102 protein-coding genes (1 of these 102 running past the window's edge) are annotated in these 111,257 nt (G+C 70.7%); 48 read left to right on the top strand and 54 right to left on the bottom strand.

The features are described 5' to 3' along the window. The first annotated feature begins 174 nt into the window (after positions 1-174). Genes GWK15_RS17235 through GWK15_RS17260 form a run of 6 tightly spaced genes read left to right on the top strand, consistent with a single transcriptional unit; the run spans position 175 to position 7,008 of the window. Complete coding sequence (locus GWK15_RS17235) at positions 175-957, top strand: inositol monophosphatase family protein (protein WP_209442271.1); 783 nt, start codon at positions 175-177, stop codon at positions 955-957. Further along, a complete protein-coding gene (locus GWK15_RS17240; RefSeq protein ID WP_168042610.1) occupies positions 954-2,051 on the top strand; it encodes an ABC transporter ATP-binding protein in 1,098 nt (365 codons plus the stop codon). Before GWK15_RS17235 ends, GWK15_RS17240 begins: the two co-directional genes overlap by 4 nt. Next, positions 2,048-3,688: an ABC transporter permease gene (locus GWK15_RS17245; protein WP_209442272.1), complete on the top strand. Its 1,641-nt coding sequence runs from the start codon at positions 2,048-2,050 to the stop codon at positions 3,686-3,688. Before GWK15_RS17240 ends, GWK15_RS17245 begins: the two co-directional genes overlap by 4 nt. 42 nt (positions 3,689-3,730) lie before the next feature. Beyond that, on the top strand, positions 3,731-4,729 hold the full coding sequence (locus GWK15_RS17250; protein ID WP_168042611.1) for an extracellular solute-binding protein: 999 nt from the start codon (positions 3,731-3,733) through the stop codon (positions 4,727-4,729). Between the two features lie 7 nt (positions 4,730-4,736). Continuing rightward, positions 4,737-5,987: an NAD(P)/FAD-dependent oxidoreductase gene (locus tag GWK15_RS17255; protein WP_168042612.1), complete on the top strand. Its 1,251-nt coding sequence runs from the start codon at positions 4,737-4,739 to the stop codon at positions 5,985-5,987. A 19-nt stretch (positions 5,988-6,006) separates the two neighbouring features. Further along, complete coding sequence (locus tag GWK15_RS17260) at positions 6,007-7,008, top strand: 4-hydroxyproline epimerase (RefSeq protein ID WP_168042613.1); 1,002 nt, start codon at positions 6,007-6,009, stop codon at positions 7,006-7,008. Between the two features lie 23 nt (positions 7,009-7,031). On the opposite strand, the gene GWK15_RS17265 is transcribed toward GWK15_RS17260, so the two are convergent. Further along, positions 7,032-8,828 (bottom strand): NAD(P)/FAD-dependent oxidoreductase, encoded by a 1,797-nt coding sequence (locus GWK15_RS17265; RefSeq protein WP_168042614.1) that lies wholly within the window; start codon positions 8,826-8,828, stop codon positions 7,032-7,034. Positions 8,829-9,101: 273 nt separating this feature from the next. Here GWK15_RS17265 and GWK15_RS17270 point away from each other — a divergent pair, with 273 nt between their 5' ends. Beyond that, on the top strand, positions 9,102-10,574 hold the full coding sequence (locus GWK15_RS17270) for an amidase (RefSeq protein WP_168042615.1): 1,473 nt from the start codon (positions 9,102-9,104) through the stop codon (positions 10,572-10,574). A gap of 108 nt (positions 10,575-10,682) precedes the next feature. Next, on the top strand, positions 10,683-11,561 hold the full coding sequence (locus GWK15_RS17275) for a cytochrome c (RefSeq protein WP_168042616.1): 879 nt from the start codon (positions 10,683-10,685) through the stop codon (positions 11,559-11,561). Positions 11,562-11,576: 15 nt separating this feature from the next. Here the strand turns inward: GWK15_RS17275 and GWK15_RS17280 are convergent, their stop codons facing one another. From GWK15_RS17280 to GWK15_RS17310, 7 genes are all read right to left on the bottom strand, one after another. Continuing rightward, positions 11,577-12,731, bottom strand: coding sequence for an NAD(P)/FAD-dependent oxidoreductase (locus GWK15_RS17280; protein WP_168042617.1), 1,155 nt, complete (start codon positions 12,729-12,731; stop codon positions 11,577-11,579). Positions 12,732-12,746: 15 nt separating this feature from the next. Then, the gene (locus GWK15_RS17285) at positions 12,747-13,757 is read right to left on the bottom strand and encodes an ABC transporter ATP-binding protein (RefSeq protein WP_168042618.1); all 1,011 of its coding nucleotides are present in this window, start codon (positions 13,755-13,757) and stop codon (positions 12,747-12,749) included. Beyond that, positions 13,754-14,737, bottom strand: a complete 984-nt coding sequence (locus GWK15_RS17290; RefSeq protein WP_168042619.1) for an oligopeptide/dipeptide ABC transporter ATP-binding protein — start codon at positions 14,735-14,737, stop codon at positions 13,754-13,756. Before GWK15_RS17290 ends, GWK15_RS17285 begins: the two co-directional genes overlap by 4 nt. Further along, complete coding sequence (argH, locus tag GWK15_RS17295) at positions 14,734-16,221, bottom strand: argininosuccinate lyase (protein WP_168042620.1); 1,488 nt, start codon at positions 16,219-16,221, stop codon at positions 14,734-14,736. Before argH ends, GWK15_RS17290 begins: the two co-directional genes overlap by 4 nt. Positions 16,222-16,321: 100 nt before the next feature. Continuing rightward, positions 16,322-17,884, bottom strand: coding sequence for an ABC transporter substrate-binding protein (locus GWK15_RS17300; protein WP_168042621.1), 1,563 nt, complete (start codon positions 17,882-17,884; stop codon positions 16,322-16,324). Between the two features lie 37 nt (positions 17,885-17,921). Then, positions 17,922-18,773, bottom strand: a complete 852-nt coding sequence (locus GWK15_RS17305) for an ABC transporter permease (protein ID WP_168042622.1) — start codon at positions 18,771-18,773, stop codon at positions 17,922-17,924. A 12-nt stretch (positions 18,774-18,785) separates the two neighbouring features. After that, positions 18,786-19,706, bottom strand: a complete 921-nt coding sequence (locus GWK15_RS17310; protein WP_168042623.1) for an ABC transporter permease subunit — start codon at positions 19,704-19,706, stop codon at positions 18,786-18,788. A gap of 274 nt (positions 19,707-19,980) precedes the next feature. Here GWK15_RS17310 and GWK15_RS17315 point away from each other — a divergent pair, with 274 nt between their 5' ends. From GWK15_RS17315 to GWK15_RS17325, 3 genes are read left to right on the top strand one after another with little or no spacing between them, the layout of a single operon-like run. Beyond that, positions 19,981-20,280 carry a (2Fe-2S)-binding protein gene (locus GWK15_RS17315; RefSeq protein ID WP_168042624.1) on the top strand — a complete coding sequence of 100 codons (300 nt, stop codon included), beginning with the start codon at positions 19,981-19,983 and terminating at the stop codon, positions 20,278-20,280. Then, complete coding sequence (locus GWK15_RS26360; RefSeq protein ID WP_168042625.1) at positions 20,273-21,655, top strand: NAD(P)/FAD-dependent oxidoreductase; 1,383 nt, start codon at positions 20,273-20,275, stop codon at positions 21,653-21,655. Before GWK15_RS17315 ends, GWK15_RS26360 begins: the two co-directional genes overlap by 8 nt. A 5-nt stretch (positions 21,656-21,660) precedes the next feature. Then, positions 21,661-22,827, top strand: a complete 1,167-nt coding sequence (locus GWK15_RS17325; RefSeq protein ID WP_168042626.1) for an NAD(P)/FAD-dependent oxidoreductase — start codon at positions 21,661-21,663, stop codon at positions 22,825-22,827. 7 nt (positions 22,828-22,834) lie between these two features. On the opposite strand, the gene GWK15_RS17330 is transcribed toward GWK15_RS17325, so the two are convergent. From GWK15_RS17330 to GWK15_RS17340, 3 genes are all read right to left on the bottom strand, one after another. Further along, positions 22,835-24,184 (bottom strand): LLM class flavin-dependent oxidoreductase, encoded by a 1,350-nt coding sequence (locus GWK15_RS17330; RefSeq protein WP_168042627.1) that lies wholly within the window; start codon positions 24,182-24,184, stop codon positions 22,835-22,837. 13 nt (positions 24,185-24,197) lie between these two features. Continuing rightward, positions 24,198-25,553, bottom strand: coding sequence for an LLM class flavin-dependent oxidoreductase (locus GWK15_RS17335; protein WP_168042628.1), 1,356 nt, complete (start codon positions 25,551-25,553; stop codon positions 24,198-24,200). A gap of 157 nt (positions 25,554-25,710) precedes the next feature. After that, the gene (locus tag GWK15_RS17340; protein ID WP_168042629.1) at positions 25,711-26,622 is read right to left on the bottom strand and encodes a LysR substrate-binding domain-containing protein; all 912 of its coding nucleotides are present in this window, start codon (positions 26,620-26,622) and stop codon (positions 25,711-25,713) included. A 443-nt stretch (positions 26,623-27,065) separates the two neighbouring features. Here GWK15_RS17340 and GWK15_RS17345 point away from each other — a divergent pair, with 443 nt between their 5' ends. The 7 genes from GWK15_RS17345 to GWK15_RS17375 all read left to right on the top strand — a co-directional run bounded on the left by GWK15_RS17345 (position 27,066) and on the right by GWK15_RS17375 (position 35,392). Continuing rightward, positions 27,066-28,034 (top strand): ABC transporter permease, encoded by a 969-nt coding sequence (locus GWK15_RS17345; RefSeq protein WP_168042630.1) that lies wholly within the window; start codon positions 27,066-27,068, stop codon positions 28,032-28,034. Between the two features lie 2 nt (positions 28,035-28,036). Next, positions 28,037-28,987 (top strand): ABC transporter permease, encoded by a 951-nt coding sequence (locus GWK15_RS17350; RefSeq protein ID WP_168042631.1) that lies wholly within the window; start codon positions 28,037-28,039, stop codon positions 28,985-28,987. Between the two features lie 10 nt (positions 28,988-28,997). After that, positions 28,998-30,002 (top strand): ABC transporter ATP-binding protein, encoded by a 1,005-nt coding sequence (locus GWK15_RS17355; RefSeq protein WP_168042632.1) that lies wholly within the window; start codon positions 28,998-29,000, stop codon positions 30,000-30,002. Further along, positions 29,999-30,982, top strand: coding sequence for an ABC transporter ATP-binding protein (locus tag GWK15_RS17360; RefSeq protein ID WP_168042633.1), 984 nt, complete (start codon positions 29,999-30,001; stop codon positions 30,980-30,982). Before GWK15_RS17355 ends, GWK15_RS17360 begins: the two co-directional genes overlap by 4 nt. A gap of 13 nt (positions 30,983-30,995) precedes the next feature. Further along, positions 30,996-32,726 carry an ABC transporter substrate-binding protein gene (locus GWK15_RS17365; RefSeq protein WP_168042634.1) on the top strand — a complete coding sequence of 577 codons (1,731 nt, stop codon included), beginning with the start codon at positions 30,996-30,998 and terminating at the stop codon, positions 32,724-32,726. Between the two features lie 71 nt (positions 32,727-32,797). After that, positions 32,798-34,141, top strand: coding sequence for an LLM class flavin-dependent oxidoreductase (locus tag GWK15_RS17370; protein ID WP_168042635.1), 1,344 nt, complete (start codon positions 32,798-32,800; stop codon positions 34,139-34,141). A gap of 96 nt (positions 34,142-34,237) precedes the next feature. Next, entirely contained in the window at positions 34,238-35,392 is a 1,155-nt protein-coding gene (locus GWK15_RS17375) for an acyl-CoA dehydrogenase family protein (RefSeq protein WP_168042636.1), read from the top strand. Here the strand turns inward: GWK15_RS17375 and GWK15_RS17380 are convergent. The 3 genes from GWK15_RS17380 to GWK15_RS17390 are packed head-to-tail and all read right to left on the bottom strand — an operon-like array spanning position 35,367 to position 37,656. Further along, a complete protein-coding gene (locus GWK15_RS17380; protein ID WP_168042637.1) occupies positions 35,367-35,855 on the bottom strand; it encodes a MaoC/PaaZ C-terminal domain-containing protein in 489 nt (162 codons plus the stop codon). The genes GWK15_RS17375 and GWK15_RS17380 overlap by 26 nt on opposite strands. Continuing rightward, positions 35,855-36,658 (bottom strand): shikimate dehydrogenase family protein, encoded by an 804-nt coding sequence (locus GWK15_RS17385; RefSeq protein WP_168042638.1) that lies wholly within the window; start codon positions 36,656-36,658, stop codon positions 35,855-35,857. The genes GWK15_RS17380 and GWK15_RS17385 overlap by 1 nt, the downstream gene beginning before the upstream one ends. Next, positions 36,655-37,656 (bottom strand): Gfo/Idh/MocA family protein, encoded by a 1,002-nt coding sequence (locus GWK15_RS17390; RefSeq protein WP_168042639.1) that lies wholly within the window; start codon positions 37,654-37,656, stop codon positions 36,655-36,657. Before GWK15_RS17390 ends, GWK15_RS17385 begins: the two co-directional genes overlap by 4 nt. A 101-nt stretch (positions 37,657-37,757) precedes the next feature. On the opposite strand from GWK15_RS17390, the gene GWK15_RS17395 reads away from it, so the two are divergent. Then, positions 37,758-39,368, top strand: coding sequence for an ABC transporter substrate-binding protein (locus GWK15_RS17395; protein ID WP_168042640.1), 1,611 nt, complete (start codon positions 37,758-37,760; stop codon positions 39,366-39,368). On the opposite strand, the gene GWK15_RS17400 is transcribed toward GWK15_RS17395, so the two are convergent. Continuing rightward, entirely contained in the window at positions 39,365-40,120 is a 756-nt protein-coding gene (locus GWK15_RS17400; protein WP_338147277.1) for an enoyl-CoA hydratase/isomerase family protein, read from the bottom strand. The two genes, GWK15_RS17395 and GWK15_RS17400, sit on opposite strands and share 4 nt — an antisense overlap. Positions 40,121-40,203: 83 nt before the next feature. Here GWK15_RS17400 and GWK15_RS17405 point away from each other — a divergent pair, with 83 nt between their 5' ends. The 6 genes from GWK15_RS17405 (at position 40,204) to GWK15_RS17430 (ending at position 46,945) form a co-directional block, all read left to right on the top strand. Beyond that, entirely contained in the window at positions 40,204-41,214 is a 1,011-nt protein-coding gene (locus GWK15_RS17405; RefSeq protein ID WP_168042641.1) for an ABC transporter permease subunit, read from the top strand. Continuing rightward, positions 41,211-42,065, top strand: a complete 855-nt coding sequence (locus GWK15_RS17410) for an ABC transporter permease (protein ID WP_168042642.1) — start codon at positions 41,211-41,213, stop codon at positions 42,063-42,065. Before GWK15_RS17405 ends, GWK15_RS17410 begins: the two co-directional genes overlap by 4 nt. Then, entirely contained in the window at positions 42,062-44,062 is a 2,001-nt protein-coding gene (locus GWK15_RS17415; RefSeq protein ID WP_168042643.1) for a dipeptide ABC transporter ATP-binding protein, read from the top strand. Before GWK15_RS17410 ends, GWK15_RS17415 begins: the two co-directional genes overlap by 4 nt. Next, on the top strand, positions 44,059-45,594 hold the full coding sequence (locus GWK15_RS17420; RefSeq protein WP_168042644.1) for an acyl CoA:acetate/3-ketoacid CoA transferase: 1,536 nt from the start codon (positions 44,059-44,061) through the stop codon (positions 45,592-45,594). The genes GWK15_RS17415 and GWK15_RS17420 overlap by 4 nt, the downstream gene beginning before the upstream one ends. Continuing rightward, entirely contained in the window at positions 45,591-46,031 is a 441-nt protein-coding gene (locus GWK15_RS17425) for a MaoC family dehydratase (protein ID WP_168042645.1), read from the top strand. The genes GWK15_RS17420 and GWK15_RS17425 overlap by 4 nt, the downstream gene beginning before the upstream one ends. Before the next feature lie 125 nt (positions 46,032-46,156). Beyond that, complete coding sequence (locus GWK15_RS17430; protein ID WP_168042646.1) at positions 46,157-46,945, top strand: enoyl-CoA hydratase-related protein; 789 nt, start codon at positions 46,157-46,159, stop codon at positions 46,943-46,945. Between the two features lie 11 nt (positions 46,946-46,956). On the opposite strand, the gene GWK15_RS17435 is transcribed toward GWK15_RS17430, so the two are convergent. From GWK15_RS17435 to GWK15_RS17455, 5 genes are all read right to left on the bottom strand, one after another. Next, complete coding sequence (locus tag GWK15_RS17435; protein WP_168042647.1) at positions 46,957-47,394, bottom strand: PAS domain-containing protein; 438 nt, start codon at positions 47,392-47,394, stop codon at positions 46,957-46,959. After that, positions 47,391-48,035 (bottom strand): 5-formyltetrahydrofolate cyclo-ligase, encoded by a 645-nt coding sequence (locus tag GWK15_RS17440; protein ID WP_338147278.1) that lies wholly within the window; start codon positions 48,033-48,035, stop codon positions 47,391-47,393. The genes GWK15_RS17435 and GWK15_RS17440 overlap by 4 nt, the downstream gene beginning before the upstream one ends. A 40-nt stretch (positions 48,036-48,075) precedes the next feature. Beyond that, positions 48,076-48,927 carry an XdhC family protein gene (locus GWK15_RS17445; RefSeq protein WP_209442275.1) on the bottom strand — a complete coding sequence of 284 codons (852 nt, stop codon included), beginning with the start codon at positions 48,925-48,927 and terminating at the stop codon, positions 48,076-48,078. A gap of 60 nt (positions 48,928-48,987) precedes the next feature. Then, a complete protein-coding gene (locus tag GWK15_RS17450) occupies positions 48,988-49,884 on the bottom strand; it encodes a LysR family transcriptional regulator (RefSeq protein WP_168042648.1) in 897 nt (298 codons plus the stop codon). Positions 49,885-49,969: 85 nt separating this feature from the next. Further along, positions 49,970-50,341, bottom strand: a complete 372-nt coding sequence (locus tag GWK15_RS17455; RefSeq protein ID WP_168042649.1) for a hypothetical protein — start codon at positions 50,339-50,341, stop codon at positions 49,970-49,972. Between the two features lie 233 nt (positions 50,342-50,574). Between GWK15_RS17455 and GWK15_RS17460 the strand changes: the two genes are divergently transcribed. After that, positions 50,575-51,957 carry an L-serine ammonia-lyase gene (locus GWK15_RS17460; protein WP_168042650.1) on the top strand — a complete coding sequence of 461 codons (1,383 nt, stop codon included), beginning with the start codon at positions 50,575-50,577 and terminating at the stop codon, positions 51,955-51,957. 16 nt (positions 51,958-51,973) lie between these two features. On the opposite strand, the gene GWK15_RS17465 is transcribed toward GWK15_RS17460, so the two are convergent. From GWK15_RS17465 to GWK15_RS17475, 3 genes are read right to left on the bottom strand one after another with little or no spacing between them, the layout of a single operon-like run. Further along, complete coding sequence (locus tag GWK15_RS17465; protein ID WP_168042651.1) at positions 51,974-52,747, bottom strand: class II aldolase/adducin family protein; 774 nt, start codon at positions 52,745-52,747, stop codon at positions 51,974-51,976. A 43-nt stretch (positions 52,748-52,790) separates the two neighbouring features. Beyond that, positions 52,791-53,807 carry an amino acid ABC transporter substrate-binding protein gene (locus GWK15_RS17470; RefSeq protein ID WP_168042652.1) on the bottom strand — a complete coding sequence of 339 codons (1,017 nt, stop codon included), beginning with the start codon at positions 53,805-53,807 and terminating at the stop codon, positions 52,791-52,793. Beyond that, entirely contained in the window at positions 53,807-55,138 is a 1,332-nt protein-coding gene (locus tag GWK15_RS17475; RefSeq protein ID WP_168042653.1) for an aspartate aminotransferase family protein, read from the bottom strand. Before GWK15_RS17475 ends, GWK15_RS17470 begins: the two co-directional genes overlap by 1 nt. A gap of 148 nt (positions 55,139-55,286) precedes the next feature. On the opposite strand from GWK15_RS17475, the gene GWK15_RS17480 reads away from it, so the two are divergent. After that, positions 55,287-56,009 carry a GntR family transcriptional regulator gene (locus GWK15_RS17480; RefSeq protein ID WP_168042654.1) on the top strand — a complete coding sequence of 241 codons (723 nt, stop codon included), beginning with the start codon at positions 55,287-55,289 and terminating at the stop codon, positions 56,007-56,009. On the opposite strand, the gene GWK15_RS17485 is transcribed toward GWK15_RS17480, so the two are convergent. Then, the gene (locus tag GWK15_RS17485; protein ID WP_168042655.1) at positions 56,006-56,605 is read right to left on the bottom strand and encodes an Lrp/AsnC family transcriptional regulator; all 600 of its coding nucleotides are present in this window, start codon (positions 56,603-56,605) and stop codon (positions 56,006-56,008) included. The genes GWK15_RS17480 and GWK15_RS17485 overlap by 4 nt on opposite strands. A gap of 69 nt (positions 56,606-56,674) precedes the next feature. Here GWK15_RS17485 and GWK15_RS17490 point away from each other — a divergent pair, with 69 nt between their 5' ends. The 5 genes from GWK15_RS17490 to GWK15_RS17510 all read left to right on the top strand — a co-directional run bounded on the left by GWK15_RS17490 (position 56,675) and on the right by GWK15_RS17510 (position 62,539). Next, positions 56,675-59,044, top strand: coding sequence for a transketolase-like TK C-terminal-containing protein (locus tag GWK15_RS17490; RefSeq protein ID WP_245211728.1), 2,370 nt, complete (start codon positions 56,675-56,677; stop codon positions 59,042-59,044). 410 nt (positions 59,045-59,454) lie between these two features. Continuing rightward, the gene (modA, locus tag GWK15_RS17495; RefSeq protein WP_168042656.1) at positions 59,455-60,228 is read left to right on the top strand and encodes a molybdate ABC transporter substrate-binding protein; all 774 of its coding nucleotides are present in this window, start codon (positions 59,455-59,457) and stop codon (positions 60,226-60,228) included. Beyond that, positions 60,225-60,923: a molybdate ABC transporter permease subunit gene (gene modB, locus GWK15_RS17500; RefSeq protein WP_456306868.1), complete on the top strand. Its 699-nt coding sequence runs from the start codon at positions 60,225-60,227 to the stop codon at positions 60,921-60,923. The genes modA and modB overlap by 4 nt, the downstream gene beginning before the upstream one ends. Continuing rightward, the gene (modC, locus tag GWK15_RS17505) at positions 60,923-62,044 is read left to right on the top strand and encodes a molybdenum ABC transporter ATP-binding protein (protein ID WP_168042657.1); all 1,122 of its coding nucleotides are present in this window, start codon (positions 60,923-60,925) and stop codon (positions 62,042-62,044) included. Before modB ends, modC begins: the two co-directional genes overlap by 1 nt. Before the next feature lie 126 nt (positions 62,045-62,170). Then, complete coding sequence (locus tag GWK15_RS17510; RefSeq protein WP_168042658.1) at positions 62,171-62,539, top strand: winged helix-turn-helix domain-containing protein; 369 nt, start codon at positions 62,171-62,173, stop codon at positions 62,537-62,539. A 447-nt stretch (positions 62,540-62,986) separates the two neighbouring features. On the opposite strand, the gene GWK15_RS17515 is transcribed toward GWK15_RS17510, so the two are convergent. Both GWK15_RS17515 and GWK15_RS17520 read right to left on the bottom strand, forming a co-directional pair. Beyond that, entirely contained in the window at positions 62,987-63,253 is a 267-nt protein-coding gene (locus GWK15_RS17515; RefSeq protein ID WP_168042659.1) for a DUF2312 domain-containing protein, read from the bottom strand. Positions 63,254-63,319: 66 nt separating this feature from the next. After that, a complete protein-coding gene (locus GWK15_RS17520; RefSeq protein WP_168042660.1) occupies positions 63,320-63,631 on the bottom strand; it encodes a DUF1244 domain-containing protein in 312 nt (103 codons plus the stop codon). A gap of 84 nt (positions 63,632-63,715) precedes the next feature. On the opposite strand from GWK15_RS17520, the gene GWK15_RS17525 reads away from it, so the two are divergent. Both GWK15_RS17525 and pyk read left to right on the top strand, forming a co-directional pair. Continuing rightward, entirely contained in the window at positions 63,716-64,996 is a 1,281-nt protein-coding gene (locus GWK15_RS17525; protein WP_168042661.1) for a glycerate kinase type-2 family protein, read from the top strand. A gap of 311 nt (positions 64,997-65,307) precedes the next feature. Then, positions 65,308-66,741, top strand: a complete 1,434-nt coding sequence (pyk, locus tag GWK15_RS17530; protein WP_168042773.1) for a pyruvate kinase — start codon at positions 65,308-65,310, stop codon at positions 66,739-66,741. 14 nt (positions 66,742-66,755) lie between these two features. Here the strand turns inward: pyk and GWK15_RS17535 are convergent, their stop codons facing one another. The 4 genes from GWK15_RS17535 to glcF all read right to left on the bottom strand — a co-directional run bounded on the left by GWK15_RS17535 (position 66,756) and on the right by glcF (position 70,859). Continuing rightward, a complete protein-coding gene (locus tag GWK15_RS17535; protein WP_168042662.1) occupies positions 66,756-67,709 on the bottom strand; it encodes a 2-hydroxyacid dehydrogenase in 954 nt (317 codons plus the stop codon). Positions 67,710-67,786: 77 nt separating this feature from the next. Then, positions 67,787-68,863 carry a bifunctional DNA-binding transcriptional regulator/O6-methylguanine-DNA methyltransferase Ada gene (gene ada, locus GWK15_RS17540; protein WP_168042663.1) on the bottom strand — a complete coding sequence of 359 codons (1,077 nt, stop codon included), beginning with the start codon at positions 68,861-68,863 and terminating at the stop codon, positions 67,787-67,789. A gap of 56 nt (positions 68,864-68,919) precedes the next feature. After that, positions 68,920-69,495: a tetratricopeptide repeat protein gene (locus tag GWK15_RS17545; RefSeq protein ID WP_168042664.1), complete on the bottom strand. Its 576-nt coding sequence runs from the start codon at positions 69,493-69,495 to the stop codon at positions 68,920-68,922. A 47-nt stretch (positions 69,496-69,542) separates the two neighbouring features. Continuing rightward, the gene (glcF, locus tag GWK15_RS17550; protein WP_168042665.1) at positions 69,543-70,859 is read right to left on the bottom strand and encodes a glycolate oxidase subunit GlcF; all 1,317 of its coding nucleotides are present in this window, start codon (positions 70,857-70,859) and stop codon (positions 69,543-69,545) included. Between the two features lie 108 nt (positions 70,860-70,967). On the opposite strand from glcF, the gene GWK15_RS17555 reads away from it, so the two are divergent. Together GWK15_RS17555 and GWK15_RS17560 are read left to right on the top strand one after the other, a co-directional pair. Then, complete coding sequence (locus tag GWK15_RS17555) at positions 70,968-71,786, top strand: bestrophin-like domain (protein WP_168042666.1); 819 nt, start codon at positions 70,968-70,970, stop codon at positions 71,784-71,786. A 46-nt stretch (positions 71,787-71,832) separates the two neighbouring features. Further along, on the top strand, positions 71,833-73,509 hold the full coding sequence (locus GWK15_RS17560; RefSeq protein WP_168042667.1) for an ABC transporter permease: 1,677 nt from the start codon (positions 71,833-71,835) through the stop codon (positions 73,507-73,509). A gap of 16 nt (positions 73,510-73,525) precedes the next feature. Here GWK15_RS17560 and bfr read toward each other — a convergent pair whose 3' ends face one another. The 8 genes from bfr to GWK15_RS17600 all read right to left on the bottom strand — a co-directional run bounded on the left by bfr (position 73,526) and on the right by GWK15_RS17600 (position 80,365). After that, entirely contained in the window at positions 73,526-74,014 is a 489-nt protein-coding gene (gene bfr, locus GWK15_RS17565) for a bacterioferritin (RefSeq protein ID WP_168042668.1), read from the bottom strand. 87 nt (positions 74,015-74,101) lie between these two features. After that, the gene (locus GWK15_RS17570) at positions 74,102-74,281 is read right to left on the bottom strand and encodes a (2Fe-2S)-binding protein (protein ID WP_168042669.1); all 180 of its coding nucleotides are present in this window, start codon (positions 74,279-74,281) and stop codon (positions 74,102-74,104) included. 10 nt (positions 74,282-74,291) lie between these two features. Beyond that, complete coding sequence (locus GWK15_RS17575) at positions 74,292-75,320, bottom strand: Fe(3+) ABC transporter substrate-binding protein (RefSeq protein ID WP_168042670.1); 1,029 nt, start codon at positions 75,318-75,320, stop codon at positions 74,292-74,294. A gap of 120 nt (positions 75,321-75,440) precedes the next feature. Beyond that, positions 75,441-76,226, bottom strand: a complete 786-nt coding sequence (locus GWK15_RS17580) for an HpcH/HpaI aldolase family protein (protein WP_168042671.1) — start codon at positions 76,224-76,226, stop codon at positions 75,441-75,443. Positions 76,227-76,282: 56 nt separating this feature from the next. Further along, the gene (locus tag GWK15_RS17585; protein WP_168042672.1) at positions 76,283-77,191 is read right to left on the bottom strand and encodes a PHB depolymerase family esterase; all 909 of its coding nucleotides are present in this window, start codon (positions 77,189-77,191) and stop codon (positions 76,283-76,285) included. Between the two features lie 85 nt (positions 77,192-77,276). Beyond that, complete coding sequence (locus tag GWK15_RS17590; RefSeq protein WP_209442276.1) at positions 77,277-78,866, bottom strand: cisplatin damage response ATP-dependent DNA ligase; 1,590 nt, start codon at positions 78,864-78,866, stop codon at positions 77,277-77,279. Continuing rightward, positions 78,863-79,906 (bottom strand): ligase-associated DNA damage response exonuclease, encoded by a 1,044-nt coding sequence (locus tag GWK15_RS17595; protein ID WP_168042673.1) that lies wholly within the window; start codon positions 79,904-79,906, stop codon positions 78,863-78,865. Before GWK15_RS17595 ends, GWK15_RS17590 begins: the two co-directional genes overlap by 4 nt. Before the next feature lie 39 nt (positions 79,907-79,945). Continuing rightward, on the bottom strand, positions 79,946-80,365 hold the full coding sequence (locus GWK15_RS17600; RefSeq protein ID WP_168042674.1) for a DoxX family protein: 420 nt from the start codon (positions 80,363-80,365) through the stop codon (positions 79,946-79,948). 119 nt (positions 80,366-80,484) lie between these two features. Between GWK15_RS17600 and GWK15_RS17605 the strand changes: the two genes are divergently transcribed. From GWK15_RS17605 to GWK15_RS17615, 3 genes are read left to right on the top strand one after another with little or no spacing between them, the layout of a single operon-like run. Then, positions 80,485-83,031 (top strand): ligase-associated DNA damage response DEXH box helicase, encoded by a 2,547-nt coding sequence (locus GWK15_RS17605; protein WP_168042675.1) that lies wholly within the window; start codon positions 80,485-80,487, stop codon positions 83,029-83,031. Further along, positions 83,028-83,783, top strand: coding sequence for a ligase-associated DNA damage response endonuclease PdeM (pdeM, locus tag GWK15_RS17610; RefSeq protein WP_168042676.1), 756 nt, complete (start codon positions 83,028-83,030; stop codon positions 83,781-83,783). The genes GWK15_RS17605 and pdeM overlap by 4 nt, the downstream gene beginning before the upstream one ends. A 19-nt stretch (positions 83,784-83,802) precedes the next feature. Further along, positions 83,803-84,150, top strand: a complete 348-nt coding sequence (locus GWK15_RS17615) for a GFA family protein (protein WP_168042677.1) — start codon at positions 83,803-83,805, stop codon at positions 84,148-84,150. 83 nt (positions 84,151-84,233) lie between these two features. Here GWK15_RS17615 and GWK15_RS17620 read toward each other — a convergent pair whose 3' ends face one another. From GWK15_RS17620 to GWK15_RS17635, 4 genes are all read right to left on the bottom strand, one after another. Next, positions 84,234-85,217, bottom strand: a complete 984-nt coding sequence (locus tag GWK15_RS17620) for a Bug family tripartite tricarboxylate transporter substrate binding protein (protein ID WP_168042678.1) — start codon at positions 85,215-85,217, stop codon at positions 84,234-84,236. Between the two features lie 23 nt (positions 85,218-85,240). Beyond that, positions 85,241-85,795 (bottom strand): carboxymuconolactone decarboxylase family protein, encoded by a 555-nt coding sequence (locus GWK15_RS17625; protein WP_168042679.1) that lies wholly within the window; start codon positions 85,793-85,795, stop codon positions 85,241-85,243. Beyond that, positions 85,792-86,604: an SDR family oxidoreductase gene (locus GWK15_RS17630; protein ID WP_168042680.1), complete on the bottom strand. Its 813-nt coding sequence runs from the start codon at positions 86,602-86,604 to the stop codon at positions 85,792-85,794. The genes GWK15_RS17625 and GWK15_RS17630 overlap by 4 nt, the downstream gene beginning before the upstream one ends. 135 nt (positions 86,605-86,739) lie before the next feature. Continuing rightward, a complete protein-coding gene (locus GWK15_RS17635; RefSeq protein ID WP_168042681.1) occupies positions 86,740-86,934 on the bottom strand; it encodes a hypothetical protein in 195 nt (64 codons plus the stop codon). Positions 86,935-87,338: 404 nt separating this feature from the next. Between GWK15_RS17635 and GWK15_RS17640 the strand changes: the two genes are divergently transcribed. Together GWK15_RS17640 and GWK15_RS17645 are read left to right on the top strand one after the other, a co-directional pair. Then, a complete protein-coding gene (locus GWK15_RS17640) occupies positions 87,339-87,509 on the top strand; it encodes a hypothetical protein (protein ID WP_168042682.1) in 171 nt (56 codons plus the stop codon). 61 nt (positions 87,510-87,570) lie between these two features. Next, positions 87,571-89,166 carry an AMP-binding protein gene (locus GWK15_RS17645; RefSeq protein WP_168042683.1) on the top strand — a complete coding sequence of 532 codons (1,596 nt, stop codon included), beginning with the start codon at positions 87,571-87,573 and terminating at the stop codon, positions 89,164-89,166. Positions 89,167-89,172: 6 nt separating this feature from the next. On the opposite strand, the gene GWK15_RS17650 is transcribed toward GWK15_RS17645, so the two are convergent. Further along, complete coding sequence (locus GWK15_RS17650) at positions 89,173-90,375, bottom strand: Zn-dependent hydrolase (protein ID WP_168042684.1); 1,203 nt, start codon at positions 90,373-90,375, stop codon at positions 89,173-89,175. Between the two features lie 139 nt (positions 90,376-90,514). Between GWK15_RS17650 and GWK15_RS17655 the strand changes: the two genes are divergently transcribed. Next, the gene (locus tag GWK15_RS17655; RefSeq protein ID WP_168042685.1) at positions 90,515-90,724 is read left to right on the top strand and encodes a hypothetical protein; all 210 of its coding nucleotides are present in this window, start codon (positions 90,515-90,517) and stop codon (positions 90,722-90,724) included. Here the strand turns inward: GWK15_RS17655 and GWK15_RS17660 are convergent, their stop codons facing one another. From GWK15_RS17660 to GWK15_RS17670, 3 genes are read right to left on the bottom strand one after another with little or no spacing between them, the layout of a single operon-like run. Then, the gene (locus tag GWK15_RS17660; protein WP_168042686.1) at positions 90,725-91,498 is read right to left on the bottom strand and encodes an SDR family NAD(P)-dependent oxidoreductase; all 774 of its coding nucleotides are present in this window, start codon (positions 91,496-91,498) and stop codon (positions 90,725-90,727) included. Next, positions 91,495-92,457: a 3-hydroxyacyl-CoA dehydrogenase family protein gene (locus GWK15_RS17665; RefSeq protein ID WP_168042687.1), complete on the bottom strand. Its 963-nt coding sequence runs from the start codon at positions 92,455-92,457 to the stop codon at positions 91,495-91,497. The genes GWK15_RS17660 and GWK15_RS17665 overlap by 4 nt, the downstream gene beginning before the upstream one ends. A gap of 2 nt (positions 92,458-92,459) precedes the next feature. Then, positions 92,460-94,139 (bottom strand): thiamine pyrophosphate-binding protein, encoded by a 1,680-nt coding sequence (locus tag GWK15_RS17670; protein WP_168042688.1) that lies wholly within the window; start codon positions 94,137-94,139, stop codon positions 92,460-92,462. 77 nt (positions 94,140-94,216) lie between these two features. Between GWK15_RS17670 and GWK15_RS17675 the strand changes: the two genes are divergently transcribed. Both GWK15_RS17675 and GWK15_RS17680 read left to right on the top strand, forming a co-directional pair. Continuing rightward, positions 94,217-95,149 carry a Bug family tripartite tricarboxylate transporter substrate binding protein gene (locus GWK15_RS17675; protein ID WP_168042689.1) on the top strand — a complete coding sequence of 311 codons (933 nt, stop codon included), beginning with the start codon at positions 94,217-94,219 and terminating at the stop codon, positions 95,147-95,149. Between the two features lie 72 nt (positions 95,150-95,221). Further along, complete coding sequence (locus GWK15_RS17680; protein WP_168042690.1) at positions 95,222-96,673, top strand: N-acyl-D-amino-acid deacylase family protein; 1,452 nt, start codon at positions 95,222-95,224, stop codon at positions 96,671-96,673. 3 nt (positions 96,674-96,676) lie between these two features. Here the strand turns inward: GWK15_RS17680 and GWK15_RS17685 are convergent, their stop codons facing one another. The 7 genes from GWK15_RS17685 to GWK15_RS17715 are packed head-to-tail and all read right to left on the bottom strand — an operon-like array spanning position 96,677 to position 104,521. Further along, positions 96,677-97,210: a carboxymuconolactone decarboxylase family protein gene (locus GWK15_RS17685; protein WP_168042691.1), complete on the bottom strand. Its 534-nt coding sequence runs from the start codon at positions 97,208-97,210 to the stop codon at positions 96,677-96,679. A 49-nt stretch (positions 97,211-97,259) separates the two neighbouring features. Beyond that, entirely contained in the window at positions 97,260-97,736 is a 477-nt protein-coding gene (locus tag GWK15_RS17690) for a MaoC family dehydratase (RefSeq protein ID WP_338147279.1), read from the bottom strand. Next, entirely contained in the window at positions 97,733-99,361 is a 1,629-nt protein-coding gene (locus tag GWK15_RS17695; RefSeq protein WP_168042692.1) for a hydantoinase B/oxoprolinase family protein, read from the bottom strand. The genes GWK15_RS17690 and GWK15_RS17695 overlap by 4 nt, the downstream gene beginning before the upstream one ends. Then, entirely contained in the window at positions 99,358-101,427 is a 2,070-nt protein-coding gene (locus tag GWK15_RS17700) for a hydantoinase/oxoprolinase family protein (protein WP_168042693.1), read from the bottom strand. The genes GWK15_RS17695 and GWK15_RS17700 overlap by 4 nt, the downstream gene beginning before the upstream one ends. A 21-nt stretch (positions 101,428-101,448) precedes the next feature. Next, positions 101,449-102,813 carry a TRAP transporter large permease subunit gene (locus tag GWK15_RS17705; protein WP_168042694.1) on the bottom strand — a complete coding sequence of 455 codons (1,365 nt, stop codon included), beginning with the start codon at positions 102,811-102,813 and terminating at the stop codon, positions 101,449-101,451. Next, positions 102,810-103,454: a TRAP transporter small permease subunit gene (locus tag GWK15_RS17710; protein WP_168042695.1), complete on the bottom strand. Its 645-nt coding sequence runs from the start codon at positions 103,452-103,454 to the stop codon at positions 102,810-102,812. Before GWK15_RS17710 ends, GWK15_RS17705 begins: the two co-directional genes overlap by 4 nt. Beyond that, positions 103,451-104,521, bottom strand: a complete 1,071-nt coding sequence (locus GWK15_RS17715) for a TRAP transporter substrate-binding protein (RefSeq protein WP_168042696.1) — start codon at positions 104,519-104,521, stop codon at positions 103,451-103,453. Before GWK15_RS17715 ends, GWK15_RS17710 begins: the two co-directional genes overlap by 4 nt. 233 nt (positions 104,522-104,754) lie before the next feature. Here GWK15_RS17715 and GWK15_RS17720 point away from each other — a divergent pair, with 233 nt between their 5' ends. The 3 genes from GWK15_RS17720 to GWK15_RS17730 are packed head-to-tail and all read left to right on the top strand — an operon-like array spanning position 104,755 to position 109,386. Further along, on the top strand, positions 104,755-105,714 hold the full coding sequence (locus tag GWK15_RS17720; protein WP_168042697.1) for a Bug family tripartite tricarboxylate transporter substrate binding protein: 960 nt from the start codon (positions 104,755-104,757) through the stop codon (positions 105,712-105,714). After that, positions 105,707-107,779 carry a hydantoinase/oxoprolinase family protein gene (locus GWK15_RS17725; RefSeq protein ID WP_168042698.1) on the top strand — a complete coding sequence of 691 codons (2,073 nt, stop codon included), beginning with the start codon at positions 105,707-105,709 and terminating at the stop codon, positions 107,777-107,779. Before GWK15_RS17720 ends, GWK15_RS17725 begins: the two co-directional genes overlap by 8 nt. Next, positions 107,776-109,386, top strand: coding sequence for a hydantoinase B/oxoprolinase family protein (locus tag GWK15_RS17730; protein WP_168042699.1), 1,611 nt, complete (start codon positions 107,776-107,778; stop codon positions 109,384-109,386). Before GWK15_RS17725 ends, GWK15_RS17730 begins: the two co-directional genes overlap by 4 nt. Positions 109,387-109,399: 13 nt before the next feature. Here the strand turns inward: GWK15_RS17730 and GWK15_RS26040 are convergent, their stop codons facing one another. After that, entirely contained in the window at positions 109,400-110,410 is a 1,011-nt protein-coding gene (locus tag GWK15_RS26040) for a hypothetical protein (RefSeq protein ID WP_245211729.1), read from the bottom strand. Positions 110,411-110,491: 81 nt separating this feature from the next. Between GWK15_RS26040 and queA the strand changes: the two genes are divergently transcribed. Further along, positions 110,492-111,257: the 5' portion of a tRNA preQ1(34) S-adenosylmethionine ribosyltransferase-isomerase QueA gene (gene queA, locus GWK15_RS26045; RefSeq protein ID WP_338147280.1), read on the top strand. It continues 296 nt past the right edge of the window; the window shows 766 of its 1,062 coding nt (coding positions 1-766); its start codon is at positions 110,492-110,494; its stop codon lies off the right edge, out of view.

Below are 111,257 nucleotides of genomic sequence, written 5' to 3' on the forward strand. Positions count from 1 at the left end.
CAAGCTCTGCGAGCAGATCATGGGCCGCGGCTCCGCGCTCACCCGCCCGCCCCGCCTGCCCCTGCCCGACGCCGACCGCCGCGAGGTCGAGACGCTGATGGCCACCGCCCTCGCCAAGAGGCCCTCTCTGCCCGCACTCGCGGCCTGAGGCGGGTCATGGCCGGGCCGCAGCGGATGAAGACGTCCCTCGATGAATGGGTGGCCTTCGCCGAGGCCCTCGCCGACGAAAGTCGCGCCATGTTCGGCGCGGCCAGCGCCCCGGTCGTGGAACTCAAGCCCGACCGCAGCTTCGTCACCGACCTCGACGAGCGCATCGAGCGGCGGCTGCGCGAACGCATCACCGATCGCTACCCGGCCCACGGCATCATCGGCGAGGAAGGTGGCGATGCCGGCCCCGCACGCGAGCTGACCTGGGTGCTCGACCCGGTGGATGGCACCGCGCCGTTCATCGCCGGCGTACCGGTCTACGGCACGCTGATCGCGCTCCTCGCCGACGGCGTGCCGGTGCTCGGCATCATCGACCTGCCGGTCACGCGGGACCGCTGGGTCGGCGCGACGGGACAGCCCACGCGCCACAGCGCGGGCCCCTGCGCGACGCGCGCCTGCGCCTCGCTGTCGGGCGCCATCCTGTCGGCCAGCAACCCCGATTTCTTCGGCAACGCCGACCGTCCCGCGCTCGATGCGCTGCGCGCCGCGACGGCCTGGCGAATCTATGGCGGCTGTTGCATGGCCTATGGGCTGCTCGCCTCCGGCCGCACCGACCTCGCCATCGATTCCAGCCTGAAGCTCTGGGACTACGCCCCCTTCCCGCCGATCATCGAAGGCGCGGGCGGCGTGATCACCGATTGGGACGGCAAGCCGCTCGCCCTCGGCAGCGGTCCGCGCATCCTGGCCGCGGGCGATCCGCAGCGGCACCGGGACGCACTCACGATGGTGCAGGGAGCGATGTTGCCATGAATGCCGAACCGGTATCCATCGCGGCCGCGTCGACGGCGACGCCGGGCCTCGCCATCGACGGCCTGGCCGTCGCCTACGGCGGCCAGCGCGTCATCGAGAACCTGTCGCTGACGATCGAGCAGGGCTGCTTCTTCACCCTGCTGGGCCCGTCCGGTTGCGGCAAGACGACGTTGCTGCGGACCATCGCGGGCTTCATCCAGGCCGCCGAGGGCCGGCTGCTGTTCGGCGGCAGCGACGTCACGCGCCTGCCGCCGCACCGGCGCAACATCGGCATGGTCTTCCAGGACTACGCGCTGTTTCCCGACAAGACGGTGTTCGACAACGTCGCCTACGGCCTGCGCGCCCGCCGCGTGGACGAAGCGACGATCAGGCGCAAGGTTGCGCAGTCCCTCGATCATGTCGGCCTGGGTCATCTCGCCGCCCGGCATCCAGCGGCATTGTCGGGTGGGCAGCGCCAGCGTGTCGCGCTCGCCCGTGCGCTTGTGATCGAGCCGCAACTGCTGCTGATGGACGAACCACTCTCCAACCTCGATGCCAAGCTGCGCGTGCAGGTGCGCGAGGTGATCACCGAGCTCCAGCGCGAGGCTGGCATCACGACCATCTTCGTCACCCATGACCAGGACGAGGCGCTCGCCATGTCCGACCGGATCGGGGTGATGAACCGCGGCAGGCTGGAGCAGGTGGGGCCGCCTTCCGCGATCTACCGTGAACCGGCCACCGGCTACGTCGCCGATTTCGTCGGCGCGGCGAATCTCGTGAAGGTGACGCTGCCCGCGGCAGCCGCGATCGGCCCGGTGATGGTGCCCCTGCCCGGCGGCGTGGTGACGGCCCGCGCGCCCGCCACGGTGCCCGCAGGCCACGCCCTGCTGGTCGCGCGGCCCGAGGAGATCAGCCTGACGCGCGATGGCGAAGGCCTGACCGGCACGGTGCGCCGGCGCCAGTATCTCGGCGGCCGGACCACCTACAAGGTCGAGCTGCCCGAAGGCCTGACGCTGGCCGTCGACCTGCACGGCGACCGTCACGACGCCTTCCAGCCCGGCGATCTCGTCCGCCTCGGCTTCGACCCGCTGCGCACGCTGGTGCTCGCGTCATGATGGCGCGGGCGGGGTCCGTCTGGTTCTGGCTGTCGGCGGCGATGCTCGTCGTGCTGGCGGTCTTCCTGGTCTATCCGCTGTTCAACATCGTCACCGGCAGCTTCGGCACGGGCAGCCGGTCCGGCTGGTCGGTGCTGCTGGCCGAACCGCGCTACCTGCAGGCGGTGACGAACACGGTGATGCTCGGCATCGCGGTGACGGCGACGACCGTGGTGATCGCGGTGCCGCTCGCCTACGTGGCGGCGCGCTATGACTTTCCCGGCAAGTCGGTGGTGGCGATCCTTCCGCTGATCACGCTCGTGATCCCCGAGGTGATCTCCGCCCAGACCTGGCTGATGATGCTCGGCAACAACGGCGTCTTCACGCGCTACCTGGCCGACCACGGCATCGATCTGCCGAGCTTTTACGGCTGGCCCGGCCTGATCATTGCGCTGACCTTTTCCTACTACACCTACGTCTACATCGGTACGGTCGCGGCGATCCGGGGCTTCGACAGCCAACTCGAGGAAGCGGCACAGAGCCTCGGCACCTCGCCCGTCGCATCCCGGTTGCGCGTCATGCTGCCGGTGATCATGCCGGCCGTGCTCGCCAGCGCGCTGCTCGTCTTCACCCTCGTCGTCGGGAACTTCGCCACGGCGACGATTCTCGGCGGGCGAGTCCCCCTGCTCTCGGTCCTCACCTACCAGGCGGCAGTGGCGGAATCCGGTGCGGATCCGGTGATGCAGAGCACCCTGGCCTCGGTGTCGATCGGCCTCGTGATGCTTGTGCTTTTCGTGCAGCGCTGGATCGTCTCGCGCGGGCGGCACGAGGTGGTGCAGGGCCGCGGCGCGAAGGCGGCTCGGATGCGGGGCCTGAGCGGCCTGGGCATCGGCGTGGCGGCGGGGATCATCGTGGTCATCTCGCTGCTGCCGCTCGCCACGCTGGTCGCCGGCGCCTTCACCCGCGCGCGCGGGCCGGTGATGCGCTGGGGCGACTGGACCACGGCCAACCTCGAGCGCCTGTTCAACAATGCGCCGGAACCGCTGTTCAACTCGCTGGTCTATGCCGGCACGGCGACGGTGGTCAGCATCGCCTTCAGCACGCTGGTGTCCTACCTCATCGTCAAGAAGCGCAATCTGCTGACGCCGGCGCTCGACTACATCACCGCGCTGCCGCTGGCGTTGTCCGGCACTGCGATCGGCATCGGGCTGGTCATGTCCTTCAACGCCGGCTGGCTGCCGCTGACCGGCACGGCGGGCATCATCGTGCTGGCCTACATCGTGCGGCGCCTGCCCTTCGGAATCCGCAACGCATCCTCCACGCTCTACAACGTGCCGAACTCGATCGAGGAAGCCTCGATCAGCCTCGGCGTGCCGCCGGTCTCCTCCTTCCTCCGCGTCGTACTGCCGCTGATGGCCCCGGCCATCGCGGCGGCGGCGGTGCTGACCTGGACGACCACCGTCGCGGAGCTCAGCGCCTCCATCATCGTCTATTCCGGCGGGCGGGAGACGCTGCCGATCCAGATCTACAAGCTGATCGACAGCGGGCTGATGGCGCAGGCCTCCGCTTACGGCTTGGTGCTGATCGTCGTGATCCTGCTGCCGATCATCGTCGCGACGCGGGTCTTCCGCATCGACCTCTTCTCCTCCCGCGCCTGAGCGCGGGCGGCACCAAACAGATCGCAAGAACGGAGACGAGCCATGACCGAACAGACGACCCGTCGCGCCCTGCTGGGTGGCCTCGCCCTTACCGCCGCCGCGCCGCGTCTCGCACGCGCCCAGTCCGGCGCCGTGGTGATCTACACGCCGAACTCAGCCCAGGCAGTGGATGCGGTGAAGGAAGTCGTGGAGCGCGCCCGGCCGCCGCTGCGCATCAACACGATCACCGGCGGCAGCGCGCAGCTGCTGCGGCGCATCGCCGCCGAGGCGTCCCGCCCGCAGGCGGACCTGTTCTGGAGCTCGAGCGCGAATACCCTCGGCGACTTCCGCAGCCTGTACCAGGCCTACCGCTCGCCCGAGGCGGCCGCCATCCCGGACAGCCTGCGCCAGCCGGAGGACCTCTGGACGGCGACCAACATCCACGTCGTCGTCGCCATGCTGAACCGCAACCAGCTGCGCGGCACGGCCGCACCGCGCAGCTGGGCGGACCTGCTCGACCCGGCCTGGAAGGGGCGGATCATCATCGCTGACCCCCAGAACAGCTCGACCGGCTACACGATCCTGTGGGGCGTATCGAAGCTGCTGGGCGAGGACGGACTGCGGCGGCTCGCGGCGAATCTGCGCGTCAGCAGCTCCGCCAGCGCCGTGCTGCGCGGCGTGGCGCAGGGCGAGTATGCGGTCGGGTTGACCTTCGAATCCAATGCCTATGGCTATGTCGCGGGCGGGCAGCGGGAGATCCAGCTGGTCTATCCCTCCGACGGCACCTTCATCAGTCCCGAATTCCAGGCGCTGGTGAAGGACGCGCCGGCCGGCGCGACGGCACGCCGTGCCTTCGACATGCTGCTGTCCAAGCCGGTGCAGACGGCGCTGCTGGAAGCCGCATATCGCCGGCCGAGCCGCTCGGACATCGATGTCGCGAAGCTGGTCGACCTGCCGGCGATGAGCGGCATCCGCGTCTTCCCGACCGACGAGACCGAGGCGGCGGCCAAGCGCGCGGAATTCCTCGCGCAGTGGCAGCAGATCGTCGCCGCGGTGAACTGAGGCTCGGATGGCGCCTACCTCTCCGCCGGACGTCGTCGTCGTCGGTGCCGGCATCGTCGGGATCGCCGCCGCCTGCCACTTGGTGGAGGATGGCCGCCGCGTCCTGCTGATCGACCGCGAGGAGCCCGCGCGCGGCGCGAGCTTCGGCAATGCCGGCGGCTTCGCCTTCTCGGATGTCATGCCGCTCGCCTCGCCGGGCATCATGCGCAAGGCGCCGAAATGGCTGCTCGATCCGCTGGGGCCGCTGGCGATCCCGCCGTCCTACCTGCCGCGGATCGCACCCTGGCTGCTGCGCTTCTGGCGCGCGAGCTGGCCCGACCGCGTGCGCGCCAGCATGGTCGCGCAGGCGGCGATGATGCGCCTGGCGCGGGAGGCGATGGCCGCGCTGGTCGGCCGTGCCGGGGCCGGCGCCATGGTGCATTCGGACGGCGCGCTGGAGCTTTATGAATCCGAGGCCGAATTGCGTGCCGCACTGCCGGGCTGGGAGGCACGCGCCAAGGAAGGGATCGTCTTCGAGCACCTTCGCGGCGACGCGATCGGGGCGTTGCAGCCCGGACTTGCGCCGATCTTCCCGGTCGCGACCTTCGTGCCGGGCTGGCAGACGGTCGAGGACCCGCATCGCTTCGCGCTGGCGCTGCTGGATTACGCGCAGCGCCTCGGCGCCACCGTGCGGCGCGCGCGCGTCCATGCCGTCACGCCGCGCGAAGGCGGTGCGGCGATCGTGCTGGAGGGCGGCGAGACCGTCGAGGCGAACCATGCCGTGATCGCCGCCGGCGCCTGGTCCCGGCCGCTGGCGGCTGGCACGGGGGACCGCATCCCGCTCGAGACCGAGCGCGGCTACAACACCACCCTGCCGCCGGGCGCCTTCGACCTCCGGCGGCAATTGACCTTCCCCGGCCACGGCTTCGTCGTCACGCCGATCGGCGGCGGCGTGCGCGTCGGTGGCGCCGTGGAACTCGGTGGGCTGACGCGGCCGCCGGATTTCAGGCGCTCGGCGACCATGCTCGCCAAGGCGCAGCGCTTCCTGCCCGGGCTGCGCGCCGAGGGCGGCGTGCAGTGGATGGGGTTCCGCCCGTCCCTGCCCGACAGCCTGCCGGCGATCGGACCGTCGCGCGCCTCACCGCGCATCATCCACGCCTTCGGGCACGGGCATCTCGGTCTGACGCAATCGGCCGCGACGGGGCGGATCGTCGCGGCCCTCGTTGCCGGGCGCAGGCCGCCGCTCGACATCGCGCCCTTCAGCCCGCAACGCTTCTGAGGAACACGGGACCGCTTCCATGGCACGGCACACCTTCTCCTGCATCGACGGGCATACCTGCGGCAATCCGGTGCGGCTCGTCGCCGGCGGCGGGCCGCTGCTGCAGGGCGCGAACATGATCGAGAAGCGCGCGCATTTCCTCGCGGAGTATGACTGGATCCGCACCGGGCTGATGTTCGAACCGCGCGGCCACGACATGATGTCGGGCTCGATCCTCTATCCGCCGACGCGCCCCGATTGCGACATCGCGATCCTGTTCATCGAGACCTCGGGCTGCCTGCCCATGTGCGGCCACGGCACCATCGGGACGGTGACCATGGCGATCGAGAACGGGCTGGTGAGCCCGAAGGAACCGGGCGTGCTGCGCCTCGACACGCCCGCCGGCGTCGTCACCGCGGAATACCGCCAGGATGGCGCGCATGTGGAGGAGGTGCGGATCACCAACATCGCCTCCTTCCTGCACGCCGAGGACCTGCCGATCGACTGCCCCGGCCTCGGGTCGCTGAAGGTGGATGTCGCCTATGGCGGCAATTTCTACGCCATCGTCGACCCGCAGGAGAATTTCCGCGACATGGCGGACTTCCCCGCAGGACGGCTGGTGGAGCTGAGCCCGAAACTACGCCGCGCGCTGAACGAGGCCTACGATTTCGTCCACCCCGAGAAGCCGGAGATCAGGGGCCTCAGCCACATCCTCTGGACCGGCGCGCCGACCCAGCCCGAGGCCCATGCGCGCAACGCTGTCTTCTACGGCGACAAGGCGATCGACCGCTCGCCCTGCGGCACCGGCACCTCTGCGCGCATGGCGCAATGGGCGGCGAAGGGCCGGCTGAAGCCCGGCGACGCCTTCGTGCATGAGAGCATCATCGGATCCCTGTTCAAGGGCCGTGTCGAGGCCGCGACCAGCGTCGGGAACAAGCCGGCGATAATCCCCTCCATCGCCGGCTGGGCGCGGATGACCGGGTACAACACCATCTTCATCGATGACCGCGATCCGTATGCCCACGGCTTCCAGGTCGTCTGACCCATGACGCCATGGCCGCTGGCCTAGGCGGCCCGCAGCCCCTTCGGATCGTGCACCGGCGTGGGCAGCCCGAGCATCCTCGCCTGGATCTGCAGGGCAAGGATGCGCGAATAGAACCGCGCCTGCTGCAGGTTGCCGCCCTGCAGCCAGAGGCCGGGCTGGCGCGTCGGCTTCCACATGTTGCGCAGCTCGCCGACCCAGGGCCCGGGGTCGCGCCGCGTGCCTGAGCCAAGGCCCCAGACATGGCCCACGCGCTCGGCCACCTCGGCTGAGATGAGCTTCGCGATCCAGCTCTCCATCGGCTCGTAGCCGGTCGCGTAGACGACAAGGTCGGCCTCCAGCACCGACCCGTCCGACAGTTCCACCCCTTCCGGACGCAGCCGCGCCACCTGCACGCGGCTGCGCAGCGCGACCTCGCCGGATGCCACGAGTTCCGAGGCGCCGACATCGATGTAGTAGCCCGATGCGCGCCGGAGGTATTTCATCGACAGGCCGGTATCGTCCTCCCCGAAGTCGAGCATGAAGCCGGCCTTCTCGAGCCGCGCATAGAACTCGGCGTCATGCGCGCGGATCTCGGGGTAGAGGCGGCGCTGCAACTCCGCGACCATGCCATAGGGCCGCGAGGCCGCCATGAAGTCGGCCTGCTCGGTGGTGATCCCGGCCGCGACCGCCTCCTCCGAGAACAGCTTGCTCGTGATGAATCGGAACAGCGTGTCGGCGCGCGCAACCAGGGTCGAGGATCGCTGCACCATCGTCACCGCGGCGCCGTGTTCCCAGAGATCGGCGCAGATGTCGTGCGCGGAATTGTTCGATCCGACCACCACGGCTTTTCGCCCGGCATAGGCGGCGCCGCTGACGAAGGCGCTCGAATGGCATTGCTCGCCGCGGAAGGTCTCGGCCCCCGGGAAGCGCGGCGATGCCGGCGCGCCGGACATGCCGGTCGCGAGCACGAGCTGCCTCGGATGCAGCGTGACGGGCCGTCCGTCGCGCTCCACCTCGACGGACCAGGTTTCGCGTTCGGCATCGTAGTGCGCGCCGGTCGCCGTGGTAGAGCCCCAGGAGGCGATCTCCATCATCTCGGCATAGGCGTCGAGCCAATCGCCCATGCGGTCCTTCGGAATGTAGAAGGGCCAATGGGGCGGGAACGGCATGTAGGGCATGTGACAGGCCCAGATCGGATCGTGCAGGTGCAGCGACCGGTACCGCCGTCGCCAGGCATCCCCGGGCTTCGCCAGGCTGTCGATCACGAGCGTCGGCACCTCGAGCCGATTGAGCCGCGCGGCCAGCGCCATGCCGCCCTGGCTGCCGCCAATGATCAGGCAATAGGGCTGCTCGGTGGTGCCGAGTGCGGCCTCGCGCGCCGCGCGGCGTTCGGGCCAGGTCCGGCGACCGCGCTGCGCGCCGTGCTCCACCCCCCGCTCGCGGCGCGCGCCGGTGGTCTCCTCGTGGCCCTTGATCTCGACGGCCGAGGTGAACAGCGTCCGGCACAGCCCGTCGACGAGGCGCAGGTGGCCGCGTCCGCGGAGGCGCTCGGTCTCGAACCGGAACCAGCCCTCGACGATGCCGTCCGCCGCCCGCGTCTGGCCGGGCTCGACGACGAAGTTCCGCGGCAGATCGCGCGGTGACGCCTCCGCGAGCATGGCGCGGATCTCGTCCCGCCCCTCCAGCGTGACGATGGACCAGGTCGCGGAGGCGAGGTCGCGCCAATAGCCACCGGGTTCGAAAAGCTCCGTTGCGCCGGCCGCATCAGGCTGCGCGAGCGCCTCCGCAAAACGGGCAAGCCAGTCCCTGACCGATACGTCGGCGGTGGTGTGCGTCATGGATATCGCCTCGGCAATGCCTGCCGGAAGCATCCTTCGCAGACACCCCTGGCCATGGCGGATCATCACGACGCGGCAACCGGCGCACAAGGACCGCCCCGAAGATTTCCGCTGCGCGCCACGCCATGCGGTCGGGTCGCCTTCCGTTCGGCACGGCGCTAGGGTCGCGCCACCTGCACCGGCGCCGAGGGTCGCGCCGCGGCCCGCGATGGCCGAAGGACGGAAGCACAAGCGGGACGGCCCAGCGCCGCCCGAAAGGGAGGCCACGCGGCCATGACGACGCCAACCGCGCCCACGCCATCGGCGCCGCCCGAGATCTGCCGGATCAACGCCGTTCCGCTCGCCGCCATGATCCGGCGGCGCGAGGTCTCCGCGCGGGAGGTGATGGCGGCGTATCTCGACCACATCGCGGCGGTGAATCCCGCCGTCAACGCGATCGTGTCGCTGCGCCCGCGCGAGGAGCTCCTGGCCGAGGCCGAGGCGGCGGATGGCGCCGTGGCCCGCGGCGACGATGTCGGCCCGCTGCACGGGCTTCCCCAGGCCATCAAGGACCTGGCGATGACGCGCGGGCTGCGGACCACGATGGGCTCGCCGCTCTTCGCCGACCAGGTGCCGGACACCGATGCCATCTTCGTCGCCAGGATGCGCGCGGCCGGGGCGATCATCATCGGCAAGACCAACGTGCCCGAATTCGGCTACGGGTCGAACAGCTACAATCCGGTCTTCGGCCTCACCCGCAATGCCTGGGACCCATCGCGGATCGGTGGCGGGTCGAGCGGCGGGGCCGGCGTGGCGCTCGCGATGCGGATGCTGCCGGTCGCCGATGGCAGCGACATGGGCGGGTCCCTGCGCAATCCGGCGGCGTTCAACAACGTCTTCGGCTTCCGGCCGTCCCAGGGGCGCGTGCCGTCCGACGGGCTCGACCCGTTCTACGGGCAGCTGCCCACGGACGGTCCGATGGGCCGGTCCGCCGAGGATGTCGCCATGCTGCTGTCGGTGCAGGCCGGCTACGACAAGCGCGCACCCCTGTCGCTGGAGGATCCGGGATACCGCTTCGAGGACCGGCTTGGCAGGCCGGCGAAGGCGCTCCGCTTCGGATGGCTTGGCGACCTCGGCGGTCACCTTCCCTTCGAACCCGGCGTGCTGGATGTCTGTGGCGGCGCGCTCGATCTGCTCCGCCAGACGGGATCGAGCGTCGAGCCCGCGCGCGTCGACTTCGACCCGGAGCGGCTGTGGCGCGCCTTCGTCGTGCTGCGCCAGCACAGCGTCGGCGGGCGCCACGACGATGCCTGGCGCGATCCGGCGAAGCGCGCCCTGCTGAAGCCCGAGGCGCAGTGGGAGATCGAGGGCAGCCATCGCCTGACGGCGCTCGACGTCTACAAGGCGGGGGTCGATCGCGGCGCGTGGTACCGGGCCTTCACGGCGCTGTTCGACACCTACGACTTCCTCCTGATCCCGGCGGCGCAGGTGTTCCCCTTCGACGCCGCGACGACCTGGCCGCGGGAAATCGCGGGGCGCGCCATGGACAGCTATCACCGCTGGATGGAGGTCGTGGTCGGCGCGACGATGGCCGGGTGCCCGGCGATCAGCGTGCCTGCGGGGTTCAGCAAGGATGGCCTGCCGATGGGCCTTCAGGTCATCGGGCCGCCGCGCGGCGACCTCGAGGTCCTGCGGGCCGCGGCGTTGTACGAGGCCGCCTGCCCGTGGATCGGCCGGCTTCCGCCGCTGCTCGGCGGCGCGGCGTAAGATCGCGGCGGGCGCACGCCGGCGCGCCGGATGACGGCGCGTCGATCGTCGGACCGGCGCTCGCTGTCCGCTGGAACTGCCGTCGAAACGCAGGGGGATCCGCTGCCCATGTCCATCTTTCGCATTGGCCCCGACCGGTGGCCCGCGGCCCTTGCCGCGCTGGTCCTCCTTGCGACGGCGACCTTCGCAGTCCCCGGCGCGGTTGCCGCGCCCCTGACCATCGAGGACGACACAGCGAGCCGCTCCCTCGACACGGCAGCGCTGCTGGCCCGGCCCGACGTCGCGGAGGTCACCATTCCCGGCGATGTGGCCTATGGCGGCACGACGCAGCGCTACCGCGCCGTGCCGCTGGCGACGGTCCTTGGCCTGCTGCCGGGTCGCCCGCCTGCCGGCGCCGTGCTCGAGGCGCGCGCGACCGACGGTTTCGCCGCGCAGGTTCCGCTCGGCCTGGTCTTCCAGGCGGCGCCGGGGGGACCTGCCGCCTGGCTCGCGATCGAACCGCCGGATGCGCCCTGGCCGAAGGTGCCGGGGCGGCAGGCCAGCGCGGGGCCGTTCTACATCGTTTGGGAACGCGCGGCGGCCGGGCGCATCTCGCCGGAATACTGGCCGTACCAGATCGCCGCCCTGCGGATCGTCGAACCGCCTGCGGTGCGGTGGCCGCAGATCGCGGTCGACGCGGCGCTGCCGGCGGACCATCCCGCGCGCCGCGGGCAGGAGGTCTACACGGCCATCTGCCTCGCCTGCCACCGCATGAACGGCGGCGGCGCGGGGGAGATGGGCCCCGACCTCAACCGGCCGATGAACCCGACCGAGTATTTCCAGCCCGCGGCGCTGCGCCGCCTCCTGCGCGACCCGGCAAGCGTCCGCACCTGGCCCGAGCAGAAGATGCCGGGCTACGCCGAGGCCGAGCTGAGCAATGCCGACCTCGACGCGGTCATCGCCTACCTCGCGCAGATGGCCGCGCAGCGCCCGGCCGCGTCGCGCTGACGCGGCACCGTCGTCTCAGCCGGCCGAGGTGAAGGCCTCCGCCCCGCCCTCGATCGCGGGGCGGTTGGAGAAGAAGCGTGCGGGGCGGAAGGGCTCGAGTTCGGGGGCCGGCGTCTGCCCCACGACCTCGCGCGCGATGAGCTTCGCCATATGCGCCGACAGCGTGACGGCGCTGTGCGTCACGGCCAGGTAGTACCCCTCCAGCCCCGGCATCGGCCCGACCGCCGAATAGCCGTCGGCCGGAATGGGCCGCGCGGTGATGCGCACCGCTTCCGCCTGCACGTCGCGCAATCCGGGGAAGAGCCGCGCCGCCTGGCGGACCATGCTCGTCGCCTGCGGCATGGCGGGGGAGAGTTCCGCATCGAGCGGCAAGGCCGCATCGATGGCGTTGTCGTGCAGCATCAGCCGCCCTGCCCCGTCCGGGCGCATGTCCACCAGCGCCGTCCGCAGCACGTTGCGCAGCGTGACGGGCACCGGCGGGGTGAAGGCGAGGAAGCCGACACGGGGTGCGAGGGGAATGCGCGGCGCGCGATCGCCGCCGACCAGATCCGCCCAGCGCCCCGCGCAATTTACCACGGCATCCGCGGCGATGGCCTCACCATCCTCCGTCACGACGCCGGTGACGCGGCCGGCGGCCTCCGAGACGGCGACGACGCGCGTGCCGAGCCGCAGCACGGCGCCATGCCGCTCCGCCGCGCGCACCATCCATTGCGCGAAGAGGACCGGGTCGATCCAGCCTTCCTCGGGGCACCAGGCGATGGTCGGGGCGTCGATTGCGTCCAGCACGAGATCCGGCTCGAGCTCGGCGAGGCGCGCCGCGTCGATGATCTCGGCGGCGTAGCCCCAGTCCGACAGGCGCGCGACCTTCGCCGCGAGCGTCGCGCCGTCCTTCGCGCCGCTGGCAATCTCGATCCCGCCGCTGCGATGCAGCCATGGCGTCGCGGGGAATTCCTCGGCCAGCGCGAAATGCGCCTGCATGCCGGCGACGTTGAGGTCGTGATAGGAGCGCGGCGTCTTGTTGCCGGAATTCAGCCAGGCGTAGCTGCAGGACGAGGTGCCGCCGCCCACGCGCCCTGCCTCGAGGATGGTGACCTCGCTGCCCGCCTGGGCAAGGCGAAAGGCGACCGAGGCGCCGAGCACCCCGGCCCCGACGACGATGACATGCGGCATGCCGTTCCTCCCCGTCTATGCGTGGGCGGGCGCGAGCAGCCCGCCGGTGGCCTCGATCTCCTCTGCCCGCCAGCATCGGGCCGCGACGCCGTCGCCGAGGTCCCGCAGGGGCGGCGCCTCGGCCCGGCAGCGATCCACCGCGAAGGGACAGCGCGGATGGAAGGTGCATCCGGACGGCGGCGCGAGCGGGCTCGGCAACTCGCCCTGGAGCGGCGCACGGCGATGATGCCCCTCCCCGTCCAGCGAGGGCGAGGCGGCGAGCAGCGCACGGGTGTAGGGATGCCGCGGGCGGCGATAGAGCGCCTTCGCCGGCGCCGTCTCCACGATGCGGCCGAGATACATCACCGCCACCCGGTCGGCGAAGAACTCGACCAGATGGAGGTCGTGCGAGATGAAAAGGTAGGCGAGGCCGAGCTTCTCCTGCAGTTCGAGCAGCAGGTTCACCACCTGCGCCTGCACCGAGACATCGAGGGCCGAGACTGGCTCGTCGCAGACGACGAAGGAGGGATGCAGTGCGAGCGCCCGCGCGATGCCGATGCGCTGGCGCTGCCCGCCGCTGAATTCATGCGGAAAGCGGCGCGCGTGTTCGGGTGACAGGCCGACCAGGGCCATCAGCTCGCGCACGCCCGCCGCGCGTTCCTGCCGGGAGAGACCGTGGATGTCGTAGGCCTCGCCCACGATGTCCTCGACCCGGAAGCGCGGGTTCAGGGAGGCCTGCGGGTCCTGGAAGATCATCCGCATGCGCCGTCGCGCGTCGCGCAGTTCCGCCTTGCCGACCGCACCGAGATCCCGGCCCTCGAAGGCGACGCGTCCTGCCGTCGGCTCCTCGAGCCGCAGCACCGCGCGGCCGAGGGTGGATTTGCCGCAGCCGCTCTCCCCGACCAACGCCAGCGTCTCGCCCCGAGCCAGGGTCAGGTCCACGCCATCCACCGCGCGCACCATGCCGACGCGCCGTTGCAAGGGCCCGCGGTGGACCGGGTAGTGGACCTCGAGGCCCTCGACCTCGAGCAAGGGCGCCGTCGTCATGCGGCGGCCTCGGTGAGCCAGCAGCGGGAGGCCCGGCCGTCGCCGCCCTGGTGCAACAGCGGTGGTTCCTCCTCGGCGCAGCGTCCGAAGGCGTGCGGGCAGCGGGAGCGGAAGCGGCAGCCCTGCGGCAAGGCGGCGAGGCTCGGCACCGTGCCAGGGATGGCGTTCAGCCGGCGCGAGGTCCCGCCGGCCCCGGCGCGCGGCACGCAGCCCAGCAGGCCCTGGGTGTAGGGATGCAACGGGTTACGCAGGACCTCGCGCGCGGCGCCCTGCTCGACGACGACGCCGGCATACATGACGCAGACCTGGTCGGCGATCTCGGCGACCACGCGCAGGTCGTGCGTGATGAACACCATGGCGACGCCGAGCCGATCCTGAAGATCCTCGAACAGTGCCAGGATCTGCGCCTGGATGGTGACGTCGAGCGCCGTGGTCGGCTCGTCGGCGAGGATCAGCGCCGGTTCGCAGGCGATCGCCATGGCGATCACCGCGCGCTGGCGCATGCCGCCGGACAGCTGGTGCGGGTAGTCCAGCGCACGCTGCGCCGGGGACGGCACGCCCACCATGGCGAGAAGCTCGACCGCGCGTTCATGCGCTTCCCGCCGCGACAGGCCGCGATGGACGCGCAGCGGCTCGCCGATCTGCGATCCGATACGGAAGACCGGGTTGAGCGCGCTCATCGGTTCCTGGAAGACCATGCCGATGTCGCGGCCGCGCACCTCGGCCATGGAGGTTTCGTCCAGTCGCCGCAGGTCGCCCCGGCCGGCGAGGCGCACCGTCCCGTCGACCACCTTCCCCGCCGCGCGCGGGATCAGGCCCATGATGGACAGCGCCGTGGCGCTCTTGCCGGAGCCGGACTCGCCCACGATGCACAGCGTCTCGCCCCGGCGCACCGAGAAGGAGACGCCGTCGACGGCGCGCACCGGGCCGAAGCTGGTCCGCAGCCCCTCCACGGCCAGGACGGGCGCGCCATCACTCACGCCGCGAGCCCCCCGGCCGCGGCGGCGAGGCCCTCCGCGGCAACGGCGATCGCCCCGGCACGCGCGGCATGAAGCGCGGTGTCGTCCTCCAGCTGACGACGTGCCCGCGCCACCATGCGGCGCGTCTCGGCGGGCGCGGGCCCGCCAGTGACATGGCGACGGCGGACGTTCTCGCGCGGGTCGAGTGCCGCGCGGACCAGCGCATCGGGCAAGGGCGCAGCGCCCGGTGCAACCTCGGCGACCGCCTCCGCGACCAGCGTGGCATCGACCTCGGCCGCGCCGCGCAGGCCCTGGCCGATGGCCAGCCGCGTCAGCGCGCCGGTCACCGAATGGGCGGCGCGGAATGGCAGGCCGCCCTCCCGCACCATGGTGTCGGCCAGTTCGGTGAAGGTGCTGAAGTTCTGGGCGGCCGCCTGTTCCATCCGCTCGGCATCCACCTGCAGGCCCTTCAGGACCACCAGGGTCAGTTCCAACGCGGCCTCGGCCTCGGCCGCGCTGTCGCGGAAATGGTGCAGCGCCTCCGCATTCTGCCGGGTGTTGGTGTAGGGCGTCTGCGCGGTCGCGGCGACGAAGGCGACCAGGCCCGACAGCGTGATCGCGGGTTTGGCGCGGCATTGCTCGATCGCGGCGGGGTTCTTCTTCTGCGGCATCATGCTGCTGACGCCGGCGATGTCGTCCCGCATGCCGAGGAAGCCGAATTCCGCCGTCGTCCACAGATGCAGATCGTGGTGCATCCGGCTCAGCGTCAGCGTCACCAGGCAGAAGCCCGCCATCAGTTCCGCGGCGAAGTCCCGCGTTGCGACGCAGTCGAGCGAATTCTCCACCAGCCCATCGAAGCCCAGCAGGTCCGCCGAGCGGGCACGGTCCACCGGGAATCCGGTCGTCGCCAACGCCCCCGCGCCCAGCGGGCAAAGGTTCAGCCGGGGATAGGCATCCAGCAGCCGCCCGCAGTCGCGCGCCAGCCCGTCCGCGATGGCGCAGAGGTAATGGCCGAAGGTGATGGGCTGCGCGGCCTGGAGGTGCGTGTAGCCGGTCATCACCGTCTCGGCGTGCGCCTCGGCCATGTCCAGCAGCTGGGCGCGGACGGCGAGCAGGCTGGCCGTGATCCGCTGCAGCATCGCCCGCGCCTTGAGCCGATGCATGGTGGCGTAGAGGTCGTTGCGGCTGCGCCCGGTATGCATCCGCCCGCCCGTCTCGGCGCCGAGGCGCTTCATCAGCAGCGATTCGATGTTGAGGTGCAGGTCCTCGAGCGCCGTGGTGATCGGCAGGGCGCGCGGTCCCTCCGCATCCATGGCGTCGAGCGCGCGCAGGATCTGCCGCGCCACCTCGGGTTCCAGGATCCGCTGTTCGACCAGCATCACGAGATGCGCGCGGTTGACCTGCTGCATGGCGGCATAGTCGCCGTCCAGGTCGCCGAAGATGCGCGGCTGGTACATGTAGCGTTGGATGACCTCCGCCGGGGCGGCTTGCAGGCGTTCGCGCATGATGTCCCTGTCCTGGTCGGTCTGCACTGCCGTGCCGGACCGCCCGCGTCCCGTCGCTCTCACCCTCCGGAACGCGGGCGGCCCTGGCCGCTTCGGGGTGTCAGCTCTTGCTCACCTCCCCCAGCAGCGGAATCTCGAAGGCAAAGGCGTTGAAGTTGCTGATGCCGCGCTGCATCGCGATGATCTGGCTCTGGTTGTAGAGCGGGATGTTCGGCGGGTTGTCCTGCCACAGCAGCCGGTTGGCTTGGTGGTAGAGATCGAGCCGCGCCGCCGGATCGAGCGTGACGCGGGCACGGTTCAGCAGGTCATCCACCCGAGGGTCGCTGTAGCCGAGGATGTTCGCGCTCTGCCCGGTCTGGTAGCGCCGAGACAGGCGCCAATCCGCGGTCGGAATCGACGTGCCGAGCACCCACATATGCGCGGCGTTGGTCCCGTAGCCGGTGCCCGGGACATTCGGCGTGCGGCGATAGAGCGTCTGCTGGTAGCTGGCCCATTCCCAGGCGCGGAATTCGGTCTGCAGGCCGATGGCGTTCAGGTAGCCCTGCACCGCCTCCGCCACCTGCTGGTCCTTCAGGTAGCGGCCGGAGCTCGTCCACATGACGATCTTCTCGGAGAAGCCGCCGGGGAAGACCGCCGCGATCTCGCGCTTCGCGCGGTCAGGGTCGTAGGGGTGTTTCCCGATCGACTCATAGCTCTGCACGCCAGGTGCGACGAAGCTGTCCGGCACCGTGCCGAAGCCGCCGAGGATGCGCTGGACGATCGCCTCCCGGTCGATCGCGAACTGGATCGCGCGACGGACGCGCACATCGTTGAAGGGCGGACGCGCGCAGTTGAGCTCGAAGAAGACCTGGAAGGAACTCGGGATGACCTCGAGCTTCAGGCGTGGATTGGCGCGCACGCGGGCGGTCGCCTCGGGCGGGATGCCGGTCGCGATGTCGGCGGTGCCGGCCTCGAGCTCGATCAGCCGTGCCTCGCCTTCGGGAACGGGGCGGTAGATGATCTGCCGGAAGCGGGCAGAGGGTACCGCGCGGGCGAGAACGGTACGCTCGCCGGGCGCCCATTCCTCCAGCTTGTAGGGGCCGCTGCCGACCGGGTTGCGGCCGTAGTTGCGGCCGTGGCGCCGGATGGCGGTCGGGCTGCTGATGGAGGCCGAGGATTCCGCGAGGTTCTCCAGCAATCCGGCATGGGGCTGCTCGGTCGTGAAGCGGATGGTGCGCGGATCGACCACCGTGACTGCGGTGATCGCGGTGTAGAGCGAACGGTTCGGCGAACCGAAGGCCGGGTCGCGCAGCCGGTCGATGCAGAACTTCACCGCCTCGGCGTCCGCGGTCGTGCCGTCATGGAAGCGCACGCCTTCCCGCAGGCGGAAGGTCCAGTTCAACTTGTCGTCGGAGATCGTCCAGGATTCCGCGAGGTCCGGCCCGATCGCCGACAGGGACGTATCCGTCCAGCGCACCAGGCGGTTGAACATCACGTAGAAGAGAATCTCGGCCGACCGCGTGCGGCTGATGGCGGGATCGAGCGTGTCGAAATCCGATCCCTCGATGAAGGTCAGCACGTCGTTCGCGCGCTGCGCGCGGACGCCCGGCGCGAGAAGCGCCCCGGCGGCGCCCCCGAGCAACGCCCGGCGGTCGAGGGACAGCGTCCCGGTCTGTCTCGTCATCCCAGCCTCCTTGTGTGGTGTCCTGTCGACGCCATTGTCAGCGTCCCCCGGTGCCGCTAGCGCGGGGGTCGCTGAAATCCCTGAGCCCGTCTCCCACCAGGTTCAGGGCCAGCACGAAGACGAACAGCGCGATCCCCGGCGCCAGGACGACATGCGGCGTGCTCATCAGGTGCGAGCGCGACTGCGCGATCATCGCCCCCCATTCCGGCACCGGCGGCTGCGGCCCGAGGCCGAGGAAGCTCAGCCCCGAGGCGATCAGAACCGCCTCGGCGAGCGAGATGCTGCCCTGCACGACGATCAGCGCCGTGAGATTGGGCATGACGTGGCGGAACAGCAGCCGCCCATCCCCCGCCCCGAGGGAACGCGCCGCGACGACATAGTCCCGCTTCTTCAGCGACAGCACGGGCCCGCGGAACAGCCGCGCGAAGACCGGCACGGAGGAGATGGCGATCGCCAGCGTCAGGCTGACGATCCCCGGCCCGAGGATGGTGATCAGCATGATCGCGACCAGGATGCGCGGGAAACTGATGATCGCATCCATCGCCCGCATGGTGACGAAGGTCAGGCGGTTCTCGTAGAAACCGCAGAGGCCGCCGATGACGAGGCCGGCAATCAGCGCGACCCCGACGCTCAGCCCGGCGACGAGCAGCGAGACCCGCGCGCCCCAGACGAGCCGCGCGACCATGCTGCGCCCCATCTCGTCCGCGCCGAGCGGAAGGGCCGCAGAGGGCGCGGCGAGGGCATCGCCGAGATTCACCCGCGTCGCTTCCTCCCAGCTGAAGAACAGCGGGGCGCAGACCGCGGCCAGCAGGAACAACGCGATGACCCCGACGCCGAGCAGGGCGAACCAGCGCCCGGTGAGCAGAAGGAAGCGAAGGAAGGCGATCATCCCCCTGCCCCCTCAGCCGCGCGCGATCCGCGGGTCGAGGACCGAGTAGAGAAGATCCACGACGAGGTTCACCAGCACGATGGCGGTGGCGAAGAACAGGATGCAGCCCTGCACCAGGTTGATGTCGCGCTGGATGATACCGTCGACCATCAGGCGCCCGAGCCCGGGCCAGGCAAAGATCGTCTCGACGATCACCGCCCCGCCCAGCAGCCGCCCGAAATAGACGCCGAGCAGCGTCACCAGCGGCACCGCCGCGTTGATGAGCGCATGGCGCCAGACCACGCTGCGCCAGACCAGCCCCTTGGCGCGCGCGGTGCGGATGTAGTCCTCCGACAGCACGTCGAGCATGGTCGAGCGCGCGACGCGGGCGAAGGTCGCGACATAAGGCAGGCCGAGCGTGATGGTCGGCAGCACCAGATGCGCCATGGTCCCGCGCCCGCTTGGCGGCAGCCATTGCAGCCGTGCGGAGAACAGCAGCATCAGCAGCAGGCCGAGGAAGAACACCGGTGCCGAGATGCCCAGCGCCGACAGCCCGTTCACGGCGCTGTCGATCGCCGAGTTCGGTCGCATGCTCGCGACCACGCCGAGCGCGACGCCGACGACGACGGCGAACAGCATCGCGAAGCCGGCGAGTTCCAGCGTCGCGGGCATGCGGCGCACGATCTCGTCGAGGACCGGACGCCGCGTGCGGAAGCTCTCCCCGAGATCGCCGCGCACGATATTGCCGAGATAGATGCCGTATTGGCGCCAAAGCGGCTGGTCGAGACCGAACTGCTCGCGGATCAGCTCGATGTCTTCCTCCGCCGCATCGGGGCCGGCGGCGTTGCGCGCGGGATCGCCGGGCACAAGGTGCAGCACGAGGAACACGGCGAGCGACACCGCCAGCAGCGTCGGAACCAGCACGGCAACGCGGTAGGCGATGTAGTCCAGCACGCGCAGTTCCTCCGACAGAGGAAGGTGCGATGCGGGCTCTGGGCACCCGCGGGCGATCCTTCGGATTCCGAGGAAAGCCTAGGGACACGCCGAATTCAGCGTCAAATGCCGAATTGCGCAGTGTCCATGCCTGGATGTTATGCGGTGCGGCACGTTGCGCAGGCGCGGCGCGGTGTGCATCATTCGCGCTCTCACCCTCGGGGCGGCGCGCCGCCCTTCGCCGCTACCGGCGCGCCGATGCGCGCCCAGGCCCTAGCGGGCGCGAGGAGGGTGCATGTTCAGGCAGATGGCCGGCGTCACGGCCGAGCAGGTGGAGATCTTACTCGACGGCGAACGCCTCGCCGTTCCGGCGGGGGTCAGCCTAGCGGCGGCGCTACTGATCGGTGGCGCGGTGCCTATGCGCGCAAGCACCGTCGCCGGCGCACCGCGCGCCGCGTATTGCATGATCGGGCATTGCTACGAATGCCTCGTCGAGGTCGACGGCGAGCCTGGCGTGCAGGCCTGCCTCACGACGGTGCGCGCGGGCATGGTGGTGCGCCGTCAACTGGCAGCCGCGGAGACGGCGCATGACTGACCGGCCGGATCTCGCCATCGTCGGGGCGGGGCCCGCCGGGCTCGCCGCCGCCACCGAGGCCGCCACGCGCGGTCTTTCCGTCACGCTGCTCGATGAGCGCGCGGCGCCTGGTGGGATCGTCTACCACGCCGTGACGCGCAGCCCGCTGGGCGGCTCCGCCGTTCTCGACGCCGACTACTGCCGCGGCGCGGGTCTGGTGGAGGCGTTCCGAAGCTCCGGCGCCACCTATTGCCCGGGCGCTTCGGTGTGGGCCGTCGATCGGGATGGCAGCATCGGCGTGACCGTCGACGGCCAGGCGCGCTGGCTGAGGCCGCGACGGGTGCTGCTCGCGACGGGCTGCATGGAACGGAGCCTCCCCTTCCCCGGCTGGACGCTACCGGGCGTCATGACGGCCGGGGCGGGGCAGATCCTGCTCAAGGACAGCGGCGCGATCCCCGATGGTCCCGTGGTGCTGGCCGGCACCGGACCGCTGCTGCTGCTGGTGGCCGTGCAGTACCTGCGGGCGGGGGCGCGCATCGCGGCAGTGGCGGATCTCACGCCGCCTGGCGCCTGGCAGCGCGGGCTGCCGCAACTGGCAGGCGCGCTCGGTTGCCTGCCGCTGCTCCGCAAGGGCCTGTCGATGATGGCGGAGCTCCGCCGAAGCGACGTCCGCCGCATCCCGGGCGTTACGGGGCTGCGCGCGATCGGGACCGATCGCCTCGAAGCCGTCGAGGTCCGGCAGGGCGCCCGCGCCGAGCGCATTCCGGCGGGCGTGTTGCTGGTGCATGCGGGCGTCGTGCCGAACATCGTGCTGACCCGCATGTTGCGGCTGCCGCACCGCTGGGACCCGCGGCAGCGCTGCTGGCGCCCGGACGCCGATGCCTTCGGTGCCACCGCGCTGGACGCGGTCGCCGTCGCGGGCGATGGCGCGCGCATCCTGGGCGCGGAGGCCGCCATCCATGCGGGTCGGCTTGCGGCGCTGGATGCCGCGCATCGGCTCGGTGTCCTCGATCGTGCCGAGCGCGACCGCCACGCCGCGCCCGAGCAGGCGGCGATCGAACGGCATGCGGGGCTGCGGTCCCTCCTCGACGCCATGTATCCGCCACCCGACGCGCTCACCTTCCTGGACGCGGACACCACGATCTGCCGATGCGAGGACATCACGGCAGCCGACATCCGTGCCGCCATCGCGGATGGCTGCCGGGACCCGAACCAGGTGAAGGCGGTGACCCGCTGCGCGATGGGCCCCTGTCAGGGCCGGCAATGCGGCCAGACTCTGGCGCGGATCGTCGCCGACGCCACCGGGCAGACGGAGGAAGACGTCATGCCGCCCCGCGCGCGTCCGCCCCTGCGCCGGCTAACCATCGGCGACCTCGCGGCCCTGGAGACGGAGTAGGCGCCATGACTCAGGACGTCATCATCATCGGCGGCGGGCTGCATGGCAGTTCAACCGCCTACCAGTTGGCGGCGCGCGGGCGTCGTCCCCTGGTCATCGAGCGCAATCACGTCGCGCGCCATGCTTCGGGCGCGAGCGCCGGGGGCGTGCGCCGGCTGCGGCGGCACCGGGCGGAGCTGCCGCTGGCGATGGAATCGCTCGCGCTGTGGCGACGCCTGCCGGAACTGCTGGGCGACGATTGCGGCTTCTCGCCCTGCGGACATCTGCTGCTGGCCGAGACGGAGGCCGACCTCGCCTGGACGGTCGAGCGCGCGGCCACAACGCGGAGCCTCGGCTATGATTTCGAGGAACCGATCGACCGCGCCGAAGTGAAGCGCCTGGTGCCGGCCGTCTCCGATGCCGTCATCGGCGGCATCATCGCGCGCGACGACGGCTTCGGGAATCCGCTGTTGACCACCGCGGCCTTCCGGCGCCGGGCGGAAAGCCTGGGCGCGCGCTACCTCGAGCGGACCGAGGTGCTGGGCATCGAACGCGACGCTGCCGGCTGGACGGTGGCGACCACAGCCGGCCGCTTCGCCGCGCCAAGCCTGGTGAACTGCGCCGGCGGCTGGGGCGAGCGCATCGCCGCGATGCTCGGCGAGACCATGCCGGTGCGCATGAAGGCCGCGACCATGACGGTCACGGCGCGCGTGCCGCGCTTCCTGGGACCCGTGATCGGGCATGTGAGGAAGAAGCTGTCCCTGAAGCAGATGCAGAACGGCACCGTGGTGATCGGCGGCGGCTACGAGGGGCGCGCCGACATGGAGGCGGGCGAATCCGACGTGCTCTATGCCGGCCTGCCCGGTAACATGAAGCCGGTCGTCGACGCCTTCCCGCACCTCGCGCGCGTGCCGATCGTGCGCAACTGGACGGGGCTCGAGGGCAATACGCCCGACGCCATCCCCTATATCGGGCCGAGCCCGAATGACCCGACTCTGGTCCATTCCTTCGGCTACTCTGGCCATGGCTTCCAACTCGGCCCGATCTGCGGCGTGATCGTGGCCGACCTGGTGATGCACGGCGCCACGCCGTTGCCGATCGGCGCCTTCCAGCCCGATCGCTTCGCCACCGCCGGCACCCTGCAATGGGGCGCGAAGGAAGGAACCGCCGTCGAGGAGCAGAAGGCGGTCTGAGGCGCGCCTACTCGGCCGCCACGGTCCTGGCCCGCGCGTTGGGATGCGCCGGGCGGGGCAGGCCGAGATTCTCCCGCAGCGTCCGGCCTTCGTATTCCGTATGGAACAGGCCGCGCCGCTGCAGTTCCGGCACCAGCAGCTCGAAGACCTCCTCGACCGGCCCGGGAAAGAAGGGCGGCAGGATGTTCCACCCGTCGCAGCCGCGGTTGACGAACCAATCCTCCATCTCGTCGGCGATGCTCTGCGGCGTCCCGACGATGACGTGGTGGCCGGATGCGGAGCGCTGGTTAATGAGTTCGCGGATGGTGATGGTCCGCCCTTCCAGTTGCCGCGCCAGCTTCGCATGCTCGCTCTTGACGCTGTTGGTGTCCGAGAGAAGGTCCGGCACCGGGTCGTCGAGGTCGTAGCCGCTGAGGTCACCGAAAGACGGGATCAGCGCCGCGAGGCCCAACTGCGGGTGAATCAGCTCCTGCATCTGCTCGGCCCGGTCCCGGGCCTGCTGCATGGTGCGGCCCATGATCGGCATCATGCCGGGCATGACGAGAGAATGCTCTGCCGAGCGGCCATGTGCCGCGAAGCGGCTCTTGACGCTGCTATAGAAGGCCTGCGCCTCCTTGCGTGACTTCTGCATCGTGTAGATCAGTTCGGCCGTGCGCCCCGCGAGATCCTGTCCCGGTCCGGACGACCCGGCCTGCGCGATAACCGGGTAGCCCTGGATCGGTCGCGCGGCGTTCAGCGGGCCGCGTACCGTGAAGTGCTCACCGCGGTGATGCGGGATGTGCAGCTTCGCCGGATCGAAATACTGCCCGCTCGCCTTGTCGCGGATGAACGCGTCGTCCTCCCAGCTGTCCCAGAGGCCGAAGACCAGGTCGACGAACTCGCCGGCGCGGCGGTAGCGCGCGCCATGTTCCATGTGCTTCTCGCGGCCGAAGTTCAGCGCCTCCTGCTCGGACCAGGAGGTCACGACGTTCCAGCCGACGCGGCCTTCCGTGATGTGGTCCAGCGAGGCGAAGAACCGGGCGAGGTGGAAGGGCTCATAATAGGTGGTCGAGGCGGTCGCGATGAAGCCCATCCGCTCGGTCACCGCGGACAGGGCCGAGAGCAGGGTCATCGGCTCGAAGACGTCGATGCGGCTGTCGTAGCTCAGCTGCGCCTCGTCCTTGGCAGAGGATCGCACCGCAAGCCCATCCGCCCAGAACATGAAGTGGAACTTCGCCTTCTCGGCCTCCTTCGCCAGGCGCTTCCACATCCGGATGTCCATGGCGGCGCCGAGATGCGCATCCGCCATGCGCCACCCGCCGCCATGCGCGCCGTTCGCAACCAGGTTCAGGCCGAGCTTCATCGTCCGCTGGGTCATCGTGGGCTATCCGTCACTCGGCCGCCGCGGAGCGCGCGCGCTCCTCGGCATATCGGTTCACATGCGGCTTCAGGCCAAGATTCTCCCGCAGCGTCTTGCCCTCATAGGCCTTGCGGAACAGGCCGCGGCGCTGGAGCTCGGGCGTGATGAACTCGACGAAGTCGTCGCAGCAGCCTGGCAGATAGGGCGGCAGGATGTTGAAGCCGTCGCAGGCTTCCGCCTCGTACCATTCCTGCAGGCCGTCCACGACGTCGGAGGCCGTCCCGATCAGGTAGAATCCGCCGCCCACGATCTGCTTGTAGAGCTGCCGGATGGTGAGGTTCTGGGACCGCGCGCGTTGCATGATGCGCTCGGTGCTGCTGCGCACTTCCGCCTCGCGCTGCGGCTCGGGCACCGGGCCGTCGATGTCGAAGCCGGTGAGGTCGCCGAGCGCGGCATAGACGCGCGCCAGGCCCACCAGCGGATCCGTCAGGTCCTGCAGCCGATCGAACTTGGCCTGCGCCTCGGCGCGTGTCGCCGCGACGATCGTGCGCACGCCAGGCATGATCTTGAGGTCATCCCAGTCGCGGCCATGCTTGGCCATACGGCCCTTCACGTCGTCATAGTAGGTCTTGGCGGCCTGGAGGGAATCCGCCGCCGCGTAGACGACGTCGGCCGTGGCCGCGGCGATCTCGCGCCCCGGTTCCGATGCACCTGCCTGCACCAACACCGGCCGTCCCTGCGGCATGCCAGCGACGTTGAGCGGCCCGCGCACCTGGAAATGCTTCCCGCGATGGTTCAGCAGATGCATCCTGCTCTCGTCGTAGAACAGCCCACCTTCCTTGTCATAGACGAGGGAGTCCGGCTCCCAGCAATCCCACAGGCCCTTGACCACCTCGACGAACTCGGCGGCGCGCTCGTAGCGCGTGTCGTAGTCGAGATGCTCCTCGCGGTTGAAGTTCTTCGCCTCCGCCTCGGACCAGGAGGTGACGATGTTCCAGCCGGCGCGGCCGCCACTGATCAGGTCCAGCGTCGCGAACTTGCGGGCGACATGATAGGGCTCGTTGTAGGTTGTCGACGCCGTTGTCACGAGGCCGATGTTCTTGGTCAGGACGGCGAGCGCCGGCAGCAGCGTCAGCGGCTCCATCTCGACCAGTTCGTAGCCCGAACGTGCCAGGGAGCCGCGCGGCTCGTCGCGTTCGCGCAACCCGATGCCGTCCGCGAAGAAGATCATGTCGAACAGCCCGCGTTCGGCCATCTGCGCGTTGTGCGCGTAGTGGTCGAAGCGCAGCGTGCCATCCGCCGGCACCTCCGGATGGCGCCACGCGGCGGGGTGATACCCCAGGCCGCGCATCGACATCCCGAGCTTCATCATGCCACGCCGAGCCATGCAGACCACCCTCCACGCGGCGCCATTGCGCCAAGGGCGACGCCAAGCGCCGCCCGGTTGCCAAACTGAGGCGACGGCCGCCGAAGCGGCCGGAGGGTGAGGCCACAAGGATGCACAGGCCGCATCGCAGGCGCAAGGCCCTCGCGCTGAGCGGTCGCTAGACCTCGAGCAGCTGATCCATCGTCGCGGCTGCGCGCACGATCTCGGCGAAGCGCTCGACGGCGCGGGAGCGCGGCACGCCTGCGGGGAAGACCAGGGCCGCGGCATAGTCCACGCGCGGCCGGAAGCGGCGGATCACGACGGCCGGGTCGCGCACGGCCGAGGCGGTGAAGGGATCCACCAACGCGAGGCCGACGCCATGCGCCACCAGCCGGCACAGGACCTCCGAGGCTGTCGATTCCGCCAACACCGGCGCGGCAATGCCCGCGACCCGCAGCAGCGCATCGAGGCGCGAGGAGATCTGGCTGCCGGAGCCGAGGCTCAGCAATTGCTGGCCCCGCAGATCCTCGATCTCGATGGCCGTCCTGCGCGCGAGCGCGTGCCCGACCGGGACCGCGCAAACGGCCTCGAGACCCGGCAGCAACTCGACGTCCACCCCAGGATATTCGGGGCCCGCATAGGCGATGCCGACGTCGAACTGTCGCAGCGACACCCGCTCGAGCGTGGTGGAGGAGACGTGACTGTGCAGGGCCACGTAGGTTTCGGGATGCTCCTGCAGGAAGCGCGGCAGAAGGGCCGGCAGGAAGCCATGCGCCGGCCCCGCCATGGCCGAGATGCGCAGACTGCCGTGCCAGGCGCGCTTGATCTCGTGCGCCGTCCGCTCGATGCGGCCGAGGCTGACGAAGCTGCGCTGCACTTCCTCGAACAGCAGGCTTGCTTCGGCATTCGGGGCGATCTGATTGCCGCGGCGCAGGAACAGCCGGAGTTGAAGGGTATCCTGCATGTCGCGCATCAGCCGGCTCACCGCCGGCTGGGTCAGCCCCAGCATCTCGGCGGCGCCGGAGATCGATCCGTGCAGCATCACCGCGCGGAATGCCTCGACCTGGCGCTGCGTCAGACGACGTTGCATCGCGGCTTCATAACATCTGCGCATGAAGCATGCTGATTATGGCATTTGACCGCAATAGCAGGCGCTTCCTAGGCTCCCGTTGACGTCGGACAACCGGCGTCACGGGAGAAATGCTTCGCACGCGGCCTAGGCCCCAGGGGGGACGCGCTGTGACCGATCAGGCAAATTGTCAGGACCCGTCTTTCTTGCCGCTGCCGCAGGCGACGATGCACGCCGGCAGCCCGTGCCTCAACAGCGACCAGCACCAACAGATGCGCCGGGAGGATCGCCGTCCCCGAGGGTGAGAGCGAGGGGATGGCGGTCCCGCCCGCCGATATGCCGACTGCAAGGAGCAGAGAGCGGATGACGACACGTCGCATGGCGCCGAGGCCACCACGGTGATGCACCGTCCGGATCCCCTGCCCGCCACGCCCACGGCCATCGACTGAAGGAGGATCCGGTCCTTGGGAACGGCCCGATACATCGTCCGGCGCCTGATCTTCTCCGCCTTCCTGATCATCGGCGTGAGCATCATCCTCTTCGCCATGATCAACGCGATCGGCAACCCGATCGAGATCCTTCTCGCCGAACGTCCGGGGATCACCGACGAGATTATCGAGTCCATCACCCAGTACTACGGCCTGGGCGGCAGCGTGACGGACCGCTACTTCACCTGGCTGGGCGCGATCATCCGCTTCGATTTCGGCACCAGCATCATCTACAACCTGCCAGTCTCCGAGATGCTCCTGACCTACGGGCTCGAGACGCTGAAGATCCAGATCCCGGCGATCCTGATCGCGCTGCTGGTGTCGGTCCTCATCTCCGTCCTCGCGGCGACGCGCCAGTACAGCCGCATCGATTTCGGCGTCATCGCCGGCGCCATGGTGGGTCATTCGCTGCCCGGCTTCCTGCTGGGCATCCTGCTGATCCTGCTCTTCTCCTACTGGCTCGGTGTCCTGCCGTCCTACGGCGCCTATTCGACGCGCAACCTGCTGATGGACAGCATGGTCATCGACGGGCTGTGGCACATGGTCCTGCCGGTCGCGATGCTCGCCTTCTTCAATACGGCCACTCTGACGCTGCTGCTGCGGGCCTCGCTGGTGGATGTCCTGCGGCAGGACTTCATCACGGCCGCACGCGCCTCCGGCCTGCCGGAGCGCCGCGTGGTCTTCGGGCACGCTCTGCGCAACGCCTTCATCCCGGTGCTGACCTATCTCGGCATCCTGTTCGGCCTGATGCTCGGCACGGCGCCGGTGACCGAGACGGTCTTCACCTGGCCCGGCCTCGGGGCGCTCTACATCATGGCGATCCAGCAGCTCGACTATCCGCTCATCATGGGGGCGACGATGATCATCACCTTCATGCTGGTGACGGCGACGCTGCTGACCGACATCGCCTATGTCATCATCGACCCGCGCATCCGGCTCGCCTGACCATGGACAGCGAAGCCACCCCCACCGCAACCCTGCAGGCCGAGAACCTCGGCAGCCGACAAAGGCCGCCGGGCGTCTGGCGCCAGTCCTGGTATCGCTTCCGGCGCAACCGCGCCGGCATGTTGGGCCTCACGCTCGTCTCGCTGGTGGTGCTTATCGCAATCTTCTGCCCGCTACTCGCACCCTTCGATCCGAGCGACCAATCCGCGATGCTGCGCGGGGCCGCGCGGCGCGCACCGGATTCCATCCACCTGCTCGGCACCGACCGCAATGGCTACGACGTGCTGAGCCGGATGCTCTACGGCGCCCGAACCGCGCTTGCGGTCGGGCTCGGCGCCATGGCCATCGCCTCCCTGATCGGCGTGACGATCGGCGGCATCGCCGGCTACGCCGGTGGCATGACCGACGAGCTTCTGATGCGCTTCGCCGAGTTCTTCATGGTCATCCCGGTGTTCATCGTCATCCTCGCCGTGGTGCGCCTGTTCGGCATCGTCGTGGTGGGCACCTGGCTCGAGAACATCCCGAACCTCAACCTCATCACCATCATCGTGCTGCTGGGCTGCTTCGAGTGGCCGCCCATCGCCCGCATGGCGCGGGCGGAGTTCCTGCGGCTGAAGCACGCAGAGTTCGTCGAGGCGGCGGTCTGCATCGGTTCGCGCAAGCGCGACATCCTGCTGCGCCACATCCTGCCCAACGCATTGCCGTCGCTGATCGTCCTCGTGGCGCTCGGCATCGGTGGAGCCATCCTGGCCGAGACGATGGTCAGCTTCCTCGGCTTCGGCGACCCCAAGGCGGTGTCCTGGGGCCAGTCGCTCTTCTTCAACTACGAGGCGCTGAAGGTCGCGCCCTGGGCCGTGCTGACCCCGGGCACCGCGATCTTCCTGACCGTACTCGGCTTCAACCTGCTCGCGGACGGCCTGACCGATGCCTTCAACCCTCGCCTCCGCCAGTAGCCCGGCGCCCATGGCGGCGGCCCAGCCGCTGCTGGAGGTGCGCGACCTCAAGGTCCATTTCTTCACGCGCGAGGGCGTGGTGCGCGCGGTGGACGGCGTCGACTACAGCGTGAACCGCGCCGAGACGCTTGGCATCGTCGGGGAGTCCGGGAGCGGCAAGACGGTTTCGAGCCTCGCGATGCTGCGCTTGGTACCGCCGCCGGCGCGGACGGTCGCCGGTCAGATCCTGTTCGACGGCGAGGACCTGCTGACGCGCACGCCCAAGCAGATGGCGGCGCTCCGTGGCCGGCACATCTCCATGATCTTCCAGAACCCGGCGACGTCGCTCAATCCGATCTATTCCATCGGGGCGCAGCTGACCGAGATCCTGACCTGGCATGAGAAGGCCAGCCGCAGGGATGCCGAGGCCCGGGCAATCGAGCTCCTCGGCCTGGTAGGCATCTCCGATCCGGCGACGCGGCTGCGGCAGTATCCGCACGAACTTAGCGGCGGCATGCGGCAACGCATCGGCATCGCTCGGGCGCTTCTGTGCAATCCCTCGCTGGTCCTGGCCGACGAGCCGACCACCGCGCTCGACGTCACGATCCAGGCGCAGATCCTGGAATTGCTGGCCGAGTTGCAGGCGCGCTTCCGGATGTCGATGGTGCTGGTCACGCACGACATGGGCGTCGTCGCGCGCATGGCGACCCGGATTACCGTCATGTATGCCGGGCGTGTCTGCGAGACCGCGGACGCCGCCACGATCTTCAATGCTCCGCAGCACCCCTATACGCGTGCGCTGCTCGAAAGCATGCCACGCATCGACCATTCCTATGCGGGCCCGGCGCGTCGGGTGCTGCCGTCGATCCCGGGGCGGCCACCCAACCTCCTGAACCCGCCATCTGGGTGCCGCTTCCACGACCGCTGCCCCGAAGCCCAGGCCGAGTGCCGCTGCCTCCTGCCCGTAGAGACGGCTGTCGCGCCAGGCCATACCGTCAGCTGCCTCCGTCGCGGCAGCCCGGGGATCGCGGCATGAGCGCGCTGCTCGAAGTCGAGGGACTCTCGAAATCCTACCCGGTGATGGAGCGGCGCCTGTTCCGCGCCCGGCAGCGCACAGAGATCCGCGCCGTCGATGGCGTCTCCTTCAGCATCGCCGCCGGACAGACCCTCGGCCTGGTGGGTGAATCGGGCTGCGGCAAGACGACGACGGCACGCGCGATCCTGAACCTCGTGCAGCCGACGGAAGGCATGGTGCGCTTCCAGGGCGACGATATCGTGCCGATCTTCCGCCAGGGTGATCGCGCCCGGATCCTCGCAATCCGCCGGTCACTGCAATACGTCTTCCAGGATCCGTGGCTGTCCCTCAATCCGCGCTGGACGATCGGCGAGACACTGCGAGAGCCCCTGCGCGTCCATCGCCCGGAGGCGCCGCAGACCTGGGCTACGCGCGTCGACGAGTTGCTGCGCATGGTGGGCCTCGAGCCGCATCATGCCTGGCGCTACCCGCATGAGTTCAGCGGCGGCCAGCGGCAGCGGGTCGGCATCGCGCGGGCGCTCGCGGTCGAGCCGAAGCTGCTCATCCTGGACGAACCGGTCTCCTCCCTCGATGTCTCGGTGCGGGCGCAGATCCTCAACCTTCTGGCGGAACTGCAGGACCGGCTCGGGCTCGCCTATCTCTACATCTCCCACGACCTGAGCTCGGTCCGCTTCATCAGCACGCATGTCGCGGTGATGTACCTCGGCAAGCTCGTCGAGATCGGGGAGGTCGACGAGATCTTCTCCCGCCCGCGCCATCACTATACGCGCGCACTCATGAGCGCGATCCCGGTGCCCCAGCCTGGCGCCGCGCAGACGCGGATCGCCCTGCAGGGCGAAGTGCCGAGCGCCCTGCGCCGGCCAAGCGGCTGCCCCTTCCATCCCCGCTGCGCCGCGGCCCTGCCCGTCTGCGCAGAGACCGAACCGATGCTGTCGCCGCCGGAGGCGGGCCACCGCACGGCATGTCACAACCCCGCGTGAACGGAGAGAGACCATGCGCATGAGCACCAAGCGCCGCACCCTGATGCAGGCCGCGGCAGCCTCGGTCGTTACCGCGGCTGTCGGACCGGCCCGTGCGGCACCGCCCTTCTTCCGGCTCTACCTCATGATCCCGAACAACCAGCCGGCGCGCATGATCTGGGGAACCCTCGCGGCGCAGCAGATGTCGCGCATCGGCATCGACGTCGTCTCGAGCTTCGTGCCCTTCACCGTCATCGCTCCGCGCCGGTCGCGCGGCGACGGGAAGCCGCATGCGGAGGGCGGCTGGGACGCCTATCTGGAGCGCTACTACTACAACGCCATCACGCCGACGCCGAATGCGCTGTTCCATAGTAGGCTGATGCCGCCGAGCGGCCAGAACTTCTACTACGTGAACGATCCGCAGATCGACAGCGCGCTCGACCGCATCGCCGGCACCATCGATCCCGCGCAGCGTGCGCAGGCCTATCGCGATTTCGAGAAACGCTGGTACGACACCGAGCCGATGACGATCCTGTTCTATCCGGAGGACGTCATTGCGGTGAATCCGAAGCTGCGCGGCTTCGACTTCACCACCTTCAATCCGGTCTTCTATCCGAACCCGGAGAAGTGGACGATCGAAGGCGGCGGCAACAACGCGACCGCGGCTTTCGCCTCCTGGGCGCCGCCGTCTGCGCTGATCCCGATGTACAGCATCGGCTACAATGAATCGAACATCTTCGGCCCGATCTACAATCGCCTCTACGAATACGACAACTGGGAGAACAAGCGCCTCGAGCCCGCGCTCGCGACCGGCCACACCATGTCGCCCGACGGCAAGCATTGGGTGATCACCCTGCGCCAGGGCGTGAAGTGGCATTCGGGCGAGGAATTCACCGCCGAGGACGTGAAGTTCACCTGGGACACTTTCCTCAACAAGGCCTACGGGTCTTCGATCCAGGCGACCGCTGAACAAGTGCTCGGCGGCCCCAACGCCTATCGCGTCACCGGCAAGCACGAGATCACCGTCGATCTGCCCGCCTACAACATGCTGTTCTTCGATTGGCTGCTCGGCGCGCAGGCGATCATGCCGAAGCACGCCTATGAGGGCATCCGGCCGGAGGCGCTGCGCGGCCACGTCGCGAGCACCTGGCTCGGCCGCTACAATGTCCGTACGTCGGACGGACGAAATTACACGGCGCAGGGCGGCATCGGCACCGGGCCCTGGATCGCGCAGGGCTATGATCCGCAGCGGCGCGCCTACAAGTTCGCCCGCAACGAGAACTACTGGAAGCCGCACCCCGGCAACGTGAAGACCTTCTATGTCGTCAATATCCAAGGCACGGATGCGGTGCTCTCAGCCTTGCGCGCGGGCGAGATCGACGCGCACGACCCCATGTACGACATCGGTCCGGTGGCGAGCACGATCGACGCTTCCTGGGGCAAGGTGCAGACCTTCGACAGCTTCAAGTGGCAGCACATCTGCTACAATCTACGCCATCCGGTGTTCGGCACCGGCGTCGAGACGCCGCTCGGCCGGCAGGACCCGTCCCGCGCAGCGGAGGCCGCCGCGTATATCCGCAAGGCGATCAGCCACGCCATGCCGCGCGAGCAGATCGTCCAGGAAATCGCCGGCGGCTACGGCAAGCCCGGTACCGTGCCGATCCCCTACTCGGCGCCAGAGTATGACCGCGACATCCTGAAGCCGATCGCCTACGACCTCGACATGTCGCGGCAGTACCTCGAACGCGCCGGCTATCGCTACTGAATCGTTGCGCCGCCCTGCCCCTGGCGGGCGGGGCGGCGCCTTCCAGCCATCCTGACGATGAGATTTGACAGATGAGCAGCCCGAAGCAGATCAGCCTCGGCCTTTCCATGCGCTACCTGGGCTACCACGCGGCCGCCTGGCGGCATCCTTCGGCGGATCCGGACGCGGCGTCGAAGTTCAGCCACTACCGCTACATCGCGCAGACGGCCGAAGCCGCGAAGATGGACATGGTCTTCCTCGCCGACGGGATCGGGCTGCGGACCAAGGACGAACCGCCCGGTGCGCTCTGCCGGTCACACCAGACGCTGGAGCTCGAGCCGCTGACGCTTCTCTCCGCTCTCTCGGCGGTGACGTCGCATATCGGCCTCGTCTCCACGGCGTCCACCACCTACAACGAGCCCTATCACATCGCGCGCAAATGGGCCTCGCTGGATCACCTCAGCGGCGGTCGCGCCGGCTGGAACATCGTGACCTCCTGGTCGGATGCCGAGGCGCGCAACTTCAATCGCGACAAGCACATGGACTACGACCTGCGCTACGAACGCGCGGCCGAGTTCGTGGAAGTCGTGAAAGGCCTGTGGGATTCCTGGGAGGAGGACGCGCCGCTGTTCGACAAGGCGAGCGGCATCTTCTTCGACCAGTCGAAGCTCCATGCGCTGAACCATGACGGCAAGCACTTCAAGGTGAAGGGCCCGCTGACGATCAAGCGCACCCCGCAGGGGCGACCCATCCTGGTGCAGGCCGGGGCCGCGGAGCAGGGTCTCGAGATCGCCGCGCGCAGTGCGGACGTCGTCTATGCCGCGCCGCTCGATCTCGAATCCGCCAAGGCCTACTACGCGAACCTGAAGGGGCGCCTCGCCAAGTACGGACGGTCGCGCGACAGCCTCAAGATCATGCCGGGCGTGACGATCTTCGTCGGCCGCACGCGAGAGGAAGCGCGCGAGAAGTTCGACCTGCTGAACAGCTTGGTCGAACCTCAGCTCGGGCTCTCCTACCTTTATGGCCAGATGGGCGACCTCTCGGCCTATCCGATCGACGGTCCGGTGCCCGAGCCCGAGAACCCCGTCGTGAAGAGCATGGCGAAGAACCTCCTCGCTCTGGCGCGGCGCGAGAACCTCACCATCCGCCAGCTCTACACCACCATCGCGGCGGGTTTCGGCGGCCGCATCCTGGTCGGCACGCCGAAGGACATCGTCGACGACATGCAGGCCTGGGTCGAAGCGGATGCGGCGGATGGCTTCAACCTCTGCCCGCCGGTCCTGCCGCTCGGCCTCGACGAGTTCGTCGAGTTGGTGCTTCCCGAGCTCCGGGCCCGTGGCATGTTCCGCACGGAGTATGCCGGGCAGACGCTGCGGGAGAATCTCGGGCTGACGCAGCCCGTGAACCGGTACGTGGGCGAAGCTGCCGTGGCCTGAGCGGACGGCAAGCCCGCGGCGTGCTACGATCGGCGCGCTGCGGACCGGCCACGAACCGCCACCTCCGCGCGCAAAGGACTGACGGAGGAGGCGGCAATGACCATCGGGTTGCTCGACGCGCAGGGCCTGTCCGAAACGCATGCGGCGATGCGCGACACGGCCCGGCGCTTCGCAGCGGCCGAGGTAGCCCCCATCGCCGCGGAGCTCGACGAGAGCGAGACCTATCCCTCCGAGCTGTACCGCAACATCGCCCGCGCCGGTCTCTTTGGGATTACCGTGCCTGAATCGCTCGGCGGCGCCGGTGCCGATGCGCTGGCCTATGCGTTGGTGATGGAGGAACTCTCGCGCGGCTATGCCTCGGTCGCCGACCAGGTCGGGCTTGTCGAGTTGCTCGGAACGCTGCTGACGCAACACGGGACCCCGGCGCAGCAGGCGCGCTACCTCTCAGCGTTGCTGAGTGCCGAACGGCGTTGCGCCTATGCGCTGACCGAGGCCGGGGCCGGATCGGACCTCGGCTCCCTGAAGACCGAGGCGCGGCGGGACGGCGCCGGCTGGGTGCTGAACGGCGCGAAGCTGTGGATCCACAACGCGCCGGTGGCGGATTTCGCGGCGGTGCTCGCGCGGACTGATCCCACGGCCGGGCATCGAGGGATGTCGGTGTTCCTGGTGGACCTCGACCTGCCCGGCGTTTCGCGGGGACGCAAGGAACACAAGATGGGGCAGCGCGCCTCCCCAGTCGGCGGGCTGACCTTCGACGATGTGCGGCTGCCCGGCGAGGCCCTGCTCGGCACCGAGGGTCGCGGCTTCCACATGATGATGTCGGTGCTCGACAAGGGGCGCGTCGGCATCGCGGCGCTGGCGCTCGGCATCCTGATGGCCGCGCTCGAGGAAAGCCTCTCCTACGCGAAGCAGCGCGTGCAGTTCGCCAAGCCGATCGCCGAGTTCCAGGCCGTGCAGTGGATGATCGCGGACATGGCCAAGGACATCCAGGCGGCAAGGCTGATGATCATGGAGGCGGCGCGGCTGTTGGACAGCGGCGGCAAGGCGACGCTCGCGGCCAGCATGGCGAAGTGCTTCGCCGCGGATGCGGCCGTGGGGCGCACCGCGGACGCGGTGCAGATTCACGGCGGTTCCGGCTATATCCGCGGCGTGCGGGTCGAACGGCTCTACCGCGACGCCAAGATCACCCAGATCTATGAAGGCACCAACCAAATCCAGCGCATGATCATGGCGCGGACCCTGCTGACATAGCGACGGCCCGGTGGACCATCAGGTCGTTTTCGCCGGCCTGCACGACCTCTCCCTTCTGGTTGAACAGGGTGAGGTCGAGCGTGACGATCCCGCGATCCGGGCGGCGCGTGGCGCGCTTCGCGACAACCTTGATTCGGGCCTGGACGCGATCGCCGACCAGGATCGGGCCGGCGAAGCGCCAGCGCCAGCCGAGCGAGACGACGGCCGCCAGCCGCACCGCCGATCGGTTCTTCAACCCGTCGGCCAGCGCCAGCCCAAGCAGCCCATGCGCAACGCGCCCCGGATAGCCAAGGGAGCGAGCATAGTCGTCGTCGACATGGATCTCGTAGAAGTCGCCCGACAGGCCGGCAAAGGCGAAGATGTGGCTCTCCGTCACCGTGATTCCGGGCGTCTCCCACGCCAGGTCGTCGGCGATGTCGTCATAGGTGAGGCGGCCGTCCTCCGGCGCGGTGGCGCTGTCCATCAGCCGTTCCAACCCTCGATGTCGAGATAGGCGGCGGCGAGGCGCGCCTGGCCTTCATGCATGTCGCGCCCGGTCGTCGTCGCGCAGCCGATGGCCCGGGCAGCCGCAATCAGGGGCGTGACTTCCGGGTTCGGGATCACATCCGCGACAACCTGCGACGACGCCAGCAACGCGGGGTCGATCGATGTCGGGTCGCCCGGTCGCAGGCCGAGCGGCGTTGCATTCACGACGATATCGAAGCCGCGTGGGTCCGGCGGTCCCATGACGACGCGCGTCTGCGGGAGATGGGTGCGCAGCAGCCCGGCCAATGCCTCCTGTCGTGCCGCCGCGCTGTCATGGATCGTGAGTTCCGCAGCGCCCGCGCGTGCCAGGGCGCAGGCGATCGCGGTGCCCGCCGCGCCGCAACCAACCTGCAGGATGCGCTTGCCGCGCACCGGATGGCCGGCGCGCTCGAGCCCGTCACGGAAACCCTCCCCGTCGAACATGTCGCCTTCGAAGGCGCCGTCGGGGCGGCGCCGGATGGTATTGACCGAATGCGTCAGCCGCGCGGTCGGGCCGAGATCCGCGAGCAACGGCATCACCGCTTCCTTGTGCGGCATGGTGATGACGATGCCGTCCAGGTTCCTCATCGCCTCGAAAGCCGGCCAGGAGCGTTCCAGCGCGCCGGCCGGGATCTGGAAGGCCACGAAGGCGGTGTCCCGCCCCATGCGCGCGAAGGCAGCGTTGAAGAAGGCGGGCGAGCGAAGCGGCGCCACCGGATCGCCGATGATGGCGAGCAGGCGCGTCGCACCGGTGATGGTCATGGGCGGCCTCCCAGCCAGGATTCGATCAGGCGCTGCACGTGCAAGGCGCTGCGGGCGTCGTTGGACGGCGCACGGTTCTCGGCGATGGCGTCCAGCATCTCGGTGATCAGGGCCCGGTGCGGACCATGGTCGAAGGCCATGGGGTCCGCGCCGCCGCCCGTGCCGCTGCCGGGGTCGAGGATCTCGGGCGGGCCGTCGCCGGCATACCATTCCAGCCGGTTGCCGATGAGCAGCGCGCTCGCCTTGGTACCGGCGATCTCGATGCGTTCGGGAAAGCCGGGACGCGCGACGGATGTCGCGTCGATCACGCCGAGCGCGCCGTTCTCGAAGCGAATGGCGGCCGCCGCAACGTCCTCGGTGTCATTTACACGCAGGCCCGCATTCTGCGCGAAACCCGTGACGTCACGCACCGGGCCCATCAGGTGCAACAGAAGATCCATGGTGTGGATGGCCTGGGTCAGCAGCACGCCGCCGCCATCGCGCGCCATCGTGCCGCGACCGGGCTGCGCGAAGTAGTTCGCGTCGCGCCACCAGCGGATGCTGGCGGAGGCGCTGAGCGGCCGGCCGAGATCACCAGTGCGCAGGCGCCGCGCGAGTTCGAGTGCAGCGGGGCGGAAGCGATGCTGGAAGCAGACGGAGGCGCGGACGCCGGAGCGCTCCGCGACCGCGGCCAGCGCTTCGGCGCGCGCGACAGTGCGTTCCAGTGGCTTCTCGACGATCATGTGCTTGCCGGCGGCCGCGACACACTCGGCGATGGGCAAATGCTCACCCGGCGGAGCGAGGATCAGCGCGAGGTCGAGCCCCGGCGCAGCGAGCAATCCATCAAGACTATCGAATGCAGATGCCGACCAGCGTGCGGCGAAGCCATCGCGCCGCGCGGCGGAGGGTGCGTAGCCGCCAATGATCCGCGCGCGCCCCGCGGCCTCGAGGTCGCGCAAGGCAAGCATATGCGGCGTCACGGCCATGCCGAGGCCGATGATGCCGACGCCGGTCGCCATGGCGTCCTCCCTTTCGATTCCGGCTTCCACGCCGTTGCTGGCGAGGTCTAGGCTGACTCTCCCAACGACCCGGCACAAGGGTCCCCAGGAGGTTCCGTTCCATGACAGCCACCGTCATCGATCGCCGTACGCTTGCGCGCATGCTGGGGCTCTCCGCCGCGGCACTTCCGATGCTCCCCGAAAAGGTGTTTGCGCAGTCGCGGCGCGATACCCTGGTGATCGGCATCGACATCAGCGACACCGTCACGCTCGATCCGGTGCGGCAGGCGCAATACACGCCGCCGATGACACTCGCCGCGACCTACGACGCGCTGGTGACGCTGACGCCGGACGACCTCGTCAACGTCAAGCCGGCGCTCGCGACCTCCTGGCAGCGGACGCCGGATGGGCGCGGCTGGCGCTTCACGCTGCGGGACGGCGTGAAGTTCGCCTCGGGCAATCCGATGACGGCCGAGGATGTGCGCTGGACCTTCATGCGCCTGCTGAACATGAAGGAACAGACGCAGCAGTATCTGAAGTCGGTCGATCGCGTGGTGGCCGTCGACGCCAAGACCGTCGACTTCATCATGAATGCGCCGAACGCGCCGGTGCTGCCGATCCTTGCCGCACCCGGCAACGGCATCCTCGAGAAGGCCGCCGTGATGGCGCAGGGCGGCACCGACGCCGAGAATGCGCGCGAGGCCGACAAGGCGACCGACTGGCTCAACAACAACTCCGCCGGCACCGGCCCCTTCCGCCTGGTGCGCTGGGAACGCAACAGCCAGATCCAGCTCGTGCGGAACCCGCATTACTGGGGCGGCCCCTCCCCCTTCGAGCGCGTCATCATCCGCCACCTGTCGGACAGCGCGGCGCAGTTGCTCGCGGTCCGGCGCGGGGACGTGCACGCCGCCTTCAACTTGATCCCCGAACAGATCGCGACACTCGCCGGCGACAGCGGCGTGCGCATCGACCGCATGCCGAGCCTCGACTTCGTCTACATGGCGGTGACCGAGAGCCCGCAGGCCAACCCTGTGCTCGCGAAGAAGGAAGCGCGACACGCGATCGGCTATGCGATCGACTATGACGGCATTCTCGGCAGCCTGCTCGGCGGGGCGGCGGTGCGCCCGGCCCACTTCCTGCCAATCGGCGTGAACGGCAGCACCGAGCGCATCGCGCGCGAGGTCGGCTTCAACACCAATCTCGACCGCGCGCGGCAGATGCTCCAGGCCGCCGGCGTGCCGGATGGCTTCGAGATGGAGATCGCCTACGGCAACGCTGCCGTCGCCGGCATCTCCTACCAGGTGCTCGGGCAGAAGCTGCAGGCGGACCTCGCGCGCGTGGGCATCCGCGTCCGCCTGAACCCGATGGACCAGGTGAACCTGCGCACCGCCTACACAACGGGTCGCATGGCGGGTGGCGTGTTGACTTTCTGGAACCCTCCGGCGGTGTCGAACGACCTCTGGGCCTCGGCCGTGGTGGAACGCGTTGCGCGCCGCGTGCATTGGACGGTGCCGCAGGCCATGACCGACCTGGTCAAGCGCGCCTCAGAGGAACAGGACCTGGAGAAAGCGGCCGGGCTCTGGGTGGAATGGCAGCGCGGCGTGGTGGACGTCGCCCACCACTTCATCCTGTTCCAGCCGACCTACCAGATCGCGGTGCGGAACACGGTCGGCGCCTTTCCGCTGACCGCGGCCGGCTGGCAGCTCGAGATGGGCAAGGTCCGACCGGCCTAGCGGGAGAAGGCCGCGCCTCGCTTCTCGGCGAAGGCGCGGATCCCTTCCAGGTGGTCGCCGGCCGAGAAGCAGAGCACGTTCATCTCGTTCTCGTAGAGCAGGCCGGCGGTCAGCGGCGCCTCCATCGCCATGCGCACCGAGGCTTTCACCGACTGCACGGCGACCGGACTGAAGCCGGCGATCTTCGTCGCCATCGCCTGCGCCGTCGCCAGCAGATCCGCCTGCGGCACCACCTGGTCGAACAGGCCGAGCGCCTGTGCCTCGGCCGCCTCGATCGGGTCGCCGGTCATCAGCATGCGCATGGCGCGCGCCGCGCCGATCATGCGCGGCAACATCTGGGACGCGCCCCCGCCACCGACCCAGCCGCGCGTGACCTCGGGGAAGCCGAAGCGCGTGCCTTCCGCCGCGATGCGGATGTCGGCACCGAGCGCCATCTCCGCCCCACCCCCCAGCGTCCAGCCTTGTAACGCCGCAATCACCGGCTTGCGGATGTTGCGGATGGCTGTGGCGTATTCGACGCGGTTACGGAAATGCCATGTGCTTGGATAAGCGGCGAGCGAGTTAAGGTCGCTGCCCGCACAGAAGGCCCGTTCCCCCGCACCGCGCAGCAGCACGACGCGCACGGCGTCATCGGCATCGAGGGCGCGGGCGGCTTCCGCGATCGCCGCCGCCATGGCCGGCGTCACCGCATTGTGCTTCGCGGGACGGTCCAGCAGCAGTTCCGCCACAGGGCCATGCAGGGTCGTGGTCACGGCGCCGTCCATCGCTTCCTCCAGCATCTTGATTGCCACATCGGGACAAGTGCAGCATGCCCGCAAGGGAAGGATCTGTCTGCGTGCTGCGATACGTCGCCATACGACTTGCATCCGCGGTGGTGATGGCGTTGCTCGCGAGCCTCGTCATCTTCCTCATCTCGAACTTCGTGCCGGGCGATCCGGTGCTGGCGCAGCTCGGCGACATCCTGGCCAGCGATCCCACCGTCGTCGCGCAGTGGCGCGCGAAATGGGGCCTCGATCTACCGCTGTGGGACCGCTACTGGATCTTCCTCAGCGGGCTCCTGCACGGAGACCTCGGAGTCTCCATCGCGACCCGACGTCCAGTGCTCGAGGACATCGCGCAATATGCGCCGGCGACGATAGAACTCGCGACCGTCTCCTTCCTGCTGGCCCTGGTGGTCGGCATCCCGCTCGGCGTCGCCGCCGCCGTTTGGCGGGACAGCATCGTGGACGCCGTGGCGCGCGCAGTGTCGCTGTTGGGCGTCTCGGCGCCGACCTTCTGGCTCGCCTTCATCTTCCTCGCGATCTTCTACGGTTGGCTCGGGTGGGCGCCGGGACCGGGCCGGCTCGACCCCATCGCCTTCCCACCCGAGGGCAGCACCGGCTTCTTCCTGTGGGACAGCGCCAGGCAGGGGGATTGGGAGACCTTCCACGACGCCCTCGCCCATCTCGCGCTGCCGGCGATCGTGCTGGCGGCGGCGACGCTCGGGCTCATCACGCGGACCACCCGGGCAGCGATGCTGGAATGCCTGCACCAGGACTATGTCCGCGTCGCCCGCGCCAAGGGGCTGAAGGAACGCGCCGTCGTGCTGCATCACGCGCTCCGCAACGCCCTGGTGCCCGTGGTGACCCTCGGCGGGCTTGCCTATGCGAACCTGCTGACCGGCGCGGTGATGACGGAGACGATCTTCGCCTGGCCTGGGCTGGGTCGCTACACATTCCGTTCGGCGGCGGCGCTCGACTTCCCGGCCATCATGGGAATCACGCTGGTGGTCTCGGCCACCTACCTGCTGGTGAACCTGGTGGTCGACCTGTCCTATGCACTGCTCGATCCGCGGGTGCGGCGATGAGCGCGACGGCAGCGCTCCCGGAATCGCGGCTGCGCAGGCGGATCCGCCGATACGGGCTGGCCTGGGCCGGTGGCGGCATTGTCCTGGGCTGGATCCTGGTCGCAGTCTTCGCGCCCTGGATCGCGCCCTTTCCCCCCGATGCGCAGGACATCGCGAACCGCCTCGCCCCACCTTCGGCGGCGCATTGGCTCGGCACCGACATCCTCGGCCGCGACGTGCTGTCGCGGCTGATCTATGGGTCGCGGGTCTCGCTGTTGGCGGGCTTCTCGGTGGTGATCCTCGGCGCGGCGTTCGGCACGGCGGTCGGCATCCTGGCCGCCTGGCTGCGCGGATGGGGCGAGGAAGCCCTTATGCGCTTCACCGACCTCGTGCTGTGCTTCCCGCCGATCATCCTGGCCCTTGCGCTCGCGGCGGCGCTCGGCATCGGCACGACCAACACCATCATCGCCATGCTGGTGGTGTGGTGGCCGAAATTCGCGCGCCTAGCGCGCAGCCTCGCCATCGTCCAGCGCAGCCAGGAATACGTGGAAGCCGCGACGGTGGCCGGCCTGCCGCAGAAGCGCATCCTCTGGCGGCACGTGCTGCCCAATACCTTCGGGCCGATCGCGGTGCTCTGCACCCTCGACCTTGGCATCGCCATCCTGACCTTCGCAGGGCTGTCCTTCCTCGGCCTCGGCGTGGTGCCGCCGACACCGGAATGGGGATCGATGATCGCCGAGGGCCGCGAGCTGGTCGAACAATGGTGGGTTGCGACCTTCCCGGGCATCGCCATCCTGTCCGTGGTGGTCGGCTTCAACTTCCTCGGCGACGGGTTGCGCGACTGGCTCGATCCAAAGGCCCGCAGCCGGTGAGCGACGCCGTCCTCGACGTCCGTGGCCTCGTCACGGTCTTCCACACCGACGCCGGCCCGGTGCGCGCGGTGGACGGCGTATCCTTCTCGGTCGGCAAGGGCGAGACCCTCGGCATCGTCGGCGAGAGCGGATCGGGCAAGTCCGTCACCGCGCAGTCCCTGATGCGGCTGCTCGATCCCCCGGCCCGCATCGAGGGCGGCGAGGTCCTGTTCGAGGGCCGCGACGTGCTGACGATGTCGCCGCGCGAGCTGACCGCCTGGCGCGGCGCCAATGCGGCGATGGTGTTCCAGGATTCCCTGACCGGGCTGAACCCCGTGTTGCGCATCCTGCGCCAGGTGACGGAGCATGTCGTCGCCCATGGCCGGATGGATGCCCGCGACGCGCGGCGCCATGGCATTGAGTTGCTGCGCCGCATGGGCGTTGCCTCGCCCGAGCGGGCCGCGGCCTCCTACCCGCACCAGTTCTCGGGCGGGATGCGGCAGCGGGTGATGATCGCCATGGGCATGGCGAACGACCCGACCCTGCTGCTGGCGGACGAACCCACCACCGCGCTCGACGTCACCATCCAGGCCCAGATCCTCGACCTGCTGGCTGGGCTCAACGAGAAGTTCGGCACCGCGATCGTGCTGATCAGCCATGACCTTGGCGTCATCGGCACCATCTGCAAGCGCATCGTCGTGATGTATGCCGGCGAGGTGGTGGAGGAAGGTCCCACGACCGACGTCCTGTCGGACCCACGCCATCCCTATGCCTGGGCCTTGGCCAATGCGGTGCCGCGGCTCGACGCGCCGATCGCCGACCGCCTCCCGGGGATCGAGGGCGCGCCACCCGACCCGCTCGCGATGCCGCAGGGTTGCCGCTTCGCCCCGCGCTGCCCCTGGCGGATCGATCGTTGCGGCACGGAGCGCCCGCCGCTCGCCGAGGTCGCGCCAGGCCGCCTCGCGCGCTGCTGGGTGACGGCCGACGGGCGCAGCCTGCCTCCACGCACGGTGCCCGCCCACGCGAAGCCGCCGGAATCTTCCACGACCGAGCCGCTGCTCGTCGCGCGGGACCTGGTGAAGCACTTCCCCCTGCCGAAGAAGTCCTTCTTCGGCGCGCGCGAGGTGGTGCATGCGGTGAACGGCGTCTCGCTGCACGTCATGCCCGGCGAGCGGCTCGGCATCGTCGGCGAGAGCGGCTGCGGCAAGTCCACGCTGGCGCGTCTTGTCACGCGCCTCCACACGCCGGACGCCGGCCACATCCGCTTCGACGGCCAGGACATCGCGACCTTGGGCGGCGAGGAATTGCGCCAGCTCCGCCCGCGCCTGCAGATGGTGTTCCAGGACCCCTACGCCTCGCTGAACCCGCGCATGCGCATCGGTGACATCCTCGCCGAACCGCTGCTCGTGCATGGCCGTGCCAGGACGGCCGCTGAAGCGGGCGAGCGCGTCGGCGCGCTGCTCGACATGGTCGGGTTGAACCCGTCCTGGGCGGCGCGATTCCCGCATGAATTCTCGGGCGGGCAGCGCCAGCGCATCTCGATTGCCCGGGCGCTCGGGCTGGAACCGGCGCTGATCGTCGCGGACGAACCGGTCTCCGCGCTTGACGTCAATGTGCAGGCGCAGGTGCTGAACCTGATGCTCGACCTACGGGAGCGGATGGGCCTCGCCTACATGTTCATCGCGCATGACCTCGCAGTGGTGCGCGCCTTCTGCGACCGCGTGGCGGTGATGTATCTCGGCCGCATCGTCGAGGAAGCGCCGGCGCGCGATCTGTTTGCGCAGCCGGCGCATCCCTACACGGTATCCCTGCTCTCCGCCGTGCCGGAGCCCGGCCGCCAGCGCGTCGTGCTCGGGGGCGAGCCGCCCTCGACGCTGCGCCTGCCGCAGGGCTGCGCCTTCCGCGCGCGCTGTCCCGTCGCGGAGCCCGTCTGCGCCGAACCGCCGCCGCTGACCGAGATTGCGCCTGGCCACCGCGTGCTGTGCCATGCGCCTGGATCGCTCAAGGGGATGCCATGAGACAGATCACCGCCGCGCAGGCCGCCGCCGCGCTGCGCGATGGCGATACGCTGCTGATCGGCGGATCGGGCGGCGGTCACGCGGTGCCGGATGCGCTGCTGGAAGCCGTGGGCAACCGCTTCCGCGAGACCGGCGCGCCGCGCGGCATTACCGCGCTGCATCCGGTCGGCCTCGGCGACGGCAAGACGCGCGGCGCCGGCCACCTGGCGCAGGACGGGCTATTGAAGCGCGTCGTCTCCGGCACCTTCGTCAACAGCCCCGGCATCGCGCGCCTCGCGCTCGACGAGAAGATCGAGGCCTACACCCTGCCCCAGGGTGCATTGTCGCAGCTGATGCGCGAAATGGCCGCCGGCCGCGCGGGGCTGCTCACCAAGGTCGGCTTGCGCACCTTCGTCGATCCGCGCATCGGCGGCGGGCGACAGAGCCAGCGCGCCACCGAGGACCTGATCGAGGTGGTGACGCTGCGCGGCGAGGAGTACCTCTTCTACAAGCCCTACAAGGTCGATGTCGCGTTCATCCGCGGCTCGGCGATCGACGAGGCCGGCAACCTCTCGATGGAGCACGAGGCGGTGACGCTCGAGATGCTCTCCATCGCCCAGGCGACGCGGCGGCAGGGCGGCATCGTCATCGCCCAGGCCAAGCGCCTGGTGCCGCGCGGCAAGCTTCACCCGAAGATGGTGAAGGTCCCGGGCATCCTGGTGGATGCCTTCGTCATCGTGCCCGACCAGTGGCAGACCTACGAGACGCAGGACAGCCTCGCCTATTCCGGTCATCACCGCGTCGCGCTGGACGAGGTCCCTCGCCTGCCGCCCGGCCCCCGGCGCATCGTCGCCCGGCGTGGCGCGATGGAGCTGTTCGAGGGCGCGGTCTGCAACCTCGGATCGGGCATCTCGACCGGCATCGCCAATGTCGCGGCGGAGGAGGCGGTGCTCGACCGCATCTGCCTGACCAACGAACAGGGCAACATCGGCGGCGCACCGGCGAGCGGCAACGAGGCCGGCGCGGCGAGCAGCCCGGACGCGCAGGTCGACCAGCCCTACCAGTTCGATTTCTACGACGGTGGCGGGCTGGACCTCGCCTTCCTCTCCTTCGCCGAATTCGACGCGGCGGGGAATGTGAACGTCTCGCGCTTCGGCGGGCGCATCGTCGGGCCGGGCGGCTTCGTCAACATCAGCCAGGGTGCAGGGCGCGTGGTGTTCGGGGGCACGCTGACCGCCGGCGAGGCGAAGAAGGCCGTGCAGCAGGTCGAACAGATCTCCTTCTCCGGTCCCTATGCGCGCGAGCGCGGGCAGGAGGTGCTTTACGTCACCGAACGCGCCGTGTTCCGGCTCGGCGCCAGCGGTCCCGAACTGATCGAGGTCGCGCCCGGCCTCGATGTCGAGCGCGACGTGATCGACGCCATGGCGTTCCGGCCGGCGGTCTCGCCGGCGCTGAAGCAGATGGATGCGGCATTGTTTGCCGATGGGCCGATGGGGCTCGCGGCGCGCCTGCCGCCGCGCCCGGTGCGGACGACCGCGGGACGGCTGCCATGAAGGCGCCAACCTTCCTCGAAGCCGGCGAAGTCGCCGAATACACCCGCCGCATCGATGCCGAGGACATCGCCGCCTTCGCCCGCATCAGCGGGGACGACGATCCAGTGCACACCGACGCCGACTTCGCTGCGCGCACCGCCTTCGGGCGCTGCATCGCGCATGGAGCGCATGTGATGGGGCTGCTCTCGACGACAGCGAGCATGATGTCGCGCCGGTCGGTCGCGCGCGGGGCCACGGGCACGCCGGTCTCGGCGGGCTATGACCGCATCCGCTTCACCCGTCCGGTCTTCGCCGGCGACACGCTGACCGCGCGCTACGTCATCGAGGAGGTGGACGACGGCCGCGCCCGCACCCGCGCGCGGCTGGAGGTGGTGAACCAGGATGGGGCGACCTGCCTAGTCGGGACGCATGTCCTGGCCTGGGTGATGCCTGCCTAGACATCGCGTCTCGCGGCGCGGCGGCCTCGACAAGCGGCGCTCTTCGACCTTGAGCAGATCTCGGTTTCCCCGTCGCGCGCCAGGCCGCAGTCTGTGGCCTGCGCGTCGCGGAACAAGGACCGACCATGCCCGAGCCCCTGCTGCTGGATTTCGCTGACGGGGTCGCCCTGCTGACGCTCAACCGGCCCGCCCGGCTCAATGCGCTCGGCAACGACCTCCTCGCCGCGATCCAGGATGCGCTGGACCGGATCGAGTTCGACGCAGCGACGCGCGCGGTCGTCATCACGGGCGCCGGCCGCGCCTTCAGCGCAGGGGCCGACATCAAGGCATTCCAGCAGCACATGCAGGCCGGGCCGGCCGAGGCCATCGCCCACTTCATGCGCCCCGGCCATCGCATGACACGCCGCGTCGAGAGTTTCCCCAAGCCCGTCATCGCGGCCGTGAACGGCCTCGCCTTCGGCGGTGGCTGCGAACTGGTCGAGTCCACGCACATCGCCCTTGCCGCGGAGGACGCCACCTTCGCCAAGGCCGAGGTGAATATCGGCATCATCCCGACCTTCGGCGGCACGCAGCGCCTGCCGCGCAATGTCGGCCGCAAGGCGGCGCTCGAATTGATCCTCACCGGCCGGGTGTTCGATGCAGCGGAGGCCGCGCGGCTCGGCCTGGTGAACCGTGTCCTGCCCGCGAACGAAGTGCTGCCGGCGGCGCTCGGCCTCGCGAGGACGCTTGCGGCCAAGCCGCCGCTTACCCTGGCGGCCGCCTTGTCCGCGGTGCACCGGGGCATGGATGCCTCGATCGACGACGGGCTCGCCATCGAGGAAGCGGCCTTCGCCCGCATCGCGTCGACCCATGACGCGCAGGAAGGCGTCGCGGCCTTCGTGGAGAAGCGCGCGCCGGCCTTCCTCGGGCGATAGCCCTTCCGCGGCTAGCGGGCGCCCTCCGTGACGGCCAGGCGGCGCCTGAGCGCGCGCAATTCCTCGAAGCGCGCGGTCACGTCCCGCAGAACCGCCGCCATCCCGACCATGGCGCCACCGGCGTCGCGCATTGGCACGATCGTGAACTCCACCGAGATGCGATGCCCGTCGCGATGCAGCGCCGGCACGGCCATCACGTCGCCCGCGCCGTAGCGCGAATGTCCGGTCGCCATCACCTTGTCGAAGCCCTGCCAGTGCCGCGCGCGCTGGGCCTCCGGAATGATGATGTCGAGCGAGCGGCCCAGCGCCTCGGCCTCGGTGAAGCCGAAGATGCGCTCCGCGCCCGGGCTCCAGAGGGCGATGGAGCCGTCGCGACCGCAATAGACGACGGCATCCGCGACGGAGCCGAGCAGTGCCTCCCCCAGCGCCGCACGGTCTTCCGGCGTCATGCCCTGGGCTCCAGCGCGCCGGCCTCCGTCACGATGAGGTCCATGGGGATGTCGTGCGGCTGCGGATGGATGGTGGCGAGGCGCAGACCCTCGAAGCCGATGCCGATGGCACGCGACCGGCGCGGCATCGCCGCGAGAGTCCGGTCGTAGTAGCCCCCGCCATGACCCAGCCGGTAGCCCCGCGCATCGAAGCCGACCAGCGGCACCAGCAGCGTATCGGGCAGCACCGGATCGCCCTCGGCGGGGATTGGGATGTTCCAGATGCCCGGCACCATGCGGGCGCCGGGACGCCACGGGCGGAACTCCATCGGCGCCGCGCGCTTCACCACCACCGGCAGGGCCAGGCGCGCGCCCTCCCGGTGCAGGGCGCGGACGAGCGGCCGGACGTCGTATTCGCCCTTGAAGGGCCAGTAGAAACCGATGTGCCGGCCGGCGAAGTCCGGCACCGCGGCGCGCAGATGCGCGGTGATGAGGCGATCGCGCTGCCGGCGCTCGGCCTGCGGCACCGCGGCGCGGCAGGCGATCAGCCGCACGCGCTCGGCCCGGCGCCAGGCTCTCACCTCCTTCCATCCGGGGGCGCCCAGCCAGGCGGGATCCAGCTCATGCATGAAGCAGGGCGGGGAGGCGCAGATGATATCCACGTTCGGATCCTCCTCCGGTGGGGCGATGGCAGGCGTGACGTCATGGCGTCACCTCCGCCAGCGCGGGCGGTTCGGCGAGGCCGGCATCGCGCGGCGTGCCGGTGCCGCCGCGTCGCCGCATCACGATCTCGGCGAGAACCGAAAGCGCGATCTCGGCCGGCGACCGCGCCCCGAGGTCCAGCCCCGCCGGGGCGCGCAGACGTGCGAGCGTTGCAGGACCGAAGCCCTCGTCGCGCAGGAAGTCCCGCATCAGTGCCGCGCGCTTGCGGCTGGCGATGATCGCGACATGGCCGGCGGGCGATCGCAGCGCGCGCACGGCGGACAGGTGGTCGCCCTTGTGCTGCGTCGCGATCACCACGCTGTCGTCGCGCGCGGGCTGCAGCCGCGCGAAGTCGTAGTCGTCGCCGATGATCTCGTCGGCGCCCGGAAAGCGGTCCGGCTCCGGCGCCGGCACGTCGCTCACGACGACGCGGAAGCCGAGTTCCACGCCGATCCGGCAGAGGCTTTCCGCGATCCGGCCATGCCCGACGATCCAAAGCGTCGCGTGTGGGACGATGGGGGCCACGAAGACGCGCATCGTGCCGCCGCAGGGCATCCCGACGCCGAGCACCTCGTCATCGAGGTCGAGGTCGATCATGCGTGGACGGCCATCCCCGAGGCCATCCAGCGCCGCCCGCCGGACCGCCCCTTCGGCGCAGCCGCCGCCGACCCAGCCGAGCAGCACCGTACCGGCCGCGTCGATCAGCGCCCGGTCGCCAGGATGGGCGGAAGTGGACCCGCGCGTCTCGACCACCGTCGCCAGCGCGTGGGGTTCGCGTCGCCGCGCCATCGCCGCCATCAGCTCGGCCAGCCTCGCATCCTCCGGCATCGTCAGCCCATGCGCCTCCGTCATCACCGCGCAGGCGATCCTGGCCCCCCGCCCGAGGCGCGACAAATGCGAGTTCCTGCTGGTTCAGTGCGGATCTTCCGCACGATGGCGGCGCGTGCCCCGCCCCGCGGCAGCGACGCCGGGCTGATCCCGCGCGATGCGGCGCAGGCCGTCGAGCGCCGCCTCGATCAGCGCGGGATCGGCGCTGGTCTCGCTGAACACGGCATAGGCCGGATAGAAGAATTCCGGCGTCTCCGGCACCAGTGCGAGGCGCCCGGCTTCGAGATACGGCCGCACGGCGCCGAGGCGGAAGTATCCGGTGCCTCCGGCCTCGAGCAGGTAGCCCAGGCCAAGCGGGCCGAGATCCACCACCAGGCTCGGCTCGCGCTGGCCGCCCCCCGCCGCGGCGTAGTGCAGCGCGAGTTCCGGCCCCCAGTCGACCTGCACGTAGTCGTCGCGGCCGCTGCCGCCCGTGCTGCGGACCATGACGAGCCGCTCCTCCATCAGCAGCTCGATCCTGAGGCCGGGCCGATGACGGGGCGCATAGGCCACGCCGATGTCGATGATGCCGCCGGCGACCTGGTCGACCACGGTCTCGGGGAGGCCGACATGGGCGCGCAGCGCGACGTCCGGCTGCGCGCGGCGCATCCACAGCAGCCAGCGCAGCAGCAGCGGGTCCCACAGGCTGTGCTCCGCGCCGATGCCAAGCACGGCGCGCCGGCCGGCCGGCACCGCGACCTCGTGCCGCGCGCGTTCCCACAGCTGCACCATCGCCGGCGCGTGGCGAAGGAACTGCTCGCCCGCCGGCGTCAGGCTGGCGCCGGACTTGTTGCGGACGAAGAGGCGGCGGCGGAGCTGATCCTCCAGCGTGCGGATGCGGGCGCTGACCGTCGTCTGGCTGACATTCAGGCGTTCCGAGGCGCGGATGAAGCTGCCGGCGGAGACGATGGCGAGGAAGGTGCGGACCAGTTCGATGTCCATGGCCGCACTGAATAGCACGATTTCCGCATTCAAATATCAATGAAACTCGATTTACCGCAGGAACCAGGCCCCGGGCGCAACGGCGCTACGGCACGAGATAGGCCGCGATCAGGTCGAGCTGCAGGAACCCCGTGACCAGGATGATGTTGAGCGCCCAGGCCACGGTCAGGCTCCGCGCGACCATGCGCAGCGTCGGCGGCGCCGCCTCCGCGCAGCGCCAGACGGCAACCACGATCCAGCCCGTATAGGCGAGGAGGACGACGAGCAGCGCCTGCTGCAGGCTCCGTCGCCCGGCCTCGGCCGCCAGCATGTAGAGAAGGCCGATCGCGATGCTCGTCAGCACGCCGTAGATCCAGAACACGCGCGCCAGCGGGAGGCGACCTTCCCAGGCGCGCAATTCGGGCTCGAACAGGATCAGCCCCCAGCGGATCAGGCGTGTCAGGCCATGGCCTTGCATGCGAACGACACCGGCGAATGCGACGGCGCGCGTCGTGGATCCTGCGGCCGTGGATGGGAGACCATGCACCGTGCCGGCCGTGCGGCACCAGCGCAACGCGATGCGGGGCCCCGCCCGGCCTGCCGTGCCGGCCGGCTTCGGGGCCTCGCCGGTCCTGCCCGGTCGAGCATTTGTCTCGCCTCCATCCCGATCCGCGACGATACTCGGCGACGAAGAACAGAAGCGAAGCACGCATGCGCGAAGACGCCGCCGGCGCCATCTGGATCGGTCCGCTCGACCTGTTCCGCATCGGCCTGGGACCGTCGAGTTCCCACACGGTCGGCCCGATGGTCGCGGCAGCGCATTTCGCCGCCCTGCTGCCGCCGGACATCGCGCGCGTCACGGCGCATCTCTACGGCTCTCTCGCGCTGACCGGCCGCGGCCATGCGACCGATACCGCCGTGCTGCTCGGCCTGACCGGCGCACGCCCCGACGAGCTCGATCCGGACGACGCCGCGGCGATCGTCTCCGCGACGCAGCGACGTCAGCGCCTGCGTCTCGCCGCCGGCAACGAGGTCCCCTTCTCCCTCGCCGCGGACATCGTCTTCCACCCACGCGAATCCCTGCCCCTGCACACCAACGGGCTTTCGTTCTCCGCGAGCGGCCCCGGCGGGACGGTCGAGCGGACCTACTACTCGGTCGGCGGCGGCTTCGTCGTGGACGGGGACGGCGCGCCACTCGACGCCCCCGCCGCTGGTCACGCGGTGCCGCCCTTCCCGTTCCACGACGGCGCGGAGCTCCTGCAGCGCGCGGATGAGGCCGGGCTGACGATCGCGGAGCTCATGCGGCGGAACGAGCAGGCCGTCCATCCGGGCCGCGACCTCTCGGCCGGCCTCGCGCGCATCTGGGCCGCGATGCGCGCCTGCGTGGCGCGCGGCCTCGTCGCCGAGGGCGAACTGCCGGGCGGCCTGCGCGTGCGCCGCCGCGCCCCAGCCCTGCTCCGTCGCCTGGAAGCGCTGAGCGGCGCGAACGATCCGGACCTGCTCGGCGCGATGGACTGGGTCAACCTCTGGGCGCTGTCGGTCAACGAGGAGAACGCGGCCGGCGGGCGCGTCGTGACCGCGCCGACCAACGGCGCCGCGGGCATCATCCCCGCCGTGTTGCACTACTACGATCGCTTCGTGACCGGCGCCTCGCCGGCGGGCATCGAGACCTTCCTGCTCACCGCGGCGGCGATCGGGGCGATCATCAAGCGCAACGCCTCGATCTCCGGCGCCGAGATGGGCTGCCAGGGCGAGGTGGGATCGGCCTGCGCCATGGCGGCCGGCGGCCTCGCCGCGGCGATGGGCGGGACCAATGCGCAGGTGGAGAACGCCGCCGAGATCGGCCTCGAGCACAATCTCGGCCTCACCTGCGATCCTGTCGGCGGCCTGGTGCAGGTTCCCTGCATCGAGCGGAACGCCATCGCCGCGGTGAAGGCGATCAACGCCTGCCGCCTGGCGCTGCACGGCGACGGGACACATCGCGTCAGCCTCGACCAGGCGGTCGCGACCATGGAACAGACCGGCCGCGACATGTCGCGCAAGTACAAGGAGACGTCGCTCGGCGGGCTCGCGGTCAACGTCGTGGCGTGCTGACCGCGCCCGCGGGACGCTACTGCGCGTAATCCGGCTGCGTCCGGTCGAGCATCCGCTTCATGGCGGCGAAATGGTAGTCCGAGGCGCTCATGGTCAGGGCAGGATCCTTCCACGCCGCCTGCGCGCGCATCTTCTCCAGCACCTCCTCCTTCACGAATCGCCGGCGCTGGCCGGTCCACATCGAGAAGAGCTGCGTGCGGCAGGCGCGCTCGAGGAAATACAGGCGCCGATAGGCCTGCGCGACGGTGTCGCCGATCACGACGACGCCGTGGTTCGCCATCATCAGGATGACCTTGTCGCCCATCAGCGCCGCCATCCGCTCGCCCTCGGCATGTTCATGGGCGAAGCCGTTGTAGTCATAGTCATACGCGATGCGGCCGTTGAACTGCAGCGCGCCCTGCCCCGTCATCTCGACGGTCATGTCCTCGAGCTGCGACAGCGCCGTCGAATAGGGCATGTGCGTATGCAGCACGCAGGCCGCGCCGGTCGCCTCATGGATCGGCGCGTGGATGCAGATGGCGCTGCGGTCGGCCGGCCCCTTGCCTTCGATGATCTCGCCATCGAAGGAGACTTCCATCAGGTTGCTTGCCGTGACCTCGTTCCAATGGAGGCCGAACTCGTTCAGGTAGAAGCGCCGGGGGCGGCCAGGCACCAGCAGCGTGAAGTGGTTGTCGACCGCCTCGTGAAAGTCATCCAGGACGGCGAGCCGGTGCGCGGCGGCGAGATCGATGCGCGCCTGGCGGCGCTGGGCCTCGAGCAGGTCGGGCGGCGTGGTCTGCAGGCTGTCCATGGATGCTTCCTTTCCGTCTTCCCGGGAACGCCGCCGGCCCCTGTCACCAGAGCCAGCTCATCATCATCCCACCCTGGGTCCAGAGACGATTCAAGCCGCGATCGAGCCCAAGCCCCTGGCTGCCCGCATGGCGCTCATACAGCGTGCCGTAGTCGCCCACCTGGCGGACCACCTGGAAGGCCCAGTCGTCGCGCAGCCCGAGCCCGGCGCCGACATTCTCGTTCAGCCCGAGGAAGCGGCGGACCTGCGGGTCGGTGGTGCTGGCGCGGGTCGCCTCGACATTCTCGCGCGTCAGGCCGAATTCCTCCGCCTGGATCAGGGCGGAGATGGTCCAGCGCACCAGCAGCCCCCATTCCGCGTCGCCGTTGCGCACCATCGCGCCATGGGGCTCCTTCGCGATCAGCTCCGGCAGCAGCATCACCGCATTCGGGTCGGGCGCCGCGAGCCGGTTGGCGCTGAGGCTGATCATGTCGTTGCTGATGGCGTCGCAGCGCCCGGCGAAGAAGGCGGCGATGACGCTCGGCTGGGTGTCGAAGGCGATCGTCGTCAGCCGGATGTTGGACCGCTGCGCGAAGTCGTTGAGGTTGCGCTCGATGACGCTGCCCTGCGTGGCGCAGACCGTCGCGCCATCGAGTTCCGTCGCGCGCGTGACGTTGAGGCTGCGGCGCACCAGGAAGCCCTGGCCGGTGTAGAAATAGGGCGGCGCCACGATGCTGAGCCCCAGGGTCGCATCGCGCGAGAGCGTCAGAGCCGTGAGGTAGACGAGCACGTCGACCTCGCCGCTCTGCAGGGCGGTGAAGCGGCTCTGGGCCGTGAGGGGCACGAAACGGACCTTCTCGGCATCGCCCAGGGCTGCCGCTGCGATCGCTCGGCAGATGTCCGCGTGCAGGCCGACCCAGCGGCCTTGCGAGTCAGGACGGGCCATGCCCGCGACGCCGGTCGGGACGCCGCAGCGCACGGCTCCGTTCTGACGCACTGCGTCCAGCGTCGGCCCTGCGCTCGCTGGCGCGGCGAAACTCAGCAGGCCCGCCGCGAGGCAGGCAAAGATCGCGTTGCGCATCACCCGATGATCCCCCGGGCGCGGAGCTGCTCCGCGCGATTGTCGATGAAGGCGGCCACGGCGGACGCGAAGCGGTCGAGTTCCGCCTCGCCCACCGGCAGGCTCAGCGCGACCATGCCACGCCGGGCAAGGTAGATCCCGGCCTCCAGCATGTCGAAGAAGAACAGCTCGCGCAGCTGCTCCTCGCCCTGCCCCTGAGCATAGGGCCGGTCGGGCGCCGGCGTGCGGAAATGCACGTTCACCATGGAACCGATGCCGGTGAAGGACATCGGCACCGCGGCCGCGGCGACCAGCCCGTTCAGCCGCGCGCGCAGCGCCTCGCCGCGCCGGTACAGCGCCTCGGCGACCTCGGCGGTGAAGATCTCGCCCATGGCGACGACGCCGGCGTTCATCGACAGGACGTTGTTGTTGAAGGTGCCGGCATGGGCCAGCTTGCCGCCGAACTGGGCCATAATGTCGGCCCGCCCGCCGAAGGCGCCGAAGGACATGCCGCCCGCGATGTACTTGCCGAGCGTCGTCATGTCCGGCGTGATGCCGAGCCGCGCCTGCATCCCGCCGGCCGAATGGCGGCTGGTCATCACCTCGTCGAAGATCAGCAGCGCGCCGGTCTCGGTGGCAAGGGCGCGCAGCGCGGCGAGGAAGTCCGCGGACCCCGGAATGCAGCCGCCGGACCCCTGCATCGGCTCGACGACGATGGCGGCGAGGTCCGCCGCATGTTCCCGCGCGACGGCGGTGGCGCTCGCGATGTCGTTGTAGTCCGCGAGGACGAAGGGCATCGGCAGCGTGGCGAGGCTGACGCCCGCGAAGGGGAAGGTCAGCACGCCGCCATGATAGCCGCCGCGGAAGGCCATGACCTTCGACCGGCCGGTGAAGGCCCGCGCCGCGGTCAGCGCCATCAGGTTCGCCTCGGTGCCGCTGTTGGTGAAGCGCACCCGTTCCAGGGAGGGGAAGCGGCCGACGAGCAGCCGCGCGAGCTGCTCCTCGCCCGGCCCGACCGAGGCGAAGTTGATGCCGCGCCGCAGGACATCGTGCAGCACGGCATGGATGCGCGGTTCGGAATGGCCGAACAGCCCGGCGGTGTATTCGCCGCAGAGGTCGAGATACTCGTGGCCGTCCATGTCCCACAGCCGGCATTCCTCGCCCCGCGTCATCGCGGTGGGGAACGGGCCATAGGCGATGACGGTGCGGGTGTTGCCGCCGCCGAGGACCTCGAGCGCCTTGTCGTGCAGTTCGGCGCTGCGCGGCCGCTTCGCGGCATAGGCGGCGCGGGCGGCCGCGACCGCGCCAGGCAGGTCGAGGCTGTTCCGGCGGGCGTCCAGCGCGGCGCTCATGGCGCGACCGCGGCGGCTGGAGGGACGGAATTCGGCCGGTTGGGCATCAGCGGACACTCCGGTATGGGCTACGGCGAAACCACTTCAGGGCGGGCGCCATGGTGTGGCATACCGTTCAGAACTCAAGTGTGATCACAAACACCGACCCATGACAATCACGCCCTACATCCCCGACATCGACGCCGGCGACCTGCCGCTCGAGGAACGGGCCTATCTGAGGCTCAGGCAGGCGCTGATGGAAGGCGTCTTCAGCCCCGGCGCGAAGCTGTCGATCCGTCGCGTGGCCGAGGCGCTGGGCACCAGCCCGATGCCCGCCCGGACCGCGCTGCGCCGGCTGGCCACCGAACAGGCCGTGGACGCGCTGCCGTCCGGCACGGTCCTGGTCCCGCGGCTGACCCGCGCCGCCTTCCAGGAAGTCAGCGCGATCCGCGCCGAGCTCGAGCCGCTTGCCATCCGCCTCGCCGCGACGCGTTTGGATGCGCGCACGCTCGATGCGCTCGCGACGGTGGTCGCCGAGCACGATGCCGCGCGCGCCGCCGGCAAGCCCGAGGTCTTCCTGCAGAAGGACCGCGAGTTCCTCTTCGGGCTCTATCGCCAGGCGGGGGCGCCGATGCTGTTCAGCATGATCGAGGCGCTGTGGCTCCGGCGCGGTCCCCTGTTCTGGGACGCCCGGTGGATCCTGATGGGCCGTCCGCCGGCGGCGGCGCACCGGCACGACCAGATGCTCGCCGCCCTGCGCCGCGGTGCGGGAGACGTCGCCGCGCAGGAGCTCAAGGTCGAGATCGAGCGCATGACGGCCTTCCTGCTCGAGGCCCTGCCCTTCGAGGGCCAGGCCGCCGCCGCGCCCCGCCAGGCCCGGGCGCGGCGCTAGGCCTTCGCGCCCTTCCCACCCGGGCCCGCCTTCTTCCGCGGTGCCGTCCTGGCTGCGGGGCGGCTGGCCCCGAGGTGCTCCGTCGGCAGCGCCGTCGTGTACTTCACCTGGTCGAGGGCGAAGGACGACCGCAGGTTCGCCACGCCGGGGATCGTCGTGAGGTGGTCCACGACGAAGCGGTGGTATTGCGCCAGATCCTCGACGACGACCCGCAGCAGGTAGTCCGCGTCGCCGCTCATCAGGTAGCACTCCATCACCTCCGGCCGCCGGGCGATGCGGTTCTGGAAGGCGCGCAGCGCGGCCTCGTTCTGCTTCTCGAGCGTGACCTGCACGAAGACGTTCACCGTGAGGCCGAGCGCGGCGGGATCGATCACGGCGACCGAGCGCTGGATCACGCCGGTCTTGCGCAGTTCGTCCAGCCGCCGCCAGCAGGAAGAGGGCGTGGCGCCGGCGGCCTCGGCAAGTTCGGCCAGGCCGATATCGCTGTCCTTCTGCATCAGCTCGATCAGGCGGATGCTCAGCGGGTCGAGTTCCGTCGAAGGATTCTTCCGTGAGATGACGCTTCTCCGAACAGGAATTCCGAATCTTCTGCACATCCCGGCAACTTTGCAAGCCCGTGGCGGATCGCATCGCCTAGCCTGACCGCGTCAGGACACGAGGAAACGATGCTCGACACCACCAGCCACGCCGGCATCGCCGGCCAGGACACGCGGATGCTGGCCGAGGTCGAGCGCAAGGTGCTCTGGTTATCCGCCTGGATGATCCACCACGCCAACCACGTCAGGCCCAACGAGGACGGGCTGAAGGTCGGCGGCCACCAGGCCTCCTCGGCCTCCATGGCGAGCATCATGACGGCGCTCTACTGCGGCGTGCTGCGGCCGGAGGACCGGGTCGCGGTGAAGCCGCACGCCTCGCCGGTGTTCCACGCCATCCAGTACCTGCTCGGCAACCAGACCCGCGCGCAGCTCGAACGCTTCCGCGCGCTGGGCGGCGCGCAGTCCTACCCGTCACGCACCAAGGACGCAGACGACGTGGATTTCTCCACCGGCTCGGTCGGCCTCGGAGCGGCGCAGACGATCTTCGCGAGCCTCGTGCAGGACTACGTGCGGCTGCATGGCTGGGGCGGCGCGCGTCCCGAAGGCCGCATGATCGCCCTGGTCGGCGACGCCGAGATGGACGAGGGCAACATCTACGAGGCGCTGCTCGAAGGCTCCCGCCACGGGCTGCGCAACACCTGGTGGGTGATCGACTACAACCGCCAGAGCCTCGACGCCGTCATCGGCGAGGGCGTGAACGACAAGATCCTCGGCACCTTCGCCACCATGGGCTGGGACGTGGTCGTCCTGAAGTACGGAAGGCTGCAGCAGGCCGCCTTCGCCGAGCCCGGCGGCGAGGCGCTGCGCGCCTGGATCGATGCCTGCCCCAACGCGCTCTACTCCGCGCTGACCTTCCGTGGCGGCGCCGCCTGGCGCCGGCGGCTCGAGGACGATCTGGGCGACCAGGGCGATGTTTCCGCGCTGCTCGCACGGCGCAGCGACGCCGAGCTCGCGGCGCTGATGACCAATCTCGGCGGGCATGACCTCGGCATGCTGCTCGATGCCTTCCGCGGCATCGACCACGACCGCCCGGTCTGCTTCCTCGCCTACACCATCAAAGGCATGGGCCTGCCGCTGGCGGGCCACAAGGACAACCATGCCGGGCTGCTCAACCCGCAGCAGATGGAAGCCTGGCGCGCCACCATGGGCATCCGGCCCGGCCATGAGTGGGACATCGCCGAGGGTCTGCGCATCGATGCGGCGGAACTGCGACGCTTCCTCGACGGCGTGCGCTTCAATGCCGGCGGCCCGCGTCGCTTCGCCGCGCCGGCTCTGCCGGTGCCCGAGATCATCGCCCCCGAGCCGAAGGGCGCGGTCTCGACCCAGGCGGGCTTCGGGCAGCTGCTGCACGCCCTGGCGAAGAGCGATGCGCCGATCGCCGACCGCATCGTCACGACCAGCCCGGACGTGACGGTCTCGACGAACCTGGGCGGCTGGGTCGGGCGGCGTGGCCTCTTCGCGCGCGATCCGCGCCGCGACCTGTTCCGCGACGAGAAGATCCCCTCGGCCTTCCGCTGGGATGCCGGGCCGGCAGGGCAGCACATGGAACTCGGCATCGCCGAGATGAACCTGTTCCTCATGCTGTCGGCCCTCGGCCTGTCGGACAGCCTGTTCGGCGAGCGGCTGATCCCGGTCGGCACGCTGTACGATCCCTTCGTCTGCCGCGGCCTCGATGCCATGAACTACGCCTGCTACCAGGATGCGCGCTTCATCCTGGCCGGCACGCCCTCGGGCATCACGCTCGCGCCGGAAGGCGGCGCGCACCAGTCGATCAACACGCCGCTGATCGGCATGGCGCAGCCGGGCCTGTCCTCCTTCGAACCGGCCTTCGTGGACGAGCTCGCGGCGATCCTCGGCTGGTCGCTCGACCATGTGCAGGCACCGGGCGCGGAGGGCGGTTCGGTCTATCTGCGTCTGTCCACCCGCGCGCTGGAGCAGCCGCGGCGGACGATGACGCCGACCCTGGCCGAGGACATCGTGCAGGGTGGCTACTGGATGCGCGCGCCCGGGCCGAACTGCGCGGTGGCGATCGTCTATGCCGGCGCGGTGGCACCCGAGGCGATCGCCGCGGCGGGGCTGCTCGCCGAGCACCGACGCGACGTCGCCGTGCTCGCCGTGACCTCCGCCGACCGGCTGTTCTCCGGGTGGCGGACGGCGGAAGCGGCGCGCATGGAAGGGGACGACCCCACGCCCAGCCATGTCGAAGGCCTGCTGCGCGCCCTGCCCCGGCATTGCTGCCTGGTGACCGTGACGGACGCGCACCCCACGGCGCTCGCCTGGCTGGGCAGCGTCGAGGGCCATCGCACCAAGGCGCTCGGCGTCGACCGCTTCGGCCAGAGCGGCAGCATCGCCGAGCTCTACGGCGCCTATGGGCTGGACACGGCGGCGATCCTGCGCGCCGCTCAGGCCGGGTCGCCGGGGGCACGGCTGGCGGGGTGACAGACGCGTCCCGGTGGCCGGTGGGCGGCATGGCGCGCCGGCTGCCGCGCGCGCGGTCAGCGCCCGGGCAGGGCTGACCGGGCCGGCCCCGACACGGAGCGTGGGCCTTCACCAGGGCCGCGCGTCCATGCCTCGCTGGCGAGGCCGACCGGCGGGGCGTCTGCGCGACGCGCCCCCCCCCCCCCACCTGGTCGGAGGGGGGGGGCCCGGCACCCCCCTCCGCCCGCGTCCCCTGCCCGAGGGGGGCCTGAGCGTCCCGAGGAATCCCGCGGCCCCGCCATCCGCCGCCCGGATTCGTTATGTCCCGCCAGGAACAACCAAGCCAGGGTTCACCGGCCGGATGGCGGCATGGACGGCGCAGCAACGTTCGGCTATTTCCGGATGGATACAACGCGACCGGGAGTTCCGCGATGTTCCGTCGTCTCGTCCTCGCGGCGCTTGCCGCCACCAGCCTCGCCGCCGCGCCGCGCGCGCGCGCCCAGGGAGGCCTGACCGTCTTCGCCGCGGCGAGCCTGACGGATGCGCTGCGCGCCCTCGGCCAGGATTGGGCCGCGCGCGGCAATCCGGCCCCGCGCTTCTCCTTCGCCGCCTCGTCGGCCCTCGCGCGACAGATCGAACAAGGCGCGCCGGCCGACCTCTTCATGTCCGCCGACGAACCCTGGATGGACTACGTCCAGCAGCGGAACCTGGTCGTGAACGCGACGCGCGTCAGCCCGATCGGCAATGCGCTGGTGCTGGTCAGCGCGAAGGGCGATGCGCGCGACGTCGCGCTCGCGCGCGGCACGGACCTCGCCGCGCTGCTCGGGCCGAACGGACGCATCGCGACCGGCGATCCGGCGCATGTGCCGGTCGGCCGCTACGCGCAGGCGGCGCTGACCTGGATGGGTCAGTGGGACGCGATCGGCCCGCGCCTCGCCCGCGCCGACAATGTCCGCGCCGCGCTGCTGCTGGTGGAGCGTGGGGAGGCCCCCTTCGGCATCGTCTACGCGACCGACGCCGCGGCGAGCCAGGGCGTGCGCGTCGCCGGCACCTTCCCCGCCGAGAGCCACACCCCCATCACCTATCCCTTCGCGCTGCTGCGCCGGGCAGAGGGCAACGCCCAGGCGCGCGCCTTCCTCGCCTTCCTGACGGGGCCTGAGGCACGACCGACCTGGGAGCGCTTCGGCTTCCGCATGGCGCAGTGATCCTCGGCCTCACCGCGGAGGAGTGGCAGGCGGTCCGTCTCAGCCTCGAGGTCGCCTCCCGCTCCGTCATCGTCTCCCTCGTGCCGGCGATCGGCATCGCCTGGCTGCTCGCGCGTGGGCGCTTTCCGGGGCGGATGCTGCTGGATGCGCTCGTCCACCTGCCGCTGGTCGTGCCGCCGGTCGTCGTCGGCTGGGGGCTTCTGATGCTGTTCGGCGTGCGCGGCCCGATCGGCGGGCCGCTGAACGACTGGTTCGGCATCCGCCTGGTCTTCACCACCGAAGGCGCGGCACTCGCCACCGCGGTGATGTCCTTCCCGCTGATCGTGCGCTCGGTGCGCCTCGGGCTCGAGCATGTGGATCCGGGGCTGGAGGCGGCGGCGCGCACGCTCGGCGCGGGACCGGTCGACCGCTTCCTGACGGTGACGCTGCCGCTGATGTCGCCGGGCATCCTCGCCGGCGCGGTCACCGCCTTCGCCGCAGGGCTCGGCGAGTTCGGCGCGGTCATCACCTTCGTCTCCAACATCCCCGGCGAGACGCAGACCCTGCCGCTCGCCATCTACAGCGCGACGCAAACGCCGGGCGGCGAGGCGGTGGCGGCGCGGCTCGCGGGCGTCTCCTTCGTCCTCGCGATGGGCGGGCTGTTGCTGGCCGAGGTGATCGCGCGGCGGATGCACCTTCTGCTGGGGCGCGGCTGATGCCCGGCATCGCGCTGCGCCACGATTTCGGTCCAGGCGGCTTCACGCTCGATGCCGCCTTCGACGTGCCGGATCGCGGCGTGACCGCGCTGTTCGGTCCGTCCGGCTGCGGCAAGAGCACCATCCTCGCCGCCGTCGCCGGCCTGCTGCGCCCGCGCGCTGGCCGCGTCGAGATCGGCGGCGCCGTCGTGCTGGACACGTCGCGCGGAGTCTTCGTCCCGCCCGAACGACGCCGCTGCGGCGTGGTGTTCCAGGATGCGCGGCTTTTTCCGCATCTCAGCGTCGAGACCAACCTGCGCTACGGACAGCGCCGCGCCCCCCGCGACGCGGCGGGGCCGGGCTTCGAGGAAGTGGTCGCGCTGCTCGGCATCGGACACCTGCTCGATCGCCGCCCTTCAGGGCTGTCGGGCGGGGAGCGGCAGCGCGTCGCCCTCGGTCGCGCCTTGCTCGCGCGCCCGCGCATCCTGCTGATGGACGAACCGCTCGCCGCGCTCGACGCGGCGCGGCGGGCCGAGGTTCTTCCGTTCCTCGCGCGGCTGCGCGACGCGGCGGGGATGCCGATCCTCTACGTCACCCATGCGCTGGACGAGGTGGATGCACTCGCCGACCACCTGGTGCTGCTCGAGGCCGGGCGCGTCGTCGCGGCTGGTCCGGTCGCCGCGCTCGCCGCGCGCACCGACCTGCCGCTCGCGGCGCGGCGCGACGCCGGCGTGCTGCTGGACTGCCAGGTCGCGCGGGCGTCGGAGGAAGGGCTGACGACGCTCGACTTCCCCGGCGGCACGCTGGCGACGACGCTGCACCCCGGCCCGCCCGGCACGCGGTTGCGGGTTCGCGTGCGGGCGCGTGACGTCGCGGTGGCAACGCTCGAGCCGCACGGCATCTCCACCCGCAACATCCTGCGCGGGACGCTCGCGGAGATCACCCCGGTGCCCGGCACCGCCGAGGCCTTCGTCCGCGTCGCGGTCGGCCCCAGCGACATCCTGGCGCGCATCACGCGCGACAGCGTCGCTCGGCTGGGTCTGGCGCAGGGCATGGCGCTGTGGGCGCTGGTCAAGGCGGTCACCTTCGACCACCGCGTGGTCGGCGCCGCGGCGCAGGACGCCCCGCGTGAGGAAGACTGAGATGACCTACGCGATCATCGGCCGTCGCCCGGCGGCCATGCGCCGAGAGGGCGCGCCCCAGGGCGGCCCGGCGCGGAGGGCCTCGCCATCGCAGCCTTCCACGTGGCACAGACGGGGGGCGTCGGCATGAAGCCGCGGGACCAGGACAGCCGCCCCGGCCAGGGCGTCCTCAGCCTGCGGATCGACCTGCCCGCAGGACGCATAGGCCCGGGCAAGATCGCGTTGCTCGAGGCCATCGACCGCGAAGGATCGATCTCCGCAGCGGGACGGGCACTCGGGATGAGCTACCGCCGCGCCTGGGACCTGGTCGATGCCCTGAACAAGATCCTCGGCACCTCGGCCGTCGAGGCCAGCACCGGCGGTTATCGCGGCGGCGGGGCCATGCTGACGGATGCGGGGCGGAACCTCGTGGCCGACTACAGGGCGATCGAGAAGGCCGCGCAGCGGGCCGCCGAACCGCGGTTGCTGGCGCTGGCGCGGCGGACGAACGGATAGTCGGGCGACGGCCCCCCTCGCCGCCCGCAACCTGGCCTTGCGTCGGCAAGATCCGGTTCACGGGGCGCGAGGGCCGACGCGATCAGCCCGCTGCGTCATCGAGGTTTCGGTCACGCGCTGGGGCTGGCGGGCTCAATCGGCTTCGCGGTGATGATCAACGCACGCGTCAGTCCTGCGACAAGCTGGCGCGACGTGCGGCCGGGATCGAGACGGATAACGATCCGGATCGGCGGCTTCATACGCGCGCACGGGGCAACGATCCGGGCTCGCTCACGATCCCCAATCGTTCGGACATCCTGCATGCGCGGCCAAGGCCGGCCGCATCTGGGCTGGCTGCGCTCGTTGCCGTCGACCAGTTCGTTGGTCGGATGCCGTGCCGCACGGGGCTCGGGCGCGGAACACCCAATCGGCTTCCCGCTCGATCCTATGCGGTCACGGACGGCGCTCTCACATCCCCAGCGCGCGCCGGTACAGGTCGAGCAGCGTCTCCTGCTCCTCCACCTCGGCCGGCTCCTGCTTGCGGATGCGGATGATCTGGCGGATCACCTTCACGTCGAAGCCGGCGGACTTCGCTTCCGCCATGATGTCCTTGATGTCGGAGGAGAGCGCCTTCTTCTCCTCCTCGAGGCGCTCCACCCGCTCGATGATCGAGCGCAGCCGGTCCGCGGCAATGCCGCCGACCTCGGTGTCGTCCTTCGTCGCAGCCTGAGACATAGACCTACCTGTCGTCTGAAGGGACGCGGGTTTAGCCCTGGGCTTCTTCGCCATCAATCGTTCCCCTCAATGCCCGGGATTGGCCTTGGCGAACTTCGCCTTCTGCTCGGCGCTCGCCTCGGTCTGGTACTTCGCCTGCCATTCCTTGTAGGGCATGCCGTAGACGATCTCGCGCGCATCCGGGTCGGCAAGGCCGATGCCCTGCGCCTCGGCCGCCTCGCGATACCAGCGCGACAGGCAATTCCTGCAGAAGCCGGCCAGGTTCATCATGTCGATGTTCTGCACGTCGGTCCGCTCGCGCAGATGCTGGACCAGGCGGCGAAAGGCCGCGGCCTCGAGCTCGGTGCGCGTCGCGTCGTCCATTTCGGGAACGGCCATGGTGCGGGTCTCCTCGTCCTGCCGACCTAGATGGCCCATCCGCGCCGCCTTCGCCATACTGGCGGCAGGGGAGAAGTTATCCACATGGCCTTCGACGACGCCGCGGCACGGGCCGCGCTCCGCCGCCTCTTCGACGCCGCCGTCGCGGCGGCCGATCCGCGCGTCGTGCTCGCGCGTCACCTGCCGGAAAGGCCGTCGGGTCGCGTGCTGGTCCTCGGCGCGGGGAAGTCGGCGGCGGTGATGGCGGCGGCCGTCGAAGCGGCCTGGCCCGATGCGGATCTCTCGGGCCTGGTGGTCACGCGCTACGGCCATGGCCATGCCACCACGCGCATCGAGGTCGCCGAAGCCTCCCACCCCGTGCCGGACGAGGCCGGCGCGCGCGCGGCGCAACGGATGCTCGACCTCGCCGCCGCGGCGGGGCCGCAGGACCTGGTGCTGTTCCTCGTCTCGGGCGGCGGGTCATCGCTGACGACGCTGCCGGCGCCGGGGCTGTCGCTGCCGGACCTCATCGCAGTGAACAAGGCGCTGCTCGCCTCCGGTGCCACGATCCACGAGATGAACTGCATCCGGCGGCATCTCTCGGCCTTCTCGGGCGGACGGCTCGCGGCGGCAGCGCATCCGGCGCGGGTGGTCACGCTCGCGATCTCGGACGTGCCGGGGGACGACCCGACGGTGATCGCCTCGGGGCCGACCGTGCCGGATCCCTCCACTTTCGCCGAGGCACGCGCCCTCGTCGCGCATTACCGCATGGCGCTGCCGGCGGCGGTGACGGCGCATCTCGCGGCGGGGGCGGAGGAAAGCCCGAAGCCCGGCGACCCGCGCCTCGGCACGCCGGACTACCGCTTCATCGCGACGCCGCAGATGGCGCTCGAGGCTGCCGCGGCGGCCGCGCGCACCCTGGGGTTGGCGCCGTTGATCCTCGGCGACGCGCTGGAAGGCGAGGCGCGCGAAGTCGGCACCGTCCTCGCCGGCATCGCGCTGTCGGCGCGCACCCACGGCCATCCCCTGCCCGCCCCTTGCGTGCTGCTGTCGGGCGGCGAGACCACCGTGACGATCCGCGCCGAGACGCCCGGACGCGGCGGCCGCAACGGCGAATGCCTGCTGGGCTGCACGCTGGGCCTCGCGGGCGCAGCGGGCGTCTGGGCGCTGATGGGCGACACCGACGGCATCGACGGGTCGGAAGAAAATGCGGGCGCGATCGCCGCGCCGGACACGCTCGCGCGGGCGCGCGCGGCGGGTCTCGACCCCCGGGCGCTGCTGTCGGGCCATGACAGCCACCGGCTGTTCTCCGCGCTCGGCGACCTGGTGACGACCGGTCCGACCCTGACGAACGTAAACGACTTCCGGGCGATCCTGGTGGCCTGAGGGATAAGGGCGCGTAAGGGCGCGCGATCTTACTTAAATTAAGAATCGGATTTGTCATTCGCCGCCTGGCTTACTCATGCTAAGAAATTGGCATGCGAGACCCAGCCCTCGAAGACCTCTTCGCCCGCCGCGGCGCCATCACCCGGATCGCGACCGAGCTCGGCATCTCGACCGCCGCCGTGTCGCAATGGAAGCGGGTGCCGGACGACCGGGTGGTGGACGTGGCCCGGATCCTCGGCGTCGCGCCGACCGCCATCCGCCCGGACCTCACCGCCCCGCCGGCGCCGCGCGCCGATGCCCCGGCCGTCCGCATGGCCCCCCGGCCGGTGTTGCGCCGCCGCCGGCGGACCAAGATCATCGCGACCCTCGGACCGGCCTCCTCCAGCCTCGAGGTGATCGAGCGACTGCATCGCGCCGGCGCCGACGTGTTCCGGCTTAACTTTTCCCATGGCAGCCACGAGGACCACGCCGCCCGCATCGCCACGATCCGGGAGGTCGAGCGCCGCGTCGGCCGCCCGATCGGCATCCTCGCCGACGTGCAGGGCCCGAAGCTCCGGGTCGGGAAGTTCCAGGCCGGGCGGGTGCAACTGCAGACCGGTCAGCCCTTCCGGCTCGACCTCAATCCGACGCCCGGCGACGTGCGCCGGGTGAACCTGCCGCACACCGAGATCATCCAGGCGGCGCAGATCGGCACGACTCTGCTGCTCGACGACGGCAAGCTGCGGCTGCGCGTCGTCCGCGCGCGCCCCGACCACCTCGAGACCGAAGTGGTCGTCGGCGGCCCGCTGTCCGACCGCAAGGGCGTCAACGTGCCGGACGTGATCCTGCCGATCCCCGCCCTGACCGAGAAAGACCGCGCCGATCTCGACTTCGTCCTTCCGCTCGGCATCGAATACATCGGCCTGTCCTTCGTGCAGCGCGCCGAGGACGTCGCCGAGACCAAGCGCATCGCCGATGGCCGCGCCTGGGTGATGGTGAAGATGGAGAAGCCGCAGGCGGTCGAGAACCTCGACGCCATCCTGGAACTGACCGATTGCGTGATGGTGGCGCGCGGCGACCTCGGCGTCGAATTGCCGCCCGAGGAAGTGCCGCTGGTGCAGAAGCGCATCGTCCGCGCGGCACGCGCGCTCGGCAAGCCGGTCGTCGTCGCGACGCAGATGTTGGAATCGATGATCACCGCGCCCTCCCCCACGCGGGCCGAGGTCAGCGACGTCGGCACGGCGGTCTTCGACGGGGCGGATGCGGTGATGCTCTCGGCCGAGACGGCCGCGGGCCAGTATCCTTACGAAGCGGTCAACATGATGGACCGCATCGTCGCCCGCGTGGAGCAGGACCCGGATTGGCGGCGCATCACCGACGCCTCCCGGCCCCCGCCCGAGAAGACGAGCGCGGGCGCGATCTCCACCGCCGCCCGCCAGGTGGCCGAGACGATCGATGCGGAGGTCATCGCGACCTTCTCCTCCACCGGGTCGACGACGCTGCGTGTGGCGCGGGAGCGGCCGAACTGCCCGATCCTCGGCCTGACCGCGAGCGGCCAGACCGCGCGGCGCATGGCGGTGGTCTGGGGCGTGCACCCGCTCGAGGTGAACGAGATCCACTCCATGACCGAGATGGTCGCCCGCGCCGTGCGGGCCGCGCAGCACGAAGGCTTCGCCAAGAACGGCGACGAGGTGGTGGTCACCGCAGGCGTGCCCTTCGGCACGCCGGGGACGACGAATGCGCTGCGGGTGGCGGTGGTGCGGTAGCCCCCCCACGGGCGTCAGGCCATCTCGGCCACCAGGTTCGCCGGCGCCCGCCCCGCGAAGAAGTCTTCAAGCGCGTCGAGCATGACCTGCGCCTGCGCCCGCTGCGCCGAAAGCGTGAAGGCCGCCATGTGCGGCGTCAGCACCGCGTTCGGCAGGGCGCGCAGGCGTTCGGGCACATGCGGTTCGTGCTCGAAGACGTCGAGGCCCGCGGCCGCGATCACCCCGTGTTCCAGCGCCTCGGTCAGCGCCGCTTCGTCCACCACCAGCCCGCGCGCGACGTTCACCAGCACGCCGTGCTTACCGAGCGCCGCGAGCACCTCGCGGTCGACGGCATGGCGGTTCGCCGCCGTCGCGCGCACCGCGACCACCAGCACGTCGCACCATTCGGCGAGGCCGCGCAGCGTCGGGTGGTAACCGTAGGCGATGCCCTCCCGCGGGGACCGTCCGTGGTAGCCGACCTCCATCTCGAAGGCGGCGGCCCGCGTCGCGACGCGCATGCCGATGGCGCCGAGGCCGTAGATGCCCATCCGCTGCCCGGCCAGGCCCGGCACCAGCGGCATGCGCTCCGCCTTGCGGTTCGGCCATTCCCCGGCGCGCAGCATCCGCTCGCCCTTGGTCATGTCGCGCGAAGCGGCGATGACGAGGCCCATGGCGAATTCCGCCACGCTCGTCGCATTCGCATCCTTCGCATGCGTCACCTGGATGCCCCGCGCCTTCGCCGCGGCGAGGTCCACGCCCTCATACCCCGTGCCGTAGCAGGCGATCAGGCCGAGATCGGGCAGCGCATCCATCAGCGCCGCATCGGTGCGGTGGCCGCCGATGGTGATCAGCGCGCGGGCGTGGCGCGCCTCGGGCGGGACGGTTTCCGGCCGCACGCCGCCGACGGGTCCGTGGACCTCGTAGAGCGCCTCGAGCCGGCCGCGCATGCGCGCGGAGACTCCGAAGGCGAGAAGGATCGGCTGAGGCATCGTGGCGGCTCCGGGCGCTGCGGGCGGCCAGTCTTCGCGGCCGCGATATTGCAGCGCAGCACGCCACGGCTGCGGGCTCAACCCCGCGCGCGGCCCGCCTTCTCGCCCGCGAGCAGCACGCGCTTGCGCTCCACCCCCCAGCGATAGCCGGTCAGGTCGCCATCCTTGCCCACCACGCGATGGCAGGGCACGGCGAGCGACACCTTGTTCTGCGCGCAGGCCCGCGCGACGGCGCGCGTCGCCCGCGGCTCGCCGATCTCGGCGGCGAGGCCGGAATAGGTCCGGGTCTCGCCCAGCGGGATCGCCCGCAGCGCGTCCCACACCCGTTTCTGGAATGCCGTGCCGCGCAGGTCGAGCGGCAGGTCCAGCGCCGCCCGCGGCTCGGCGACGAAGGCGACGACGCTGCGGATGATGTCCGCGAGGTCCTCGGGCGCATCGACGACCCGCGCCTTGGGGAAGCGCTGCATGACGTCGCCGCGCAGGCCGGCCTCGTCCTCCCCGAAGCCGATGAAGCAGACGCCCTTGTCGGTCGCGCCCACCATCAGCGGACCGAGGGCGCTGTCGGCGAGTGCGACGCGGATCAACTCGCCCGCCCCACCGCGCCGCGCGGCACCCGGCGTCATCCCAAGGGTGCGCGTCGTGTCCTCGTAGACGCGGCTCTCGCTGCCGAAGCCGGCCTCCGCGACCGCATCCGCGACCCGCGCGCCCGAGGCGAGCGCCGCCGACAGCCGGCGCGCCCTCACGCTCTCGGCGTAGGAACGCGGGGTGACGCCGACGATCTCGCGGAACAGCCGCAGGAAATGGTGCCGCGCATAGCCCGCGCGATCGGCGAGCGTCGCCAATGACGGGATCGTCTCGCTCTGCTCGATCAGGTCGCAGGCCGCGCGGATCGCCGCGGCATGGATGCCGGCGCGCTCGCCCTTGGGGTCGCAGCGCTTGCAGGCCCGGAACCCGGCAGCCTCGGCGGTGCCGACATCGGCAAAGAACCGGGTGTTCCGTCGCAACGGCGGGCGGGAGGGGCAGCCAGGCCGGCAGAACACCCCCTGCGTCGTGACCGCGTAGAGGAACGGCCCGCAGCCCGGCTTCGGGTCGCGGGCAAGGACGGCGGCCCAGCGGGCGGCGTCGGGATCGGCGGGCGGAAGGGCGTCGGGCATCGCTCCTCCTCCCATATGGGGCGCCGGGCAGCCATCCGCCCGTTGCGCCGGAGCACTCAGGTGGCGTCGCCCTCGGCCTTGCGGCGCAGTTCGCGCAGGCGCTGATCGCCGCCCGGCAGGCGAGGGTAGAGCGCCATCGCGGCTTCCAGGCTGCGCAGCGCCGCACGGGCGTCGCCGCGCTCCTCCTGCAGGATCGACAGGGTCATCAGCGCACCGAAATGCCGGGGCTCGAGGCGCAGCGCCTCCTGCAGGTCGCGCGCGGCAGCCGTAGCGTCGCCCAGCGCCGCATAGGCCTGGGCGCGCTGGTGCCAGGCCTCGGCCGAGGTCGGGGAGAGGATGATGGCGGCGTCGAAATCCTCGAGCGCCTCGTCATTGGTGCGCGCGGCCAGGTTGCGCGCGCCCCGGCGCAGCAGCAGGACCGCGGCGGGCGAGGCCTGCGCGACCCAGGCGGCGCGGATGCGGGACTCGACCATGGCGGCCGAGGCCTCGTCGGGGGCGGCCTTCAGCGCCTCGAACAGCGTGTCGAGGTCGGGGCGTGCGGCGTCCGCCCCGCGGCCGGCGGCCGGTCGCTGCTGCGCCAGCGCGAGGCCGGGAGCGGTCAGCAGGACCAGGAGGACAAGGACGGCGCGCATGGCGCCATGGTCCCCCCGGCGGGGGCGGCGGGGCAAGTGCCGCGTGATCACGCCGCCGCGCGGGCGCGCGCCACGGCCGCCGGTTCCGGCCCACCCGCCATCCAGTCCAGCAGTTCGACGGTGTGCACAGCCGGCAGCGCCCCGTCGCCGAGCTGCGTCAGGCAGCCGATATTGCCCGAGGCGATCAGCACCGCCCCGGTCCGCGCGATGTTGTCCTGCTTGCGCGCCTTGAGCCGCCCCGCGATCTCGGGCTGCAGCAGGTTGTAGGTCCCGGCCGAACCGCAGCAGATGTGGCTTTCCGCCGGTTCCTTCACGGCGAAGCCCGCGGCCTTGAGCAGCGCCTTGGGCTCGGCGGTGATCTTCTGGCCGTGCTGCAGCGAACAGGCGGCGTGGTAGGCGACCGTCAGGCCCGGCGCTTCGCGCGTCGGCGCGTAGCCGAAGCGGGTCAGCACCTCGCTGATGTCGGCGGCAAGGCCGGCGACCTTCGCGGCCTGCGCCGCCTCCGGCTCGCCGCGGAACATGAAGCCGTAGTCCTTCACCGTCGTCCCGCAGCCCGAGGCGTTGATGACGATGGCGTCGAGCCCCTCGCCCTCGATCTCGCGCGACCAGGCGGCGATGTTGGCGCGGGCGAAGCGCATCGCCGGATCGTGGTGGCCCATGTGGTGGTCCAGCGCGCCACAGCAGCCCTGGTCCTTCGTCACCACCACCTCGATGCCCATGCGGGTCAACAGGCGGATCGTCGCCTCGTTGATCGAGGGGGCGAGCACCTGCTGCGCGCAGCCCATCAGGATGCCGACGCGCCCGCGCCGCGGACCGATCGCCGGATGCACGCGCGGGCGTTCCACATCCGATGGCGAGGGCACCGAGGCCGGCGCCATGCGCAGCATCGCCCGCAGCCGCTGCGCCGTCGGCGAGGCACCCGGCACCAGCCCGGCAAAGGGCCGCGCGAACCAGGCGCCGAGCAGCGCCAGGCGGAACCGCGCCGGGTGCGGCAGCAGGAAGGAGAGCAGCCGGCGCAGCATCCGTTCGGCGCGCGGGCGTTCGTAGGTCCGGTCGATATAGGCCCGCGCATGGTCGACCAGGTGCATGTAGTTCACGCCCGAAGGGCAGGTCGTCATGCAGGACAGGCAGGACAGGCAGCGGTCGACATGGCGGACCACCTGCTCGGTCGCGGGCTTGCCGCCTTCGAGCATGTCCTTGATCAGGTAAATGCGCCCGCGCGGGGAATCGAGCTCGTCGCCCAGCAGCAGGAAGGTCGGGCAGGTCGCCGTGCACATCCCGCAATGGACGCAGGTCCGCAGGATGCGGTTGCTCTCGGCGGTATCCGGATCGGCAAGCTGCGCGGGCGAGAAATTCGTCTGCATGGGCCATTTCTAGGCGAGCCCGGCCCCCTTCGCCAGCAGCCCGGCCCGTGGACGCGACCGCCGGCCGCCGCCTATCGTCCGGGCAGGATCCAGGGGAGGCTCCGCCGCATGGTCTCGGTCGCGATCGTCGAAATCGCCGCCTACAGCGTCTTCGCCTTCGCGGGCCTGCTGCTCCTGGTCCAGTGGATCGCGAAGGAGGTCGGGTACCATTTCGGCCACCGCATCGCCGCCCGGAAGGAAAACCCCGGCGAGGGCGTCTCGGTCGTGGTCGGCGGCATGCTCGGCCTGCTCGCCTTCGTGCTGGCGCTGACCCTCTCCTTCTCCAGCGCCCGGTTCCAGGAACGGCGAGAAGGCACGCTGGCCGAGGCGAACGCGATCGGCACCGCCTGGCTGCAGGCGCAGGCGATCGGGCATCCCAGGGCGACCGAGATCGCCCGGCTGCTCGAACCCTATGCCGCCGCACGGCGGGATTTCGTGATGGCGGACCGGCTGTCCCCGCAGCTCGATGCGACGACCCGGCGCAGCAACGCCCTGCAATCCGAGATCTGGGGGCACATGACGGCGCTGGTGCGCGAGCGGCATGATCCGCTGGTGTCCTCGCTGATGAATGCGCTGAACACGACCTTCGACCTCGCGACCGCGGAACGCTTCGCCTTCGCGCTGACCTTCCCCCCGCAGCTCTTCTGGCTGCTGATCGGCATGTCGATGGTGTCCATGTCGGCCCTCGGCTTCCAGCTGGGGCTGCGACAGAGGCCGCTGCGCCTGCTGACCTTCCTGCTGCTGGGCATGTGGACGGCGACCATGACCGTCATCCTCGACATGGGCTCCGCCCGGGTCGGGTCGATCCGCGTCGGGGGCCAGGCCTATGACTGGACGATCCAGGGGTTCCAGGGGGGCGTGACGGTGCCGCCGCTGCCGGCGCGCTGAGGCACCCTCCCGCCCACCGGCGGGGCGTGCTATCGCGCCGCTGAGAATGGCTCGCAACGTCACCCTGGACGCCGCAACCGTGGCGCCCCCCGCCCCACAGCGCCGCCGGGCCCCCGCCTGGGCCTGGGGTTCGCTGCTGATCGCGGCCGCCATCACGGCGCCCCTCGTCGCCGTGATCCTGACCGCGGCGACGGTGCCCGGCGCCAGCTTCGTCCATATCGCGACCACCACCCTGCCGGAGATGCTGCGCAACTCGGCGCTGCTCGCGCTGCTGGTCGCGCTGATGGCCGGATCGGCGGGGGCGATCTCGGCCTGGATCGTCTCGACCTGCGAATTCCGCGGGCGCCGGATGCTCGAGGTCGCGCTGCTGCTGCCCATGGCCATGCCGGCCTATCTCTGCGGCTATGTCTACACGTGGCTGTTCGACGTGGCGGGACCGGCGCAGGAGGCGTTCCGCAGCCTGACCGGGCTGCGCTACGGGCAGTACTGGGTGCCCGAGATCCGCTCGCTCCCCGGCGCGGCGCTGATGCTCGCCATGGTGCTCTACCCTTACGTCTACCTGCTCTGCCGCGCGGCCTTCCTGCAGCAGAGCGTCTGCCTGCTCGAGGCCTCCCGCACCCTCGGGCACGGGCTGCCGCGCACCTTCCTCCATGTCGCGCTGCCGCTGGCGCGGCCCGCGCTCGCGGCCGGCATCGCGCTGGCACTGATGGAGACGCTCGCCGATTTCGGCACCGTGCAGCATTTCGGCGTGCGCACCTTCACCACCGGCATCTACGAGGCCTGGTTCGGCATGGACGACCGCGGGGCGGCGGCGCAGCTCTCCGTTGCGCTGCTCGGCTGTGTCTTCCTGCTGCTGGGGATCGAGCGCATCTCGCGCGGCGGGCGCCGCTTCCACCCCACCACGACCCGTCATCCGCCGCTGCGCCCGGTCCCGCTGCGCGGGTGGAAGGAAGCGGCGGCGATCGTGGCCTGCGGCATGCCGGTGCTGCTCGGCTTCGGGGTGCCGGCGGGGGCGCTGGCCTGGCTGGCCGCGACCACCGGCGACCCGCTGGCGGCGGAACGCTTCCTGCCCTTCGCGATCAATTCCCTGACGCTGTCGGGTGTGACGGCGGCAATCGCGGTGCTGCTTGCGGCCGCCATGGCCTGGGCGGCGCGGATGCATCCCTCCCCGCTGCGGCGGGCGGCGAACCGGGTGGCCGCACTCGGCTATGCGCTGCCCGGTTCGGTCATCGCGGTCGGGACGCTGGTGCCCTTCGGGCTGTTCGACAATGCGCTCGATGCCTGGATGCGGGCGCGGTTCGGCGTGTCGACCGGGCTGCTGCTGTCCGGGACCATGGCGGCGCTGGTCTTCGCCTATCTGGTGCGGTTCCTCGCCGTGGCGCTGTCGGCGGTCGAATCCGGGCTGGCGCGGCTGAAGCCCTCCTTCTTCGCCGCTGCCCGCGTCCTCGGCCGCACGCCCGGCCAGGCGGTCCGGGAGGTCGAACTGCCGCTCGCCCGCGGCGCGCTGATCACCGCCGCGGTGCTGGTCTTCGTCGACACCATGAAGGAATTGCCGGCGACGCTCATCGTCCGGCCCTTCGACTTCGATACCCTCGCGGTGCGGATCTACAACCTGGCGTCGGACGAACGCCTGGCGGAGGCCTCCACCGCCTCCCTGCTGATCGTGCTGGTGGGGCTGCTGCCCGTGATCGCGCTGACCCGGGCGATGCGCGCGCCCGACTGAGGCGCGCGCCCGCCGATCAGTGCTCCTGTTCCGGCGCGGCGGCCGAATTGAGCATCGTGTAGCGTTCGATCCCGATGCGCTGGATCAGGTCGAACTGGGTGTCGACGAAGTCGGCGTGCTTCTCCTCGTCGCGCAGGATCTCGGCGAACAGGTCGCGGGAGACGAAGTCGCGCACGGACTCGCAATAGGCGATCGCCTCGCGCAGGTCGGCGATGGCCTTCTCCTCGAGCTTCTGGTCGCATTGCAGGACCTCGAGCACCGACTGGCCGATCAGGACCGGGTTCAGCCGTTGCACGTTCGGATGCCCGCCGAGGAAGAGGATGCGCTCGATCAGCGCATCCGCATGCTTCATCTCCTCGATCGATTCCTCGTATTCGTGCTTGCCGAGCTTCGTCACACCCCAATGGCGCAGCATCCGCGCATGCAGGAAGTACTGATTGATTGCGGTGAGCTCGTTGGTGAGCTGGGTGTTCAGGTGCTCGACGACTTTAGGGTCGCGCAGCATGGCGTCTTCTCCATCCGGTAGCCGGAACGCACGACGACGCCCCGCGCGCCACGTTCCCGGGGCGCGCGGGGCGAAGTCAACTAACGATCAGGAGCGCGCGGCGGTCGCGGGCGCGCTGCGCAGCAGCTCGACGATGGTCTTGCAGCAGCAGCCGCACTGGGCGCCGCAGCCGCAGCCTTCGTAGACCTCGGCCGGGCGGCTCGCCCCGGCGGCGATGGCCGCGGCGATCTGCGCGTCGGTCAGCCGGTTGCAGTGGCAGACGACCACGGGCGGGGCCTCAGCGCCAGCCGGACCGCTGCATGATCTGCAGCGCCTGGGCGGCGCGCGCCGGATCGCGCAGCGGCTCGATGCCCTCGGCCCGGAACTCGCCCATGGACCGCAGCAGCGGGTGCATCGGCGCGCCCGGCACCGCCGGATATTCCATGTTGCCCTGGGCCAGGATCTCCTGCGCCTGGTCGGACACCAGGAATTCCAGGAAGCGGCGCGCGGCCTCGGGGTGGGGGGAGGTCTTCACCAGCCCGGCGCCGGAGACGTTCACATGCGTGCCGCGGTCGCCCGCCGCCTGGTTCGGGAAGATCACGCCGATCCGCGCGAACAGCGCCTGGTCCTCCGGCCGCTCGGACTTGCCGACATGGCCGAGGTAGTAGGTGTTCGAGATCGCGATGCGGCACTGGCCCGAGGGCAGCGCGCGGAACTGGTCGCGGTCCCCGCCCTGCGGCGGGCGCGCGAGGTTCGCCGCGACGCCGCGCGCCCAGGCCTCGGTCGCCGCCTCGCCATCCGCGGCGAGCATGCTGGTCGCCAGCGCGATGTTGTAGGGGTGGTTCGAGGCGCGGACGCAGATCTGCCCGCGGAAGCGTGGATCGGCGAGGTCCTCGTAGCGGTTCAGCCCTTCCGGGCGACCCGCCTGCTTGTCGTACATGATGACGCGGCCGCGCATCGTGATGGCGAACCATTCGCCGTTCGGATCCCGCAGCCCGGCCGGCACGCGCTGGTCGATCACCTGGCTGTTGTAGCGCTGCAGGACGCCGGCCTGCTCCGCACGGGCGAGGCGCGTCGCGTCCACGGTGATGAAGACATCGGCGGGGCTGTTCGCGCCCTCGGCGCGGATGCGCGCCACCAGCTGGTCGGCATCGGCCTGGATGGTGCGGACGCGGATGCCCGTCGCGCGGGTGAACGCCTCATAGAGCTGGGCGTCGGTGTCGTAGTGCCGCGCCGTGTAGACGTTGATCTCCGGCTGCTGTTGCTGCGCCTGCGCGAGGGCGGGCACGGCGACGGCAGCGAGCGCGAGCAGATGGCGACGGAACATCGGGAACCTCGTCCTGGTATGGAACGGGGCATATGCCAGTTGCGATCCGCTCGCAAGTTCAAATGCGATTAATTCGCAAAATCTAGTATGGAGGGGCGGCGGCCCGCCCCTCCCCGGCCGCTACTTCTGCAAGCCGCGCAGGAACTTCGCCCGCGCCCCGCCCCCGGCCATCAGGAAGGCGTGGTCCGACCCGCTCAGCAGGAAGCGTGCGCCGAGCGCGATGTAGTCCGGTGCCACCTTCTCGTCGTAGACGCCGCCCATGCCCATGTGCTTGCCCACCGCCTTGCAGGCCGCGGCGACCTTGGCATAGGCCGCGCGCACGTCCGGATGGCCGATCTGCCCCGCGATGCCCATCGAGGCCGTGAGGTCCGAGGTCCCGATCATCAGCGCGTCGATGCCCGGCACGGCGGCGATGGCCGCGGCGTTCTCGACGGCCTGCGGCGTCTCGATCATCACCGTGATCAGGATCTCGTCGTTCAGTTCGCGCTGCGCCGCGGCGGTGTCGGCCACCACGAAGCCGTACTGCGCCGGCGGGCCGCCCCAGGAACGTTCACCGACCGGCGGGTAGCGGAAGGCGCGCGCGACGGCCTCGGCTTCCTCCTTGGTGTCGATATGCGGCACCACCACGCCCATGGCGCCGTTGTCGAGGCAGCGCGTGCCCTCGAACAGCGCGTCCTTGCAGCAGCGCACGATCGGCGTGACGCCCTGGCTCAGCGCGGCCATGCACATGCGCGTGGCGTCATCGACGCTCATCGCGCCGTGTTCCATGTCGATGAACAGCCAGTCGAAGCCCGAGACCGCGGCGATCATGCCGACGGCGGGCGTGCGGAGGTGATGCACACCGAAGCCGAGGGCGAGTTCCCCCTTCTCGAGGCGGCGGCGGGCAAGGTTGGGCGCGAGCGGCATGGGCGTTCCCCGGTGTTTCGTTGGCCGGCCGAGCGCACCACGCGCCGCCGGGCCGGTCAATTCGGGGCCAAGCCGAAGAAGGCGAGGATCTCCGTGCTCGCATGGACGGCCTGCGTCGGCGGGCCGACGATGCGTTCCGGCAGGCGGGACGTGCTGCCCGGCCAGGCATGGCCGCCGCCGCGCACCTCGATGAAGGCGACGCGCGCGCCGGGGCGGCAGGGCGCGTAGTCGGTGCGCCAGGCGCTGGTGCCGTCGGCCGGGCCGGGATGCGGCAGCGGGCGCGGCGTGCCGGCGCCGGCGCAACCTTCCCGTGCGGCCCAGAACCGCGCGGCCTCGGTCGCGCCCATGATGCGCCCCACCGCGCGCGGCGCGGTGCCATCGGCGCCGACCAGGCGGTCCTCCGTGCCATGGATCAGCAGGACCGAGAGCGGCCGCCCAGGACGGCACTGCCGCGACAGCCCCTCCCCCGTCGTCGCGCCGACGATCGCGATGCCGGCGACGAGGTCGTGCGCCTCGCAGGCCAGCCGCGCCGCCATGAAGCCGCCATTCGACATGCCCGCGACGAACACGCGCGCCGGATCCGCACCGTGGCGCGAAGCCATCGTCGCCACCAGCGACCGCAGGAAGGCGACGTCGTCCACCCCGTCGCGATCCGCCGGCGTCATGCCCCGCCCCGAGGCCCAGGACCGCCGGTGCCCGTCCGGCGCGGCGACGATGAACCCGCCCGGACGGATGCCCGCTTCGCGCAGGATCTGCGCGCCCGTCCCGAACCGGCCATGCAGCAGGATCAGCAGTGGCAGCGGGCGGTCGGCGCGCGGTGCGAGGACTTCGACGCTGCGCGCCTCGGCCCCGGCGCGGAGCGTGATGGTCTCGGCTCGCGCGGCGACTGCAGCCAGCAGCACCGACAGCACGGCGAGGAGACGAAGGGGCACCATGCAATCGAGCGTAACGAGCAGACGCGTCACGCGGCGTCTCGAAGGGTAACGGAAGGCGGAGGGGCGCCGCCCCTCCGCACCACCCCGCCAAAGGCCGAAAGGCCTTTGGAAACCATCACCGGGGGTGGTTCTCGACCAGGGCGAGGACGGTCTCCAGGCGATCCGCCTCCTCGACCGGCTTGTCGCGGCGAATCCGCGCGATGCGCGGGAAGCGCAGCGCCACGCCGGATTTGTGCCGCGACGACAATTGCGCGGCGTCGAAGGCGACCTCGAAGACGATGCCCCGATCCACCTCCCGCACCGGGCCGAAGCGGTTGATCGTGTTGTTGCGGATCCAGCGATCCAGCCAGGCCAGTTCCTCGTCCGTATAGCCGGAATAGGCCTTGCCGATCGGCACCAGTTCCCCGTCCTCCCGCCACACGCCGAAGGTGTAGTCGGAATAGAAGGAGGACCGCTTCCCATGCCCGCGCTGCGCATACATCAGCACGGCATCGACGGTGAGCGGATCGCGCTTCCACTTCCACCACAGCCCCTTCACGCGGCCCGCCACATAGGGCGCATCGCCGCGCTTGAGCATCAGCCCCTCGATCGAAGCCGCCCGCGCCCCGTCCCGCAGCCGCGCCAGCGCATCGAGGCTGTCGAAGGCGACCAGCGGCGAGACATCCATCCGCGCCGGCGCCACCCGCCCGTGCCAGGCCTCGAGCCGCGCGCGACGCGCGTCGAAGGGCAGCGGGCGCAGATCCTCCTCCCCGTCGATCAGGATGTCGTAGAGCCGCACCGCCGCCGGATGCTCCTTCAGCATCCGCGCCGTCACGCTCTTGCGGTTCAGCCGCTGCTGCAGGTCGGCGAAGGGCGCGACCTCCTCCCCGCGCATCACCAGCAACTCGCCGTCCAGCACGGCGTGGAACTCCATCGCTGCGAGGATCTCCGGGAAGGCCGCCGAGATGTCCTCCCCGCCGCGCGAGAAGAGTTTGCGCCCGCCCGGCCCGGCGGTGAGCTGCACGCGGATGCCGTCCCACTTCCACTCGGCGCGCCAGTCCTCGGCACGCAAGGCGGCGATGTCCGTCTCCTCGAGCGGATGGGCCAGCATCAGCGGGCGGAAGACCGGTGCCTCGCGCGGGTCGGGCCGCGGCGCCTGGCCCGACAGCCATTGGAACAACGACGCATAGGGCGGTGCGACGCCGTGCCAGACCTCCTCGATTTCCTCGACGGCGACGCCCGACCATTCGGCCAACGCGACGCGCGCGAGCCGCGCCGAGACGCCGACGCGCAGCCCGCCCGTCACCAGCTTGATCAGCGCGAGCCGCGCGCCGGCATCGAGCGTGTCGAGCCAGCCGGCGAGCACTGCCGGGATCTCGGCCTTGGGCGTGGTCTCGAGCGCCTCCACCACTTCCGAGAGCAGCGGCGGGGGCGCGTTCACGCCGGCGCGCGGCCGCCAGATGAGCGCGACGGTCTCCGCCAGGTCGCCGACATAGTCGTAGGACATCCGCCACAGCTCGGGATCGGTCCGCGCGGCGACGATCTCGCGGATCATCGCGGGCTTGGCGGCGGAGAAGGTCAGCTCCTCGGTCAGCGCCGCGAGGCCGATGCCGCGTTCCGGGTCCGGCTGGTCCGCGAACCATTGCCGCAGCAGCGCCAGCTTCGCGTTGCGCCCCGGCGTGAAGACCAGGCGTTCCAGGAGTTCGGCGAAGGCCGGCAGGCTCATGCCGCGGGTTCCTCGGCGGGGATGTCCTCCTCCTCCTCGCCAAGGCCGACGAGATGCAGGGCACGGCCCTTGATGCCGCGCTGCGCCAGGGCGTGGATCAGCGCGTCCTCCCGCCCATGCGTCACCCAGACCTCGGGGGCCTGGACCTCAGTGCAGGTCGCGAGCAGCTCGTCCCAATCCGCGTGGTCGGAGATCACAAGAGGCAGTTCCACGCCCCCCTGCTTCGCCCGCTGCCGCACGCGCATCCAGCCGGACGCCACGGCGACGACCGGTTCGGCGAGCCGCCGCGCCCACCGATCCGCGACTGCCCCCGGCGGCGCTAGCACGATCGCGCCCTTCAGCTCGTCCTTCTTCGCGACCGTCGCCGGTCGCAGCGGGCCGAGCGGAACGCCGAGCTCCTCATAGGTCCGGCACAGCGCCTGGTGCGCCCCGTGCAGGTGGATCGGCCGGTCCCAGCCGGCCTGGCGCAGCATGGCGATCAGCCGCTGGCATTTCCCGAGCGAATAACAGCCGACGACATGCGTGCGCTCCGGGAACAGCGCGACCGATCGCAGCAGCCGCGCCATCTCGGCCTCCGGCGGCGGATGGCGGAACACTGGCAGGGCGAAGGTCGCCTCGGTGACGAACAGGTCGCAGGGCTCGACCTCGAAGCCCGTCGCGGTCGGGTCGGCCTGGCGCTTGTAGTCGCCCGAGACCACCGCCCGCGACCCGCGCCATTCCATGCAGACCTGCGCGGACCCCAGCACATGCCCCGCCGGCCGCAGCCAGACCCGCACGCCGTTGACGTCCAGCGCGTCCCCGCAGCGCAGCGCCTGCTGGGTGGCCCCGGCCCGGCCCTCGCCCATGCGTGCCGTCATGATGGCAAGCGTCTCGCGCGTCGCGAGGACATGGGCGTGGCCCGGGCGGGCGTGGTCTGAATGGCCGTGGCTGATCACGGCGCGGTCGACAGCACGGGTCGGGTCGATGAAGAAGCCGCCGGGCTCGCAGAAGAGCCCGGCGGGCGTTACGCGCAACCAGTCCTGGGGATGCGGGGCAGCCATGGCGCCAAAGGTGCGCCGGCCAGCCCGGCGATCAAGCCCTCAGGCGGGAACCAGCAGGAAGAAGCGGCCGAACCGCGCCTTCTCCTGCTTCCAGGCATTTACGGCCAACGCCACGGAGGTCACGCCCCAGAACACCAGGTACTCGACGCCACCCAGGTTCCACAGCCAGCCCGCGCCCTTGGTCATGACGGTGGCATAGACCGCGATCGCCATGATCCCGGCCGAGACGAAGCCGAGCCACTTCACCATGACGTTCAGGGTCAGGCCGACGAGGCAGGCGGTTTCGGCGGCGATGGCGAGGTAGAGCATCACCTCCCCATAGGGCAGCACCCGGCCGAAGAAGGCCGCGGACCCCGCCATGTTGCCGAGCTTGAAGAGGATGTGCGGCGCATAGAACAGGCCGCACATGAGCCTCACGACCACCACCGGATCGGTCAGGTCGAAATCGGATTTGCGCATCGGTCGGATCTCCCATCCTCGATGGATGTGCGGCTTCCTTGCGCCTCCGTTCCGCTCGGCGGTTTGTTGCAGCGCAAACGGCTTTCGCGGCCGATGAATGATCGCCATAGTGCCGGCGAATGAGAACATTACCGGAACCGTTTGCCGGCTGGTTCGCCGGGCGCGGCTGGACGCCGCGGCCCCACCAGCTTGCGTTGCTGGACGCCGCGGCACGGGGCGAGCACGTGCTGCTGCTCGCGCCGACCGGCGGCGGCAAGACGCTGGCCGGGTTCCTGCCCTCCCTCGTCGACCTCGCGGGCACGCCGCGGGATGGGCTGCACACGCTCTACATCTCCCCGCTCAAGGCGCTGGCGGTCGACATCGCGCGCAACCTGACCGCACCGGCGGCCGAGATGGGCCTGCCCATCACGATCGAGACCCGCACCGGCGACACCCCGGTGAACCGCCGCCAGCGCCAGCGCGAACGCCCGCCCAACCTGCTGCTGACCACGCCCGAGAGCCTGACCCTGCTGCTCTCCCTCCCCGACGCTCCGGAGATGTTCGCGGGCCTGTCGGCGATCGTGGTGGACGAGGCGCATGCGCTGGCCGGCACCAAGCGCGGGGACCAGTTGGCGCTGTGCATGTCGCGCCTGGGGATGCTCGCGCCCGCGGCGCGGCGGGTCGGGCTGTCGGCGACCGTCGCGCATCCCGACCTGCTGCGCGCCTGGATCTCCCCCACTGCCAAGGCCGACGATGTCCGCCTGATCCAGACCAAGGGCGGGGCGGCGCCGGTCTTCGACCTGCAACTGCCCGAAGGCCGCCTGCCCTGGGGCGGGCATATGGGCCTCGCCTCGGCGCCGGAGATCTACCGGCGCATCGAGGCCGCCCGCGTCACCATCGTCTTCGTCAACACCCGCGCCCAGGCGGAACTGATCTTCGCCGCGCTGTGGCGGCTGAACGAAGCCGCGCTGCCCATCGCCATGCATCACGGCAGCCTCGAGATCGGCCTGCGCCGGAAGGTCGAGGCCGCGATGGCCGAAGGCCGGCTGCGCGGCGTGGTGGCAACCGCCTCGCTCGACCTCGGCATCGACTGGGGCGACGTCGACCAGGTGATCCAGGTGGGCGCGCCCAAGGGCGTGTCCCGCCTGCTGCAGCGTGTCGGTCGCGCCAATCACCGCATGGACGAACCCTCCCGCGCCGTGCTGGTTCCCGCCAACCGCTTCGAGGTGGTGGAATGCGTCGCGGCGACCGAGGCGGTGGAGGCCGGCGACCTCGACGGCGAGCCGCCGCGGCCCGGCGGGCTCGACGTGCTGGCGCAGCACGTGCTGGCCATGGCCTGTTCCGCGCCCTTTCGCTCCGACGATCTCTACGCCGAGGTCACCCGCGCCGGCCCCTATGCCGCGCTGACGCGGCGCGATTTCGACGACGTGGTCGGCTTCGTCGAGGATGGCGGCTACGCGCTTGCCGCCTATGACCGATTCCGCCGCCTGTTCCGCGACGCGGAAGGCTTCCTGCACATCCGCGGCCAGGCGGCGGCGCGGCAACTGCGGATGAACCTCGGCACCATCGTGGAGCAGCCGCTGCTCAAGGTCCGCCTGCGCGGCGGCGGCGTGCTGGGCGAGGTGGAGGAGTATTTCGTCTCCACCCTCGAGCCCGGCGACTGCTTCCTCTTCGGCGGGCAGGTGCTGCGCTACGAAAGGCTGGATCCGGCCGCGATCATCGTCTCCCGCGGCGGCGAGGGCGAGCCGCGCGTGCCGGTCTATGGCGGCAGCCGGATGCCGTTGACGACCTACCTGGCCTCCCGCGTGCGGGCGATCCTGCACGACCCGCGGCGCTGGAAGCACCTGCCCGAGCCGGTGAAGGAATGGCTGCGCCTGCAGCGGCTGAAGTCCGAACTCCCCCCGCGCGACGGGCTACTGGTCGAGACCTTCCCGCGCGGCGGCAAGTGGTTCCTCGTTGCCTACACCTTCGAGGGCAAGCTCGCGCACCAGACGTTGGGAATGCTGGTGACGAAGCGGATGGAACGCCTCGGCATGGGCCCGCTCGGCTATGTCGGGACCGACTACGTGCTCGCCATCTGGTCCGCCTTCGAGCCGAAGGACGTCGCCGCCCTGTTCACCGAGGACATCCTGGGCGACGAGATGGAGGAATGGCTGGCCGAGTCCTCCATGCTGCGGCGGACCTTCCGCAACATCGCGACGATTGCCGGCCTGATCGAGAAGACCCACCCGGGAGCCGAGAAATCCGGCCGCCAGATGACGATGAATTCGGACCTGATCTACGACGTGCTCCGCCGCCACCAGCCCGACCACATCCTGCTGCGCGCCACGCGCGCCGAGGCGGCGCAGGGCCTGACCGACATTGCCCGCATCGCGACGTTGCTCGCCCGCGTGCAGGGGCGCATCCGGCATCGCGCCCTGAAGCAGGTCTCGCCCCTGGCCGTCCCGGCGCTGATCGAGGAAGGCCGCGAATGGGTCGCCGGCGGCGCGGAGGATGCGCTGCTCGCCGAGGCGGCAGCCCTCGTCGAGGATGCGACCGACGGCGCCGAGCATTTTGCCGAGACGCTGGCCGAGGTCACGGAATCCGTCCCGGTCCGCGGCACCTCGGTCGCGCGGGCCAAGTCGCGCGACCGGCGGCGGGGCGGCCGCTACATCCGCAGCACGCCCAAGATGGTGAGCGGCCGATGATCGCGGCCCCCATCCACATCGCCGGGGAGCGGCTCATGCTCGACCCCGCCGGCGTGCTGCACTGGCCGGCGCGGCGGCTGCTCTGCGTCGCCGACCTGCATTTCGAGAAGGGCAGCGCCCTCGCCACGCGCGGCCGGCTGCTGCCGCCCTACGACACGCGGGAGACGATCGCACGGCTGCTGCCGCTGCTGCGCCGCTACGGCCCGCGCCACATCGTCTTCCTGGGGGATTCCTTCCACGACGCCGAAGGGTCCGCCCGCATGGCCGAGCCCGACCGGACGGCGCTGCTCGCGGCCTTCGCAGGCATCGAGGTCACCTGGGTCGCCGGCAACCACGACCCGACGCCTCCCGCCGGGTTGCCCGGCGCCGCGGTGGAGGAACTGCGCGACGGCCCGCTGGTCTTCCGCCACATACCGCAGCCGCGCGCGACGGGGGAAATCGCGGGCCACCTGCATCCGCGCGCGACCGCGCCGACGCGCGCCGGCGGCGTGGCCCGGCCCTGCTTCGTGAGCGACGGAAGGCGCGTGCTGATGCCGGCCTTCGGCGCCTATACCGGCGGACTCGATGCCGGCGACCCCGCGATCGCCACGCTGTTTCCCCGCGGCGGCCGGGCCTTCCTGATCGGCAGCGAGCGGCTCTACTCTTTCCCCCTGGCGCCGCGGCGGGCGAGCCTGCCGAAGGACCTCACGAGCTTCGGCAGCGGCCAGGCGGAGCTGCCGCTGTCGGTGACCGCCAGGCTGCGCAACGGCTGACACCAGCGGAGGACGCGACATGGCCTATGACGGAAGCTGCCATTGCGGCGCGGTCACCTTTTCCGTGGAGGGCGACGCGCCGACCCAGGCGCTGTCCTGCAACTGCTCGATCTGCCGCAGGAAGGGGCTGTTGCTGACCTTCGCGCCGCGCAGCAGCCTGACGCTTCGCGGGCAGGAGGCGCTGAAGGCCTACCTCTTCAACACCCACAAGATCGAGCACCAGTTCTGCACAACCTGCGGCGTGGAACCCTTCGCCTTCGCCGCCGCACCGGATGGCACGCCCTCGGTCGCGATCAACCTGCGCTGTTTGCCGGCCGTTGATCTCGATACGCTGGAGATCCAGCGCTTCGACGGCGCCAGCCGCTAGCGTCCCGCCCGTGAAGTTCGCCGGATGTCCGGCGAACGGAGCGGATTAGCAGGTCACTGGACACTGGCGCCGCCGGACGCCCGTCACCCCGCGGTGATGTTCGCCTGCTGGGCGATCCGCCGCCAGTTCTCGGTCTCCCGCGCGACGCGGTCGGCGAGCGCCTCGGCGGTGCTCGGCGCGACGAGTGCGCCGGCCTGGAAGGCGCGGTCGCGCAGCGCCTGGTCGGCCAGGACCTCCCGCAGCTTCTCCGACATCATGGCCACCATCGGCGCCGGCACGCCGCGCGGCGCGAAGACCGAGAACCAGACATTGAGGTTGAGGTCCGGCATGCCCTGCTCGGCGGCGGAGGGAATGTCGGGCATGCCAGGATGCCGCTCGTTCGACGACACGCACAGCGCGCGCAGCTTGCCGTCGCGCACCAGCGGCGTCAGCGGCGGCGGCGAGTTCATGTAGAACTGGATGCGCCCCGCGATCAGGTCGCGGATGGTCTCCCCCGTGCCGCGATAGGGCACGTGCACCAGGTCGATGCCGGCGCGGTGCTTGAGGTATTCCGTCCCCATGTGGTGCATCGAGCCGTTGCCGGCGGAGGCGTAGTTCATCTCCCCCGGCTTCTGCTTCGCCAGCGCGATGAACTCCTGCAGCGTGTTCGCCGGCACCGTCGGATGCGTGACGAACAGCTGGGGCGTGTCGGTGATCTGGCCCACCGCCTGGAAGTCGCGCGTCGGCACGATGTCCCCGATGCCGCCGATGGCCGGGCGCGCGGTCATGGTCGCGCAGTAGCCGCACAGCAGCGTGGTGCCGTCCGGGGTCGCGCGGAGCACCGATTGCAGCCCGACCACGTCGTTCCCGCCCGGCCGGTTCTCGACCACCATGGTGGCGCCGAGGGCGCGGCCGAAGGAGTCCGCGACGAGACGGGCGGAGAAGTCCGTGCCGCCACCCGCCGGCGAGGGCACGACGAGGGTGATCGTCCGCCCCGCGAGGCTCCCCTGTGTCCAGCCGAGGCGCGGCGCGGCAAGGGTAGCGAGCCCGGCGCCGAGCGCGGCCCGGCGCGATGTCGTGATGGTCATTCCTGGCGTTTCCCGGTTGTTGTTCAGGTGGCGTCGGGGAAGGGCTTCGGCGCGGGCACCGGCACCTCCCCGACATTCAGGATGAAGGACAGCAGCGTGTAGTAGCCGAGCACGGTCAGCAGCTCGACGAAGCGCGCCTCGCCCAGCGCGTCGCGGCCGGCGGCGAAGTCGGCGTCGTCGAGGCGACCGCGGTCGAGCACCGTGTTCGACAGGCGCCAGACCAGCTGCTCGGTCGCATCGGCGAATCGCGGATCCTCGCCCTGGCGCAGCCGTTCGAGCGGCGCGGGATCGACGCCGGCCTTCACCGCGATGGGGTGATGCGCGAACCATTCGAACTGCGCCTGCCACCGGCGTGAAACGGTGAGGATCGCGATCTCCCGCAGCCGATCATCCAGCAGGCCGGAGAAGCGCAGCCCCGCGCCGAGCCGCTGCACCGCGTCCGCCACGGCGGGCGCGCGCAGCAGCACCGTGAAGGGGCCGATCACCCCACCGCGCGGACCCGCGGTCATGGCGGCGACGACGGCGCGCTGCGCCTCGTCCAGCGCCTCGGCCGGAAGTTCGGGGAAGCGCGCGCTCATGCGCCTGCGCCCGGCATCATGGCGGACATGCCGCCATCGACGACGATCTCGGTGCCGGTGATGTAGCGCGCCTCGTCCGAGGCGAGGAACAGCACGGCGTGCGCCACGTCCCAGCCGGTCCCCATCTTGCCGGTCGGCACCTGCGCGTCGCGCTTGGCGATGAGCGTCGCGGCGTCGTTCGCGCCGAGCTGGCGCAGCAGGCGGTTCTCGACCAGCGGGGTGTGCATCAGGCCGGGGATGACGACGTTGCAGCGCACGCCCTTGCGCGCCTGGTCCATCGCGACCGACCTGGTCAGGCCGATCACGCCCATCTTCGACGCCGAATAGGCGATGTGCGGGCGGTCGCCGCTCATGCGCAGCGCGGCGATGGAGGCGATGTTCACGATCGCCGCCGTCTCGCGTTCCCGCAGGTAGGGCAGCGCGTGCTTGCAGCCGAGGAAGGCGCTGCGGAGGTTGATGTCGAACTGGCGGTCCCAGACCTCCTCGGACATCGTCTCGGCGCTGCCGGGGGCCGAACCGCCCACGTTGTTCACCAGGATGTCGAGGCGCCCGAAGGCGGTGATCGCGGCCTCGACGGCGGCCTTCACAGAACCGGATTCCGTCACGTCCGCGACATGCGCGACGGCGCGGCCGCCTTCCTTCTCGATGATGCCGACCGTCTCGGCGACCGCCTCGGGGTTGTTGTCGATGCAGAAGACCGCGGCGCCCTGGCGCGCGAAGAGCACCGCCGTCGCCTTGCCATTGCCCCAGCCCGGACCGACCGAGCCGGCGCCGGTGACGATGGCGACCTTGCCTGTGAGATCGAGCACGCTTCCTCCGATGCCGTTCTGCTTGCCGCGTTGGTAGACGCGAGGCCAGGACGCAGCAAGGCGCCCCGCCCGGTCATGCCCGGCAGGGTCGTCGGAAGGCGCAGTCCGGCCGGGGCATCGCGCCCCGGCCGGACGTCAGTTGCGCGGCGGGTCGGCCAGCAGCGCGAGCACGGCGTGCAGCAGCCGCACCTGGTCGGTCCGCCCCTGTTCATGCGCCAGGGCAAGGTTCAGTTCGACCGCGGCGGCCGCGTTGCGGAGCGGATCGGCGCCCCGGTCCGATGGCTCGAACGGCGCGCCCCACCGGAGGCTGCGATCGGCGACGTGGTTCATCGGTGTCCCCCACCATCCAATGTCCGAAGGACGACCCGGCATCCCCCTGCCGGCCCGCCCCCGCGAGAGAGGAGGATGCGCATCGAGTCGCGCCTTGCACACTGTCCCGTGAGCGGATTGCGCCGGTGACGCGAATTTCGCGCCAGCTGTTGCACCAAAGACTCACCATTGCGTGACCGACCCACACCCCAGGGCGATCAGGCGGCGCCGAAACGCACGCGGAGCGTGCAAATCATACATTAATCTTTTCCGCATTCGGCTGGCGTGCTTGCAATGGTTGTCGGCACCATCGACTCCGCCCAACCGGGCGAGTCCAGCATCGTAAGCACCACCTCAAGTATCTAATACTTTGCGTCGAGCGGCCTTAACGCGTCGGTCAGGATGCTTCAGCACTATGGGCGAGCATGACATCGCTGATCGCCGATCCTCAAGTCGCAGTTTCTCTTGCACGAGAATTTTATTTGATCTTTTGTGAACAGCATCGATCGAGCATCGATGCACCCTTCGCAGCAGCACCGTCCGGCTGGATCGCCCCCCTCGATCCGGCCGGACGTCAAGGACAGGTGGACGGATGAAGCGCGCACCCCCCGGCGCGATGTCCATGCCGTCCCGGCGCCCCCCACGCCGGGCCGTGCCATGAACGCGCACCCCCAAGGCATTCCTGGCCTTTCCCGCGGCATCGGCATCGCCGAGGCCAGCTGCGACAGGTGGGCCGACGGCTCCGGCCGCCTCGCCGTGCTGCACCGTCGCGCCGATGGCTCCGAGGAGCGCGTCACCTTCGACGCCCTCCGCTCCACCTCGGCCCGCCTGGCCGAGGTGCTGCGCGGCTACGGCGTGAAGCGCGGCGACCGCGTCGCGACGCTGCTCAAGCCCGGCCCCGATGCGGTGGTCTCGCTGCTCGCGGTGTTGCGGGCCGGGGCGATCGCGGTCCCGCTCGGCCACGCGCTGCGCCATGCCGCCCTCGCCCATCGTCTGCGGGACTGCGGCGCGGTCGCGCTGATCACCGACGATGGCGGGCTCAGCGACATGGAGGGGATCGTCCCCGGCCTGCCGTCGCTGCGCTTCGTGATCTCGGCCGGGGCGCCGGCGGTCAACGCCCTGTCGCTCTGGACCGAAGCCCAGCGCGCCGCGGCCGACGCGCCCGGCGCACCGGTTTCGGCCGAGGATCCGGCGCTGATCCTCTACGGCACGGACCAGGCCGGGCGGCCGCACGGCGTGCTGCACGCGCATCGCGCGCTCGCCGCCCAGGTCCCGGGCTTCGCGCTGCTGCACGAAGGCCTGCCGGCCGAGGGCGATCTGCTCTGGACGGAATGCGACTGGGCCGCCGCGGCGACCTGGCTCGATACCGTGCTGCCGGCGCTTAGCCTCGGCGTGCCGGTGCTCGCCCACGCCGTGCCGGCCACCGAGCCGGCCCGCATCCTCGAGGCCCTGGCGCGCGACGGCGTGCGCAATGCCGTGTTCTCGCCCGCCACGCTGCGGCGCCTGATGGAAGCCGGCGCCGACGCCGTGCCGGACGGGCTGCGGTTGCGCAGCCTCGCCACCTGGGGCGGGGCGCTCGGTCAGGATGTCATCGACTGGGCGGGCGCGGCCTTCGGCGCGCCGCTCAACGACTGCCTGTCGCGGCCAGAATTCGGCATCCTGCTCTGCACCTCCTCGCGTCTTGCGCCGGCGCGCGCCGGGCGGCTGGGCGGCGCGGCGCCGGGGCGGACCGTCGCGATCCTCGACGCCGAGGGCCACGAGGTACCCGCCGGCCGCTGCGGCGAGATCGCCCTGCGCCGCCCGGATCCCGGCCTGTTCGTGGGCTACTGGAAGGGTGCGGAGGTGCCGCCCGCCTCGGACCACGGCAGCCCCTGGGTGCTGACCGGCGAGACCGGCTTCGTCGACACCGAGGGATGCGTATCGACCGTCCCCCTGCCCGTCGCCGCATCTCGCCATGCCGAGGTGGAGACCTTCCTCCTCGCGCATCCGGCGGTGGCGCGGGCGACGGTCATCGGGCCGGGCGGGCTGCCCTTCGGTCCGGAGTCCACCGCCATCGTCGTGCCGCGCCAGGGCACGGTGCCGGGCCCGGACCTCGCGGATGAGCTGCGCGGCTTCCTGCGCGCCCGGCTGTCGAGCGAAGTCTGCCCGCGCCGCGTCGCCTTCGCGCTGGACCTGCCGCCGCCGGGGCTCGGGCTGATGCCCGCCGCCCTCGGCAAGGCAGTCGGGCTCGGCGGCGGCCCGGCGGAAGGGTGAGGCGGCTCAGGCGGAGAGGAACCTCTCCGCCGCGCTGCCCAGGACCTCGCAGCACAGCGCCAGGTCCTCCTCCTTCGTGTCCTCCGCCCAATGGTGGCTGATGCCGCCGATCGAGGGCGTGAACAGCATCGCCGCCGGCATGCGCTTGGCGATGTACTGCGCGTCGTGGCCGGCGCCCGAAGGCATGCGCGTCCACGCCCCCGGCGCGAGGTCCTGCGCCGCGGCCTCGAGCGCGGCCATCATCGCCGGGTCGCAGATCGCCGGCGTGGCGCGCGACTTCTGCGTCAGCGTCGCCGGGCACTTCTCGCGCCGGTTGCTCTCCTGCACCAGGCGGCGGAGCGTCTGCTCCATCCGCTCCAGCACCGGGACGGCCACGTCGCGGAATTGGAACAGCACCTCGGCCGAGCCGGGAATGATCGACGGTGCACCGGGTTCGAGCACGATGCGCCCCGTCGTCCAGGTCGAACGCTCGCCGCAGACGCGGGGGAATTCCTGGTCGATGGCCGAGAGAAGGCGGACGGCCGAAAGACCGGCATCCTTGCGCTCGGCCATGGTGGTGCCGCCGGCGTGGTCCTGCTGGCCCTCGAAGCGGATCAGCCATTGCCAGATGGCGACGATGCCGGTGACGACGCCGACGCGCAGGCCCTGAGATTCCAGGTTCGTCCCCTGCTCGATGTGCATCTCGAAGAAGCCCTTGTGGCGGCCGGGCTCGAGCTGCATGCGCGGCTTGCCGGCGAGGCCCGCGGCGGCGAGCGCCTCGCGCAGCGGCTGGCCGTCGTTGCGGCTGCGGGAACGGTCGATCTCCTCCTCGGACAACTCGCCGATGATGGAGCGGGAGCCGAGGAAGCCGCCCTCGAAATGGCCTTCCTCGTCAGCGAAGGCGCAGACATCGACCGGCAGGCCGGCGCGCGCCAGCGCCACGCCCGCGACGACGCCGAGCGCGCCGTCCAGCCAGCCGGCCTGGTTCTGGCTCTCGATATGGCTGCCGACCAGCAGGTGCGGGCCCGGCCCCTTGTGGCGACCATAGACATTGCCGATGCCGTCGATCGAGGCCTCGAGCCCGCAGGCGGCGAGCTTCTCCACCAGCCAGTGGCGGCTTTCCATGTCCTGCGGCGAATAGGTCGGCCGGTGCACGCCGGTCTTGTAGGCCCCGATCTTGCGGAGGTCGTTCAGGTCCTTGAGGAACTGCTGGGTATCGATACGCGCCATGACGAGGCCCCTTCGGATTCCGGCCCATGCTGCGGCGCGAAATCCATCGCGGCAAGCCGGGCCTTAACCGGATCGCAACACCACCCACGCTTTTGTTGGGGGGCCGCAAATCGCGGCTTTGGTGTCGGAGAGGCCGAAAATGACCGACCTGGCTTATGTCCCCCGTCAGCCCGAGCGCGTCGATTCCGTCGCGCTGCTGCAGTCCAACCAGGGCGCGGAACTGCATCTGCGCAGCCAGACGGGCGCGCTGCTGCGCGTGCCGCTCGGCGATGCGGACCACCTCAAGGGTCTTGCGGCGCTCGCGATGATGGCGGGCGCCCTCGGCAGCCTGGCGGCGAAGCCCGCCTGATCACCGGCTCTCGAGCGTCAGCCCGCCATCGACCACGACCGTCTGGCCGGTGACCATCGCGGCGCCGGCCAGCAGGAAGACCATCACCTCCGCGAGGTCCTCGGGCTGGCAGCGGCGCTTGAGCAGGGCCTTGTCGGCGCTGGCCTGGCGGCGCTCCTCGGTCCATTCCACCATCCAGGTGGAATCGACCGCGCCAGGTGCGATGGCGTTGACGCGCACCTCCGGTGCCAGCGACCGCGCGAGGTTCTTGGTCAGGTTGATCACCCCGGCCTTGGTCGCGCCATAGGCCATCGAGGATCCCGGGCTGTCGAGGCCGGCGATCGACGCGACGCTCACCACCGCGCCGCGCGCCGCCTTCAGCGCCGGCGCCGCGGCCTTGGTGCAGCGGAAGACGCCGAGGAGGTTGACCTTCAGCACGGTGTCCCACAGCTCGTCGGTCAGGCGATCGAGTTCCTGCGGGCGGATGATGCTGCGCGTGCCGGGCGTGCCGGCATTGTTCACCAGGTAGTCGAGGCGGCCGAGGTCGCGCACCGCCTGTTCCACCATCCGCGGCCCGTCCTGCGCGCAGCCGACATCGCCCGGCGCCGCGATCACGTCCAGGCCCGCGGCCTTGAGCCGCGCCACCTGCTCCGCACCGCGCGCATCGTCCGCGAGGTGGTTGATCGCCACCTTGCAGCCATTGGCGGCCAGCATCTCGACCGTCGCGAGGCCGATGCCCGAGGCACCGCCTGTGACGAGCGCCGTCTTGCCCTTGAGGTCGTAGCGGGCGGTCATGCGTCGCGCTCCAGTCCTGCCATGGTGCCGATGTCGCGGAGCGCCTTGCGCAGCGCCAGCAGGCGGCGGTCGCGCTCCTCGAACAATGTCGCGGGGTCCTTGCCGCCCCAGTCGTAGAAGCCCGCGCCGGACATGACGCCGGTCGTCCCGGCGGCGACCAGCTTGTCGAGGCTCTCGCTGTGCCCGCGCACCTCGGGCGGCGTGTACATCTTGTTGCGCAGCGCGTGCTGCATCATCGGCAGGCCGGTGAAGTCAGCCTTGGCGAGCACGCCCAGGATCGGCAGCCGCAGCGCGATGCCGTGGATGATGGCGGCATCGATCTCCTCGGGCGTCGCCACGCCGTCGTCGAGCAGTTGCTGCACCTCGAGCCCGATCGCCGATTGCAGGCGGTTGGCGATGTAGCCGGGGACGAATTTCCGCATGACGATGGGCTGCTTGCCCATGGCGGCGCACATGGCGCGCACCGTCTCGATGCAGGCGGGATCGGTTTCCGGCCCGCCGACGATGTCCACCAGGTCCACCAGGTAGGGCGGCGTGTACCAGTGGGCGATCAGCGTGCGCCTCTGCCGCGCTGCCGGCATCAGCGGGAAGATGTCGAGGTAGGAGGTGTTGGAGGCGATGATCGCATCCTTCGGCGCCACCGCGTCGAGTTGCGCGTAGAGGGTGCGCTTGGCGTCTGGGTTCTCGACGATCGCCTCGACGATCAGTTCCGCGCCCTCGACGCAATCGGCGAGGCTTTCGTGCCGCGTCACCGCCTGGGCGAGATGGGCGGAAGTCCAGCCTTCGGGCGCCTCGCCCGCCGCGGCGAGCGTCGCGAGCGCCTTCTCCATCAGCCCCTGCGCCTTGGCGAGCGTCGCGGGACTGCTGTCGGTCAGACGCACCGAATGCCCGCCAAGGGCGAAGACCAGCGCGAGGGCATGGCCCATCGTACCGGCACCGAGAACTGCGACGCGGGACATGTTCAAGCTCCTTCAGGGGCCCAGGGCGCGGGGGCGCGGGCCTCGATGTCGGTGGCGACGTCCACCACCATGGTGTGGTCGGCAGCCATGGCGCGGCGCAGCGCCGGGCCGATGTCCTCCGGCCGCTCGACGCGGATGCCGTCGAGACCGAAGGATCGCGCGACCTCGGTGAAGTCGGTCGGGCCGAAGCGCAGCAGCTCGGCCGCGGCATCCGGGCGGTTGCCGGCCTGCCGCACCAGGTTCGGCCACCCCTGGCCGAAGCCCGAGTTGTTGTTCACCACCAGCGTCACGGCGATGCCGCGCCGGCGCGCCGTCTCGAGTTCCGCGAGGTGGTAGTAGAACGCGCCGTCCCCCGTCCAGCACACCACCTTGCGATGCGGCGCGGCGCATTTCGCCCCCAGCGCCGCCGGGAAGGACCAGCCCAGCGAACCCGCCGCGCGCAGGTAGGTCTGCGTCGGTTCGAGGTCGATCAGCGTGCCGGTCCAGATGCCGGAATAGCCGGTATCGGCGACAAGGATGCCGTCCGACGGCAGCGCCACGGTGATCTCCGCAGCGAGCCGCGCCGGGTCGATCGGCGATGCCGTGCTGGCGAGGCGCGGCGCGACCTCGGCCCGCCATTCCGCCATGCGCGCCTGGGCCGAGGCCAGATACGCCCCGTCCCGCGACGGCCTGCCCAGCGCCGCCGCCAGCGCCCGCAGCCCGGCACGCGGATCGGCCTGCACGGCGACGATGGCCGGGTAGGATCGGTCGAACTCCAACGGGTCCGCGTCGATCTGCACCACCGCCGCCCCGGCCTTGGGCGTGCGCCAGTAATTGGTCAGCATGTCCCCGGTGTCGGCGCCGACCATCAGGATCAGGTCGGCCTCCTGCAGGATGCGGTTGGCCGGCGGCGCGGCATAGGCGCCGGCGACGCCGATGTGCAGCGGATGGCGCGTGGAGACGATGCCGCGCGCCCCGAGCGCCGTCGCGATGGGCGCGGCCAGCGCCTCGGCCACCGCGATCAGTTCCGCTCCGCAGCCCGACAGCGCGGCGCCGTCGCCGGCCACGATAGCGACGCGCGGCGCGGCGAGCAGCGCCTTCGCCGCGGCGGCGATGCTGGCAGGGTCCGGCTCCGGCCGGTGCAGCGGCGTGCGGAAGGCCGAGAGATCCAGTGGCGGCGTCGCGATCGTCCCGGTCTCGATCACCTCCCCCATCAGGCCGAACAGGTCGAGATGGACGGGCCGCGGCGGCATGGCGGTCGCGGCGGCGAAGGCCTGGCGCAGCGCGCGCGGCAGGTCGGCCGCATCGGCGATATCGGCACCGTACTTGGTGACCGGCGCGAAGAGCGGCCCGTGATCCAACTCCTGATAGGCATTGCGATGCTGGTGCGCCGGCACCTTGCGCCCCGTCATGGCGACAATCGGCGTGCGCGCCAGCCAGGCATCCTGCAGCCCGGCCGCGAGGTTTGCCGCGCCGACCGACTGCGCCGCCACCACGCCCGGGCGCCCCGCGACGCGCGCATAGCCATCGGCCATGTAGACCGCCGCCTTTTCGGTATGCGCGAGGACAGGCGCGACGCCCGCCTCGGACAATGCCAGCAGCGTGCGTCGCAGCACCGCATCGACGAAGAAGACATGGGTCTGGCCCGACGCCGCGAGGCTCGCCGCCAACCAGGCGCCGCCGCCCATCGTTCCGCTACTCATGTCGCTTTGGCTTCCTCCTCGCTTGCCGTTAGCCTGCCGCCATAGGCCTGCGCCGACAAGCAGGCGGGAGGAAACGCATGAGGAAGATGCTGGCCGCACTCGTCGCGGCATGGATGCTGTCTGCCCTGCCCGCCGCCGCGCAGGTGCAGATGATCGTGAACTTCGCGGCCGGCGGCCCGACCGACATCGTCGGGCGGCTGATGCAGAACGAGATGGCCGCCGCCCTCGGCCAGCCCGTGGTGGTGCGCAACGTCACCGGCGCCGGTGGCACGATCGGCACGGCCGAAGCGGCGCGCGCGCGGCCGGACGGGCAGACCATCCTGTTCTCTCCGGTCGGGCCGATGGCGATCCAGCCGCATTTCCGGCGCGGGCTGTCCTACACGCTCGAGAGCTTCGTGGCGATCTGCCAGGTGGCGGACAGTCCGGTGGTGATGATGACGCCGAAAACGTCGGGGCTGCGGACCGTGGCCGACGTGGTCGCGCGGGCCCGCGCGCAGGGCACCGGCTTTCCCTTCGCCTCGACCGGTGCGGGCAGCATCCCGCACATCTCGAACATCGCGCTCATGCGGCTCGCGAACATCGAGATGAATCACATCCCCTATCGTGGATCGGGCGAGGTGATGCTCGCCTTCCAGCAGGGCCAGGTGCAGCTCTTCACCGACCAGACGCTGCTGATCCGGCAATACGACCTGCACCCGATCGCCTTCCTGACCGAGCGGCGCAATCCCGACTTCCCCGACGTGCCGACGATGCGCGAACAGGGCTACGACCTGGTCTACACGATCTGGTCCGGGCTCTACGCGCCCGCGGGCACGCCGGAACCGATCATGGCGCGGCTGGAAGCGGCCTGCGACCGCACCATGCGCAACGCCGAGGTCGTCGCCGGGATGAACCGCGTCGCGCAGCCGATCCTCTATCGCAACCGCGCCGACTTCGCCGCCTTCTCGAATGCGGAGAGCGAGAAGTTCCGCGCGCTGATCGAGGCCGCGGGGCTACGCTCCGCCGAGTAGCCTCCGGGGCGCGCTTTCCGCCCTCGAAGCGCTGCTGCATGCTGCGCGCCGCCCCCGACAGGAGACCGGCGCATGGCGCTCCGCTGCGACCTCATCATCCGTGATGCGACGATCGTCGACGGCTCGGGTCGCCCCGGGTTCCGCGGGGATGTGGGGGTGCAGGGCGAGCGCATCGCCGCGGTCGGCGACCTCGGCGCGGCAAGCGGCGCGCGGGAGGTCCTGGCCGGCGGACGTGTCCTCGCGCCGGGCTTCATCGATGCACACACGCATGACGACCAGATCGTCCTGCAGGGCGCGGAATGCATGTGCTGCAAGCTGTCGCAGGGCATCACATGCGTCGTGGTGGGCAATTGCGGCATCAGCCTCTCGCCCATGCGCCTCGCCTCGCGCCCGCCGGCGCCGCTCGACCAGGTCTGCGCCCCGGAATGGTGGAAGTTCGGATCCTTCGGGGAATACGCCGACCACCTGCGGCGCGAACCGCCGGCCGTGAACGCGCTGGCGCTGATCGGCCACATGTCGCTGCGCGTCGGCGTCATGGAGGGCGATACCCAGCGCGCCGCGACCGATGGCGAGGCGGAGCGGATGCGCGCCCTGCTCGCCGAGAGCCTGGCCGAGGGCGCGGCCGGCTTCTCGACCGGCCTGTTCTATCCGCCGTCGAAGCACGCGCCGACCGAGGAGGTCATCGCCATCGCCGAGGCGCTGCGCGCCCAGCGCGGCCTCTATGTGACGCACATGCGCGACGAGGCGAATGGCGTGCTCGACAGCATCGCGGAGACCCTGCGCATCGGCGAGGCCGTCGGCGCCCCCGTCGTCATCAGCCACCACAAATGCGCCCAGCCCGAGAACCACGGGCGGTCGCGCGAGACGCTGCCGATGATCGAGCAGGCCGCCGTGCGCCAGGCGGTCGCCTTCGACGTCTATCCCTACACCGCGGCCTCGACCTCGCTGGCCGCGCGCGACCCGCGGCCGGACATTCCCGTGCAGGTGACGAACTCCCTGCCCCATCCGGAGATGGCCGGGCGGATGCTGGCCGACATCGCCGCGGAATGGGGCGCAAGCCTGATGGAGGCGCGCGACCGCCTGCTGCCGGCCTCGGGCATCTTCCACAACATGAGCGAGGAGGATGTCCGCCGCATCATGGCGCATCCGCTGTCGATGATCGGCAGCGATGGCGGGCCGCTCGCGAAGAAGCCGCACCCCCGGCTGTGGGGCACCTTCCCGCGCGTGCTCGGTCACTACGTACGCGAAATCGGCCTGATGGATCTCGAGACCGCGATCCACAAGATGACGGGGCGCACGGCGATGATCTTCGGCATCGCCGATCGCGGCACCATCGCGCCCGGCGCCTTCGCCGACCTCGTGCTGCTGGATGCCGCCACGGTGAAGGACCGCTCCACCTGGGAGGATCCCATCCAGCCCGCGGACGGGATCCTCGAGACCTGGGTGAACGGGCAGAGCGCCTATGTCCACGGCGCCGGCGTGACCGGCGCGCGGGCGGGGCGGCTGCTGCGCCGCGCGGCCTGAGGTTCAGGCGTCGGGCAGCGGGTCGCTGCCCTTGATCTCCAGCGCCTCGAGCACGCGGGAGACGCAGTTGTAGCCCGCGATGGTCACGGTCAGCTCGACCAGCTGGCGCGGCGGGAACAGATCGCGCACCGCGCGGGCGACGTCGTCCGGCACATGGACCTTCCGCGTCATCGCGTCGCAATAGGCGAGCGCGGCGCGTTCGGCCGCGTCGAACACGTCGCTGCCTTCCCAGTCGCGCAGCGCATCGAGTTGCGCCTGGGTCGCGCCTTCCTGCAGGGCGAGCGGCGCATGCGCCTCCCACTCATAGGGCGCGTCATTGATCGCCGCGACGCGGCACATGACGAGCTCGCGGATCTTGCCCGGCAGCGTCGACTTCCAGCGCACGGCGTCGAACATGGTGATCCAGCCCTGCGCGATCGGCGGGGCGTGCAGCAGCATGCGGTGCAGGTGGCCGATCTTCTTGCGCGAGGCGCGGATCGTCTCTGCCGCCTCCCGGTGTTCGGGCAGGGCGGGATCGGCGTAGGGAATGCGGGCCATGGTTTCCTCCGTCGCGCCGAGTGTGGCGCGAGGGTCCCGCCCCGTGAAGTCAGGCCGGACGGCGGCGCAGCAGGTAGCGTTGGCGGCCTTCCATCACCAGCACGCCCTTCTGGTTGTGGACCGTGCTGCGCAGGCCGAGGACGCCCGTGGTCCGCTGCGGCGTGACCTCATCCACCTCGAGCGCCGCATAGAGCGTGTCGCCGACGAAGACCGGATGGAGGAAGCGGGAGGATTGCTCGAGGAATCCCTTGAGGCTCTCCTCCACCATATGCGGGAACATGCCCGCCCCGGCCGCGGTCTGGATCACGACCTGGTAGCCATGGGCGAGCATGTGCGGCATGCCCCGCGCCCGGCAGTATTCCACGTCGTAATGGACCGGGTGGTTGTCGCCGGACGCTGCCTGGAAGGCGAGGAAGATCGCCTCCGTCATCGTCCGGCTTGGCAGGAGGAAACGTTCGCTGAGGACGAAGTCCTCGAACCAGCGCTGCTGCGGCACCATGCGGTGCGCGGCCGGGTCGAAGGTCACGACACGTAGCCGAGTGTGCGGTCGCGGGCGACCTCGGCCGGGTCGCGCGCCGCCGGATCGCCGAAGCCGCCGCCGCCCGAGGTCTCGAGGCGCACGATGTCGCCCTTCAGCAGGCGGACGCCGTCCGATTTCGGCGCGATGGGCGTCTCCGCGCCGTCGCGGATCCGCACCAGCCGCCCGAGACTGCCCGGCCTGCCACCCGCGAGGCCGTAGGGCGGGAAGCGGAAGCGATCCATGTTGGCGGTGAAGACGCCGGCGGGGCTGTCGAGCCGCCATTCGCGGAACAGCCCGAGCCCGCCCCGATGCTTCCCCGCCCCGCCCGAGCCCGGCAGCAAGCCGTAGCGCGTGATGGTGAGCGGCATCTGGCTCTCGATCATCTCGACCGGGATGTTGGCGTTGTTGTGCATGCCGAAGGACCACGCATTGACGCCGTCCTTCGCGGGATTGGCGCCGGTGCCACCGATCTCGATCTCGACCAGCACCTCGCGCCCGCCATCCTCGGCTTCGGTCTGGAAGGTCGCGACGTAGGAGCCGCCGTAATAGGCCGCGGGCATGCGGTCCGGCAGCGCCTGGTGCAGGCAGCCGAACATGACGTTCGCCAGGCGATGCGACACCGCCACGCGATGCGCGACCGAAGCGGGCGCGCGGCAGGAGGTGACGCTGCCGTCCCGATGGGTGATGCGGATCGGCCGGTAGCAGCCGGCATTGGCCGGCATGGCGCCATCCGTCGCGGCGATGATCGAGTAGTAGACCGCGCAGTTCGACATGGCCGGCGTGCAGTTGATCGGCCCGCGCTGCTGGTCGGCGCAGCCTGTCAGGTCGACCTCGATCTCCTCGCCCGTCACGGTCAGCACGGCATGCAGGCGCACGGGATCGCCGCTGACGCCGTCCTCGTCGAGGAAATCCTCGAACTCGTAGCGGCCATCGGGCATCGCACGGATGGCAGCGCGCATCGCCGCCTCGCTCATGTCGAGGATGCGGGCGGTCGCCTCCAGCAGCCCCTCGGCGCCGTAGCGCTGCGCGAGACGGCGGATCGAGGCTGCACCGACCTCGAGGCTCGCCAGCTGCGACTGCAGGTCGCCCAGCATCAGCGCCGGCTTGCGCACGTTCTGGCCGATCATCTCCCAGACCGCGCGGTTCAGCCGGCCGTCCTCGATCAGCTTCAGTGGAGGGATGCGGATGCCTTCCTGGAAGACCTCGGTCGCCGTGGCGGCGTAGGAGCCCGGCGCCATGCCGCCCATGTCGATGTGATGGCACAACGCGCCGACATAGGCGACGCGCTTGCCCTCATGCATGACCGGCTTGAAGACCAGCACGTCGTTCAGGTGCTGCGCGCCGCAATAGGGATCGTTGGTCGCGACGACGTCGTTCTCGCCCCATTCCTCGGCATTGACGAAGCGGTCGAGCAAGGTCCGCAGCGCGGCACCCATCGAATTGAGATGCTGCGGGATGCGCGCCGACTGCGCGACGTTGTTGCCCTCGGCGTCGAAGACGGCGGTGGAGTAGTCGAGCAGTTCCCGCACGATGGTGGAACGGCTGGTGCGCCAGATGGTGATGTCCATCTCGGCCGCTGCGGCGGTCAGCGCGTTGCGGATGACCTCGATCTCGATCGGGCCGAGCGTCATGGCGTGTCCCTCCGCGCGATCAGCGTGCCCGCGGCGCCGAGCTCGGCCGTCCAGCCGCGCGCGATCCAATGCGTGGCGAAGGCTTCCTCGACCACCGCGGGGCCTTCGATGGTATCGGCGAAGGTGAGCGCCTCGCGATCCCAGACCGGAATGTCGCGCCAGGCGCCGCCTTCGAAGGCGCGGCGCGTGCCCTTGCGCGCGGGGCGCTCGGCGGGTGGCGGATCGCCTGGTTCGGGCTTGTCCAGCAGGCCGGTGGCGATGGCGCGGATGGTCACGATCTCCACCGGATCGCCGGGATTGGCGTAGGAGAAGCGTTGGCGATGCGTGGCGTGGAAGGCCTCGACCAGCGCGGCGAGATCACCGGAATCGGGGGCCGCGACCTCGCCCCATGGGATCAACAGTTCGAAGGCCTGGCCGTGGTAGCGCATGTCCGCCGCGATCGAGACGCGGCGGCGTTCCGGCGGGATGCCGTCGGCGGCGAGGCGCGCATCGGCTTCCGCCCGCAGCGCGGCGATCACTTCGATGACCTGCGGCAGGTTCGCCGGTTCGGCGCGCATCACGCGGGACCGCGCGATGTCCTGCGTCAGGTCCGAGAACAGGATGCCATAGGCCGAGAGCGTGCCGGGCTCGCGCGGGAAGGCGACCTCCTTCATCCCGAGCTCGGCGGCCACGTCCGTCGCATGAAGTCCACCGGCACCGCCGAAGGACAGCAGGCAGAAGTCGCGCGGATCGAGACCCTTCTCGAACAGCGACAGGCGGATCGCCGCGCCGAGATTGGCGTTGACCACCGTCAGGATGCCTTCCGCCGCTTCCTCGACGCCGAGACGCAGCGGCCCCCCGACCTTCGCCTCCAGCGCCGCGCGGGTGGCCGGCATGTCGAGCTTCATCATGCCGCCGAGGAAGAAGTCCGGATCGAGCCGCCCCAGCGCCAGGTTCGCGTCGGTCACCGTCGGTTCCGTGCCGCCGCGGCCATAGGCGACCGGCCCCGGCCGGGCGCCGGCGCTGCGCGGGCCGACCGTGAGCCGCCCTCCGGCATCCACCGCGGCGATGGATCCGCCGCCGGCGCCGATGGTGCGCATCTCGACCATCGGCAGGCGCACGGGCAGCCGGTCGATCTCGCCCTGGGTGATGACCGAAACGCGCCCATCCTGCACCACCGAGACGTCGTAGGAGGTCCCGCCCATGTCGACAGCGACCAGGTTCGGCCGCGACAGCAGCGCCGAGAGCCGCCCTGCGGCCAGCGTCCCGCCCGACGGCCCGGACAGCAGCAGCCGCGCCGGCTGTTCCGCCGCGACGCGCAGGCTGCACACGCCGCCATTCGACTGCACGAGGAAGACAAGGGGGTGGAAGCCGCCCTCGCCCAGCCGCGCCTCGAGCCGATCGAGATAGGCCTTCACCACCGGCACCAGCAGCGCATTCAGGACGGTGGTGGAGGTACGTTCGTACTCGCGGATCTCGGGCGAGATGTCCGACGACAGCGACACCGGCAGGTCCGGCCGCGCCGCGCGCAGCATCGCCGCGAGGCGCTGCTCATGCGCCGGATTGGCGTAGGCGTGCAGCAGCGAGACGGCGACGCAGTCGGCCCCGAGCGCCGCGATGCGGTCCAGCAGCGCCGGCACCGCGGATTCATCCAGCGCGATCTCCGCCGTGCCGTCCGCGCGCATCCGTTCCGTCACCCCGAGGCGCCGGTCGCGCGGGATCAGCGTCGGAAAGGGTTCCGGCGCCAGGCCGTAGATGTCGCGCCGGACGTGCCGGTTGATCTCGAGCACGTCCTCGAAGCCCGCCGTGGTCAGCAGGACGCCCTTGGCGAGCTTCCGCTCCAGCACCGCATTCGTCGCGATGGTCGTGCCGTGCAGCAGCAGCCCGACATCGGCGAGGGCGAAGCCGAAGCGCTCGGCGGCCTCGGTCACTCCGCGCATCAGGCCGATGGACGGATCCTCCGGCGTCGTCGGCGTCTTCCACGCGCGTGCGATGCCGTTGCGGGCGTCGAGGATCTGCAGATCGGTGAAGGTGCCGCCGATATCGACCGCGATGCGGACGGGGCGGGCATTGTCGGTGCTGGTCACGCGGGACGTTCCTGAATTCGTTCAGCCCATCACGGCTGGCAGCCAGAGCGCAAGGCCGGGGAAGATCATGAGGATGGCGACGGCCAGAAGATAGACCGCCAGGAAGGGCATCACGCCGATGAAGACGTCGGTGATCGGCCCGGGCCGGGATCGCATGCCCTGCAACACATACATCACCGTCCCGTCCGGCGGGCTGATCTGGGCGATCTCGACCAGCATGGTCACGATGACGCCGAACCAGATCGGGTCGTAGCCGAGGGCAACCACGATCGGGAACACCACCGGGACGGTGGTGATGATCATGGAGAAACCCTCCATGAAGGTCCCGAGAGCGACATAGAGCGCGATGATGCAGAGCATGATGCCCCACGGCGGGATCGGCAGCCCGGCGATCAGCCCGGCCAGCGCCTGAGGCACGTTGATGATGGTGAGGATGTAGTTCAGCAGGTAGGCGCCGAACAGGATCAACCCCAGCAGCGCAGTGTTGCGCGCCGTCGCCTCGGCCGAGGCGTTCAGCATACGGAAGGTCAGCTTGCGCTCGATGGCTGCGAAGCCGGCGGCGCCGACGACGCCGAGGGCGGCGGCCTCGGTCGGGGTCGCGAAGCCGCCATAGATCGACCCGAGCACCAGCAGGATCAGCAGCAGCGTCGGCACCAGATCCACCAGCGCGCGGATCTTCACCCCGAGCGGCAGGCGCTCTGGCTTCTCCATCGGATTGCGGATGCCGTGCCAGAGGATGACGAGGATGAAGAGCCCCGTCACCAGCACCGAGGGAATGATCGCCGCGATATAGAGCGCGCCGACCGAGGTCTCGGTGATCAGCCCGTAGATGATGAAGGTGATCCCCGGTGGGATCAGGTTGCCGAGCGCCCCGCCGGCGGCGAGCGAGCCCAGCACCATCCGCTGGCTGTACTTGGTGTCCTGGAAATAGGGGAGCGCCACCGAGCCCATGGTCGCCGCCGTCGCCACCGAGGAGCCCGAGATCGCCGAGAACACCGCGCAGGAGACGATGTTGGTGTGCAGCAACCCGCCAGGCATCCGGTTCAGCCAGACGTTCAGCGCGCGATACAGCCGGTCCGATAGGCCCGCCCGTAGCAGGATCTCGCCCATCAGCAGGAAGAGCGGCACGGCGACGAGCACGAAGTTCGACGACGGCGCCCAGAGCGTCTGCCCCAGGAAGGCCCACCAGGGCCGGTCGGAGAACAGCAGCCCCGTCAGCACGCCGAGCGCGCCGAGCACCGCCGCGATGTAGACGCCGGATCCGAAGAAGACGACGAAGACGCCGGTCAGCATCAGGATCTCGGCGACCGGCAGCGCCTGGCCGGTGGTCGCCGCGGCGAAGATGGTGACGGCGAGCAGCGCCAGCAGGAAGACGATGGCGATCACGGGTGCGGCGGCTCCTCGCCCTCATGTGCCATGGCCACGGCTTCGAGCGCTTCCTCCGTCTCGTCCTCGAGCGTGCGGGAGCCGAGCAGGCCGTCGAGCGACGCCCCCTCCCCGCAGGCCAGCGCAAGGGAGGCTTCCAGCATCAGCACCAGGCAGGACATGACGAAGGCCGAGATCCCGAAGGCCCAGATGCCTTGCGGCCAGACCATTTCGATGCGCAGGGCGGAGTTGTCATGCGCGTTGAACAGCGCGCTTTCGTCCACCAGTTCCCACGCCGCCCAGACGATCAGGATCGACAGCGCCGTCAGCAGCCCGAGCGCGAAGAGGTGCAGCGGCGCGCGCACTTGCACCGGCAGCCGGTTCACGAAGACGTCGACGCGGATATGCGCCCGGCGGAACAGCGTGTGGCCGAGCGACCAGGCGATGCCGCCCGCCAGGATGTACCCCGTGACCTCGACCGTCGCCTGGGAGGAGAAGCCGAGGAAATACCGCGCGACGATGTCGAAGGTGATGAAGAGCGCGCAGACGAAGTAGGCCCACCCGGCGATGTAGGCCATCAGCGCCGCCGCCGCGGCGACCGCGCGCCGCAGCGCACGGACCGCCTGCAGCGGCGCCGGGGATGGGGTGACGGCGCCGCTCACCCGCCGAAGCGCACGCCGGAGATGGGCGCGATCACCTCGTTGTAGGTCTCGCCGCAGCGCGCGCCGCAGCGGCGCACCCAGCCGGGCAGCACGACCTCGCGGAAGATCCGCTGCGTTTCCGCCTTGTCGGCGTCGGTCGCGACGACCTCGGTCATCGGGCGGGCGGCGACGTTGTGGATGCGGCATTCCGCGGCGCGGCCGATGTTGCAGTCGATGCCGTCCCGCGTCGCCGCGGCACCGAGCGCCCATTGCGCATCCGAGACTTCCTTCATCGTCGCTTCCATGAAGGCCCGCACCTGCGGATCGAGGCGGTTCCACCAGGCGAGATTCACGAGATACCCCGCCACCGCCCAGGACACCGGCATGTTCGAGATATGCGTCGTCACTTCCGGCCAGCGCGCCGCGGCGCCGGAACCCGACCCGGTGATGGCGCAGTCGACCACGCCGCGCTCGAGGGCGGAGTAGACCTCGGGGAAACCGATGCTGACCGGCTGCGCGCCGAGCGCGGTGAAGTAATCGACCAGCGAATTGCCGAAGGTGCGGATGCGCCGGCCGCGCAGGTCCGGCAGGCTCGTGAAGGCGGCCCGGCAGAATACCACCTGCGCCGGGAAGGGATAGAGGGCGACGAGCCGCGTGCCGAAGCGCTCGAGGTCGCGGTTCGCCGCGGGGATGATCGCCTCGGCGATCCGCTGTGCGTCGCGGATGTCGGGCGCGAGGCCCGCGAGGTCCACGCCGTCCAGGATCGGCACGTCGCCCGACAGCGTCGTCAGCGTGCCGGCGCCGATCTCGACCTGGCCCGACCGGACCAGCCGCACGATCTCGTTGCCGGCAAGGTTGCGCTCGGCATGCGTCGACAACGTCACCTGGACGCGGCCGTTGCTGCGCTGCGCCGTCGCGTCGCGCAGGATGGGCTGGTCGACGCGGGTGTATTGCGGCTGCGTCGGCAGCGGCTGCGTCACCGCGGCGATCCGCACCTGCGGGCCGGCCGACAGGCTCGGCGCCTGGGCCAGGGCGGGGAGAGTCACAGCAGCCGAGGCGACAAGCCCGGCAATCATCCGTCGCAGCATCGCGACCTCCTCCTGTTGACCGGGGCCGGATCTCGCGTCCGCCACCGGCATGCATCGGATCACGGGGCGTGGAAGGCGTCGAGGGGGCATGCCGCGGGAATGAACACGCCACGACATGCGCTGCATCCGCGCGCGGCAGCACGGTGTTGCGCTGCACGCCGCGGAAGCACGTCGGGGGGTTTCGCCGCGACCGGTGCTGGACCATGCTCGCCGCCACGACAACGGAGCGCGCCATGACCATTCGTCGCCGCGGAGTGCTCGCCGCCGGGCTGGGGCTGCCATTCGCCGCGCGGGCGCAGGGACCGGGCGGGTATCCGAACCGGCCGCTGCGCCTGATCGTTCCCTTCCCGCCGGGCGGGGGCGTCGACCTGACGGCCCGGCTGCTGGCCGAACCGCTGTCCCGCGAACTTGGCGAGACGGTGGTGATCGAGAACCGCGGCGGCGCCGGCGGCGTGATCGGCGTCGAGGCGATGAGCCGCGCCGCGCCGGACGGCTACACGCTCTCGCTCGATGGCGCCGGCACCATCACCGCCGGTCCGCATCTGCGTCGCCTGCCCTATGAGGCTATGCAGTTGTCCCACATCACGCGCCTGGTCCGCATGCCTTTCATCGTGGCGGTGCGGACCGACCTGCCGGCGAACACGCTGCAGGAATTCCTCGACCTCGCGAAGCGGCAGGAGCTGCGCTACGCCTCGGGCGGCCTCGGCACCAGCCAGCACCTGACCGGTGAGCTGTTCAACCAGATGGCGCGGATCAACATGATCCACGTGCCCTATCGCGGCACGGGGCCGGCGCTGAACGATCTCGCGGCCAAGGTGGTCGATGTCTATTTCGGCGATCCGGCGACGCTGTCCATCGTCAATGGCGGCGGGGCGCGGGCGATCGCCGTCACCTCCCCGCAGCGCTGGCCGCTGCTGCCGAACGTCCCGGCGGTGGCCGAGGGCGTGCCGGGCTACGAGAGCGAGAACTGGTACGGCCTCGCCGGGCCACCCGGCATGCCGCCCGAGATCGTGCGCTTCCTGCACGCCGCGGTGGTGAAGGTGATGCGCGACCCCGCGAACGCCGCGCGCTTCGACGATGCCGGGCTGCACCCGGCGGTGATGGACCTCGCAGACTACGATGCCTTCCTGCGCGCCGATTCCGCGCGGTGGGAACGCGTGGTGAGAACAGGGAATATCCGTATCGATGGGTGAGTCACGCCTGGCCGTCGACATTGGCGGCACCTTCACCGACCTGGTGCTGCAGACACCGCGCGGCACGCATGAGATGAAACTGCTCACCACGCCCGAGGCGCCGGAACGCGCGGTGCTCGACGGGGCGAAGGCCATCCTGGCCGCAGCCGGTTGCGCGCCGGGCGAAATCGGCCTGGTGGTGCATGGCACCACGCTCGCGACCAATGCGCTGATCGAACGCAAGGGCGCGCCGACCGCGCTGCTGACGACGGAAGGTTTTCGCGACTCTGTCGAGATGGCCTACGAGCACCGCTTCGAGCAGTACGACCTGTCCATGCAGCGGCCGGAGCCGCTGGTGCCACGCGACCTGCGCCTCGGCGTGAAGGAGCGCATCGCGGCGGATGGGTCGGTGCTGCTGCCGCTGGACGAGGCCGCGCTGCGCGCCACCGCGCGGACTCTTGCCTCCCGCGGCATCCAGGCCGTGGCGATCTGCTTCCTGCATTCCTTCACCAACCCCGCGCATGAACGTCGCGCGGCGGCGATCGTGGCGGAGGAGATGCCGGGCGCAGCGATCACCATCTCCTGCGAGGTCGCGCCCGAGATCCGCGAATACGAGCGCGCCTCGACCACCATCGCCAATGCCTATGTCCTGCCGCTGATGGGGCGGTATCTCGCCGCGCTCGAAGGCGGGCTGAAGGATGCGGGGCTCGATTGCCCGCTCCTGCTGATGATGTCCTCGGGCGGCGTCACCACGGTCGATACGGCGAAGCGCTTCCCGGTGCGCCTGGTGGAAAGCGGCCCGGCGGGCGGCGCCATCCTCGCCCAGGCGGTCGCGGCGGAAAACGGGCTGAAGCAGGTGCTCGCCTTCGACATGGGCGGCACCACGGCGAAGCTGACGCTGATCGACGATCTCGACTTTCAGCGCAGCCGATCCTTCGAGGTCGCGCGCGCCTATCGCTTCATCCAGGGCAGCGGCCTGCCGGTGCGCATCCCGGTGATCGAACTGGTCGAAATCGGTGCCGGCGGCGGGTCCATCGCGCGCGTCGATGCGCTGGGCCGTATTCTGGTCGGCCCCGACAGCGCGGGCAGCGTGCCCGGCCCCGCCTGCTACGGGCGCGGGGGCACCGAACCGACAGTGACCGACGCCGACGCGACGCTCGGGCGGCTCGATCCGTCCCGCTTCGCGGGCGGCTCCATCGGCCTCGATGCCGCGAAGGCCGAAGCCGCGGTGGCGGGCCGCGTCGCCGCACCGCTCGGCATGGCGCCGTTGCAAGGTGCCGTCGGTATCGCCGAGATCGTCGACGAGACCATGGCGAACGCTGCCCGCGTCCATGCCGTGGAGAACGGCAAGGACACGGCCGGGCGCGCCATGATCGCCTTCGGCGGCGCGGCGCCGCTGCATGCCGCGCGGCTGGCGCAGAAGCTCGGCATCGACCGCGTCGTGGTGCCGGTCGGCGCCGGCGTGGGCTCGGCGCACGGCTTCCTGCGTGCGCCGATCGCCTATGAGGTGGTGCGCAGCCGGCACATGCGCCTCGACGCCTTCGATCCGGAGGCGCTGAATGCCCTCTTCGCCGAGATGCGCGCCGAGGCCGAGGCCGTCGTCCGCATGGGCGCGCCGAGCGAGGCCCTGACGGAAACGCGCACTGCTTTCATGCGCTACCGCGGCCAGGGTCACGAGATCGCCGTCGCCCTGCCCGCCCGTGCCTACGCCGCATCGGACACCGCCATCCTGCGTGCGGGCTTCGAGGCCGCCTACACCGCGCTGTTCGGCCGCGTCATCCCGCGGCTCGAGGTCGAGGCGATGACCTTCGCCCTCGCCCTGTCCGCCGCGCGCCCCCTGCCCGAGGCGGCCCTGCCGCCCCCGGCGCAGCAGGCCCCGTCGCCGCGCGGCAGGCGCGACGTCACCGACCCCGCGACGGGTGCCACGGACGGCGCCGCCGTGCATGAACGCGCGGCCCTCGCCCCGGGCATGGCCATCCCCGGCCCCGCCCTGATCGTCGAGGACGGCACCACCACCGTCGTCCCGCGTGGCTTCGCCGCCCGCGTCAACGCGCTGCACCAGCTCGTCCTGGAGGCCCAGGCATGACCACCGACATCCGCTTCCAGGTGATGTGGAACCGCCTGCTCTCCGTGGTGGAGGAACAGGCCCGCACCCTCGTCCGCACCGCCTTCTCCACCTCGGCGCGCGAGGCCGGGGACATCTCCGCCGGCGTCTTCGACCTCGAGGGCCGGATGCTCGCCCAGGCGGTGACGGGCACGCCGGGCCACGTGAATTCCATGGCGCGCAGCGTCGTCCACTTCATCCGGGAATTTCCGGTCGAGACGATGAAGCCGGGCGACCACTACATCACCAACGATCCCTGGAAGGGGACCGGGCATCTCTACGACCTGGTCGTCACCTCGCCGGCCTTCCATAACGGCAAGCTCGTTGCGCTGTTCTCGTCGACGACGCACCTGGTGGACATCGGCGGCGTCGGCCAGTCGGCCGAAGGCAAGCAGGTCTTCCACGAAGGGCTGTTCCTGCCGCTGATCCCCCTCGCCCGCGAAGGTGTAGTGGATGAGACGGTCATGCGCATCATCCGCGCCAATGTCCGCGAACCGGTGCAGGTCGAAGGCGACGTCTTCGCGCTCATGGCCTGCAACGAGACGGGCGAGCGGCGCCTGTCGGCCATGATGGCCGAGAACGGCCTCGGCGACCTCGACGAGCTCGGCCACTACATCATCAGCCGCTCCCGCGCCGGGATGACCGCGGCGATCCAGAAGCTGCCCAAGGGCACCTGGAAGTCCCACATGCGGATCGACGGCGTGAACGAGCCGATCGACCTGCATGCGACAGTCACCATCGCCGACGACCACATCGCGGTGGATTACGACGGCACCTCGGCCGCGGTGCCCTTCGGCATCAACTGCCCGCTCTGCTACACCGAGGCCTACACCGCCTTCGGCGTGAAATGCGTGGTCGGCGCCGAGATCCCGAACAATGCGGGCACGCTGGACGCCGTCATCGTCACGGCGCCCGAGGGCTCGATCGTCAACGCGCCCTTCCCCTTCCCCGTCACCGCGCGGTCGACCATGGGGCACATGCTGCCCGACGTGGTCTATGGCGCGCTCGACCAGGCAATCCCGGGGCGCGTGCCGGCGGAGGGCACCTCCAACCTTTGGAACCTGAAGCTCGGCGCCGGTCCCGGCTACACGGGGCCGAAGGGACCCGCCTTCATGATCACCTCCTTCCACTCGGGCGGGACCGGGGCGCGGCCGAACCTCGACGGGCTGTCGGCCACGCCCTTCCCCTCGGGCGTCCGCAACGTGCCGGTCGAGGTGACGGAAGCGATCACGCCGCTGGTCTTCTGGAAGAAGGAGTTGCGCGAGGGCTCGGGTGGTGCGGGCCGCCAGCGCGGCGGCCTCGGCCAGGTCATTGAGGTCGGCCGTCGCGACGACGAGGCCTTCGGCATCTTCGCGACCTTCGAACGGGTCAAGCATCCGGCGCGTGGGCGATCGGGCGGGGCGAACGGGGCGCCGGGGCGGCTCTCCCTCGCCTCGGGCACCGAGCTGAAGCCCAAGGGCTTCCACGTCGTGCCCGCGGGGGACCGCATCGTGGTCGAGATGCCCGGCGGCGGCGGCTATGGCGCCCCGGCCGAGCGCGACCCGGCGGTTGCCGCACGCGACCGTGCCCTCGGCTACACGCGGGAGTGACGGCGCCCCGGGCCTAGGGGGCGATCAGCGAGCTTCGCCAGGACAGCCGCGCCTCCGGCTGCGCCTCGACCAGCACGGCGCGGATGTCCGCATCGCCCGGCACCATGATCCGCGTCGCATAGGGGATCGTCCCGCCCCGACCGTCCGAGGGCCAGGACTGCGCTAAATACTGATGCCCGTCCCCGTGCAGCAGCAGCACTGGGCGGCGGAAAGCGGCCGCGCCTGCCGCGAAGCGGTCGAGCACGGCGCCGATGTCATAGGGTAGGTCGCGGACCAGGCGGGTCCCGGCCTCGCCGCCCTGGGCGCGCGGCCGCGCGCGGCACTCCGTCGCCGCGACCATGTGACAGGGATGCCAGAGGTCGGCGGTGAAGGCGAAGACTAGGGCACGGGCGCGCTGACGCTGCGCCTCCCCGAAACTCGCATCGATCCAGGCGGCGGCGGCCTCGGCGAGGCGCGGCAGGATCGGCAGGGCCTCGGGATGGACCTGGCGCGTGCCCGGCACATCGGGCCGCGGCACGGCGGGCAGGTTCAGCGTCGCGAAGACCACGCCGGCATGGGTCCAGCGGGCGTTCTCGGTCTCCTCCACATGCGGGCCGCGCAGGCCGCCCTGCCGGGCAAGGCGGATCGGGCGCCCGCCGAAGGAGGTCGGGCCGGAGAAGAACGCCTCCCGCAACCGGCCGAGCGCATCGGCGGGACCGCTCTCGGCCGCGCTGCGCGGAACGCAGTCGGTCCAGTCGTTGTCGCCGGGGACGGCGACGAGCGCGCGGTCGAAGCGTGCGAAGATCCGTTGCGGGCGCGCGACGAGCAATTCCTCCACGCAGGGCTCCCGCGACGCCTTGCCGTTGCCGAGGAAGATGGTGAAGGCAGGCCCCTGGCGGTTGATCGCGGCGACGAGGGCCAGCACACGCGCCTCGTCCTCCGCCCGGAACGGCATCCCCCCGAAGGCGGCGAAGGCGAAGCCCTGCCCGCGCGCCGGCAGGACGAGCAGCAAGGCGAGGCCGAGGCCGGCGATCCAGGCGCGCATCCCGCCATCCTGGCCGCCGCGGGGCCGGGCGGGAAGCGCCGCCAGGTTGCGCCAGGCGCGCCCCCGGGCTACCCGCCCGCCGTGCCCGCCGACGCCCCCCCGCTCCGCACCGCGGATTTCGACTTCGCCCTGCCCGAGGACCTGATCGCCCAGGCCCCCGCCCGGCCACGCGACGCCGCGCGTATGCTGGTGGTCCGCCAGGACGGCATCGCCGATGCCGGGGTGCGCGACCTGCCCGGCCTGCTGCGGCCCGGCGACGTCATGGTGGTCAACGACACCAAGGTCATTCCCGCCCGCCTGCACGCCCGGCGCGGCGCCGCGCGGGTCGAGGTCATGCTCAACCGCGCCGAGGGCGGCGGCCTCTGGCACGCCCTGATCCGCAACGCCCGCCGCCTGCGGGACGGCGACACCATCGTCGTCGAGGGCGCCGAGGACTGCACCGCCCGGGTCGTCGGCGCACCGGAAGGCGGGGCGGCGCTGCTCGATTTCGGGCCCGACCAGGGGCTGCTGGCCGCGGCGCTCGAGAAGGCCGGGGAGATCCCCCTGCCCCCCTACATCGCCCGCCCCGCAGGCCCGACGGCCGAGGACGCCGCCGACTACCAGCCCATCTTCGCCGAACGCCCCGGCGCGGTGGCCGCGCCGACCGCCAGCCTGCACTTCACCGAGGCGCTCCTCGGGGCCATATCCGCCCGTGGCGTGGCGCGGGCGACCGTCACGCTGCATGTCGGGGCCGGAACCTTCCTGCCGCTGCGCAGCGACGACCCCCGGGCGCACAACCTTCACGCCGAATGGGGCGAGGTGACCGAGGAAGCCGCCGCCACGATCAATGCCGCGCGCGCCGCCGGCG

Source organism: Neoroseomonas oryzicola, from assembly GCF_012163135.1.
GTDB lineage: Bacteria > Pseudomonadota > Alphaproteobacteria > Acetobacterales > Acetobacteraceae > Neoroseomonas > Neoroseomonas oryzicola.

What these genes read in the sequence shown, in the direction of transcription:
- GWK15_RS17235 (WP_209442271.1), top strand. Translation starts at nt 175, where the DNA reads ATGAAGACGTCCCTCGATGAATGGGTGGCCTTCGCCGAGGCCCTCGCC.
- GWK15_RS17240 (WP_168042610.1), top strand. Translation starts at nt 954, where the DNA reads ATGAATGCCGAACCGGTATCCATCGCGGCCGCGTCGACGGCGACGCCG.
- GWK15_RS17245 (WP_209442272.1), top strand. Translation starts at nt 2,048, where the DNA reads ATGATGGCGCGGGCGGGGTCCGTCTGGTTCTGGCTGTCGGCGGCGATG.
- GWK15_RS17250 (WP_168042611.1), top strand. Translation starts at nt 3,731, where the DNA reads ATGACCGAACAGACGACCCGTCGCGCCCTGCTGGGTGGCCTCGCCCTT.
- GWK15_RS17255 (WP_168042612.1), top strand. Translation starts at nt 4,737, where the DNA reads ATGGCGCCTACCTCTCCGCCGGACGTCGTCGTCGTCGGTGCCGGCATC.
- GWK15_RS17260 (WP_168042613.1), top strand. Translation starts at nt 6,007, where the DNA reads ATGGCACGGCACACCTTCTCCTGCATCGACGGGCATACCTGCGGCAAT.
- GWK15_RS17265 (WP_168042614.1), bottom strand. Translation starts at nt 8,828, where the DNA reads ATGACGCACACCACCGCCGACGTATCGGTCAGGGACTGGCTTGCCCGT.
- GWK15_RS17270 (WP_168042615.1), top strand. Translation starts at nt 9,102, where the DNA reads ATGACGACGCCAACCGCGCCCACGCCATCGGCGCCGCCCGAGATCTGC.
- GWK15_RS17275 (WP_168042616.1), top strand. Translation starts at nt 10,683, where the DNA reads ATGTCCATCTTTCGCATTGGCCCCGACCGGTGGCCCGCGGCCCTTGCC.
- GWK15_RS17280 (WP_168042617.1), bottom strand. Translation starts at nt 12,731, where the DNA reads ATGCCGCATGTCATCGTCGTCGGGGCCGGGGTGCTCGGCGCCTCGGTC.
- GWK15_RS17285 (WP_168042618.1), bottom strand. Translation starts at nt 13,757, where the DNA reads ATGACGACGGCGCCCTTGCTCGAGGTCGAGGGCCTCGAGGTCCACTAC.
- argH (WP_168042620.1), bottom strand. Translation starts at nt 16,221, where the DNA reads ATGCGCGAACGCCTGCAAGCCGCCCCGGCGGAGGTCATCCAACGCTAC.
- GWK15_RS17300 (WP_168042621.1), bottom strand. Translation starts at nt 17,884, where the DNA reads ATGACGAGACAGACCGGGACGCTGTCCCTCGACCGCCGGGCGTTGCTC.
- GWK15_RS17305 (WP_168042622.1), bottom strand. Translation starts at nt 18,773, where the DNA reads ATGATCGCCTTCCTTCGCTTCCTTCTGCTCACCGGGCGCTGGTTCGCC.
- GWK15_RS17315 (WP_168042624.1), top strand. Translation starts at nt 19,981, where the DNA reads ATGTTCAGGCAGATGGCCGGCGTCACGGCCGAGCAGGTGGAGATCTTA.
- GWK15_RS26360 (WP_168042625.1), top strand. Translation starts at nt 20,273, where the DNA reads ATGACTGACCGGCCGGATCTCGCCATCGTCGGGGCGGGGCCCGCCGGG.
- GWK15_RS17325 (WP_168042626.1), top strand. Translation starts at nt 21,661, where the DNA reads ATGACTCAGGACGTCATCATCATCGGCGGCGGGCTGCATGGCAGTTCA.
- GWK15_RS17330 (WP_168042627.1), bottom strand. Translation starts at nt 24,184, where the DNA reads ATGACCCAGCGGACGATGAAGCTCGGCCTGAACCTGGTTGCGAACGGC.
- GWK15_RS17335 (WP_168042628.1), bottom strand. Translation starts at nt 25,553, where the DNA reads ATGGCTCGGCGTGGCATGATGAAGCTCGGGATGTCGATGCGCGGCCTG.
- GWK15_RS17340 (WP_168042629.1), bottom strand. Translation starts at nt 26,622, where the DNA reads ATGCAACGTCGTCTGACGCAGCGCCAGGTCGAGGCATTCCGCGCGGTG.
- GWK15_RS17350 (WP_168042631.1), top strand. Translation starts at nt 28,037, where the DNA reads ATGGACAGCGAAGCCACCCCCACCGCAACCCTGCAGGCCGAGAACCTC.
- GWK15_RS17355 (WP_168042632.1), top strand. Translation starts at nt 28,998, where the DNA reads ATGGCGGCGGCCCAGCCGCTGCTGGAGGTGCGCGACCTCAAGGTCCAT.
- GWK15_RS17360 (WP_168042633.1), top strand. Translation starts at nt 29,999, where the DNA reads ATGAGCGCGCTGCTCGAAGTCGAGGGACTCTCGAAATCCTACCCGGTG.
- GWK15_RS17365 (WP_168042634.1), top strand. Translation starts at nt 30,996, where the DNA reads ATGCGCATGAGCACCAAGCGCCGCACCCTGATGCAGGCCGCGGCAGCC.
- GWK15_RS17370 (WP_168042635.1), top strand. Translation starts at nt 32,798, where the DNA reads ATGAGCAGCCCGAAGCAGATCAGCCTCGGCCTTTCCATGCGCTACCTG.
- GWK15_RS17375 (WP_168042636.1), top strand. Translation starts at nt 34,238, where the DNA reads ATGACCATCGGGTTGCTCGACGCGCAGGGCCTGTCCGAAACGCATGCG.
- GWK15_RS17380 (WP_168042637.1), bottom strand. Translation starts at nt 35,855, where the DNA reads ATGGACAGCGCCACCGCGCCGGAGGACGGCCGCCTCACCTATGACGAC.
- GWK15_RS17385 (WP_168042638.1), bottom strand. Translation starts at nt 36,658, where the DNA reads ATGACCATCACCGGTGCGACGCGCCTGCTCGCCATCATCGGCGATCCG.
- GWK15_RS17390 (WP_168042639.1), bottom strand. Translation starts at nt 37,656, where the DNA reads ATGGCGACCGGCGTCGGCATCATCGGCCTCGGCATGGCCGTGACGCCG.
- GWK15_RS17395 (WP_168042640.1), top strand. Translation starts at nt 37,758, where the DNA reads ATGACAGCCACCGTCATCGATCGCCGTACGCTTGCGCGCATGCTGGGG.
- GWK15_RS17410 (WP_168042642.1), top strand. Translation starts at nt 41,211, where the DNA reads ATGAGCGCGACGGCAGCGCTCCCGGAATCGCGGCTGCGCAGGCGGATC.
- GWK15_RS17420 (WP_168042644.1), top strand. Translation starts at nt 44,059, where the DNA reads ATGAGACAGATCACCGCCGCGCAGGCCGCCGCCGCGCTGCGCGATGGC.
- GWK15_RS17425 (WP_168042645.1), top strand. Translation starts at nt 45,591, where the DNA reads ATGAAGGCGCCAACCTTCCTCGAAGCCGGCGAAGTCGCCGAATACACC.
- GWK15_RS17430 (WP_168042646.1), top strand. Translation starts at nt 46,157, where the DNA reads ATGCCCGAGCCCCTGCTGCTGGATTTCGCTGACGGGGTCGCCCTGCTG.
- GWK15_RS17435 (WP_168042647.1), bottom strand. Translation starts at nt 47,394, where the DNA reads ATGACGCCGGAAGACCGTGCGGCGCTGGGGGAGGCACTGCTCGGCTCC.
- GWK15_RS17445 (WP_209442275.1), bottom strand. Translation starts at nt 48,927, where the DNA reads ATGACGGAGGCGCATGGGCTGACGATGCCGGAGGATGCGAGGCTGGCC.
- GWK15_RS17450 (WP_168042648.1), bottom strand. Translation starts at nt 49,884, where the DNA reads ATGGACATCGAACTGGTCCGCACCTTCCTCGCCATCGTCTCCGCCGGC.
- GWK15_RS17455 (WP_168042649.1), bottom strand. Translation starts at nt 50,341, where the DNA reads ATGCAAGGCCATGGCCTGACACGCCTGATCCGCTGGGGGCTGATCCTG.
- GWK15_RS17460 (WP_168042650.1), top strand. Translation starts at nt 50,575, where the DNA reads ATGCGCGAAGACGCCGCCGGCGCCATCTGGATCGGTCCGCTCGACCTG.
- GWK15_RS17465 (WP_168042651.1), bottom strand. Translation starts at nt 52,747, where the DNA reads ATGGACAGCCTGCAGACCACGCCGCCCGACCTGCTCGAGGCCCAGCGC.
- GWK15_RS17470 (WP_168042652.1), bottom strand. Translation starts at nt 53,807, where the DNA reads ATGCGCAACGCGATCTTTGCCTGCCTCGCGGCGGGCCTGCTGAGTTTC.
- GWK15_RS17475 (WP_168042653.1), bottom strand. Translation starts at nt 55,138, where the DNA reads ATGAGCGCCGCGCTGGACGCCCGCCGGAACAGCCTCGACCTGCCTGGC.
- GWK15_RS17480 (WP_168042654.1), top strand. Translation starts at nt 55,287, where the DNA reads ATGACAATCACGCCCTACATCCCCGACATCGACGCCGGCGACCTGCCG.
- GWK15_RS17485 (WP_168042655.1), bottom strand. Translation starts at nt 56,605, where the DNA reads ATGTGCAGAAGATTCGGAATTCCTGTTCGGAGAAGCGTCATCTCACGG.
- GWK15_RS17490 (WP_245211728.1), top strand. Translation starts at nt 56,675, where the DNA reads ATGCTCGACACCACCAGCCACGCCGGCATCGCCGGCCAGGACACGCGG.
- modA (WP_168042656.1), top strand. Translation starts at nt 59,455, where the DNA reads ATGTTCCGTCGTCTCGTCCTCGCGGCGCTTGCCGCCACCAGCCTCGCC.
- modC (WP_168042657.1), top strand. Translation starts at nt 60,923, where the DNA reads ATGCCCGGCATCGCGCTGCGCCACGATTTCGGTCCAGGCGGCTTCACG.
- GWK15_RS17510 (WP_168042658.1), top strand. Translation starts at nt 62,171, where the DNA reads ATGAAGCCGCGGGACCAGGACAGCCGCCCCGGCCAGGGCGTCCTCAGC.
- GWK15_RS17515 (WP_168042659.1), bottom strand. Translation starts at nt 63,253, where the DNA reads ATGTCTCAGGCTGCGACGAAGGACGACACCGAGGTCGGCGGCATTGCC.
- GWK15_RS17520 (WP_168042660.1), bottom strand. Translation starts at nt 63,631, where the DNA reads ATGGCCGTTCCCGAAATGGACGACGCGACGCGCACCGAGCTCGAGGCC.
- GWK15_RS17525 (WP_168042661.1), top strand. Translation starts at nt 63,716, where the DNA reads ATGGCCTTCGACGACGCCGCGGCACGGGCCGCGCTCCGCCGCCTCTTC.
- pyk (WP_168042773.1), top strand. Translation starts at nt 65,308, where the DNA reads ATGGCCCCCCGGCCGGTGTTGCGCCGCCGCCGGCGGACCAAGATCATC.
- GWK15_RS17535 (WP_168042662.1), bottom strand. Translation starts at nt 67,709, where the DNA reads ATGCCTCAGCCGATCCTTCTCGCCTTCGGAGTCTCCGCGCGCATGCGC.
- ada (WP_168042663.1), bottom strand. Translation starts at nt 68,863, where the DNA reads ATGCCCGACGCCCTTCCGCCCGCCGATCCCGACGCCGCCCGCTGGGCC.
- GWK15_RS17545 (WP_168042664.1), bottom strand. Translation starts at nt 69,495, where the DNA reads ATGCGCGCCGTCCTTGTCCTCCTGGTCCTGCTGACCGCTCCCGGCCTC.
- glcF (WP_168042665.1), bottom strand. Translation starts at nt 70,859, where the DNA reads ATGCAGACGAATTTCTCGCCCGCGCAGCTTGCCGATCCGGATACCGCC.
- GWK15_RS17555 (WP_168042666.1), top strand. Translation starts at nt 70,968, where the DNA reads ATGGTCTCGGTCGCGATCGTCGAAATCGCCGCCTACAGCGTCTTCGCC.
- GWK15_RS17560 (WP_168042667.1), top strand. Translation starts at nt 71,833, where the DNA reads ATGGCTCGCAACGTCACCCTGGACGCCGCAACCGTGGCGCCCCCCGCC.
- bfr (WP_168042668.1), bottom strand. Translation starts at nt 74,014, where the DNA reads ATGCTGCGCGACCCTAAAGTCGTCGAGCACCTGAACACCCAGCTCACC.
- GWK15_RS17575 (WP_168042670.1), bottom strand. Translation starts at nt 75,320, where the DNA reads ATGTTCCGTCGCCATCTGCTCGCGCTCGCTGCCGTCGCCGTGCCCGCC.
- GWK15_RS17580 (WP_168042671.1), bottom strand. Translation starts at nt 76,226, where the DNA reads ATGCCGCTCGCGCCCAACCTTGCCCGCCGCCGCCTCGAGAAGGGGGAA.
- GWK15_RS17590 (WP_209442276.1), bottom strand. Translation starts at nt 78,866, where the DNA reads ATGAGCCTGCCGGCCTTCGCCGAACTCCTGGAACGCCTGGTCTTCACG.
- GWK15_RS17595 (WP_168042673.1), bottom strand. Translation starts at nt 79,906, where the DNA reads ATGGCTGCCCCGCATCCCCAGGACTGGTTGCGCGTAACGCCCGCCGGG.
- GWK15_RS17600 (WP_168042674.1), bottom strand. Translation starts at nt 80,365, where the DNA reads ATGCGCAAATCCGATTTCGACCTGACCGATCCGGTGGTGGTCGTGAGG.
- GWK15_RS17605 (WP_168042675.1), top strand. Translation starts at nt 80,485, where the DNA reads ATGAGAACATTACCGGAACCGTTTGCCGGCTGGTTCGCCGGGCGCGGC.
- pdeM (WP_168042676.1), top strand. Translation starts at nt 83,028, where the DNA reads ATGATCGCGGCCCCCATCCACATCGCCGGGGAGCGGCTCATGCTCGAC.
- GWK15_RS17615 (WP_168042677.1), top strand. Translation starts at nt 83,803, where the DNA reads ATGGCCTATGACGGAAGCTGCCATTGCGGCGCGGTCACCTTTTCCGTG.
- GWK15_RS17620 (WP_168042678.1), bottom strand. Translation starts at nt 85,217, where the DNA reads ATGACCATCACGACATCGCGCCGGGCCGCGCTCGGCGCCGGGCTCGCT.
- GWK15_RS17625 (WP_168042679.1), bottom strand. Translation starts at nt 85,795, where the DNA reads ATGAGCGCGCGCTTCCCCGAACTTCCGGCCGAGGCGCTGGACGAGGCG.
- GWK15_RS17635 (WP_168042681.1), bottom strand. Translation starts at nt 86,934, where the DNA reads ATGAACCACGTCGCCGATCGCAGCCTCCGGTGGGGCGCGCCGTTCGAG.
- GWK15_RS17640 (WP_168042682.1), top strand. Translation starts at nt 87,339, where the DNA reads ATGACATCGCTGATCGCCGATCCTCAAGTCGCAGTTTCTCTTGCACGA.
- GWK15_RS17645 (WP_168042683.1), top strand. Translation starts at nt 87,571, where the DNA reads ATGAACGCGCACCCCCAAGGCATTCCTGGCCTTTCCCGCGGCATCGGC.
- GWK15_RS17650 (WP_168042684.1), bottom strand. Translation starts at nt 90,375, where the DNA reads ATGGCGCGTATCGATACCCAGCAGTTCCTCAAGGACCTGAACGACCTC.
- GWK15_RS17655 (WP_168042685.1), top strand. Translation starts at nt 90,515, where the DNA reads ATGACCGACCTGGCTTATGTCCCCCGTCAGCCCGAGCGCGTCGATTCC.
- GWK15_RS17660 (WP_168042686.1), bottom strand. Translation starts at nt 91,498, where the DNA reads ATGACCGCCCGCTACGACCTCAAGGGCAAGACGGCGCTCGTCACAGGC.
- GWK15_RS17665 (WP_168042687.1), bottom strand. Translation starts at nt 92,457, where the DNA reads ATGTCCCGCGTCGCAGTTCTCGGTGCCGGTACGATGGGCCATGCCCTC.
- GWK15_RS17670 (WP_168042688.1), bottom strand. Translation starts at nt 94,139, where the DNA reads ATGAGTAGCGGAACGATGGGCGGCGGCGCCTGGTTGGCGGCGAGCCTC.
- GWK15_RS17675 (WP_168042689.1), top strand. Translation starts at nt 94,217, where the DNA reads ATGAGGAAGATGCTGGCCGCACTCGTCGCGGCATGGATGCTGTCTGCC.
- GWK15_RS17680 (WP_168042690.1), top strand. Translation starts at nt 95,222, where the DNA reads ATGGCGCTCCGCTGCGACCTCATCATCCGTGATGCGACGATCGTCGAC.
- GWK15_RS17685 (WP_168042691.1), bottom strand. Translation starts at nt 97,210, where the DNA reads ATGGCCCGCATTCCCTACGCCGATCCCGCCCTGCCCGAACACCGGGAG.
- GWK15_RS17695 (WP_168042692.1), bottom strand. Translation starts at nt 99,361, where the DNA reads ATGACGCTCGGCCCGATCGAGATCGAGGTCATCCGCAACGCGCTGACC.
- GWK15_RS17715 (WP_168042696.1), bottom strand. Translation starts at nt 104,521, where the DNA reads ATGCTGCGACGGATGATTGCCGGGCTTGTCGCCTCGGCTGCTGTGACT.
- GWK15_RS17720 (WP_168042697.1), top strand. Translation starts at nt 104,755, where the DNA reads ATGACCATTCGTCGCCGCGGAGTGCTCGCCGCCGGGCTGGGGCTGCCA.
- GWK15_RS17725 (WP_168042698.1), top strand. Translation starts at nt 105,707, where the DNA reads ATGGGTGAGTCACGCCTGGCCGTCGACATTGGCGGCACCTTCACCGAC.
- GWK15_RS17730 (WP_168042699.1), top strand. Translation starts at nt 107,776, where the DNA reads ATGACCACCGACATCCGCTTCCAGGTGATGTGGAACCGCCTGCTCTCC.
- GWK15_RS26040 (WP_245211729.1), bottom strand. Translation starts at nt 110,410, where the DNA reads ATGCGCGCCTGGATCGCCGGCCTCGGCCTCGCCTTGCTGCTCGTCCTG.